The sequence below is a fragment of the Streptomyces sp. 8N616 genome (assembly GCF_052246385.1).
Lineage (GTDB): Bacteria > Actinomycetota > Actinomycetes > Streptomycetales > Streptomycetaceae > Streptomyces.
Genome location: NZ_JBQQBY010000007.1, coordinates 1 through 113,453, shown reverse-complemented (window position 1 = coordinate 113,453; position 113,453 = coordinate 1). Strand labels below are relative to the sequence as shown.

The 113,453-nt window shown below is 72.1% G+C and carries 97 protein-coding genes and 3 pseudogenes (1 of these 100 running past the window's edge); 44 read left to right on the top strand and 56 right to left on the bottom strand.

Annotated features, from left to right (window positions below; all coding sequences use genetic code 11):
• Together ACTWQC_RS08570 and ACTWQC_RS08565 are read left to right on the top strand one after the other, a co-directional pair.
• Positions 1–1,415: the 3' portion of an aconitate hydratase gene (locus ACTWQC_RS08570; protein ID WP_443314959.1), read on the top strand. 655 nt of this gene lie to the left of the window's left edge; 1,415 of the gene's 2,070 nt are visible here — the last part of the coding sequence; the start codon falls outside the window, past its left edge; the stop codon is at positions 1,413–1,415.
• Between the two features lie 83 nt (positions 1,416–1,498).
• Positions 1,499–2,899: an NADP-dependent succinic semialdehyde dehydrogenase gene (locus ACTWQC_RS08565; protein WP_443314958.1), complete on the top strand. Its 1,401-nt coding sequence runs from the start codon at positions 1,499–1,501 to the stop codon at positions 2,897–2,899.
• Positions 2,900–2,928: 29 nt separating this feature from the next.
• Here the strand turns inward: ACTWQC_RS08565 and ACTWQC_RS08560 are convergent, their stop codons facing one another.
• The 3 genes from ACTWQC_RS08560 to ACTWQC_RS08550 form a co-directional block, all read right to left on the bottom strand.
• On the bottom strand, positions 2,929–3,876 hold the full coding sequence (locus ACTWQC_RS08560; protein WP_443314957.1) for a DUF1996 domain-containing protein: 948 nt from the start codon (positions 3,874–3,876) through the stop codon (positions 2,929–2,931).
• 15 nt (positions 3,877–3,891) lie between these two features.
• Positions 3,892–5,379 carry a glycoside hydrolase family 16 protein gene (locus tag ACTWQC_RS08555; protein WP_443314956.1) on the bottom strand — a complete coding sequence of 496 codons (1,488 nt, stop codon included), beginning with the start codon at positions 5,377–5,379 and terminating at the stop codon, positions 3,892–3,894.
• A gap of 183 nt (positions 5,380–5,562) precedes the next feature.
• Entirely contained in the window at positions 5,563–7,656 is a 2,094-nt protein-coding gene (locus tag ACTWQC_RS08550) for a SpoIIE family protein phosphatase (RefSeq protein WP_443314955.1), read from the bottom strand.
• Between the two features lie 214 nt (positions 7,657–7,870).
• On the opposite strand from ACTWQC_RS08550, the gene ACTWQC_RS08545 reads away from it, so the two are divergent.
• Positions 7,871–8,638, top strand: a complete 768-nt coding sequence (locus ACTWQC_RS08545; RefSeq protein WP_443314954.1) for a hypothetical protein — start codon at positions 7,871–7,873, stop codon at positions 8,636–8,638.
• Between the two features lie 73 nt (positions 8,639–8,711).
• Here ACTWQC_RS08545 and ACTWQC_RS08540 read toward each other — a convergent pair whose 3' ends face one another.
• The 9 genes and pseudogenes from ACTWQC_RS08540 to ACTWQC_RS08500 all read right to left on the bottom strand — a co-directional run bounded on the left by ACTWQC_RS08540 (position 8,712) and on the right by ACTWQC_RS08500 (position 16,767).
• The gene (locus ACTWQC_RS08540) at positions 8,712–9,269 is read right to left on the bottom strand and encodes a glycoside hydrolase family 25 protein (protein WP_443314953.1); all 558 of its coding nucleotides are present in this window, start codon (positions 9,267–9,269) and stop codon (positions 8,712–8,714) included.
• A gap of 76 nt (positions 9,270–9,345) precedes the next feature.
• Positions 9,346–10,119: pseudogene (locus ACTWQC_RS08535) on the bottom strand (DUF3048 domain-containing protein); the annotation flags it as partial.
• Between the two features lie 177 nt (positions 10,120–10,296).
• Positions 10,297–11,013: pseudogene (locus tag ACTWQC_RS08530) on the bottom strand (Mut7-C RNAse domain-containing protein); the annotation flags it as partial.
• 56 nt (positions 11,014–11,069) lie between these two features.
• Positions 11,070–11,348, bottom strand: coding sequence for an acylphosphatase (locus tag ACTWQC_RS08525; RefSeq protein WP_443315096.1), 279 nt, complete (start codon positions 11,346–11,348; stop codon positions 11,070–11,072).
• Positions 11,349–11,373: 25 nt separating this feature from the next.
• Complete coding sequence (locus tag ACTWQC_RS08520) at positions 11,374–12,135, bottom strand: DUF72 domain-containing protein (protein ID WP_443314952.1); 762 nt, start codon at positions 12,133–12,135, stop codon at positions 11,374–11,376.
• 10 nt (positions 12,136–12,145) lie between these two features.
• Entirely contained in the window at positions 12,146–12,745 is a 600-nt protein-coding gene (locus ACTWQC_RS08515; RefSeq protein WP_443314951.1) for a DUF1990 family protein, read from the bottom strand.
• Positions 12,746–12,781: 36 nt separating this feature from the next.
• Positions 12,782–14,248: an aminotransferase class I/II-fold pyridoxal phosphate-dependent enzyme gene (locus ACTWQC_RS08510; protein ID WP_443314950.1), complete on the bottom strand. Its 1,467-nt coding sequence runs from the start codon at positions 14,246–14,248 to the stop codon at positions 12,782–12,784.
• 71 nt (positions 14,249–14,319) lie between these two features.
• Complete coding sequence (locus ACTWQC_RS08505; protein WP_443314949.1) at positions 14,320–15,105, bottom strand: VOC family protein; 786 nt, start codon at positions 15,103–15,105, stop codon at positions 14,320–14,322.
• A gap of 84 nt (positions 15,106–15,189) precedes the next feature.
• Positions 15,190–16,767, bottom strand: a complete 1,578-nt coding sequence (locus tag ACTWQC_RS08500; RefSeq protein ID WP_443314948.1) for an FAD-dependent oxidoreductase — start codon at positions 16,765–16,767, stop codon at positions 15,190–15,192.
• A 411-nt stretch (positions 16,768–17,178) separates the two neighbouring features.
• Between ACTWQC_RS08500 and ACTWQC_RS08495 the strand changes: the two genes are divergently transcribed.
• Complete coding sequence (locus ACTWQC_RS08495; RefSeq protein ID WP_443314947.1) at positions 17,179–17,349, top strand: hypothetical protein; 171 nt, start codon at positions 17,179–17,181, stop codon at positions 17,347–17,349.
• Between the two features lie 166 nt (positions 17,350–17,515).
• Here ACTWQC_RS08495 and ACTWQC_RS08490 read toward each other — a convergent pair whose 3' ends face one another.
• Both ACTWQC_RS08490 and ACTWQC_RS08485 read right to left on the bottom strand, forming a co-directional pair.
• On the bottom strand, positions 17,516–18,352 hold the full coding sequence (locus ACTWQC_RS08490) for a crotonase/enoyl-CoA hydratase family protein (RefSeq protein ID WP_443314946.1): 837 nt from the start codon (positions 18,350–18,352) through the stop codon (positions 17,516–17,518).
• Positions 18,349–19,995, bottom strand: a complete 1,647-nt coding sequence (locus ACTWQC_RS08485; RefSeq protein WP_443314945.1) for an acyl-CoA dehydrogenase family protein — start codon at positions 19,993–19,995, stop codon at positions 18,349–18,351. Before ACTWQC_RS08485 ends, ACTWQC_RS08490 begins: the two co-directional genes overlap by 4 nt.
• A gap of 104 nt (positions 19,996–20,099) precedes the next feature.
• Between ACTWQC_RS08485 and ACTWQC_RS08480 the strand changes: the two genes are divergently transcribed.
• Complete coding sequence (locus tag ACTWQC_RS08480) at positions 20,100–20,867, top strand: PaaX family transcriptional regulator C-terminal domain-containing protein (RefSeq protein WP_443314944.1); 768 nt, start codon at positions 20,100–20,102, stop codon at positions 20,865–20,867.
• Between the two features lie 134 nt (positions 20,868–21,001).
• A complete protein-coding gene (locus ACTWQC_RS08475; RefSeq protein WP_443314943.1) occupies positions 21,002–21,889 on the top strand; it encodes a hypothetical protein in 888 nt (295 codons plus the stop codon).
• 30 nt (positions 21,890–21,919) lie between these two features.
• Here ACTWQC_RS08475 and ACTWQC_RS08470 read toward each other — a convergent pair whose 3' ends face one another.
• Both ACTWQC_RS08470 and ACTWQC_RS08465 read right to left on the bottom strand, forming a co-directional pair.
• Positions 21,920–22,411: a DUF6328 family protein gene (locus tag ACTWQC_RS08470; protein WP_443314942.1), complete on the bottom strand. Its 492-nt coding sequence runs from the start codon at positions 22,409–22,411 to the stop codon at positions 21,920–21,922.
• Positions 22,412–22,595: 184 nt separating this feature from the next.
• The gene (locus ACTWQC_RS08465; protein ID WP_443314941.1) at positions 22,596–24,452 is read right to left on the bottom strand and encodes a hypothetical protein; all 1,857 of its coding nucleotides are present in this window, start codon (positions 24,450–24,452) and stop codon (positions 22,596–22,598) included.
• Positions 24,453–25,061: 609 nt separating this feature from the next.
• Between ACTWQC_RS08465 and ACTWQC_RS08460 the strand changes: the two genes are divergently transcribed.
• A complete protein-coding gene (locus ACTWQC_RS08460; protein WP_443314940.1) occupies positions 25,062–26,297 on the top strand; it encodes an acyl-CoA dehydrogenase family protein in 1,236 nt (411 codons plus the stop codon).
• Between the two features lie 100 nt (positions 26,298–26,397).
• Here the strand turns inward: ACTWQC_RS08460 and ACTWQC_RS08455 are convergent, their stop codons facing one another.
• The 5 genes from ACTWQC_RS08455 to ACTWQC_RS08435 are packed head-to-tail and all read right to left on the bottom strand — an operon-like array spanning position 26,398 to position 30,203.
• Entirely contained in the window at positions 26,398–26,994 is a 597-nt protein-coding gene (locus ACTWQC_RS08455) for a GAF domain-containing protein (protein WP_443314939.1), read from the bottom strand.
• Positions 26,995–27,038: 44 nt separating this feature from the next.
• Positions 27,039–27,641 (bottom strand): GTP-binding protein, encoded by a 603-nt coding sequence (locus ACTWQC_RS08450; RefSeq protein WP_443314938.1) that lies wholly within the window; start codon positions 27,639–27,641, stop codon positions 27,039–27,041.
• Positions 27,619–27,993, bottom strand: a complete 375-nt coding sequence (locus ACTWQC_RS08445) for a DUF742 domain-containing protein (protein WP_443314937.1) — start codon at positions 27,991–27,993, stop codon at positions 27,619–27,621. The genes ACTWQC_RS08450 and ACTWQC_RS08445 overlap by 23 nt, the downstream gene beginning before the upstream one ends.
• 2 nt (positions 27,994–27,995) lie before the next feature.
• Positions 27,996–28,433, bottom strand: coding sequence for a roadblock/LC7 domain-containing protein (locus ACTWQC_RS08440; RefSeq protein WP_443314936.1), 438 nt, complete (start codon positions 28,431–28,433; stop codon positions 27,996–27,998).
• A 42-nt stretch (positions 28,434–28,475) separates the two neighbouring features.
• Positions 28,476–30,203 carry an ATP-binding protein gene (locus tag ACTWQC_RS08435; protein WP_443314935.1) on the bottom strand — a complete coding sequence of 576 codons (1,728 nt, stop codon included), beginning with the start codon at positions 30,201–30,203 and terminating at the stop codon, positions 28,476–28,478.
• A 255-nt stretch (positions 30,204–30,458) separates the two neighbouring features.
• On the opposite strand from ACTWQC_RS08435, the gene ACTWQC_RS08430 reads away from it, so the two are divergent.
• Entirely contained in the window at positions 30,459–32,303 is a 1,845-nt protein-coding gene (locus ACTWQC_RS08430) for a transketolase (RefSeq protein WP_443314934.1), read from the top strand.
• A 75-nt stretch (positions 32,304–32,378) separates the two neighbouring features.
• Here ACTWQC_RS08430 and ACTWQC_RS08425 read toward each other — a convergent pair whose 3' ends face one another.
• The gene (locus ACTWQC_RS08425; RefSeq protein ID WP_443314933.1) at positions 32,379–32,606 is read right to left on the bottom strand and encodes a DUF6480 family protein; all 228 of its coding nucleotides are present in this window, start codon (positions 32,604–32,606) and stop codon (positions 32,379–32,381) included.
• Positions 32,607–32,765: 159 nt separating this feature from the next.
• On the opposite strand from ACTWQC_RS08425, the gene ACTWQC_RS08420 reads away from it, so the two are divergent.
• Positions 32,766–33,236 (top strand): DUF2267 domain-containing protein, encoded by a 471-nt coding sequence (locus tag ACTWQC_RS08420; RefSeq protein WP_443315095.1) that lies wholly within the window; start codon positions 32,766–32,768, stop codon positions 33,234–33,236.
• Positions 33,237–33,258: 22 nt separating this feature from the next.
• Here ACTWQC_RS08420 and ACTWQC_RS08415 read toward each other — a convergent pair whose 3' ends face one another.
• A complete protein-coding gene (locus ACTWQC_RS08415; protein ID WP_443314932.1) occupies positions 33,259–33,681 on the bottom strand; it encodes a DUF6343 family protein in 423 nt (140 codons plus the stop codon).
• 253 nt (positions 33,682–33,934) lie between these two features.
• On the opposite strand from ACTWQC_RS08415, the gene ACTWQC_RS08410 reads away from it, so the two are divergent.
• On the top strand, positions 33,935–36,220 hold the full coding sequence (locus ACTWQC_RS08410; RefSeq protein ID WP_443314931.1) for a hypothetical protein: 2,286 nt from the start codon (positions 33,935–33,937) through the stop codon (positions 36,218–36,220).
• An 89-nt stretch (positions 36,221–36,309) separates the two neighbouring features.
• On the top strand, positions 36,310–37,455 hold the full coding sequence (locus ACTWQC_RS08405) for a CapA family protein (protein WP_443315094.1): 1,146 nt from the start codon (positions 36,310–36,312) through the stop codon (positions 37,453–37,455).
• A gap of 90 nt (positions 37,456–37,545) precedes the next feature.
• On the opposite strand, the gene ACTWQC_RS08400 is transcribed toward ACTWQC_RS08405, so the two are convergent.
• Entirely contained in the window at positions 37,546–40,026 is a 2,481-nt protein-coding gene (locus ACTWQC_RS08400) for a GH92 family glycosyl hydrolase (protein WP_443314930.1), read from the bottom strand.
• A 284-nt stretch (positions 40,027–40,310) separates the two neighbouring features.
• Here ACTWQC_RS08400 and ACTWQC_RS08395 point away from each other — a divergent pair, with 284 nt between their 5' ends.
• Complete coding sequence (locus ACTWQC_RS08395; RefSeq protein WP_443314929.1) at positions 40,311–41,621, top strand: NAD(P)/FAD-dependent oxidoreductase; 1,311 nt, start codon at positions 40,311–40,313, stop codon at positions 41,619–41,621.
• Positions 41,622–41,866: 245 nt separating this feature from the next.
• On the top strand, positions 41,867–42,736 hold the full coding sequence (locus ACTWQC_RS08390; RefSeq protein ID WP_443314928.1) for an Fpg/Nei family DNA glycosylase: 870 nt from the start codon (positions 41,867–41,869) through the stop codon (positions 42,734–42,736).
• 30 nt (positions 42,737–42,766) lie between these two features.
• Here the strand turns inward: ACTWQC_RS08390 and ACTWQC_RS08385 are convergent, their stop codons facing one another.
• On the bottom strand, positions 42,767–44,203 hold the full coding sequence (locus ACTWQC_RS08385; RefSeq protein ID WP_443314927.1) for an amino acid permease: 1,437 nt from the start codon (positions 44,201–44,203) through the stop codon (positions 42,767–42,769).
• 242 nt (positions 44,204–44,445) lie between these two features.
• On the opposite strand from ACTWQC_RS08385, the gene ACTWQC_RS08380 reads away from it, so the two are divergent.
• A complete protein-coding gene (locus ACTWQC_RS08380; RefSeq protein ID WP_443314926.1) occupies positions 44,446–45,252 on the top strand; it encodes a CAP domain-containing protein in 807 nt (268 codons plus the stop codon).
• A gap of 165 nt (positions 45,253–45,417) precedes the next feature.
• On the opposite strand, the gene ACTWQC_RS08375 is transcribed toward ACTWQC_RS08380, so the two are convergent.
• Positions 45,418–46,830: a sensor histidine kinase gene (locus ACTWQC_RS08375; protein ID WP_443314925.1), complete on the bottom strand. Its 1,413-nt coding sequence runs from the start codon at positions 46,828–46,830 to the stop codon at positions 45,418–45,420.
• A complete protein-coding gene (locus ACTWQC_RS08370) occupies positions 46,827–47,573 on the bottom strand; it encodes a response regulator transcription factor (protein ID WP_443314924.1) in 747 nt (248 codons plus the stop codon). Before ACTWQC_RS08370 ends, ACTWQC_RS08375 begins: the two co-directional genes overlap by 4 nt.
• 36 nt (positions 47,574–47,609) lie before the next feature.
• Between ACTWQC_RS08370 and ACTWQC_RS08365 the strand changes: the two genes are divergently transcribed.
• Positions 47,610–48,191 (top strand): hypothetical protein, encoded by a 582-nt coding sequence (locus ACTWQC_RS08365; RefSeq protein ID WP_443314923.1) that lies wholly within the window; start codon positions 47,610–47,612, stop codon positions 48,189–48,191.
• 45 nt (positions 48,192–48,236) lie between these two features.
• Here ACTWQC_RS08365 and ACTWQC_RS08360 read toward each other — a convergent pair whose 3' ends face one another.
• Both ACTWQC_RS08360 and ACTWQC_RS08355 read right to left on the bottom strand, forming a co-directional pair.
• Entirely contained in the window at positions 48,237–48,713 is a 477-nt protein-coding gene (locus tag ACTWQC_RS08360; RefSeq protein WP_443314922.1) for a universal stress protein, read from the bottom strand.
• 24 nt (positions 48,714–48,737) lie between these two features.
• Complete coding sequence (locus tag ACTWQC_RS08355; RefSeq protein WP_443314921.1) at positions 48,738–49,508, bottom strand: bestrophin-like domain; 771 nt, start codon at positions 49,506–49,508, stop codon at positions 48,738–48,740.
• Positions 49,509–49,596: 88 nt separating this feature from the next.
• Between ACTWQC_RS08355 and ACTWQC_RS08350 the strand changes: the two genes are divergently transcribed.
• The 4 genes from ACTWQC_RS08350 (at position 49,597) to ACTWQC_RS08335 (ending at position 54,077) form a co-directional block, all read left to right on the top strand.
• Positions 49,597–49,755, top strand: a complete 159-nt coding sequence (locus tag ACTWQC_RS08350) for a hypothetical protein (protein WP_443314920.1) — start codon at positions 49,597–49,599, stop codon at positions 49,753–49,755.
• 832 nt (positions 49,756–50,587) lie between these two features.
• Positions 50,588–51,400 carry an SAM-dependent methyltransferase gene (locus ACTWQC_RS08345; protein WP_443314919.1) on the top strand — a complete coding sequence of 271 codons (813 nt, stop codon included), beginning with the start codon at positions 50,588–50,590 and terminating at the stop codon, positions 51,398–51,400.
• The gene (locus ACTWQC_RS08340; RefSeq protein WP_443314918.1) at positions 51,397–53,571 is read left to right on the top strand and encodes a putative bifunctional diguanylate cyclase/phosphodiesterase; all 2,175 of its coding nucleotides are present in this window, start codon (positions 51,397–51,399) and stop codon (positions 53,569–53,571) included. The genes ACTWQC_RS08345 and ACTWQC_RS08340 overlap by 4 nt, the downstream gene beginning before the upstream one ends.
• Positions 53,568–54,077 carry a phosphatase domain-containing protein gene (locus tag ACTWQC_RS08335; protein ID WP_443314917.1) on the top strand — a complete coding sequence of 170 codons (510 nt, stop codon included), beginning with the start codon at positions 53,568–53,570 and terminating at the stop codon, positions 54,075–54,077. The genes ACTWQC_RS08340 and ACTWQC_RS08335 overlap by 4 nt, the downstream gene beginning before the upstream one ends.
• A gap of 41 nt (positions 54,078–54,118) precedes the next feature.
• Here the strand turns inward: ACTWQC_RS08335 and ACTWQC_RS08330 are convergent, their stop codons facing one another.
• Positions 54,119–55,147, bottom strand: a complete 1,029-nt coding sequence (locus tag ACTWQC_RS08330) for a rod shape-determining protein (protein ID WP_443314916.1) — start codon at positions 55,145–55,147, stop codon at positions 54,119–54,121.
• Positions 55,148–55,305: 158 nt separating this feature from the next.
• Entirely contained in the window at positions 55,306–55,533 is a 228-nt protein-coding gene (locus ACTWQC_RS08325) for a dodecin (protein ID WP_443314915.1), read from the bottom strand.
• Positions 55,534–55,679: 146 nt separating this feature from the next.
• Here ACTWQC_RS08325 and ACTWQC_RS08320 point away from each other — a divergent pair, with 146 nt between their 5' ends.
• The 3 genes from ACTWQC_RS08320 (at position 55,680) to ACTWQC_RS08310 (ending at position 57,863) form a co-directional block, all read left to right on the top strand.
• Positions 55,680–56,456, top strand: coding sequence for a GNAT family N-acetyltransferase (locus tag ACTWQC_RS08320; protein WP_443314914.1), 777 nt, complete (start codon positions 55,680–55,682; stop codon positions 56,454–56,456).
• A 71-nt stretch (positions 56,457–56,527) separates the two neighbouring features.
• Entirely contained in the window at positions 56,528–57,493 is a 966-nt protein-coding gene (locus tag ACTWQC_RS08315; RefSeq protein WP_443315093.1) for a lysophospholipid acyltransferase family protein, read from the top strand.
• Positions 57,468–57,863: a DUF427 domain-containing protein gene (locus ACTWQC_RS08310; RefSeq protein ID WP_443314913.1), complete on the top strand. Its 396-nt coding sequence runs from the start codon at positions 57,468–57,470 to the stop codon at positions 57,861–57,863. The genes ACTWQC_RS08315 and ACTWQC_RS08310 overlap by 26 nt, the downstream gene beginning before the upstream one ends.
• A gap of 12 nt (positions 57,864–57,875) precedes the next feature.
• Here ACTWQC_RS08310 and ACTWQC_RS08305 read toward each other — a convergent pair whose 3' ends face one another.
• Complete coding sequence (locus ACTWQC_RS08305) at positions 57,876–58,442, bottom strand: nucleoside deaminase (RefSeq protein ID WP_443314912.1); 567 nt, start codon at positions 58,440–58,442, stop codon at positions 57,876–57,878.
• Positions 58,443–58,580: 138 nt separating this feature from the next.
• Between ACTWQC_RS08305 and ACTWQC_RS08300 the strand changes: the two genes are divergently transcribed.
• The gene (locus ACTWQC_RS08300) at positions 58,581–59,507 is read left to right on the top strand and encodes an antibiotic biosynthesis monooxygenase (protein WP_443314911.1); all 927 of its coding nucleotides are present in this window, start codon (positions 58,581–58,583) and stop codon (positions 59,505–59,507) included.
• 36 nt (positions 59,508–59,543) lie between these two features.
• Here ACTWQC_RS08300 and ACTWQC_RS08295 read toward each other — a convergent pair whose 3' ends face one another.
• Positions 59,544–60,014: a zinc-binding dehydrogenase gene (locus tag ACTWQC_RS08295; RefSeq protein WP_443314910.1), complete on the bottom strand. Its 471-nt coding sequence runs from the start codon at positions 60,012–60,014 to the stop codon at positions 59,544–59,546.
• A 92-nt stretch (positions 60,015–60,106) separates the two neighbouring features.
• Between ACTWQC_RS08295 and ACTWQC_RS08290 the strand changes: the two genes are divergently transcribed.
• Complete coding sequence (locus ACTWQC_RS08290) at positions 60,107–61,486, top strand: FAD-binding oxidoreductase (protein ID WP_443314909.1); 1,380 nt, start codon at positions 60,107–60,109, stop codon at positions 61,484–61,486.
• Between the two features lie 31 nt (positions 61,487–61,517).
• On the opposite strand, the gene egtD is transcribed toward ACTWQC_RS08290, so the two are convergent.
• The 5 genes from egtD to ACTWQC_RS08265 all read right to left on the bottom strand — a co-directional run bounded on the left by egtD (position 61,518) and on the right by ACTWQC_RS08265 (position 67,213).
• The gene (gene egtD, locus ACTWQC_RS08285; RefSeq protein ID WP_443314908.1) at positions 61,518–62,495 is read right to left on the bottom strand and encodes an L-histidine N(alpha)-methyltransferase; all 978 of its coding nucleotides are present in this window, start codon (positions 62,493–62,495) and stop codon (positions 61,518–61,520) included.
• Entirely contained in the window at positions 62,492–63,250 is a 759-nt protein-coding gene (gene egtC, locus ACTWQC_RS08280) for an ergothioneine biosynthesis protein EgtC (RefSeq protein ID WP_443315092.1), read from the bottom strand. Before egtC ends, egtD begins: the two co-directional genes overlap by 4 nt.
• A gap of 253 nt (positions 63,251–63,503) precedes the next feature.
• Positions 63,504–64,841 (bottom strand): ergothioneine biosynthesis protein EgtB, encoded by a 1,338-nt coding sequence (egtB, locus tag ACTWQC_RS08275; RefSeq protein ID WP_443314907.1) that lies wholly within the window; start codon positions 64,839–64,841, stop codon positions 63,504–63,506.
• The gene (egtA, locus tag ACTWQC_RS08270) at positions 64,838–66,112 is read right to left on the bottom strand and encodes an ergothioneine biosynthesis glutamate--cysteine ligase EgtA (RefSeq protein WP_443314906.1); all 1,275 of its coding nucleotides are present in this window, start codon (positions 66,110–66,112) and stop codon (positions 64,838–64,840) included. Before egtA ends, egtB begins: the two co-directional genes overlap by 4 nt.
• A 159-nt stretch (positions 66,113–66,271) precedes the next feature.
• Positions 66,272–67,213 carry a LysR family transcriptional regulator gene (locus tag ACTWQC_RS08265; protein WP_443314905.1) on the bottom strand — a complete coding sequence of 314 codons (942 nt, stop codon included), beginning with the start codon at positions 67,211–67,213 and terminating at the stop codon, positions 66,272–66,274.
• Positions 67,214–67,310: 97 nt separating this feature from the next.
• Here ACTWQC_RS08265 and ACTWQC_RS08260 point away from each other — a divergent pair, with 97 nt between their 5' ends.
• Genes ACTWQC_RS08260 through ACTWQC_RS08250 form a run of 3 tightly spaced genes read left to right on the top strand, consistent with a single transcriptional unit; the run spans position 67,311 to position 70,706 of the window.
• Complete coding sequence (locus ACTWQC_RS08260; RefSeq protein ID WP_443314904.1) at positions 67,311–68,012, top strand: succinate dehydrogenase cytochrome b subunit; 702 nt, start codon at positions 67,311–67,313, stop codon at positions 68,010–68,012.
• 1 nt (position 68,013) lies between these two features.
• Positions 68,014–69,963 (top strand): fumarate reductase/succinate dehydrogenase flavoprotein subunit, encoded by a 1,950-nt coding sequence (locus ACTWQC_RS08255; RefSeq protein ID WP_443314903.1) that lies wholly within the window; start codon positions 68,014–68,016, stop codon positions 69,961–69,963.
• Entirely contained in the window at positions 69,960–70,706 is a 747-nt protein-coding gene (locus ACTWQC_RS08250; protein ID WP_443314902.1) for a succinate dehydrogenase/fumarate reductase iron-sulfur subunit, read from the top strand. Before ACTWQC_RS08255 ends, ACTWQC_RS08250 begins: the two co-directional genes overlap by 4 nt.
• Positions 70,707–70,763: 57 nt before the next feature.
• On the opposite strand, the gene ACTWQC_RS08245 is transcribed toward ACTWQC_RS08250, so the two are convergent.
• From ACTWQC_RS08245 to ACTWQC_RS08230, 4 genes are all read right to left on the bottom strand, one after another.
• Positions 70,764–71,807, bottom strand: coding sequence for an LLM class flavin-dependent oxidoreductase (locus ACTWQC_RS08245; protein WP_443314901.1), 1,044 nt, complete (start codon positions 71,805–71,807; stop codon positions 70,764–70,766).
• A gap of 153 nt (positions 71,808–71,960) precedes the next feature.
• The gene (locus ACTWQC_RS08240) at positions 71,961–73,409 is read right to left on the bottom strand and encodes an amidase (RefSeq protein WP_443314900.1); all 1,449 of its coding nucleotides are present in this window, start codon (positions 73,407–73,409) and stop codon (positions 71,961–71,963) included.
• Between the two features lie 281 nt (positions 73,410–73,690).
• Entirely contained in the window at positions 73,691–74,887 is a 1,197-nt protein-coding gene (locus ACTWQC_RS08235) for an acyl-CoA dehydrogenase family protein (RefSeq protein ID WP_443314899.1), read from the bottom strand.
• A 45-nt stretch (positions 74,888–74,932) separates the two neighbouring features.
• Entirely contained in the window at positions 74,933–76,102 is a 1,170-nt protein-coding gene (locus ACTWQC_RS08230; RefSeq protein ID WP_443315091.1) for an acyl-CoA dehydrogenase family protein, read from the bottom strand.
• Between the two features lie 53 nt (positions 76,103–76,155).
• Here ACTWQC_RS08230 and ACTWQC_RS08225 point away from each other — a divergent pair, with 53 nt between their 5' ends.
• From ACTWQC_RS08225 to ACTWQC_RS08215, 3 genes are read left to right on the top strand one after another with little or no spacing between them, the layout of a single operon-like run.
• Entirely contained in the window at positions 76,156–76,950 is a 795-nt protein-coding gene (locus ACTWQC_RS08225; protein WP_443314898.1) for an SDR family oxidoreductase, read from the top strand.
• Positions 76,951–76,972: 22 nt separating this feature from the next.
• Positions 76,973–77,590, top strand: a complete 618-nt coding sequence (locus ACTWQC_RS08220; protein ID WP_443315090.1) for a TetR/AcrR family transcriptional regulator — start codon at positions 76,973–76,975, stop codon at positions 77,588–77,590.
• Positions 77,591–77,626: 36 nt separating this feature from the next.
• Positions 77,627–78,784: an acetyl-CoA C-acetyltransferase gene (locus ACTWQC_RS08215; RefSeq protein ID WP_443314897.1), complete on the top strand. Its 1,158-nt coding sequence runs from the start codon at positions 77,627–77,629 to the stop codon at positions 78,782–78,784.
• A 28-nt stretch (positions 78,785–78,812) separates the two neighbouring features.
• Here ACTWQC_RS08215 and ACTWQC_RS08210 read toward each other — a convergent pair whose 3' ends face one another.
• The 4 genes from ACTWQC_RS08210 to ACTWQC_RS08195 all read right to left on the bottom strand — a co-directional run bounded on the left by ACTWQC_RS08210 (position 78,813) and on the right by ACTWQC_RS08195 (position 82,343).
• A complete protein-coding gene (locus tag ACTWQC_RS08210; protein ID WP_443315089.1) occupies positions 78,813–79,871 on the bottom strand; it encodes an NAD(P)H-dependent flavin oxidoreductase in 1,059 nt (352 codons plus the stop codon).
• Positions 79,872–79,942: 71 nt separating this feature from the next.
• A complete protein-coding gene (locus tag ACTWQC_RS08205) occupies positions 79,943–80,731 on the bottom strand; it encodes a CoA-transferase subunit beta (protein ID WP_443314896.1) in 789 nt (262 codons plus the stop codon).
• Positions 80,728–81,579, bottom strand: coding sequence for a CoA transferase subunit A (locus ACTWQC_RS08200; RefSeq protein WP_443314895.1), 852 nt, complete (start codon positions 81,577–81,579; stop codon positions 80,728–80,730). Before ACTWQC_RS08200 ends, ACTWQC_RS08205 begins: the two co-directional genes overlap by 4 nt.
• Positions 81,580–81,590: 11 nt before the next feature.
• On the bottom strand, positions 81,591–82,343 hold the full coding sequence (locus ACTWQC_RS08195) for an enoyl-CoA hydratase family protein (RefSeq protein ID WP_443314894.1): 753 nt from the start codon (positions 82,341–82,343) through the stop codon (positions 81,591–81,593).
• 78 nt (positions 82,344–82,421) lie between these two features.
• On the opposite strand from ACTWQC_RS08195, the gene ACTWQC_RS08190 reads away from it, so the two are divergent.
• Entirely contained in the window at positions 82,422–83,204 is a 783-nt protein-coding gene (locus ACTWQC_RS08190; RefSeq protein ID WP_443314893.1) for an SDR family oxidoreductase, read from the top strand.
• Position 83,205: 1 nt separating this feature from the next.
• Entirely contained in the window at positions 83,206–84,138 is a 933-nt protein-coding gene (locus ACTWQC_RS08185) for an SDR family oxidoreductase (RefSeq protein WP_443314892.1), read from the top strand.
• Positions 84,139–84,216: 78 nt separating this feature from the next.
• Here the strand turns inward: ACTWQC_RS08185 and ACTWQC_RS08180 are convergent, their stop codons facing one another.
• Together ACTWQC_RS08180 and ACTWQC_RS08175 are read right to left on the bottom strand one after the other, a co-directional pair.
• A complete protein-coding gene (locus tag ACTWQC_RS08180; protein WP_443314891.1) occupies positions 84,217–85,365 on the bottom strand; it encodes an ABC transporter substrate-binding protein in 1,149 nt (382 codons plus the stop codon).
• A gap of 382 nt (positions 85,366–85,747) precedes the next feature.
• Complete coding sequence (locus ACTWQC_RS08175) at positions 85,748–86,977, bottom strand: MFS transporter (protein ID WP_443314890.1); 1,230 nt, start codon at positions 86,975–86,977, stop codon at positions 85,748–85,750.
• Between the two features lie 309 nt (positions 86,978–87,286).
• Between ACTWQC_RS08175 and asnB the strand changes: the two genes are divergently transcribed.
• Entirely contained in the window at positions 87,287–89,152 is a 1,866-nt protein-coding gene (asnB, locus tag ACTWQC_RS08170; RefSeq protein WP_443314889.1) for an asparagine synthase (glutamine-hydrolyzing), read from the top strand.
• Positions 89,153–89,239: 87 nt separating this feature from the next.
• Here the strand turns inward: asnB and ACTWQC_RS08165 are convergent, their stop codons facing one another.
• Positions 89,240–90,313: an alkene reductase gene (locus tag ACTWQC_RS08165; protein WP_443314888.1), complete on the bottom strand. Its 1,074-nt coding sequence runs from the start codon at positions 90,311–90,313 to the stop codon at positions 89,240–89,242.
• Positions 90,314–90,458: 145 nt separating this feature from the next.
• On the opposite strand from ACTWQC_RS08165, the gene ACTWQC_RS08160 reads away from it, so the two are divergent.
• Positions 90,459–93,107 carry an ATP-binding protein gene (locus ACTWQC_RS08160; protein ID WP_443314887.1) on the top strand — a complete coding sequence of 883 codons (2,649 nt, stop codon included), beginning with the start codon at positions 90,459–90,461 and terminating at the stop codon, positions 93,105–93,107.
• A gap of 21 nt (positions 93,108–93,128) precedes the next feature.
• On the opposite strand, the gene ACTWQC_RS08155 is transcribed toward ACTWQC_RS08160, so the two are convergent.
• The 3 genes from ACTWQC_RS08155 to ACTWQC_RS08145 form a co-directional block, all read right to left on the bottom strand.
• Positions 93,129–94,139: a PfkB family carbohydrate kinase gene (locus ACTWQC_RS08155; RefSeq protein ID WP_443314886.1), complete on the bottom strand. Its 1,011-nt coding sequence runs from the start codon at positions 94,137–94,139 to the stop codon at positions 93,129–93,131.
• A gap of 1 nt (position 94,140) precedes the next feature.
• A complete protein-coding gene (locus tag ACTWQC_RS08150) occupies positions 94,141–94,878 on the bottom strand; it encodes a methyltransferase domain-containing protein (protein WP_443314885.1) in 738 nt (245 codons plus the stop codon).
• Positions 94,879–94,969: 91 nt separating this feature from the next.
• Positions 94,970–95,410 (bottom strand): GNAT family N-acetyltransferase, encoded by a 441-nt coding sequence (locus ACTWQC_RS08145; protein WP_443314884.1) that lies wholly within the window; start codon positions 95,408–95,410, stop codon positions 94,970–94,972.
• 137 nt (positions 95,411–95,547) lie between these two features.
• On the opposite strand from ACTWQC_RS08145, the gene ACTWQC_RS08140 reads away from it, so the two are divergent.
• From ACTWQC_RS08140 to ACTWQC_RS08105, 8 genes are all read left to right on the top strand, one after another.
• A complete protein-coding gene (locus tag ACTWQC_RS08140) occupies positions 95,548–96,522 on the top strand; it encodes an NADPH:quinone reductase (protein ID WP_443315088.1) in 975 nt (324 codons plus the stop codon).
• A 57-nt stretch (positions 96,523–96,579) separates the two neighbouring features.
• Complete coding sequence (locus tag ACTWQC_RS08135) at positions 96,580–97,122, top strand: SRPBCC family protein (protein ID WP_443314883.1); 543 nt, start codon at positions 96,580–96,582, stop codon at positions 97,120–97,122.
• An 83-nt stretch (positions 97,123–97,205) separates the two neighbouring features.
• Entirely contained in the window at positions 97,206–98,777 is a 1,572-nt protein-coding gene (locus ACTWQC_RS08130; RefSeq protein ID WP_443314882.1) for a class I adenylate-forming enzyme family protein, read from the top strand.
• Positions 98,777–100,753 carry an FAD/NAD(P)-binding protein gene (locus ACTWQC_RS08125; RefSeq protein ID WP_443314881.1) on the top strand — a complete coding sequence of 659 codons (1,977 nt, stop codon included), beginning with the start codon at positions 98,777–98,779 and terminating at the stop codon, positions 100,751–100,753. Before ACTWQC_RS08130 ends, ACTWQC_RS08125 begins: the two co-directional genes overlap by 1 nt.
• Positions 100,754–100,844: 91 nt before the next feature.
• Positions 100,845–102,248, top strand: coding sequence for a nitrate/nitrite transporter (locus tag ACTWQC_RS08120; protein WP_443314880.1), 1,404 nt, complete (start codon positions 100,845–100,847; stop codon positions 102,246–102,248).
• Entirely contained in the window at positions 102,241–104,376 is a 2,136-nt protein-coding gene (locus tag ACTWQC_RS08115; protein ID WP_443314879.1) for a molybdopterin oxidoreductase family protein, read from the top strand. The genes ACTWQC_RS08120 and ACTWQC_RS08115 overlap by 8 nt, the downstream gene beginning before the upstream one ends.
• Complete coding sequence (locus ACTWQC_RS08110) at positions 104,373–105,794, top strand: FAD-dependent oxidoreductase (protein WP_443314878.1); 1,422 nt, start codon at positions 104,373–104,375, stop codon at positions 105,792–105,794. Before ACTWQC_RS08115 ends, ACTWQC_RS08110 begins: the two co-directional genes overlap by 4 nt.
• On the top strand, positions 105,791–107,011 hold the full coding sequence (locus tag ACTWQC_RS08105) for an NAD(P)/FAD-dependent oxidoreductase (RefSeq protein ID WP_443314877.1): 1,221 nt from the start codon (positions 105,791–105,793) through the stop codon (positions 107,009–107,011). The genes ACTWQC_RS08110 and ACTWQC_RS08105 overlap by 4 nt, the downstream gene beginning before the upstream one ends.
• Here the strand turns inward: ACTWQC_RS08105 and ACTWQC_RS08100 are convergent.
• The 4 genes from ACTWQC_RS08100 to ACTWQC_RS08085 form a co-directional block, all read right to left on the bottom strand.
• A complete protein-coding gene (locus ACTWQC_RS08100) occupies positions 107,000–108,913 on the bottom strand; it encodes an anthranilate synthase family protein (RefSeq protein ID WP_443314876.1) in 1,914 nt (637 codons plus the stop codon). The genes ACTWQC_RS08105 and ACTWQC_RS08100 overlap by 12 nt on opposite strands.
• The gene (locus ACTWQC_RS08095) at positions 108,910–109,536 is read right to left on the bottom strand and encodes an isochorismatase family protein (RefSeq protein WP_443314875.1); all 627 of its coding nucleotides are present in this window, start codon (positions 109,534–109,536) and stop codon (positions 108,910–108,912) included. The genes ACTWQC_RS08100 and ACTWQC_RS08095 overlap by 4 nt, the downstream gene beginning before the upstream one ends.
• A gap of 53 nt (positions 109,537–109,589) precedes the next feature.
• The gene (locus tag ACTWQC_RS08090) at positions 109,590–110,360 is read right to left on the bottom strand and encodes a 2,3-dihydro-2,3-dihydroxybenzoate dehydrogenase (RefSeq protein ID WP_443314874.1); all 771 of its coding nucleotides are present in this window, start codon (positions 110,358–110,360) and stop codon (positions 109,590–109,592) included.
• A 72-nt stretch (positions 110,361–110,432) separates the two neighbouring features.
• Positions 110,433–111,614, bottom strand: a complete 1,182-nt coding sequence (locus tag ACTWQC_RS08085; RefSeq protein WP_443314873.1) for a 3-deoxy-7-phosphoheptulonate synthase — start codon at positions 111,612–111,614, stop codon at positions 110,433–110,435.
• 320 nt (positions 111,615–111,934) lie between these two features.
• On the opposite strand from ACTWQC_RS08085, the gene tal reads away from it, so the two are divergent.
• The gene (gene tal, locus ACTWQC_RS08080) at positions 111,935–113,077 is read left to right on the top strand and encodes a transaldolase (RefSeq protein ID WP_443314872.1); all 1,143 of its coding nucleotides are present in this window, start codon (positions 111,935–111,937) and stop codon (positions 113,075–113,077) included.
• A gap of 159 nt (positions 113,078–113,236) precedes the next feature.
• Positions 113,237–113,453 (top strand): annotated as a pseudogene (locus ACTWQC_RS08075) (helix-turn-helix domain-containing protein); the annotation flags it as partial.

Here is a 113,453-nt window from a genome sequence, read left to right as displayed (position 1 = left end):
ACGGCCCGGGCCTGGCGAGCCTCACGGCCATGGACCGGCACGTCATCGCCAACATGGGCGCCGAGCTCGGCGCCACCGCCACCGTGTTCCCCGCCGACGACGCCGTACGGACCTTCCTGCGTGCCGAAGGCCGGGAGGAGGACTTCACCGAGATCACCGCGGAGCCGGGCGCCCGCTACGACCTGGACGAGGAGATCGACCTCTCCGCCCTGGAGCCGCTGATCGCCAGGCCCAGCTCGCCCGGCAACGTCGTGCCCGTACGGGACGTGGCCGGCGAGCCCGTGTCCCAGGCCGTCGTCGGGTCCTCCGCCAACCCGGGCCTGCGCGATTTCGCGATCACCGCCGCCATGGTCAAAGGGCGCCAGACGGCCCCGGGGGTGAGCTTCGACGTCAACCCGACCTCCCGGGAGATCCTCCAGGACCTGACCCGGATGGGCGCCACTTTCGACCTGATCGCCGCTGGCGCCCGGATTCACCAGGCCGGGTGCCTGGGCTGCATCGGCATGGGCCAGGCGCCCGCCGCGGGACGCAACTCACTGCGCACCTTCCCGCGCAACTTCCCCGGCCGCTCCGGCACCGAGGAGGACGCCGTCTGGCTGTGCTCCCCGGAGACCGCCGCCGCCTCCGCGCTCACCGGCGTGATCACCGACCCTCGCGAATGGGCCGCCCGCGAGGGGGTGCAGCCTCCAGAGCTCGCCCTCCCCGAGGAGGCCGCGGTCAACACGGCGTCCCTCGAGCCGCCCCCGCCACCGGAGGTGGCCTCCGGCCTCCCGCTCGAGCGCGGCCCCAACATCTCCGCACTCCCCGACCTGGACCCCCTGCCCGACGCCCTCGAAGGCCCCGTCCTGCTGAAGGCCGGCGACAACGTCTCCACCGACGAGATCTCCCCCGCGGGCGCCAAGGCTCTCCCGTACCGCTCCAACATCCCGAAACTCGCCGAGTTCACCTTCACCCGGCTCGACCCCGAATACCCCCGGCGGGCCGCCGGGACGGGGAAGGGCGCCGCACACTTCGTCGTCGGCGGCGACAACTACGGGCAGGGCTCGTCCCGGGAGCACGCCGCGATCACCCCGCGCCATCTGGGCCTGCGGGCCGTCATCGCCAGGTCCTTCGCCCGCATCCACTGGCAGAACCTCGCGAACTTCGGCGTCCTGGCCCTCGAATTCGACGACCCCGCCGACTGGGACCGGATCGCGGCCGGTGACCTGCTGCGCCTGGACGGCCTGCGCACCGCACTCGCCCCGGACGCCGCGCCCGCCCTGCGGGTGCACAACACCACCAGGGGCGAGGACTACGCCGTGCACCACCGGCTCTCGCCGCGCCAGCGCGAGACGGTGCTCGCGGGCGGCATCATCCCCAGGCTCGCCGCGGAAGCGGAACCCGCTGCGGAAGCGGAACCCCCGGCGCGGGAGTAGAAACGAATGAGCGGGTCACCCGCTGCGTTAAGCACACCGCTGTCGTACCCGGCTGCCGTCACGCCTGCCGAGGAGGGATTCCCGTGCCGATCGCGACTGTCAACCCCACCACCGGGGAAACGCTCAAGACCTTCGACGCACTCGGCAGCGAGGAGATCGACACCCGGCTGGACCGCGCCCAGCGGGCGTTCCGCGAGCACCGGGTGACGTCATTCGCCCGCCGGGCCGAGCTGATGCGCGACGCGGCGGAACTGCTCGAGGCGGACCGGGACGACATCGCCCGCACCATGACCCTCGAGATGGGCAAGACCCTGAACGCGGCGCGCGCCGAGGCCGCCAAGTGCGTCAAGGCCATGCGCTGGTACGCGGACCACGCCGAGGAACAGCTCGCCGACGAGCGCCCGCGGTCCGCCGACGTCGAGGACTCCGGCGGCTCCCAGGCCATCGTGCGCTACCGCCCCATCGGACCGGTCCTCGCGATCATGCCGTGGAACTTCCCGCTCTGGCAGGTCGTACGGTTCGCCGCGCCCAACCTGATGGCCGGGAACGTCGGGCTCCTCAAGCACGCCTCGAACGTCCCGCAGACCGCGCTCTACCTGGAGGACCTGTTCCGCAGGGCGGGCTACCCCGAGGGCTGCTTCCAGACGCTGCTGGTCGGCTCCGACGCGGTCGCGGACATTCTGCGCGATCCCCGGGTCGCCGCCGCCACCCTCACCGGCAGCGAGCCGGCGGGCCGCGCCGTCGCCTCCATCGCGGGGGATGTGATCAAGAAAACCGTCCTCGAGCTGGGCGGCAGCGACCCGTTCCTGGTCCTGCCCTCGGCCGATCTCGACCGGGCCGTGCCGACCGCCGTCACCGCCCGCGTGCAGAACAACGGGCAGTCCTGCATCGCCGCCAAGCGCTTCATCGTGCACACCGACATCTACGACGCCTTCGCCTCGCGCTTCGTCCAGTCCATGTCAGCGCTGGCGGTCGGCGACCCGATGGAGGAGTCCACCGACGTGGGACCGCTCTCCAGCGAGCAGGGCCGGCGCTCCCTGGAGGAGCTGGTCGACGACGCCCGGGGGCGCGGCGCCACGGTCCTGTGCGGCGGCGACCGGCCGGAGGAGCGGACGGCGGGCTGGTTCTACGAACCCACGGTGCTGGCCGACGTCACTCCTCAGATGCGCATCCACTACGAGGAGGCGTTCGGGCCTGTGGCCACGCTCTACCGGGTCGCGGACCTGGACGAGGCGGTCCAGGTCGCCAACGACACCCCGTTCGGCCTGAGCTCCAACGTCTGGACCCGGGACGCGGCCGAGCAGGAGCGCTGCGCGCGGGACCTGGAGGCCGGAGGCGTCTACTTCAACGGCATGACCGCCTCACACCCCGGGTTCCCGTTCGGGGGTGTGAAGCGGTCGGGCTACGGGCGCGAGCTGGCCGGCCACGGCATCCGCGAGTTCTGCAACGCGACGACGATCTGGCACGGCGCCCCCGCGCCCTGACCTCCTCTCCTGTTCGGTCGGTGCCGGTGCTACTGCTCGATCGGTCTGCCGTCGGTGCCGCAGATGTAGCCGGCGTTGATGCAGTCCGTGACCCGGCGGCCGAGCTCCGCGGCGTCCCACGCGTTGAAGAAGTCGCCGTGGAAGGTGTAGCCCGGCGCCGTGGTCACGTTCGCGCCGTCACGGGTGCCCGCCAGGGTCAGCCCGCCGCCGCTGACCGGCCAGGTGATCAGCAGCTCGAGGCGCGGTACGACGACGGGATGGCTCGAGGGGCAGGTCTGCCCCGTGGCGTACGCCATGTGGTCGCGGTGGTTGGGGCTGTCCAGGTTCTTGCCGTCCCAACAGGTCGGGAAGTCCAGGTAGTTCTCCAGTTTCGTGCCGGGCGGACAGGTCATGAAGTCCCGGCTCGACTCGGGCCGGCCCACGCAGGACCAGCGGGCGGCCGGATTGTCGTCGGGGCTCGCGGCGAGCGCGTTGCCGACGACGTAGCGCAGGCCGCGCGGGTGCGGGACGGCGCGGGTGTGGTCGGTGATGCCCTGGTAGTACACGGTGACCCGCTCGGGGGCCACGGGAACTCCGTTCTGGTAGAGGGTCGGGGTCCAGTACGAGGACAGGTCGGTCTTCGGGGTGCAGTTGGTGGTGCCCGAGCTCAGCGACTCCAGCGTGGAGGACGCGCCTGCGGTGTGGTTGCCATAGAACTCGTGGATGTGGGACCGGCCCGCCTGCCCGGGGAAGACGATCGGGTCGTCGCCCCGGCGGTGGCTGGAGAAGCAGTCGGCGCGGAACTCGCTGCCGCGCAGCGGAGCGGCCGCCTGCCTGGCGATGGCCGCCTTCTGGGCGGTGGTGAAGTGGTACGCGTGCCCGGCGTGGGCGGCCGCGTGCCCGGCGTGCCCGGCCCGGCCGGCCGCGGTGCCATGGTCGGCGGCCCCCGCGACCAGAGCTAAGCCGGCGGCCGAGACTGCCGCGAGGATACGTCGCATCGGCCCTCCCTCCCGTCAGGCGTACGGGATGCGGACGACGGACTGGTTGCCGGTGCCGAGCGTGCTGGAGCCGCTGCCGATGGCGCTCCAGACCTCGACCCGGACCTTGCCGTTCACCAGGTCGCCGTGCGATCCGGTGGCCGACTTCATGCCCTTCGCCTGCGTGTAGTGCTCGTATCCGGAGACCGGATCGGTGGCGAAGTACTGGTACGTCTCCGTCCGGTCCCAGGTGCCGTCGCCCGTACGGTCGTAACTGACCCTGACCTGCTGCCCGTTGGCGACGGTCGTCCCGGCGTCCACGAACAGGTCGAACTGCGTGGAGCCGCCGTCGTACTTCCTGGTGATCCCGGAGGAGGTGAAGGTCTGCGGGTTGTGCGGAGTTCCGTCGTAATTGGCACCGCCCGCCGAGGCGAGCGTCACCGACGACGCGGAGCCGTCCGCCGTGCCGAGCGTGCCGCCGGAGCGGAGGTTGAGCGTGGACGAGCCGTCACCGGGCGGGTCGGTGGGCGGGTCCGTCGGGTTGCCGCCTCCGCCGCGCGTCCAGACGGAGACGTAGTCGACGAGCATGGACCGCCCCGGGACCGTGTCCGGGGTCGGCGTCTTGCCGGCGAGAGCGTCCGGGAAGGCGCCGCCGATGGCGACGTTGAGCAGAATGAAGTAGCCCGCGTGGTCCGTCATGTTGGCCCAGGTCTCGGCGCCGACGCGGTTCTGGTCGACGCTGTGGAAGAGCTGGTCGTCCACGTACCAGCGCAGGACGTTCGGCGTGACGCTGCGGTCCCACTCGAAGCGGTAGGTGTGGAACGCCGACTGGCAACTGGCCCCGGGGCAGGCCCGGTTGTTGGCGATGCCGCTGGTCTCGTTGCACGGGCCGCCGGGGTTGACGCCGCAGTGCAGCACGCCCCAGACGGAATTGATCCCGTTGACGTTCTCCATGATGTCGAACTCGCCGATGCCCGGCCAGTTCCAGTAGTTGCCCCGGTAGGGGGAGCCCAGCGCCCAGAAGGCGGGCCAGTAGCCGAGGGCCGCGTTGCCGGTGACGTTCGGCATCTGGATGCGGCCCTCGATCCGCAGGGTGCCGCCCGCGGGCGCCTTGAAGTCGGCACGCTGGGTCTCGATGCGGGACGAGGTCCAGTTCCCCGCGCCGTCGCGGAGCGGGGTGATGCGGAGGTTGCCCGAGCCGTCGAGGCTGACGTTGTCGGGGGACGAGGTGTAGTTCTGGATCTCGCCCGTGCCCCAGTTGGCGGGGCCGCCGGGGTACGAATGCCCGGTGTCGATCTGCCAGTTCGCGGACGAGGGCAGGGACCGGTTCGGACCGGTGAAGTCGTCGCTCCACTGCAGGTTCCAGCCGGGCGCGGGCGGTACGTCGCCGTGCGCCGGTGCCGCCGTGAGGCCCGTGGCGAGCCCGGCGAGTGCGAGGGCGGCGGCGGACAGGGCGGCGAGTACGGCTCTGCGCTTGCGGCGCGGCGTGCGGGGTTGCGCCGCGGTGATGCTGCTCGTGCTCATGGGGGTTGCCTCCTGAGAGGGGAGGAGTGGGGATTTTGAGAGCGCTCTCAGGATGGTTTAAGTGAAGACAGAATCGCCGTCAATGAGTTGAGCACGTCAATTTCTTGAAGGGATGGCGCACCTGCTTCCCCAGGGCAGGGCGCAGGGGCCCGAGAAGCCTGAACTCGGTTGGAGCGGCGGGGCTCAGTCTGGCTTGACCTCGGCGATGAGCAGGGCGACGTCGTCGTGACCGTCGGGGTCGCGCAGCGAGTGCAGCAGCAGGTCGCAGGTCCGCTCCAACGAGCGCCGCGGCCCGCTGAGCATCCGCAGCAGGGCGCTCAGGCGCTCGTCTATCGGCTCGTCCCGCGTCTCGACCAGGCCGTCCGTGTAGAGAACCACACGGCTGCCGGGGGTCAGATCGATGTCGGCGGTCGTGAAGGGGACGCCGCCGACACCCAGCGGCACTCCGGTCGGGATGTCCAGGAGGTGGGCCTTGCCGTCCGGGAAGACCACGATCGGCGGCAGGTGCCCCGCGTTGGAGATCCGGCACCGGCTCGCGTGCGGGTCGAAGCTGGCGTAGAGGCAGGTGGCGAAGGTCTGCTCGAGGCTGGTGGCGACGTCGTCGAGATGGCCGATCACCGCCTCCGGCTCGAGGTCGAGGGCGGTGAGGGTCCGGGTCGCCGTACGCAGCTGGCCCATGGTCGCCGCGGCCGTGATGCCGCTGCCCATCACATCGCCGACCACCAGCGCCGTCTTGTCCCCGGACAGCGGCAGCACGTCGAACCAGTCACCGCCGACTTCGTGCGTCGACCCCGCGGGCTGGTAGCGGTAGGCGATCTCCAGACCGGGCTGGCGCGGGGGCCGCCGGGGGAGCAGGCTGCGCTGCAGGGCGAGGACGTTGCGGCGCTCGCTCCGGTACAGCCGGGCGTTGTCGATGCTGATGGCCGCCCGGGCGGCCAGCTCGGAGGCGAGGAGCTGGTCGTCCTCGTCGAAGGGCGCCTGGGTGCGGGCCCGTATCAGGCTCAGCGTGCCGATCACGCTGCCCCGCGCGGTCAGCGGCACCCCCAGGTACGAGTGCGCTCCGGCGCGGGCGAGCAGCGCGGCGGCGTCGTCGTCCCGCGCGATACGGCGCAGCGCCTCGTCGTCCACGTGCGGCACGAGGATGGGGCGCCCGGTGTTCACGACCTGGGTGATCAGACGGTCGGGCGCGTAGCGCGCGACGTTGCCCGCCGGGTCGGGCGCGCGCGACGCCTCGGTGCGGTAGGCGGCCTTCACCGCGAGTGCGCGGAAGACCGCGGGCCCGCCCCCGTTGGCCGGAACCGCGCCCGTCTGCCGCTCGTCGAGGATGGCGTCCAGCACGTCCACTGCGGCCAGATCGGCGAGGTCGGGCACGACGATCCCGGCCAGCTCGCGGGCGGTGTGCGGCAGATCGAGCGTGGTGCCGATGCGGACGCCCGCGTCGGCGATCATGGCGAGCCGCCGCCGCGCCCGGATCATCTCGGCGGTGGCCTGGTGCCTCTCTGTGACATCGATCACCGAGATCGCGATGCCCAGCACCTTGCCGCCGGTGTCCTCGAGCCGGAAGTAGGACACCGACCAGGCGCGGTCCTGTCCGGGGTCCCCGGGGGTGCGGCCGATCGCGAACTGGTCCAGCAGGGGCTCGCCGGTGGCGAGCACCTGGCGCGAGGCCGACTCGATGGCCGCGATGTCGAGGAACGGCAGGGCCTCCGCCACGTGCCGGCCGAGGTGTTCGGAGGCCGGCAGTCCGTTGATGCGCTCCAGGGCGGGATTGACCAGCGCGTACCGCAGGTCGGTGTCCAGCACCGCGAGGCCGATCGGCGACTGGGAGATCAGCCGCATGGACAGCGCCACATCGGTCTCGACCGTCCGCAGGGCCTCCTGGTCGGTGGCGATGCCCAGCGCGTAGACGTTCCGCTGCTGGTCCTGCATCCGCATGTTCCGGAACTCGAACATCCGGATGCTGCCGTCCTTGACCCGGATCGGGAATCCGCCCGCCCAGCTGGCGCCCGCCAGCACCTGCTGGAAGAGCTCCTTGACCAGCGGTACGTGTTCCGGTTGCACCAGCAGCTTGGCGGCGGAGCGGCCAAGGGCCTCGTCCGAGGTGTAGCCGAACAGCTGCTCGGCGGCGGGGCTCCACAGCGCGATCCTGCCCTCGGAGTCCAGGACGACGGCGGCGACGCCCAGGACGTCGAGCAGCCCCCCGGGCGCCGAAGGCTCCGGGGCAGCAATCGGAGCGCTCCGGCGGAGCCCGGCCCTCCGAGGATCGGTCTGTCTCATCCCGGGCACCTCTCTAGGCAGCCCATCCTCATCGCCGCACTGCATCCATGGTCCCTTGGATAAGCGGGATGCGCAGTCGAACGTAACGGAATCCGACCCGGATCGATTCATCTCTTTGTCGATTCTGAGCATGTTACGGCTCGGTCACGTTCTTCATAGCAACACGGTTCGACCCCCCGACCGTGGTTCGCGATCGAGGACAGGAGAGTTGCGCGTGTCCCGGAAGAGAACAGTCAGCCGGCAGAAGAAGATCGTCGTAGCGGTGAGCGCGGCCGCGCTGGTCGGTACTGCCGCCATCGTGGCGACCGGAACCAGCCAGGCGGGCCAGTCCGCATCCGGCCAGTCTTCTGTCGCCTGTGACGGCCTGGCCAAGGCGCTGAGCAACAACGAGAAGTTCATCGCCGACCAGGAGGCGAACGCCGATGCCGGCTCCGCCGCGCGGATCGCCAACCGACAACAAGTGATCAAGCAGATCCAGCTGCAGCAGGAGGCGGCTGGCTGTGCCGGAGGCGGCGACGCTGCCGCAGGCGAGGAGGCCGGGGCCGGTGAGGAGGCCGGAGCCGCTGAAGAGGCGGGCGCCGGTGAGGAGGCCGGAGCCGGTCAGGAGGCGGGCGCCGGCCAGGAGGCCGGAGCCGGTGAAGAGGCGGGCGCCGGTGAGGAAGCCGGAGCCGGTGAAGATGCGGGCGCCGGTGAGGAAGCCGGAGCCGGCCAGGCGGAAGGCGACCAGGCAGCAGGCGATGTGGTCTGCGAGGGGTCGACCGTGACGCTCTCCGGCGAGGGCGGTGCCCCCGCAGCCTCCAGCAGCGAGCTCCCGGTCGGGAGCCAGGTCAAGGTCACCAACCTCGACAACAACAAGTCGACCACGGTGGAGGTGACCTCGGTCTCCGGGAGCTGTGCGCTCCTGAACAACGCGGCCTTCGAGGAGGTCCGTGAGCCCGGCAAGAACCTGATCCGCAACGCGCGGATCGAGCAGGTCGGCTAGCCGGGCCCCGTAGCCGGTCCGGGATCCAGTCCCAGTCCCGGGCCCGCTCGGACGCCCGTCGGCCCGCTCCAGGTCATCCGGACTTGGAGCGGGCCCACGCGCGCAGGGCGTCGCGGTCGTCGAACCTGCCGATGTTCGTGTCCAGCGGAGAGGTCTTGTATTGGTGGAAGCGCCACGGGTGCTTGATGCCCGGCTGGCCCGGCTTGCCGTTGTGGTTGGCTATCCACAGGCCGTCCCCGGCGAACGAAGTCGTGTCCCGGTTCAGCCAGAAGTCGCGGTTGCAGTACAGCAGCACCCTGGTGTGCGGCCGCTTCCCCTGCACGTACCTGATCCACGCATCCTTCTGGCCGTTCGATATGCCGGTGTCCTCCCAGTCGAGGACCAGCATGTCGCCCCGTACCAGATTGATCTTCGAGAGGAAGTAGTCGGCCTGCGCGCTCATGCTGCCGGGCCGCCCGAAGTGGTAGAAGCCGGTGACCAGACCGGCGTCGCGCGCGGTCTTCCGCTGCGCGACCCACTTCGGATTGGTGTAGGACCTGCCCTCCGTGATCTTGATGAACACGAAGTCGAGCCCCTTCGTGCTGTAGTCCGTCGGCTGATAAGAAGCCACATCAACGCCCTTGACCGTCATACCAGTTGATTACCCGCTGCAGTCGTAGGCCAAAGCATGCGCGCACGCTGCACTCGCCTCCGGCGCACCCATCCGGTCAGCGCCCGGTCAGCAGCACCCAGACCGGACCCTCCGCGAAGTTCATCGGCTCCCCGGACGGCGTGGTGAACTCCGTGCCGTCCTTCGCGTCCTGACGGCTCCACCGAGCGTCGTAGCCCTTGCCGTCGCGCAGCACCTCGGCCGTACCGGAACCCACGGTCTCGCTGTACGGCGAGACGCTGCCCCACCGGTCGCTGAACTCCGAGGCCCGCACGGTGACGTGCTGCACGACCACGGTCGCCGCCGTCAGCCGCCCACCGTCCGTCGTGGTCATCGGCGTCCCGTCCATCGACACCCGCCACCGGCGTTCCTCCGGCGACCAGGTGAAGGCGAACCGCGCCGCGGGGAAGTGGACGACCTCCTCCGTCACCTGCCGCCCGCCACCCGGTGCGGACCCGAACCGGAAGCCGATGTCCGCGGAGTCGTCCGCGTCGGGCGCCGCGTCCAGCAGCCGCTCCGGCCGCAGATAGAGGTTGTGCGGCGCGGCCCGCCCGCTGTCCCGGAAGTACGCCTCGGGCGCCTTTCCCGGCGGCAGCGCGTACACCGGAGCGCCCATGATCAGCGGGTTCAGCTTCGACTGGGCCCCCGAGTAGGCGAGCGCGGGCTGCCCGAACTGCCGCAGCAGCTCGAGGTCCGACTCGCGCGCGCTGCGCACCGGGCCGAGCTTCTCGGGCAGCTTGGACGACAACACCGCCATGATCCGGGTCTGCCCGGCCTCGACCTGCTCCACGTAGACGAGATCCGCCGCCCCGAGACCGGTGTGCGGCCGCGAGGGCCCGACATTGTCGATCTTGACGGCCAGTACGGGCGCGGGTTCGGCGGGCAGGCCCGTGAACGGCGACAGCATCCGCCCCTGGGAATCCCTGGACGGCGCCGTGCCGTTGCCGCCGCCGGAGTCGGTGCACCCGGCGAGGCCGAAGGCCATGACCGCGGCCGCCACCCCGACGACCGCGATGCGCCTGGCCGCCGACACGATGCGCTCCAGCCTCCCGCTGTGCGCACCGCGCCAGTAGACGCGCCCGCAGTCCTCGCAGCGCATGAACGTGTCGTACGTGCGGCGCGTCCCCGGCCGGAGCAGGTGCTCGACATCCCCCTTCCCGACCGGCTCCAGCAGCCCGTTGCACGCCATGCACCGGGTCCACGGGGCCAGTCGCGGCTCGAACCGCTCCAGCACATCGGCGAGTTGGCGGTCGGGACGCGCGCCGCGCACGAACGCGCCCAGCCACAGCGACCTGCGGCGCAGCAGCCCCCGGTCCTGGGTCAGCAGCACCCGGCGCTCGGCGTTCGCCTGCGCGATCAGGGCGTCGTCGTCCATGTCGTTGCCGTACGCGGCGTCCACGCCGACCAGTCGCAGCTGCCGTGCCAGCGCGCCGAGATGGACGTCGAGGACGAACCGCAGCGGCTCGGGGCGCGGCTGCTGCGGCCGCGTCACCGCACGCACCTCGACGCGGTCGCCCGCGCGGGGCCGGTATGAGGCGGGGACCAGCCTTCCGCCGACCTCAAGGGAGCCGACCTCCGGCAGCGGTACGCCCACCGACTCGACCACGTGGCCCAGCGAGGACGTGCCGTCGACCGCCACCGTGACCTCACCGCGCGACCGGTGGCGGGACGGCAGGAACAGCCGCAGCTCGGCGGGGAAACGAAGGCGCAGCGCCGGTTCGTCCACACATTCAGGATGCCACCGATGGGCGGGTTGAGCCCGCAGCGCGGCGGTGCCTTTCCTCAGAACGGTGTGGGCCGGATCTCGAAGCCCACGAGCCCCTCCGGCTGCTCGTCGTGGACGGACACCTCGTCGACGATCGCCGTGGGCGGGCCCTCGCGCGCCCAGTCGACCATTTTCTCCACGTGCCCGGGTTCGCCCTCGAACACCGCCTCGACCGTCCCGTCCGGCCGGTTCCGCACCCAGCCGGCCACCTCCTGCACCGCCGCCTCGCGGCGGCACGTGTCGCGGAAGAACACGCCCTGCACGTCCCCCGAGACCACTACCCGCTTGCGTGCCACCACGCCGCCTCACCCCGTCCCGTCGTCACCCGGCGTCCGGCGTCCGGGTCACCGTACGTCCCGCATCCGCGGCCGCCCGCGCGAAGGTGACGGCGTCGAGCACGGCCGCTCCGCCGGGGTCGTTGTTGAAGTACACGTGCACGTCGGCCCGGTCGGGCCAGGTGTCCGCGATCCGCCGCGCCCAGGCGGCGAGCGCCTGTCGGCCGTAGCGCGGCCACGGCTCCGCGCGGCCCTGGTGGAGGCGGAGATACCCCCAGTCCGTGGTCCGCCACAGGGGCGTGGCGGGCCGGGACCCCCAGTCCGTCCAGCACAGCGCGGCCCCGCGGTTCTCCAGCACCGACCGGATCTCGTCGGTCCACCACGAGTCGTGCCGCGGCTCGACGGCCACCCGCGTGCCGGAGGGGAAGCAGCCGATGCAGGCGTCCAGCGCGCCGGCGTCCGCGCGCAGCGTGGGCGGCAGCTGCAGCAGGACGGGGCCGAGGCGAGGCCCGAGGCCTGCGGCGTGCGACATCAGCCGCCGCACCGGCTCCTCGGGGTCGCGCAGCCGCTTGATGTGCGTCAGATAGCGGCTGGCCTTGACCGCCATCACGAACCCTTCGGGGGTCCGGTCCCGCCAGGCCGCGAAGTTCTCCTCGGTGGGCAGCCGGTAGAAGGCGTTGTTGCTCTCGACCGTGGCGAAGTGCCGCGCGTACTCCTCGAGCCACAGCCGCTGCGGCACGTCGGGCGGGTAGAGCACGGCGCGCCAGTCCTTGTACTGCCACCCGGAGGTTCCGACGAGGACGGTCATGCCAGCAGTATCAGCGGCCGCCGCCCGCGGCGCCCACCGCAGCCGCGACCGCCCGGAGGTAGCGGGTGACCGCCGCCCGCTGGATCAGGCGGCCCGCGGGGCCGCCGAGCCGCGTGTACCAGGTGGCGGGCCGGGAGAAGGCTGTCACCTCGAACCACACCGTGCCCTGCCCGTCGCGTACGACGGTGAACGCCTCCTCGCCGCACTCCGGGTGGCCCGGCAGCGTCCCGTACGCGAAGCCGGCGCGGTCCTCCCCGGCCACCACCGCCAGGACCCGGCAGGGCACCACCAGCCGCGGCAGCCGCAGCCCGGGGAGCCGCGGTCCGGGCGGGCGTACGACGACCAGCGCGGTGGCCCCGGTCGCCGGAGGCGACTGCGGGTACACCGCGAAGCCGGCGCCGCGCTGGGCGCCCCAGCCCATCACGTACGCCGCGGCCCGCGCGAAGACCCCGGGGCCCTCGCCGAGCCGCACGCGCCGCCGCACGTGCGCGTATCCGGAGGGCAGCGGGCCGCCGAGCGTGGCCCCGGCCAGCGACTCCGGATACGTCGGCTGCTGCTCGCATGCCCTGCGGTAGCGCCGGTCGAGATCCCCGGTCCGGTGTTCGGCCATACGGACAACCTACGGAGCCGAGCCGCGGCGCAAAGGTCATTCCTCGCGGAGGACCCGGACCGTGCCGAGGGCCGGGTCGGCCGCGTCCGGCAGGTGCATGCCCGCCGCCACGCCCGTCCGGAGGTAGTGCAGCACCGGCTCCGTGAGCCGCTCGCCGGGCAGCGCGGCCGGGATGCCGGGCGGATACGGGGTCAGCATTTCGGCCACGACACGCCCCGCCGCGCGCTCCCGGGCCACGTCCTCGTACGGGCCGAAGTACGCGTCCCTGGGCAGGCACGTCTGCTCCAGCCGCAGCTCGGCCGGCTGCGGCACGGCGACCCGCGGAGCAGGCCGCAGGTCCGGCGCGTGGGCCGACAGGTCGCGGAGGGCCGCCAGCAGCGCGGCCGTGGTGGACTCGTCGTCCGCGTGGGTCAGCTGGGTGCTGATCCTGCGGTGATCGGCGAGGTGGGCGTCGATGCGGTGGTGCTGCCGCAGCCAGTCGGCGGCCCCGTATCCGGTGATACCGAGCGCGGCGAGGTCGATGACGACCGGCAGGGGATCGAGGTCCGCAGCGAGGCCGGAATCCACGTACTCCGCCAGTCCGTCCACATGCAGGCCCTCGATGTCCTCGATCTCCTTCCGCACCGTGCCGGCCAGGCGCAGCGCGCCGCAGAGCAGTTCCTGCCCGTGCAGGGCCATCTGCCGCCGCCAGCCGTCGAGCCCGGCGTAGATGAGGACCGACGGGCTGGTCGTGCCCAGCAGGCCGGCCCGGGAGCCGAGCACGGCGGGATCGATGAGATCCCCCTGCAGATGGAACACCGACCCCTGCTCCAGGCCGCTGCCCATCTTGTGGATGCTGGTCACGCAGACGTCCGCGCCAGCGTCCATCGCCCAGGTGGGCAGCTCGGCGCAGAACGGCAGGTGGGCTCCCCACGCCTCGTCGACGATCAGTGGCCGCCCCCGCCGGTGGCAGACCTCGGCGATCCGGGTCAGGTCCGCGCAGGAGCCGTACGGGGTGGGGCTGGTGACCAGGGCGCCCCGCGCGTCCGGATGGTCCGCGAAGGCGGCTTCGAAGGCCTCCGGCGACGGGGCGTGGGCCAGCGCGCGCCCGTCGTCCCACTGCGGCTCCACCCAGACCGGCCGCACGCCGGAGAGGATCAGCCCGGAGACCACCGACTTATGCGCATCCCTGCCGATCAGCAGGGTCTCGTGCGGCCCGGCGACCGACAGCATCGCGGCCTTCACCGACAGGGAGCTGCCGCAGGTGGAGAAGAAGGTGTGCGCCGCGTGCACCGCCTCCGCCATGAGCTGCTCGGCCCGCTCCAGGACGCGGTCCGTGGCGCGCCGGTCGTCGAGGCCGCCGAAGGCCAGGACATCGGACTGGAAGACAGCGTCGCCCAGCTCCTTCCGTACCAGGGGATCGGCGCCCCGGGCCTGCTTGTGCCCGGGAGGGGTGAAGCCGAGTTCGCCGCGCGCGTGATAGCGGGCGAGAGCGTCGAGAACGGGTACCTCCGTCTGATCCATGCGGCACGGGTTCCCGCGTCACCCCGCCCCAAAAGTGCGGCCGTTGCTGCCGCCCGTGGCGCGCCGGCCGGTCAGTCGTCGGCCTGCGTGACGTGGAACAGCCCGCCCTCGGGGTCCCGCAGCGTCGCGACGGGGCCGAAGTGCGAGTCGCACGGCGGGCATACGACCGTCCCGCCCGCGTCGAGCACCTTCAGCGCCGCGGTGCCCACGTCGGGCACGCAGAAGTAGACGTGCCACTGCGGCCGCATGTGCGGGTCGGGTGCGGCCTCCTCGCCGCCGCCGCGCAGATCGGCCACGGGGTGCCCGGCGATCCGCAGGACCACGCGGTCGTTCTCGTACCGGACGTCGATGTGCTCCGCGCCCGGCGCGTCCCAGTCGAACACCCCTCCGTAGAAGAGGGCCGAGGCGAAGGGGTCCCGGGTGCGCAACTCCAGCCGCGCGGGCGCCCCGGAGCTGCGGCCGACCCGCCAGTCCGGGTCGACCTCGCCCTCCCAGATGCCGAACACCGCGTCCTCGGGGTCCGCGGCCACCACCACCCGCCCCTTGCCGAACTCGATGGGCCCGACCGCGACCGTGGCGCTGCGCTCCCGGACGCGCTCGGCCGCCAGGTCCGCGCTGTCGGCGGCGAAGTACGCGGTCCAGGACACCGGGTATCCCGCGCCCCGGCCCCCGGCGCCGAGCCCGGCCACGGGCGCTCCTTGCGCGAGGGCGACCGAGTAGTTGCCCTGGCCCTGGAAGCCCGGCTTGTAGTGCCACCCGAGCACGGAGGCGTAGAAGTCCTGCGAAGTCTTCAGGTCGTGCGCCATCAGGCTCACCCAGCACGGCGCACCCTGGGTCGCCCGCGTCGTGACCGGCACGGCTGCTCACCTCGTTCCGCGCAGTCGCTCCCTGCCTCCACCCTCCGCCCCGGCGCGCCGCTCCGCCACCCCTTCTGGGCCGCTTCAGTCCGGGTCCGCCGGGCTCTCCCGGTCCTGCGGGCTCTCGGGGATCTCGCGCGCCTCCAGGGGACGGGTGGCCGGGCCGTGCAGGACCGAGCCGTCCGTGGCGAACCGCGAGCCGTGGCAAGGGCACTCCCAGACCTGCTCGGCGTCGTCGAAGTGGACCAGGCAGCCCAGGTGCGTGCAGCGGGCGTCCACGGCCGTGACCGCTCCGGAGTCGTCCCGGTACGCGGCGCAGTGGTGCCCGCCCGCCCGCACGACGGCGCCGCTGCCCGGCGGGATGTCCGCGGCCGAGTCGACGTGCGAGGTGTGCAGCCGGTCGCCCACGAAGTGCTTGGCGACGAACGCCTGCTGCTTGAGCAGCGGCCCCGCATCCCGTACGCGTGGCAGCCGCCGGGGGTCGTAGAGCTCGGTCCAGGCCGGGCGCGGGCCACCCGCGATGTGCGAGGCGAGCAGCCTGCCCGACATCACCCCGCCGCTCATGCCCCAGCCGCCGAAGCCGGTGGCCACGTACACGTGCTGGGTGCCGGGGTGGAAGTGGCCCACGTACGGCAGCCGGTCGGTGGTGTCGTTGTCCTGCGCCGCCCACCGGTAGGTGATTTCGGCCTCCGGGAACCGGCCGCGGATCCACGCGGTCAGCAGCGAGTACCGCTCCTCCACGCTGCCCGTGCCCGGCTCGAAGGACTCGCCGGTGACGATCAGCAGTCGCTGCACGCCGCCGGGCAGGGGCGCGCTGCGCACCGAGCGGGTGTGCTGCTCGGGCGTGATGTACATCCCGGCAGGGGCCCGCTCCGCGGGGACCGCCGCTGCGGCGACCAGTTCACGGCGCGGCTTCAGCCGGGCGAAGAGCATGGACCGGTCGAAGACCGGATAGTGGGTCGCCACTACGGCATCGCGTGCCACGACCACCGCACCGCTCTCGGTGGTGATCCGGCACCGGGTGCCGTCGTGCAGGCCTACCGCGCGGGTGTGTTCGAAGATCCGCCCGCCCCGTTCGGTCAGCCCGTGGGCCAGCGCGAGCAGGAACTTCCGCGGATGGAACTGGAGTTGGTCCTCGACGCGCACTGCTCCCGCGACGGGGTAGGGCAGCCCGGTCTCCTTGACGAAAGAGGCCGGAAGGCCCGCTTCGCGGGCGGCCTCGGCCTCGGCGCGGATCTCCTCGACCCGCCGTGCCGACTCCACGTAGGTGTACGCGGGCACCCGCTCCAGGTCCGCGTCGGTGCCCAGTTCGGCGCACAGAGCGGCCGCGTGCTCGATCGCCTCCAGGTGCGACTGCGCGTACAGCCTGGCTCCCTCCGGGCCGTGCTCCTCCCGTAGCCAGGCGTAGATCAGGGTGTGGAGCGCGGTCAGCTTGGCCGTGGTGTAGCCGGTCACGCCGGTGCCGATGCGGTCCGCCTCCAGCAGGGCGACCCCGACACCGGCGCGCTGCAGCTCCCACGCGGTGCACAGGCCCGCGATGCCGCCGCCGATCACGACGGCGTCCACCTCGAGATCGGCGTCGAGCGGGGGGAGAGCGGTGCTCTCCGAGGACGCCATCCAGTACGACTCGTGCGTCGGGCCTCTGGGGTCTTGATCGGACATGTGGTCCGAGTTCCCCGGCGGGGCGCCGCGTAACGGGGCGCGTACGCCTGCCGCTCCGCGCCGTGTCGAACGCCGGCTGTGCTTCGGGCCGTGACGCGATCGGAGCGCGCGAAGTGGCCCACGAGCTGCGCGGTAAACGGAACGTGGCCTCCCGTTGACGATTTATCGCGCGCGCCGAACGGCCGGGGTCGCTACGCTGGTGGATGACGGACAGCCTCTTCGAGAGAAGGCACCGACACCCTCGGCCGTCCCGAGGAGCCGGCCGGCCACCGCGGCCCGCTCCCGGTGGCTCAACGCGGCGCCACCGCGTCCGAACTGCCCTTGCACAGCAGCCCGAACCGGGCGGTCCGGCGCCCGGTCGAGGCCGCGGTCGGCACGTCCGGTTTCACCCGACGCGAAGGAGTGTGCGCGGTGACACCAGAGAAGACAAAGCGAAACCAGGTCAATTCCGAGCGCAGGGAACGGCGAAAGCGGACGAAGGACGTCCGCAACATCGACGTCTGGGCAAGATCCGCTCCGATCAGGCTCGCCGGATACGAGGACGACCCAACGGAGTCGCACATCCTCCGCGGCATCGACTGACCTCCAGCCGCCGAACGGGCGGCTTCTTCGCACCCGCCCGTCCCTCCCAGGGCCGGGCGGGTGCGGGCATCTTGGGGCCGGGCGAGCCGCTTCCCCGGCGTCCGGAGCCGGGTCCCCGGCGTCCGGGCCCGGCCGGATCGCGGCGCTCGCAGCGCAGCCAGGTCTGTCAGATCTCCGTGAAGTCGCCGTGCCGCCCAGCGCCCGCGGCGAATCGGGCCGCCCCGGCGAGTCCTTCGGCCAACGCGCCCAGACCGCCGCGCAGTTCGTCCGCCATCGCCTGCTCCTCGGTCAGCCCCTCCTGGCCCAGGACGGAGGCGCGGTCGGCGCGCAGGCAGGTCTGCGGGAAGCGGGCGATCTCCGCGGCCAGCCGCTCGGCTTCCGTACGGGCCTGCCCCGGCGGTACGAGACGGCTCGCGAGCCCCATGTCGTACGCCTCGACGGCCGCCACGGGGCGGCCGGTGAGCACCAGGTCCAGCGCCCGCCCCGTGCCGATGAGCCGGGGCAGCCGCACCGAACCGCCGTCGATCAGCGGCACGCCCCAGCGGCGGCAGAAGACGCCGAACACCGCGTCCTCCTCGACGACCCGCAGGTCGCACCAGAGAGCCAGTTCGAGTCCGCCCGCCACGGCATGGCCGCTCACCGCGGCGATCACCGGCTTGGACAGCCGCAGCCGGGTCGGGCCCATCGGCCCGTCGCCGTCCGCCTCGACGCGGTTCCCGCGCTCGGTGCCCATGGCCTTGAGGTCCGCGCCCGCGCAGAACGTGCCGCCCTCGCCCCACAGCACCGCGACCCCGGCCTCCGGGTCGGCCTCGAAGGCGCGGAAGGCGTTCGCGAGGGCCGCGGCCGTCGGCCCGTCCACGGCGTTGCGGACGTCGGGCCGTGACAGCACGACCGTGGTGACCGGGCCCTGCCGCTCGACCCGGACGCTCGTACCGCTCGCGCCGCCCGCACCGCCCGCACCGCCTGCACCGCCTGCACCGCCCGCACCGCTCGGCCCGCTCACGCCGATGCCTTCGGCCTGGCGCGCTCCAGGATGGGGCCGAGGTCCGTGCCCGCCGGGAGCGTGCCGAAGGCGTTCCCCCAGTCGCCGCCGAGCCGGGAGGCGCAGAAGGCGTCGGCGACCGCCGGGTGGCCGTGCCGTACGAGCAGGCTGCCCTGCAGCACCAGCGCCATCTCCTCGGCGAGGCGGCGGGCGCGCAGCTGCGCACGCTCCGGGTCGGCGAGTGCGGGAAGCGCGGCGCGCACCCGGGCGACCGCCGCGTCCAGCCGCCGGTCGGCCCCGGCCGCCGCGTCCACTTCGGCGAGGAAGGCGTCGAGCCCCGCGGGCTCCTTGGCGAGGGCCCGCAGGACGTCCAGCGCCGCGACGTTCCCCGAGCCCTCCCAGATGGACAGCAGCGGCGCCTCGCGGTAGATCCGCGGCATACCGGACTCCTCGACGTAACCGTTGCCGCCCAGGCACTCCAGGGCCTCGGCGGCATGCGCGCTGCCCCGCTTGCACACCCAGTACTTGCCGACCGCCAGGCCCAGCCTGCGCAGCGCCGCCTCCTGCGCGTCCCCGGCCTGGGCCCGGTCCGTGGCCGCCGCGAGCCGCATCGCCAGGAGCGTCGCCGCCTCGGACTCCACCGCGAGGTCGGCGAGGACGTTCCGCATGAGGGGCTGGTCGATCAGCTCGGCCCCGAAGGCGCGCCGGTACGCGGTGTGGTGCAGGGCCTGGCGCAGCCCGGCCCGCATGCCCGCGGCCGTGCCGAGCACGCAGTCGAGACGGGTCATGTTGACCATCTCGACGATGGTCCGCACCCCGCGGCCCGGTTCGCCGACCGGCCAGGCCACAGCCTCGTCGTACTCGATCTCGGCGGAGGCGTTGGAGCGGTTGCCCAGCTTGTCCTTGAGCCGCTGGAGGTGCATCGCGTTGCGCGTGCCGTCGGGCAGCACGCGCGGCAGCAGGAAGCACGAAAGACCACCGGGCGCCTGGGCCAGCACCAGGAAGACATCGCTCATCGGCGCCGAGGTGAACCACTTGTGACCCGTGATCAGATACGAGCCGTCGCCTGCCGGGACGGCCTGCGTGGTGTTGGCCCGCACGTCCGAGCCGCCCTGCTTCTCCGTCATCGACATGCCGGCGATCAGGCCCGCCTTGCCGAGCGGCGGCCGCAGCCCGTAGTCGTACGTCCGGGCGGCGAGCAGCGGCTCGTAGGCGGCCGCCAGATCCGGCTGGGCGCGCAGGGCGGGGACGGCGGCGTACGTCATGGAGACGGGGCAGCCGTGGCCCGGCTCGGCCTGGGACCAGACGTAGAACTGGGCGGCGCGGAGCAGATGGGCGCCGGGGCGGTCCTCGGCCCAGGGCGCGGCGTGCAGTCCGTGCTCGACGGCCACGGTCATCAGCCGGTGCCAGGCCGGGTGGAACTCCACCTCGTCGACGCGGTGCCCGTACCGGTCGTGGGTGCGCAGCCGCGGCGGCTGCTCCTCGGCCTGCCGTGCCCACTCCTGGATCTCGTCCGAGCCCGCGAGCGCTCCGAGTTCCCTGACCCGCTGCTCGCCCCAGCCGGCGCCGTCGCGCCGCAGCGCCTCCAGCAGCGCCGGATCGTCCGCCGTGCTGAAACCGGTCAACGCCGGGGCCTGGTTGAGGACTTCCTGCGTGGCGCTCACGGCAACCTCCGGGGGAGTGGCGCGGTCGGCTCCTTGCCCACACCACTGACATTACAGTTCTCGTACGCGTGGTGGAAGATTGTAAGGGTTAGGGGTGCGGACGGATGGACGGCAACGGGAACGACGGCAACGCGCACGGCACCGGGGACCTCGGGCTGCGGCCGCTCACGGCCCGGTCGGTCGTACTCAGCACCCTGCTCGGCCACCACCCGCCCCACCTGCCCGTACGCTCCCTGGTCCGGGCGGGCGAGATCTTCGGCATCGCAGAGGGCACCGTCCGCGTGGCCCTCTCCCGCATGGTCGCTGCGGGCGACCTCGAACCGCGCGACGGCGGCTACGGGCTCACCGCGCGCCTCCTGGAGCGCCAGGCACGGCAGGACGACAGCCTGAGCCCGCGCACCCGCCCCTGGGACGGCGCCTGGGAGATCGCCGTCGTGACCGCGGAGCGCCGCCCCGCCGCCGACCGCTCCGCCCTCCGCCAGGCCATGACCGCCCAGCGCCTCGCTGAGCTGCGCGAGGGCACCTGGCTCCGCCCCGCCAATCTCGTACGGCAGCGCCCGCCCGTCGTGGCCGAGCAGTGCACCCTGCTGACCGGGGCCCCGGACGACGACCCGGCGCGCCTGGCGGCGGAGCTCTGGGACCTGGACGGCTGGGCGCGCAGGGCCCGCGCGCTCCGCGCCGCCCTCGAGGCGGCCTCGGGTCCCGCGGAGGAGTTCACCGCGGCGGCCGCGATCCTGCGGCACCTGCTGGCCGACCCGCTGCTGCCCGACGCGCTCCTGCCGGGCGACTGGCCGGGAGAGGCGCTGCGGCAGCGCTACGAGGCGCTCCGCGAGGACATCGGCGCCCTCCTGAGTGAGCACGCCGCCCGCTGATAGGGAGGTCCTCGGCGGGCGCCCGTTTTGGGCTATTGGGCTATTGGGGTGTAATCCCGCACACCGGGCGCGGTCCGGGTCGTTCTTGCAGGACGGCCGGTGTGTCCGAGGTGTCGGAAAGGGATGGAATCCAGATGAAGATCCCCTCGCGTGGAGGTTTTGTTGCGCTCGTCCTGTGTGCGTCCGCGGCGGTGTCGGTGACTCCCGCCCTCGCGGCCGAGCAGGCCGGTGGGACGGCCCCGGACCGCACGGGCACGACCACGACAGATGGCACCGCGACGGACGGCACCGCGACGGGCGGCGCCGCGACGGGCGGCGCCGCGACGGGCGGCGCCGCGACGGGCGGCGCCGCGACGGGCGGCGCCGCGACGGGCGGCGCCGCGACGGGCGGCGCCGCGACGGGCGGCGCCACCATGGGCGGCACTGCCGCGGGCGACCTGTCCACAGGAAGCGGCGGCGAACCGCGTGTCCCGCTGATCGTGCCGCTGGAGAGCATGGAGACATCCCTCCCGCTGGACGCACCCGCCGTGGGCGGATCGTTCCCCGCCCTGCCGGTCAAGCCACCGACCAGGCAGGACATGACCCCGGAGATGACGCGGGACGGCGGGGTGGAGCCCCGTGCCACGATTCCGCCGCTGCGGACGCAGGGCACCCCCTCGGCGTTCGTCGAGGCCCCCGTCCCGACCCTCCAGGAGCGTGGCGGGAGGAGCGCCGCGCGGATCGAGACGCCGCAAGCCCCGCTGGACACCTCAGGCCCGGAGGCGTCCCTCGGTCTTCCGATCGGGGCCCCGAGCACCGACCGGAGCGGCACGCCGGGGCTCCCGGAGCTCAAGGCGCCGGACGCCTCGGTGACCTCGCCGGCGGCCAAGGGGGAGCCTCATGCGGACGTGGGCGTGACGCAGAAGGACGAGGAGCAGCGGCTCCCCGTAGGCCCCGCGATGCGTACCGCGTCGGAGGTGCTGCCCGCGGCCGGGAAGGCGGTCAGGGACACCCGGAAGGACCTTGACCTGCAGCGCCGTTGAGGCGGTTGCCGTGCCGCGGTGGTACGGCCGTCAGCTGTCCCTGTGCGTCCTGCGCCGGACCCAGACCGCGGGAACGAACCAGCAACTCGCGAACCATACGAGGGCCCCGAACACCAGCCAGACCGCGAGCTGGTCCGAGATCACCACGCGAAGGATCAGCAGCAGCGCCGAGATCAAGGTGCAGAGCAGCAGCACGAGGCCCACGAGCGTGAAGCGGGACGCCCACACCACGGTCTCCGGCTTCAGTCGGTGACCGAAGACGATCCGGTGGAAAGAGACCGGGGCGATCAGCGCCCCGGTCGCCGCGGCACCGAGCAGTACGGTCACGACGTAGATGTTCCGGTCGGGGTCGGCCAGATCCTCGAAACGCGGCGTGAACGCGACGGTGAGCAGGAACGCCAGCAGGATCTGCACGCCGGTCTGCGCGACGCGCACCTCCTGCAGCAGCTCGGCCCACCTGCGGTCGGCGCGCTGCTCCCGGGTCTCGTGGCGGCCCGGCGCGGGTTGGTAGTCGTCACGCATGGTGGGGGCCTCCTTCGTCGTCAACTGAACGTGTTCCCGGGGGAGGCGGGATTACGGCTCGGTCCGCCCGGCGGTCGTACGGCCGGGCTCAGCCGTCTCGGATCCGTCCCGGAACTCGCCTGCAAATCGCCTGGGAATCGCCTCGTCTCCGCCTTGGAATCTCCTCGGGTCCGCCTCGGTCGGCTCAGCTGGTCGCGACGCCGTTCAGCCCGTCCACTCGGCGCTCCAGCGCCTCCACCGCGCCGGGACGCGGCCCCGGCACCCGGCGCCGTACCTCCATCAGGTGGCCCGCCAGGCCCCGGGCCGCCGCCGCGTCGCCGACCTGCTCCCAGCAGTGGTGCGCGCGGTCGACCGCGGCCACGACGTCGGGGGCGTCCGCGGGCTCGCCCTGCCGCAGCCGGGCGGTCGCCGCGGCCGTCCACAGCTCGCAGGAGCGGCCGAAGTCGGCGGCGAGCCGCGCCAGGTCGGCCCGTACCTCCAGCCAGTGCACGGCCTCGGCGGAACCGGCCCCGTGCGCCCGCAGCGCCTGCTGCTCCCACGCGGCGGCCATGGCCGCGGCCTCCCCGTGCCGCCCTTCCCGCGCCGCAGCCAAGATCGCAGGATGCGGATCCGGCACGGCGTCGGGGCGCGGCGGTACGGACGGCGATGCGGCGGGCGTCGCAGGGGCGGCGGGCGTCGCGCCGGGGGCGCCGTACGGCACGCCCGCCGTCGCGTCCGGTGCGTCCGGCGGCAGCGCGCCCGGCGCACCGGTGCCGACGGAACCGGGGTCCGGCTGCGCGCCGAGGCTGTCGTGGCCGGGGGCACGCTGGGCAGCCACGGCCGCGGAGTCGACCGGCGGACACGGCGCGTGTTGCTCGCCATGAGGCCGCGCCGGCTCGCTGGTCTGGTGCGCCGAGGCCGTTGGGGCGGCGTCGGTCGGCGCGCCTGGACCGCCGGAGCCGGGGGTGGGCCGCGCGCGGGCGGCGTCGTGGTGGGCAGCGGGCTGGGGGGCCGCGTGGTCGTCCGGGCCGTCGGACCGACCGCCGGCTCTGTTGCGGTCAGGAACAGGCGCTGCGGTGGAGCCGTCGGCGCTCGCAGCGAGCTGGGGCGGGGCGCTGCTGTCGGCGGCTTCGTGAGCCGGACCGGGGGTTGGGGCGTGCGGCTCCGGGTGAGGCATGCCGACGGGCCGCGTACCCGCCCCTCCGTGCGGCAGGCCCGGTACGGCAGCGCCTGGGTGCTGGGCGTCCCGGCCGTCGCGGGTCGCCCCGTGCCCAGGGCCCGCGGCACCCGTTCCCGCGGCGCCCGTTCCCGCCGCTCCCGGTCCCGGGGCCGCGGCGATGCCCGGGGGCAGCGTGGACCGGCCCGCCGTCGGCGGCGAGGTGACCGCTTCCGTGCCTTCCAGGTGCCAGGCGTCCGGGTGGGCGCCCGCCACGGTCATCGCGAGGCGGTGGAGGTCGGCCAGCGGCGGGCGGGCGTTCGCGGGGCGGAGGAGTTCGGCGACGGCACGGCTGTAGGCGGGGGAGGCGACAGCCCGGCGGTCCGGGGGCGGGGACACCGTGCCGTAGAACCGGAGGCCCGCCGCCAGGAGCAGGCCGGGATCGGCCCGGAGGCGGGCCCAGGCGCCCGCGTCGGCCACCAGGTCGGCGAAGAGCGCCGTGCTGCCTGGCGGGCGGTGCGCCAGCTCGACGGCCAGCCAGTGCCAGGGGAACCCGGTGTACCGGACCGTCGCCGCCGTCGTCCGCGCGAGCGCCAGATGCGGCAACTGCTGCTTGCGGTCGAGCGTCAACTGCCCGATGAGGTGGATCAGCAGCGGACCGGGGGAGGCCGCGGCCGTACGGAGGCGGGTCAGGACGACCTGCGGGTCCGCCGGGTCGACCAGCTCCACCACGCTCCCGCCCCCCGCCCCCGTGAGCACCCCCGGCGGTACGGCCGCCAGCGCGGGCAGCGCCGCCGCCGCGTCCATCAGGCGGCCCTTGCCGACGGGGGCCGCCGCGATGAGCAGCGCCGCCCCCGGCGCCCTCCCGCGCCCGTCCTGTTCGATCCCGTCCCCGCTGTCTGCCACAAGAGCACCGTATCCGCAGGCGGGGCCGGGTGCAGTAACGGTCCTGCTCCGCCGCCCGGTTCGTCATGCGGCACCGGGGTTCGCACCCGCGGGCGAGGGCACCTACCTGCCACCCCGCCGGATGAGTGCGAGGCGCCGCGGGCCCGCTGCCGGCTCCGTCAAGGGGGCGCGCGGAAGCAGGCGCGCGCCCCCAAAGTGCCCCTGAGCTCCTTTCGGTCACGGCCGAAACCAGGAAGGGCGGAGCGGCAAACCTCGCGTGGCTGGCCAAGGTGCGTTCCCGTGTCAGATCCCGAGCGGTGCACGCTCGCCTGCCCGTCCGGCAATTGCCTGGTGGGCAGGCCAGCGGTGGGGTCGCGTCGGTTACGCTCGCACCCGCACATCACCAGCCGAATGCGTATCAGATAGTGAACAACTTCGAGTGTCCATCGCACAGTTGAGCCCAGAACGCAACACACACGGTTTCAGCCAAAGCCAACAAACGATCTTGGCTCCTGAGGTCGACTTGTAGACGATATTGCAGTCGGCCAGCCTGGTGGACGGGGAACCACTGCCCGACGAAGGACCTCCGCGTCCCACAGGACGCGGGGGAAGCGCGGAGGAGGGCTCGTCGTGGAACGCTATTTCACCAATCGCTACCACCAAGATCTGCGCTACCGCGTACACGAATTCGCAGAGCGCGAAGTTCGGCCCCGCATAGCCGGGATGGAGGCATCGCGCACCGTCTCCCACGAACTGTCCCGGCTGATCGCCCGTCAGGGCTGGATCGGCGTCACCATCGATGGGGCGTACGGGGGAATGGCCGCCGGACACCTGGCCAAGACGATCATCATCGAGGAACTCTCCCGTGTCAGCGGCGCGATGGGAGCCATGGTCCAGGCCTCCCAACTCGGCGTCGCCAAGATCATCCACTTCGGCAACGACATCCAGAGGAAGACCTGGCTGCCCCGCATCGCGTCGGGCGACTGCCTGCCGACCATCGCGGTCACAGAACCCGAGTCGGGCGGCCACGTTCTGGGGATGGGCAGCACCGCCGTACGCGACGGTGACGACTACATCCTCAACGGCCGCAAGGTCTTCGTCGGCAACAGCCACGTCGGCGACCTGCACGGCGTCGTCGTCCGCACAGGACCCGGCTCCAAGGGGCTGTCGGCCTTCCTCGTCGAGGCCGACGCCCCGGGCTTCTCCCTGGCCGAACAGCAGCCCGCCATGGGCCTGCACGGCTTCAGCTTCGGAGAGCTGCTCTTCGACAACTGCCGTGTCCCCGCAGCGAATCTGCTGGGGGATGAGGGACAGGGCCTGGCCGTCGCGTACTCATCCAGCGTCCTCTACGGGCGGCCCAACCTCACCGCCGTATCCCTCGGCATCCACCAGGCGATCCTAGACGAGACGACTGCCTTCTGCATCGAGCGCGAGCGCTTCGGCAAGCCGCTCGGCGAGCTGAACAACATCAAGCTCAAGCTCGGGAAGATGCAGTCCCGGCTGATGACCGCACGGCTGGCCGCCTATCACGCCGTGCACCTGCTCGACAGCGGGCTGCCGTGTGACGCGGAGCTGATGAACGCCAAGCTCCTCAACGTCGAGTACGCACTCGACTCGGCCCGCAACGCCATGGAGATCCACGCCGCCTGCGGTCTCTTCACCGACCGCCCGATAGAGCGCTATCTGCGGGACGCCTTCCATATCTTCGCCCCGGCAGGCACCTCTGACATCCAGCTCCTGCGCCTCGGCGAGCTGGCGCTGGGCACGGCGAAGGGTCAGTGGTCCGAGCGGCTCGCGGACATGCTGCAGTTGGAGCAGATCGAGCAGCTGGAAGAGCAGCTGCGGACCGCGGAGCACGCGGTGTGAATCGTGAAGGGAGCCACGGACACAGTGCTGTGCCCGCGGCTCCCGGTTTCAGGCGCCCGCGCGCGGAGAGCGCCGTGCGGGCGAATCCCCCACACTTTGCTCAGATCTCGCCTCCCGCCTCCAGGCGGTGAATCCGCTCGACCAGCTGGGACGCCATCGACTTGATGGTCTCCAGGCCCTGCCGCCCCCACGGCCGCGGCTCCTGGTCCACGACGCAGATCGTGCCGAGCGCCATCCCCGTACGGTCGATGAGCGGGGCACCCAGATACGACCGGATGCCGATCTCGTCCACGACCGGATTCCCGGCGAACCGCGGGTAGTCGCAGACGTCCTCCAGCACCAGTGCCTTGCGCCGCACGACGACGTGCGGGCAGTAGCCGTGATCCCGTGCCATCACCCGGCCCGGCTGGGCCTGTTGCGGTGCGGGCCCCAGCTCCACCCCCGCCTGGCCCTCGGCCGGGGTGTAGAGCCCGGCGAAGTACTGCCGGTGTTCGTCGATGAAGTTGACCATCGCGTATGGCGCCCCGGTGATGCGGGCCAGTTCCCGGGCGAAATCATCGAACTCCGGGACCGGGGTGTCGCCGAGCCCGAGCTCGTGCAGCCTGGCCACCCGGGCCGGCGCCTCGCCGTCCTCGGGCGTGAGGAGCAGGTGGCTCGTCGGGTCGTACTGCTTGGTGTAAGGGATGGGGGCGGACATGGGAGCTCCGTTCGACTGCGGATTCGGCTGCGCCTGCCGGACGGTCAGCGCAGCGGGTCGGGCACCGCCGCCGGTGAGCCGGCGGCGGAGCTGAGCAGGTGCTGTACGAGTGCCACCAGCACGCGGGTGCTGGAGTTGCACTGCCGGGCGTCGCACATCACGACGGGCACATCGGGTTTGAGATCTATGGCCGCGCGGACCTCGTCCGCGTCGTACCGATACGCGCCGTCGAACTCGTTCACGGCCACGATGAAGCCGATCCCGCGCCGCTCGAAGAAGTCCACGGCGGCGAAACAGTGGTCCAGTCTGCGGGTGTCGGCGAGCACGACGGCCCCGAGGGCGCCGTTCGACAGCTCGTCCCACATGAACCAGAACCGCTCCTGTCCGGGCGTGCCGAACAGGTAGAGCACATGGTCCCTGTCGAGGGTGATGCGGCCGAAGTCCATCGCCACGGTGGTGGTCGTCTTCTCCTCGACCCCCTCCAGGCTGTCTGTGCGGGCGCTGACCTGGGTCAGCAACTCCTCGGTGCTCAGCGGTTCGATCTCGCTCACCGCTCCGACGAAGGTGGTCTTCCCCACCCCGAAGCCGCCCGCGATGAGGATCTTCAGGGCGGTGGGAAAGGGGTCAGAGCCGCTTGCGTAGACCATGCAGCACCGCCTCCAGGAGGTCTCTATCGCTCGGGGATGTCTCGAGGGCACGGGGCGCCCGGGTGGTGAGCGCCCCGCAGTCCACGAGGTCGGACAGCAGGACTTTGGTGACGACAGCGGGCAGCCGCACGTGGGCGGCCACCTCGGCCACCGACATGGGACCGCCGCACAGCCCGAGGACCTGGGCGTGGTCCGGGCCGAGGTAGCTCTGCGGCTGGGAGCCAGTGGCCATCACCATGGTGAGAAGGTCGAAGTGCGCAGTCGGACGGGTGCGCCCATTACTGACGGTGTACGGCCGGACTAAGCGACCGGCCTCATCGTCCAGCCACATCCCGTCCTGCGCCTCGGCCATCCTCAGCGCCCCGCGTCGCGCGGAGCGCTGCCGGCCGGCTGACGGGCGGGCGTGGCCAGATACGGTCGGACGCTCTTGACCAGCATCGCCATCTCGTAGCCGAGTACGGCCGCGTCGGCCTCTCTCTCGGCCATGACGGCGAGGCAGGCACCGGAGCCGGCGGTCGACACGAACAGCAGGGCGGTGTCGAGCTCCACCACCACCTGGCGCACCTCGCCGCCGTTGTCGAACCGCATACCGGCGCTGCGGGCGAGGGAGTAGAGCCCTGACGCCAGGGCGGCCATGTGGTCGGCGGCGTCGGTCTCCAGGCCGTGGACGGCCTTCACCAGTCCGTCGGAGGACAGCAGAAGTGCGTTACGGGTGTGTGGTACACGCTGGACGAGGCCGGTCAGGAGCCAGGAGAGATCCGTGGTCTGGCCGGTACGCATGTCGCTCACCATGGTGGCGTTCTTCTCCTTGGGGGTGAATGCGGAGCCTGCTGGTTAACGAGAGCTGTCGGCGGGACTCTCGTCGGAAGCGTCAGGAGCCTCGGCGAGACTGAAACCCCGCCGGAACGCGGCCATCAGGCCCGGGTCGTGCTCCGCCTCCCGCTCGTCCCCCGTTGCGCGAGCGGTCGGTGTGTCCCGGAGCTCCGGGACGAGGTGTTCCTGCCTGCGACGCCGCGGCAGTTGCGGCCGCTCGTCCCTGGCATCGGTGTTGGGGGCACCGCCCGTGCCCTCACGGTCATGCGGAAGGGCGGGACCACGGTCGCGCGGTGCGGCAGGTTCCATGGCGCGGGCGTGCTGTTGCGGAATGGGAGTGGGCATGGCCAGGGGCTCGGGCTGCGGATGCGCCAGGGGTGGCGGCGGTGCCACGGCAGGCTGTGCAGCCGGCTGCTGCACGGAGGGAGCGGTGGGAGCGGCCGGCGCGGCGGCCTGGTGGACAGGCGGGTGCGCGGACGGCTGCGCGCCGCCGTCCGCGGCGGCCTGGTGCGCTTCCGAGGCCTCGTCGCCCAGCAGGCCCTGCGGCACCACCAGAACGGCCTGGACACCGCCGTAGATGTTGCTCTGCAACTGCACGAGGATGCCGTGCCTGCGGGCGAGCGCGGAAACCACGAACAGGCCGATCCGGCCGTCCTGGAGCAGCTTGCCGACGTCGATGTGGTCCGGGTCGGCGAGCAGCGCGTTCATCCGCATCTGCTCCTCCCGCGGCATGCCGAGCCCCCGGTCCTCGACCTCGACGGCGAGCCCGGCGGTCACCTTCTGGGCGCGCAGCAGGACTTGGGTCTGCGGGGCGGAGAACACCGTGGCGTTCTCGACCAGTTCGGCCAGCAGGTGGATGACGTCCGCGACCGCGTGGCCGCGCAGCGTGCCCTCGATCGGCGGCACGAGCTTGACCCGGGAGTACTGCTCGACCTCGGCGATCGAGGAGCGCAGCACCTCCGTCATGGTCACCGGGCGGCTCCACTGGCGGCGGGAGATGGCGCCGCCGAGCACCGCGAGGTTCTCGGCGTGCCGCCGGATGCGGGTCGCCAGGTGGTCGACGTGGAAGAGGCCCTTGAGCAGGTCCGGGTCCTCGACCTCGTTCTCCAGCTCGTCCAGAAGCTCGATCTCGCGGTGCACCAGGGACTGCAGCCGCCGGGCGAGGTTGACGAAGACCTCGACCTTCTCCTCGCTGCCGCCGGCGGTGCCCCGTACCAGCTGCGTCGCCTGGACGACGGCCGCCTCGGCCTGGCGCTGGGCCAGGGTCAGTTCGTGGGCGAGGAGGTCGATGGTGTCGCCCTCCGGCCGGGGGAGCGGGGCGAACGGGCGCTGCTGCAGCCGCTCGCCGCGGCCGAGCCGCTGCAGCAGCTCCTGCAGGTCCGACTGGGCACGGGCGCCGGACCGGCGCAGCGCGGAGAGCCGCCGGGACACGGTACGGGCCTCGGCGTCGCCCGCGATGGCGCCGCCCAGCAGGACGCCGGCGCCGAGGACGGCGGCACCGGTCAGCACGCCCCAGGTCGCCGCGTCCGCGTAGCCCTCCTGGGAGCGCAGGACGAAGATGACGACAGCCGCCGAGAGCACGGAGACGAGGGCGGCGGGGAGCACGGCGAGGCGCACCAGGCGGGCCCGGGTGGCGGAGTCGGCCGCCGTCTCATGGGCTGGTGGCCTGCCGTGCCTCTTACCCGTGGGGGCCGCCGCGATCGGCCGCCCGGATTCCGGGCGCGCGGCATAGGTTGGAGGTTCAGGCATCGGAGTCCTCTCGATCAGCCAGTACGGGACACGCGGCAGGCGCACGTCAGGCTAACCGTCAACGCGGGTACACGATCGGACAGTTGGTGGCTTCGCTACCCTACGCCACCCTCAATCGGGGTACGTAATCACACAGAGATCAGTTGGCGTCGAATACAGGTTCGTTGACCTGCAGGAACGATTCCGCCTGCGTTTCTCCGTGTGGTGTCCCGGGAGCCGGGTACTCGCCCGCAGTCCTGAGCGGGGAGGACCGACATGGATCACGAACAACTGCACGAGCTGGCGCAGCAGCTCCGCGTCGACGCCGTCCGCGCCGCCCACGCCGCCGGATCCGGACATCCGACGTCGTCGATGTCCGCGGCGGACCTCATGGCCGTACTGCTGGCGAACCACCTCCAGTACTCCTTCGACCGGCCGGAACACCCCGGCAACGATCACCTGGTCTTCTCGAAGGGCCATGCCTCACCCCTGCTCTACGCCCTGTTCAAGGCGGCGGGCGCGGTTCCCGACGACGAGCTGCTCAGCTTCCGCAGGCTCGGCAGCCGGCTCGAGGGGCACCCGACGCCGCAGTTGCCGTGGGTCGAGGTGGCCACCGGCTCGCTCGGGCAGGGCCTGCCGGTCGGCGTCGGTCTCGCCCTGGCGGGCAAGCGGCTCGACCGGCTGCCGTACCGGGTCTGGGTGCTGTGCGGCGACAGCGAGCTGGCCGAGGGCTCGATGTGGGAGGCGTTCGAGCACGCCGGACACGAGCGGCTCGACAACCTCACGGCCGTGGTCGACGTCAACCGGCTGGGGCAGCGCGGACCGACCCGCCACGAGTGGGACCTCGACGCGTACGCCCGCCGTATCCAGGCCTTCGGCTGGCACACGGTCGAGATCGACGGGCACGACACCGCCGCGATCGACGAGGCGTACGCAACGGCACGGGTCACGGCCAGGCAGCCCACCGCGATCATCGCCCGCACCCTGAAAGGCCGGGGCGTGGCGGCCGTTGAGGACCGGGAGGGGTTCCACGGCAAGCCGCTGCCGGACGCGGCGGAGGCCGTGGCCGAGCTCGGCGGCGTACGCGACCTGCGGGTCGAGGTGCACGCCCCGCCCGAGGTGCACGACCCGCAGCGCCCCGCGTTCCCCCTGGAGCTGCCGCGCTACGGCATCGGCGAGAAGGCGGCGACCCGCACCGCGTACGGGCAGGCCCTCGCGGCACTCGGCGCGGCGCGCTCCGATGTGGTCGCCCTCGACGGCGAGGTCGGCGACTCGACCCGGGCGGAGTTCTTCGCCAAGGACCACCCCGACCGGTACTTCGAGTGCTACATCGCCGAGCAGCAGATGGTCGCCGCCGCGGTCGGCATGCAGGCCCGCGGCTGGATCCCGTACGTCGCCACCTTCGCGGCGTTCCTCACCCGCGCGCACGACTTCCTGCGCATGGCCTCGGTGAGCCGCGCCCGCCTCGCCGTGGCCGGCTCGCACGCCGGTGTCGCCATCGGCGAGGACGGTCCCTCCCAGATGGGGCTCGAGGACCTCGCGCTCTTCCGCTCCATTCACGGCAGCACCGTGCTCTACCCGTGCGACGCCAACCAGACCGCCCAGTTGGTGGCCGCGCTCGCCGAGCGCCCCGGCATCGGCTACCTGCGCACCACCCGCGGCGACAACCCGGTCATCTACGGGCCCGACGAAGAGTTCCCGATCGGCGGCAGCAAGCTGCTGCGCGCCTCGGACGAGGACCGGGTCACGCTGGTCGCCGCCGGGGTAACGGTCCATGAGGCGCTGGCGGCGGCGGAGCGGCTCGAGGGGGAGGGCCTCCACGCGCGCGTGATCGACCTCTATTCGCTCAAGCCTGTGGACGGCGAGGCGCTGCGCGCGGCGGCGGACGCGACCGGGTGCCTGCTCACGGTCGAGGACCACCACCCCGAGGGCGGCCTGGGCGACGCGGTGGCGGAGGCGTTCGCGGACGGCAGGCCCGTACCCCGGCTGGCCCGGCTGGCGGTACGCACCCTGCCCGCGTCCAGCACGCCCGCGGAGCAGTTGCACGCCGCCGACATCGACGCGAGTGCCATCGTGGCGGCTGCCCGCAGGCTCGCCGACATCGTCGGCACGGCGGGCTGAATCGCCGGCACTGCGGGCTGAGGCGCTCGTACCGGCCGCTTGTACTGGCTCGGCCCGCGATGCCGGCGCACCTGCTCAGCGGGTGGCGTAGCCGACGATGAAGAACACCGCGAAGAGCACGACCACGGCCATCAGGACGATCAGCGGCCACACGCCCCAGCCCCTGGCCGGGTTGTGCGTCTCCCGCGGCCCGGCGCCGGAGAGGCCGCCCTCTCCCTGCGGCGTCTCCTCGGGTGGGACGCCGCCTGGCTCGGGGGTGCCGGGAACAGGCTGGGTTCCGGGTTCCGCATGCTTGTTGTTCATGGTCCCCGAGTGGGCAGCCGCCGCCGTTTCACACCTCCCGGGAGCCGGAATCCGTACGGCAGCACTCAAGGCGGTGTCGAGCGGCCCGCTCGGGTCACTCGGGAAGGGGAACGGGGGGACGGTGGACGCGAGGCATTTTCATCCGAGGCGGTGCTGATCATGCGCTACGACCAACTGGCGGGCCAGGTCCAGGCACGGGCGCAGCTGCCGGACCGGCAGTCCGCGGAACGGGCCGTGCGGGCCACCCTGGAGACCCTCGCCGAGCGGGTTCCCGACGGCTTGGCCGACCACCTCGCTGCCCAGCTCCCGGGCGAGGCCGCGGAGGCCCTGCGCCGCGTGGCCGCCTCCCACGAGGGCTCGCCGGAGGAGCGGGCGTACCGGCGCAACCACGGCGAGCGCTTCGACCTCACCGTCTTCCTGGGCCGGATCGCCTGGCGCGCGGGGACCGACGAGGAGGAGGCCATCCGCGAGGCGACCGCCCTTTTCGAGGTGCTGGACTCGGCCGTGAGCCCCGAGCTGATGGAGAAGCTGTACGAGTCGCTGCCGGGCGACATCCGGGGGCTGCTGCCCGAGGAGCGGGCTGCCCGCGGTGAAGGCCTGGAAGGGCTGGAAGGCGCGGAGTCCGGCTGACCCCCGGCTGTCCGCCGTACGGTCAGCGGCGCGGGCCCCGTTCGCGCTTGCGGCGATGCTCCACGACCAAGAGGTCCGTCAGCGCCAGCAGCGAGAGCACCGCGCAGACGATCGCGATCGCCCCGAGCGCCCCCGAGCTGGGTGAGCTGCCGGCGTCGGACCTGGCCCCCCAGATCGCGAAGAGCACGGCACCGGCCAGGAAGACCGGCGTGTAGATCACGGCCAGCACCATCCGCAGCCCGAGCGCGCTGCGGGCCGTGACCGGTTCGGTGCCGGCGCGCGGATGCCTGCGGCCGTACATGCCGGAGCGTGACCGGGGGACCGGGGCGTTCGGGTCGTCGGGGGAGACCGGAGCGTTCGGGTCCTCGGGGAAGGCCGGGAGATCCGGCCTCTCCGGCGGAACCTCCGGGGTGGCGTGGCCCGGCTCCTGCCTGTCGTCGCGCATGGCGTCCTCCCGTCGTGGGGCACGCACCATCTGCACTTCCCAGAGTAGGCCGCCCGGCCTTTCGCCCGGCCTTTCGCCCGGCCTTCCGCACGGCCTCCGCACCGCTTCGCACCCGGCCCTATGCCCTTGCCCACGCCCGGCCCCGGCCCCCGAGGCCCGCCCCCAACGCCCTCACCCGCTTGGGCTCCCGCGGCTGGCCGCCCGGTGGCGCACCTCCCAGGGTCGGAGAGGAGGAGCGACTGAAGAGAGGACCATGAGCCGTACGCACATACCGGCTCCGGCCGGCAGCACGGCGCTCGCCCGCCGGCCGTGGCGGCGCAGGGCGGCCTGCTGGGTGGCCTTCCTCTCGGTCGTGATCTCGACGGTCGCCCTCGTCGCCGTCGGCACCGCGCGCAGCACCGCCCTCAACCGCTCCTACTACCAAGGCGTACTGGACGAGCAGAGGGCGTACGACCGGCTCTACGACGAGGTGCTGGTGGACCCGGAGTCCTCCGCCGTCACCCGCGAGATGCTGGCCCGCCTCCCCGTGCCGCAGGGCGTCGTCACCTCCAACCTCAAGACCGTCCTGCCGCCCGAGGCCGTACGGGCCCTGGCCGACCAGCAGATCGGCAACGCGGTGGGGTATCTGCGCGGGGACCGGCCCGCGCTGCGGCTGACCGCCGACCTCAAGCCGGTGCTGGCCAACTTCGAGGACCTGATCCGGATCTACTTCGGCGACCTGATCGCCGCGGTGGAGGAGTGGCCGGCGGACGATGTGGACGCGATCGCGGCGGGCCTGCGCGGGGCGGTCCACGACCTCGGGCCCGGGGCCGAGGGGCAGCGGGCGGCCGCCGCGCTGCCGCCAGGCGTGTTCGCCCACCCGGACCTGCCCGCCGTCACCGAGGCCCTGCTGTCGGCCGTACCCGCCGAGGCCCGCGACACCCTGCGTCCCGGCATTGCCGCGGCGCTCGGTACCGGGGGCAGCCCGCCGGCCCGGACGCCCGCGGGCCCGCCGCAGGGCGGCGACGGTGACCGGGCCGGTGCCGGGGAACTCCTCCTCCTGCGGGAGGGGACGCGCTGGCAGGTCGTCGCCGACCTCGAGGACCGCGACCCGGACGGGATCGCCCTGGTCCGCAACGCGCGCTCCATCGCCCAGCTGGGCATGGGCCCGGTCCAGACACTGGCCGTGATCCTCGGGGCGAGCGGGCTCCTGGCGCTCTGGGCAGCCGTGCCCGGCACGCTCGCCCGCCGGCTGACCGCCATCGGCGCGGCCGTGGCCACCGGCGGGGCGCTCGCCGCCGCGGGCGCGGGCATCGGCCGGCTCTTCGCCGGGGACGCCATGCCCGACCCGTCCGCCTCCTGGCCGCCCTCGCTCGCCCGGCTCGTCGAGGATGTGCAGACCACGGCCGCCGACCGGCTGCTCGAGGCCGGTCTGCTGGCCGCCGCCGTGCCCCTGGCCGCCGGGCTCCTCACGGCCGGGACCGGTCTGCTGTGGCGGGCCGCGGGCAGGCGCCGCGCCGCCGGATCGCCGGTGCCCCGGCCCACGCGCGCGTGGGCCGTGACCGCGGGCGTCGCCGCGCTCGCCACCGCGGGCGCGGCGCTCGCCCCCACCGCGATCGGCGGCTCGGCGATCCGCCGCTGCCAGGGCTCGCCCGCCCTCTGCGAGCGGCGCTACGACGAGGTGGCCCAGCTCGCGGCCCACAACGCCATGGCCTCCACCGAGGACCGGTTCATCGGCCCGCTGCAGGACCGCGGCATCACGGCCCAGCTCGACGCGGGAGTGCGCGCGCTGCTCATCGACACGCACACCTGGGAGACGCCCGAGGAGGTGGCGGACCGGGTCAGGGGCTCCGGCCTCCACGGCCGTCTCTCCGGCACGGGCGCAGGGCTCACCCGGTTCATCAGCCGGGTCAGCCCGCGGCGCGGCGGGCTGTGGCTGTGCCACGCCACGTGCCGGGGCGGCGCGGTCGCGCTCGTGCCCACGCTCCGGAAGGTCGGAGCCTGGCTGGAGGACCACCCGACCGAGATCGTCACCCTGATCGTGCAGGACGGCGTCGGAGGCGACGAGACCGTACGGGCCTTCCGCCAGGCCGGCCTCGAGCGCCTGCTGTACGTGCCGGACGACGACCCCGCGCGGCCCTGGCCGACGCTCGGCGAGATGGTCCGCGACGGGCGGCGCCTGGTGGTCTTCGCCGAGCGGGCCGACGGCCCCGCGCCCTGGTACCGGAACTTCTACCGGTACGCGATGGAGACCCCGTTCTCCTTCCGCAGCCCGCGGGAGATGAGCTGCGCGCCCAACAGGGGCGGCCGGGACAAGCGGCTGTTCCTCCTCAACCACTTCGTCACCGCGGGCGGCGGCAGCCGGCTGGACGCCGGCGAGGTCAACAGCCGCGACCGGGTCCTGGAGCGCGCCCTCGCATGTGAGCGGGAGCGCGGCAGGCCCGTCACCTTCGTCGCCGTCGACTACACGACGATCGGGGACGCCAAGGGCGCCGTGGACGCCCTCAACGCCGCCCGCTCGTCCCGGAACAGGAACGAGACCAGGGAGCCCGGCCGATGAGGAAGCACCGACGCAGCCAACGGACCAGTCGCCACAGGACCCTGTGCCACAAGACGCTGCGCCGCAGAACGCGCCGCCACGGCATATGGATGGCGCTCGGCGCGCTGCTCGGCGCCGCCGTCACGGCGTGCAGCGGCCCGCCCCCCAAGTCGGCACTCACCGGCGTCGGCACGGCGGCGCCCGCGCGGCCGTCCGGACCGCAGCGCGGCTTCACGCTCGTGGCCAGCGGGGACGTCATCCCGTATCCGACGATCATGAAGCAGGCACAGCAGGACGCGGGCGGCGGCAGCGCCCACGATTTCCGCAAGCTCCTCGCGGGCGTCCAACCCGTGGTCTCGGCCGCGGACATCGCGCTGTGCCACATGGAGACCCCTTACGGCGAGCCGGACGGGCCCTTCACCGGCTACCCGACGTTCGTCTCGCCGCCCCAGGTCGCGGAGGCCCTCAAGGACACGGGCTACGACTCCTGCTCGACGGCCTCGAACCACACCCTGGACGCGGGTGCCGCGGGGATACGCCGCACGCTCGACACCATGGACAGGGCCCGGCTGCGCCACGTGGGCTCGGCACGCTCGGCGCAGGAGGCGTCGAAGCCCGCCCTGCTGCGCGCGGGCAGCGCCACCGTCGCCCAGCTCTCGTACACCTACGGAACCAACGGCATACCGCTCCCGGAGGGCATGCCCTGGGCCGTGAACCGCATCGACCCGGACCGGATCCTCGCGGACGCCCGCGCGGCCCGCCGGGACGGAGCCGACGTCGTCGTGCTGAGCGTCCACTGGGGCACGGAGTGGCAGGAGGAGCCGGACCGGATGCAACTGGATCTGGCGGACCGGCTGACCCGCTCGCGGTCCGGCGGCCGCCCCGACATCGACCTCGTCATCGGCACGCACAACCACGTGCCGCAGGCGTACGAGAAGGTCAACGGCACCTGGGTCGTCCACGGCCTCGGCGACCAGGTCGCCGGCGTGATGCAGGACCCCCGCGGCAACCACGGCTCCATAGCGCGCTTCACCTTCGAGCCGCCGCGGGAGGAGGGGCAGCGCTGGACCGTGAAGAAGGCAGAGTTCATCCCGCAGATGACGGACCGCGGGCCGCCGTGGCGGGTGGTGAATCTGGGCGAGGCGCTGCGCCGCGACCCCGGCAGGAAGGACTACCGGCGTGTGCGGGACGGCATCCGCAAGGCGGTGCTGAGCCGCGGGGCGGCTGCCGACGGCCTCACCATGGCCGACCGCTGACCGCCCCGCGGCTCAGGACGTCCGCGCTTACGGACTTTCCGTGCTTACGGACTTCTGCACTTACGGACTTCTGCGCCCGCAGACTGCCGCCTACGGTCTCGCCGTCCGCGCCGCTGACGGGGCGTCAGGTGCTGGCGGTGGGGCGTGCCGTGGGTCCGTGCCCCACGTCGACGGCCTGGGCCCTGCCGCGAACGCCAGATCCCGCCCGGCCCTGATGTCCTCCGTCGTGATCCAGGTCCTGGGCAGCTCCTTGCCACCGAGGCGGGCCGACTGCACGTAGCGCCCGGCGCCGCCCGCGCCCGGCGCCGTGATCAGGAAGCGGCCCCGCGGGTACCAGCGGCGGTCCAGCACGAGCTCCACCCGCTCGAACACGGGCGTCGAAAGACCCCAGGTGTCCGTGCCCGGGAACACCGGGAACACTCCGATCGACGACAGCACCATCCACGACGACATCGTGCCCAGGTCGTCGTTGCCCGTGATGCCGTCCGGCGCGTTGGTGAACAGGCTCAGCGCCGCGTGCACCACATCCGTCGTCTTGGCGGGGCTGCCGGTAGCGAGGTAGGTGTACGGGGCGATGAGATCCGGCTCGTTCTGCGGGTTGTACGTGTCCGCGTTGTCGTAGTCGTACGGGCCGCCCACCCACACCTCGCGCGCCGTGCCCTCCGGGTCCGAGCGGAGCCGGTCGTAGGCGAAGAAGGAGTCCAGGCGCCGCTCGGTGGCCTCCCGGCCGCCGATGAGCGAGACCAGGCCCGGCAGGTCCTGCGGGACCAGCCACTGGTACTGCCACGCCGTGCCCTCGTGGAAGCCCTCGCTCCGCGCCGGGTCGGCGGGTCCCGTGAACGCGCCCTCGGCGTCCCGCGACCGGAAGAAGCCCGTCGACGCGTCGAAGACGTTGCGGTAGCTCTGGCCGCGCGCGGCGTAGCGCCTCGCGTCCTCCGTGTGCCCCAGCTTCCGCGCCATCTCCGCGAGCGCCGCGTCCGCGAGCGCGTACTCGAGCGTCGCCGAGCCCCCGTGGTGGAAGTCGGAGTCCCCGGGCTTGACCTTCTGCCGGTTCGGCTGGTGGGGGACGAATCCCTCCGCCAGGTACGCGCGGTTGGCGTCCCGGCCCGCGTACGGGGAACCGGGGGGCGGCACGCCGTCCGCGTTCTTCTTCAGCGCCCGGTACGCCTCCTCCTCATGGCCCTTCAGCAGGCCCTGCCGGTAAGCGTTCGTGAGGAACGGGGTCACCGGGTCGCCGGTCATGATGTTCGTCTCGGCCGTGGCATAGCCCCACTTGGGCAGCCAGCCGCCCTGCTGGTCCACCTTCAGCAGCGACAGCGCCATGTCCCGCGACTCCTCCGGCGCGAGGAGGGCGAGCAACTGGGCCTGGGTGCGGTACGTGTCCCACAGCGACCAGTTCTGGTAGTACGTGAAGCCCTCTGCGCGGTGGACCTTCCGGTCCCAGCCGGTGTAGCGGCCGTCGACGTCCTGGCCCACATTGGGGTGCAGCAGGGCCCGGTAGAGGGCCGAGTAGAACGTGCGCCGCCGCGCGTCTCCGCCGCCCTGCACCCGTACCCGGCCGAGCCGCTCCTCCCACGCCCGCCGTGCTGCCGCCGCGGTGGCGTCGAAGGAGGTCCGGCCCTCGGCGTCGAGGTTCCGGGCGGCGCCGGCCCGGTCGACGTAGCTGATCGCGGTGACGGCCTCGACGTCCCGGTCGCCGCCGGTGGTGTCGAAACGGACGTACGCGCCGCGGCGGCCGGATCCCTCGGACGCGTCGCCGCCCGCGGTGACCCGGTCGCCTTCCCAGGTGCCGGAGGAGGCGAAGGGGCGGTCGAACCGGGTGATGGTGTGGACGGTGTACGGCTCGCTCCGGTCGGTCCGCTGGCACAAGCCGCTGCCGGTCACCGATGCGGCGACGGTGCGGTCGTCGAGGACGGTCACCTGACTGCTGGTCACCTTGTGCAGCGCCTGCCCCGTGTTGAGCAGGACGTTGGCCTTGTCCGTGGCCGGGAAGGTGTAGCGCTGGCGGCCGGTGTGCCGGGTGGCGCTCAACTCGGCGGTGATCCCGCCGTAGTCGGCGAGGCGGACTCTGTAGTGGCCGGGGGCGGCGGTCTCCTGGTCGTGGCTGAAGGAGGAAGCGTACGCGGCGTTGTCGGTGCTGGTGATGTCGCCCGTGGTCGGCATGACGGGCAGGTCGCCGCCGATGGCGCAGCCGACTCCGGCCAGGTGGACGGCGGAGAAGCCGCGGATGCGGGAGTCGTCCCAGTCGTAGCCGGTGTTGTGGCCGGTGTCGGGGGAGAGCTGGACCATCCCGAAGGGGACGGCGGCACCCGGGAACGTGTTGCCCTCGTTGCGGGTGCCGATGAAGGGATTGACGAGGTCGGTGAGCCGCTCGGTCGGCACGGGCTCCGGCCGGGGCAGGGGGCTGTGGCCGTCCTCGACGGCGCCGGTCCGGGCCGCTGCCGCGGCTTCGGCGCCGTCCGCGGCGGCGGGCGCGAGGCCGCCGCCGAGCACGGCGGCGAGCAGAGCCACGGCGGCTCCCACCCGTACGGGGCGGCGCGTGCGGCGCCCGCGGCGTTCGATCCATGCCATTGAACGGCCTCCACACGGGTGACAACGTTGTCCAAGATCCGTGCCAGGCTCGCCGCCCGTGAAGGGCAAGTCAAGGACCGTTGACGCCCGGGGAGTTCGCGTCCTGTTCCGGTTCCGGTGGGGGAGGAGCCGCCGAGGGCTCGGGCACACGGGGACGCCGGGCGGGGCGCCCCGCGGGATCCGCCCTGCCAGGTTCGGCGCGACCGTAAGGGGAACCCGGGGCGCGGACCGTTCACACCGTTCCGAAACCTCACACCGCACCGTCGACCCGTCAGGGAAGGACCATGAGCCGACCGCGCATCGTGATCGTCGGAGCCGGCTTCGCCGGCTACCAGACCGCCCGTACGCTGTCCCGCCTCGCCCGTGATGCCGCAGAGATCGTGCTGGTCAACCCCAACGACTACTTCCTGTACGTGCCGCTGCTGCCCGAGGTCGCGACCGGCGTCCTCGAACCCCGCAGGGTGTCCGTGTCGCTCACCGGCACCCTGCCGCGCGTCCGCCTCGTCCTCGGCACCGCGGACTGGATCGACCTCCAGGCGCGCCGTCTCGGCCTGACCGACCCCGAGGGCAACCGCCGGGACCTCACCTACGACCGGCTGGTCCTCGCGGCGGGCAGCGTCAACAAACTGCTGCCCGTGCCCGGCATCACCGAGCACGCCCACGGCTTCCGCGGCATGCCCGAGGCGCTCTACCTCCGCGACCACATCACCCGTCAGATCGAGCTGGCGGGCTCGGCCGATGACCCGCAGGAGCGGGCCGCCCGCTGCACCTTCGTGGTCGTCGGCGCCGGGTACACCGGCACCGAAGTCGCCGCCCACGGAAAGCTGTTCACCGACGAGCTGGCCGCGCAGCACCCGGTGCTGCGCGATGAGCGGCCGCCGCGCTGGCTGCTGCTGGACATCGCCCCCCGCGTCCTGCCCGAGCTCGCGGAGCACATGTCCGCGACCGCCTCCCGCGTACTCGCCCGGCGGGGAGTGGAGGTGGCCACCGGCACGTCCGTGGAGGAGGCGGTCAAGGAGGGCGTGCACCTCACCGACGGCCGGTTCGTCCCCAGCCGCTCGCTGGTCTGGTGCGTCGGCGTACGGCCCGACCCGCTCGTCGACGACCTCGGCCTGCCCACCGAGAAGGGGCGGCTGATCGTTGACGAGTACCTGGGCGTGCCGGGCTTCCCGGATGTGCTGGCCTGCGGCGACGCCGCTGCGGTGCCCGATCTGACCAGGCCGGGGCAGATCACCTCGATGACCGCCCAGCACGCGTCCCGCCAGGGCAGGACGGCCGCGCACAACCTCGCCGCCTCCTTCGGGCAGGGCGAGCGCCGCGCGTACAAGCACCGGGACCTGGGCTTCGCGGTCGACCTCGGCGGTTTCCAGGCGGCGGCGGATCCGCTGGGCGTGCCCCTGTCGGGGCCGGCCGCCAAGGCGGTGACGCGCGGCTACCACCTGATGGCCATGCCGGGGAACCGGGTGCGGGTGGGGGCCGACTGGCTGCTCGACGCCGCGCTGCCGCGGCAGGCCGTACAGCTCGGACTGGTGCGCTCGGACGCCGTCCCGCTGGAGAACACGGCACCGGAGACGCCCGTGCTGCGGCAGCGCTGAGGGGGGAGTGCCGCCATGGGCTGAGGCTGGTTCGGCACCGCCCCTCCCCAACGTGGTGGTTGTTCGCCGCCGGCGGCGGAAAGATCTTGGCGGCGACCCGCCCTGGTGGCTGCCCGCAGCCGCCGCGGCAGTTCTTCCCGCCGCAACGGCGAGACGTCCGTCTGCGCGGACCCGCGGTGCCGCACTCGCCTCGACCACATCCGGCGAATCAGCCGCCCGGCGCAGGGCACTGGCAGACTGGGAGCATGCCGGAGCTGCCCGAGGTCGAAGCACTCACCGGGTTCCTGTCCGAGCACGTGGTCGGCAGGACCGTCGCGCACGTGTACCCGGTCGCCGTGAGCGTCCTCAAGACGTACGACCCGCCGATCAGCGCGCTCGACGGCAGTACGTTCACCGCGGTCGGCCGGCACGGCAAGTTCCTCGATCTGTCGGCCGACGACGGGCTGCACTTCGTCGTCCACCTCGCCCGCGCCGGATGGCTGCAGTGGAAGGAGAACCTTCCCGCGGCGCCGCCCCGGCCCGGCAAGGGCCCGCTGGCCCTGCGGCTGCACCTCGCCGAGCCCGAAGGAACAGGGTTCGACCTGACCGAGGCGGGAACCCAGAAGCGCCTCGCGGTGTATCTCGTACGGGACCCCGCCGAGGTGCCCGGCATCGCTCGGCTGGGCCCCGACCCGCTGGCGGACGGCTTCACCCTGGATGCCTTCGCGGGCCTGCTGGGCGGTGAACGCCGTCAGATCAAGGGCGTGCTCCGCGACCAGAGTGTGATCGCCGGAATCGGCAACGCGTACTCGGACGAGATCCTGCACGCGGCGAAGATGTCACCTTTCAAACTCGCCGCGAGCCTGACGGAGGAGGAGACGGCGCAGCTGTACGAGGCGGTGGGGAGCACACTGCGGGAGGCCGTCGAGCGGTCGCGCGGGCTGGCGGCCGGCAAGCTGAAGGCCGAGAAGAAGAGCGGGCTGCGGGTGCACGGGCGCACCGGGCAGCCTTGCCCCGTCTGCGGGGACACGGTCCGCGAGGTGTCCTTCAGCGATTCGTCGCTGCAGTACTGCCCCACCTGCCAGACGGGCGGGAAGCCGCTCGCGGACCGTCGGCTCTCCCGGCTGCTCAAATAGTCCCTCTGCTGCTCAGAACTGCCGTTCTCGTCATTCCGCCCCGGTCCCGGCCCGCTCCGCCCTCGCGAGCTCGGAGTTCCGGTAGGAGTAGCCGAAGTAGATGAGGAGCCCGATCACGAACCACACCGCGAAGCGCACCCAGGTGTGCCACTGCAGGTAGGTGATCAGCCAGATGGAGGCGGCCACACCGAGTGCGGGCACGAACGGCATCCACGGGCAGCGGAACTCGCGGTGCAGATCGGGCCGCCGGTAGCGGAGCACGATCACGGCGGTGCACACGACCGCGAAGGCGAGCAGGATGCCGATGTTGGTCAGCTCCGCCGCCTCCCCGATCTTCACGAACCCGGCGATCCCGGCGGAGGCCACACCGACGATCCAGGTCACGCGCGTCGGCACGTGCCGGGTCGGGTGCGTCTTGGCGAACCAGTGCGGCAGCAGCCCGTCGCGGCTCATCGAGAACCACACCCGGGTCACGCCGAGCATGAAGGTGAACATCACGGTGAGGATGCCGATGATCGCGCCCACCGCGATCACGTCCGCGATGCCGCTCAGCCCCACCGACTTGAAGGCGGTCGAGAAGCCGCTCTCCGGGTCGACCTCGGTGTAGTGCTGCATACCCGTCAGGACCAGGCAGGCCAGTACATACAGCACCATCGAGATGGCGAATGAGTAGAGGATCGCCTTGGGCATGTGTTTCTGGGCGTCCTTGGACTCCTCGGCGGCGGTGCTCATCGCGTCGAAACCGAAGACCGCGAAGAAGACGGTCGCCGCACCCGTGAAGGCGCCGCCGACGCCGTACGGGAAGAAGGGGCTGTAGTTCTCGGACGAGACGTGGAAGAAGCCCACGCCGATGACCAGCAGGACGAGCAGCACCTTCAGAACCACGACGACGGTCTCGAAGCGGGCGGCGTTCCTGATGCCGAGATTCAGCAGAAAGGCGACGAACAGGCACAGAATGGCGGCGAAGAGGTCCACGCGGTGCCCCTCGCCCGTGCCCGGTGCGCCGAGCATCCAGGCCGGCAGATCGAGACCGACCTCGCCCAGCAGGAAGTTGAAGTACCCGGAGATGCCGATCGCGACGACCGCGACGATGGCCGTGTACTCCAGGATGAGATCCCAGCCGATGAACCAGCCCGCGAACTCGCCCAGTACCGCGTAACCGTAGGTGTAGGCGGAACCGGCCTTCGGGATGAGGCCCGCGAACTCCGCGTAGGAGAAGGCGGCTGCCGCTGCCGCCACGCCTGCGATGAGGAACGACACCAGAACGGCGGGCCCCGCCGTGCCCTTCGCCACGGTTCCGGCGAGGGCGAAGATGCCGGCGCCGATGATGCCCCCGATGCCGATGGCGGTCAGCTGCCACAGGCCCAGCGTGCGGGTGAGCTGCTCACTCGGAGCGCCTTCCGCCTCTTCGATGTGCTCGATCGGTTTCCGGCGCAGTACGCCCTGTCCGATCCGGAGCCCGGCCATGACGCGTCCTCTCCGTAGGCAGCTGACGGCCGCTCATGATGGCGGAGCGCGTCCGGCAACGGAAGACCGCGCTCCGCTATGTGCCGCAGTGATCCGTAGCGATGTCTGAGCTGAGTCTTATGAGTTCTTGAAGATCTCGTCCGAATGGTGATCGGAATCGATCGGACGCATAGGGTCGGCGACGGCGCCCGGGCACGATCCGGTACCGCCGCACCCCCATAGCCCCACGGAGGACGACCACCATGAGCCCTCGGCACGGCAACGGACGGCGCCCGGCGTCACACCGCCGCCCGCGTGCGGGACAGCCGGTGCGCCGCATAGCCCTGACGGCCGGAGCTCTCACGGTCGTCGCGGGGGTCGGCACGGGCGTGGCGGTCGTGCAGTCGGGCGGCGATGCGCCGGTGGCCGAGGCACGGACCACCGCGGATCGAGCCGCTTCCTCGGCGTCCCCCATGGCCGAGGAGGCGGTGCCCCGCACCACGTCCGCTTCGCCGTCGAAGTCGAAGAGCCCGTCCTCGAAGCGTGCGAAGGCCTCCGCCACGCCGACCCCGCGGCGTACGGCGACGCAGACCCCTCGGACGCGGGCAGCCGAGAAGCCCTCGGCCACCCGCAGCGCCACGGACGACCGCAGCGTCCCGGACGCGCGGGAAGCCCCGGACGCAGCCACCGGCGAGGCCGCGCGGATCGTCGAACTGGTCAATCAGGAGCGGTCGAAGGCAGGCTGCAGTCCGGTCACGGCCAACTCGAAGCTGAACGCCGCCGCGCAGAAGTACACCGACGTCATGGCCGACTCGGGTGTCCTTTCGCACACCGGCCCCGACGGCTCGGAGATCAGCGACCGCGTGGAGCGGGAGGGCTACGTCTGGTCGGCGCTCGGCGAGAACATAGCCCAGGGGCAGCAGAGCCCCGAAGAGGTCATGAACTCCTGGATGAACAGCTCAGGACACCGGGCGAACATACTCAACTGCTCCTTCCGCGAGATCGGCATAGGCATCCACGAGGGCGACGGCGGCCCGTGGTGGACCCAGGACTTCGGCACCAGTCGCTGAGCCTCTCCGCGCCTCAGCGAATCCGATTCTTGCCGGTGGCGCTGGTCTCGGCACCGCCGGACCGCGCCGCGGGGCTTCTCGCCGTCGCGGCGGAAAGAACTGACCTGCGACCCGCGGAGGAGAGTGCCCGCCGCACCGGGTGGCGACCGTCTGCGGGACGACTGACTAGCCGCGTTGGACCGAGCGGTGGGCGGCACGGCGGGCGCGCAGGGCCGCCCGGGCGGGGCCCCGCTTCGTCTCCGCGTCAAGCCCCAGCGTCACCCGCACCTGCGCACCGCCCATCGGGCCGTGCGTGATCCGTACCGCGCCGCGCGTGGCACGCGCCGCGCGGTGGGCGATGTCCAGGCCCAGGCCCGTCGAGCCGCCGACGCTCACGCCCCGGGCCAGCGCGCGGTCCGGGTCCTCGATGCCGGGCCCCGCATCGTCCACCGCGAGTACCACGGCCTGGGCGGTGCGCTCCACGCGCACGGTGAACGCCGTCCCCTGGGCCGTGTGCTGGAAGACGTTGCCGATCAGCGCATCGACGACGGCAGCGAGATCGTCGTGCGGCAGCCGGACGGCCGTCGGCTCCGAGGTGGCCAGCAGCCGGCAGTCCCTGCCCTGCTGCGCGGCCAGTACGGACCAGAACTCCACCCGGCCCCTGACAACCTCCGAGACCTCGGACCGCTCCTCGGGTCCCGCCGCCGGCGCGGCCACACGGCCGGGCTCTTTCCGCTCGTCGGCCGCACCGCCCAGCGGTCCCACGGCGAGCGGCGTCCGCGCCGCCGAGATGATCGAGTCGAGCTCGGTCTCCAGGTTGGTGACCGCGGCGTTGAGCCGCTCGGCGCCCGGCGCCGAACCCATCCGCTCCGCCTCCAGATGAAGCGCCGTCAGCGGCGTCCGCAGCCGGTGCGAAAGGTCGGCGACCAGCTCGCGCTCCATCGCCAGCAGCTGTACGACCCGGTCGGCCATCGAGTTGAACGCCCGCCCCGCCTCCTGGAGTTCGGGCGGCCCCGCGGGGTCGACCCGTACCTCCAGATCGCCGGCCCCCAGCGCGTTCGAGGCCCGTGACAGGCTCCGGGAGGACCGTACGACCCGTGCCCCGAGCCGGTCCGCGACCAGGACGGATCCGGCCACGAGCCCCAGGGCCAGCAGTGACATCACGACCCACGACAGAGCCACGCCCCGGTCGAGGTCCTCGCGCGGTACGAACGACTCGACGACGGCCACCCGGTTCTCGGGGAGGATCACGGGCTGGAGGTAGACCCGGCCCGACGGGGTGGACAGCGCGAGCGTCTCGCGGTCCCGCTCCGCCCGCTCCAGGCCGTGCGCGGGCGCGTGCTCCGCGCCGATGACGTCACCGTCCGGCAGGTGTACGCCGAGACGGTTCCCGGGGTCCAGTCCCGAGACGGCCTGCTGGACGTCGGAAGGGCGGGTGGTCAGGGCCAGTACGGGCGCCAGAGCCGCGGCCCGCTGCTCGGCCTCCGTCGTCGCGCGGCTCCGCGCCTCGGACTGGACAAGAAGGGCGAGCGGTATCAGAAAGGACAGCGCCACCATGGAGGTCACCGCGAGCGCGACCCCCGCGAGAGCGCGTCTCATCGCGGCGCCACCAGCTTGATGCCGATGCCGCGCACGGTGTGCAGATAGCGCGGCTGCGCGGCCTTTTCGCCCAGTTTGCGGCGGAGTGCCGAGAGATGGACGTCGATGGTCTGGTCCTCCACATACGGCTGGCGCCATACGTCGGCGAGGATCCGCCGCCGGGAGACCACCTGGTCGGCGTGGGCCGCGAGATAGGCCAACAGATCGAACTCGCGCCGGGTCAGCCGCAGTTCCCGCCCGGCCAGCTGCGCGGTCCTGGCCGCAGGGTCGACCAGCAGCTCCCCGACCTGGATGGTCCGCGGGACCGTGGGTATCGCCCCGCTCTGCTGCCCGTTCGCCGGCTCCGCGCCCGGCGATCCCCCGTACTGCGCCGCCGCGCCCGCCGCCGTACGCCGCAGCACCGCCCCGAGGCGGGCGGCCAGCTGCCCGCCGGAGAACGGCTTGACGATGTAGTCGTCGGCACCCGCATTGAGGAGTTTGATCACTTCCGCGTCGTCGTCCCTGGCGGTGGCGACCACGACCGGCACCTGCGAGATGCCTCGCAGCATCCGCAGCACGTCCGTCCCGTCCAGATCCGGCAGTCCGAGGTCGAGCACGACGACGTCGGGCGGGCGCTGGGTCACCTCGCGCAGCGCCTCGAACCCCTGCGAGGCGCTGTACACCACATGACCGTGCGCGGAGAGCACTTCGATCAGTGCGCTGCGTATCACAGGGTCGTCCTCGACGAGAAGCACGGATGCCATGGGCCAGCACGGTAGCCGGTCCGCCAGTATGGTGTCGTGTCTCGGTCCCTGCGCTACCTGCTCATATGGCTCTCCTGCACTGCCGTCAGCGTCACGGCGGTGATACTCACGGTGCACTTCGTGGTGGGTTCGACCAAGCCGACCCCGCCCGTGGCGCGCTCGGCGCCCACCGTGTTCTCCTCGCCCTCGGAGCAGACCCGCAAGCCCAGCAAATCGCCGAAGCCGAGCCCTTCCGCGACCAGCCGCGCCCCGAGCCGCAAGCCCTCCCCGACCCTGACCCCGACGGCCACGCCTACGACGTCCCGGCCCGCCCGTACGACGCCCCCGAAGACCGAGGAGCCGGCCGGTGGCGAGACCACGGATCCCGGGGCGGGCTGCAGCGAGGGCGGTTCAGGGGTGCAGACCATCGAGTCGGCCGGGGGACAGGCGACCGTCCGGTTCGGCGACACCAGCGTCTGCCTGGTCTCCGCGGTCCCGACCCAGGGCTTCACCGTGCGCACGTCCCAGAGCGAGCCGACCACGCTGACCGTGACGTTCTCAGGTGACCGGCACAGGTCGGAGATCATGGCGACGACGGAGGGCGACGACCGGGCAGAGATCCGCGAGACGTCCTGGTAGCGGGGACGGGGCGCCACGGGACGACCCAAGGAGCTACGGGACGCACTACGGGACCACGGTGACCGGCCAGCGGCCCGCCTTCACCAGCCGGATGGCCACAGACCCGACGATGCGGTGCCCCGCCTGCTCGGAGGCCCCGACGACGACCGCGTCCGCCTTGAGCTCGTCCGCCGCCTGGACGAGCCCGTTGTACGGGTCGCCGCGCAGGGTGTGGAACTCCCAGCGCACGTCGTAGATTCCGCGCAGCCGCTCCGTGGCCTCCCTGATCTCGGCCAGCAGCTCCTCGGCGACCTCGGTGGTGGTGTCCGCGACCGAGGCCCCGAAAGCCGCCCCTCCCGCGAGCACCGGCTGGACGTACACGATCGCGAGCAGCGCGTGCTGACGGCGTGCAAGACCTGCCGCGTACGCGGCCGCGCGCCACGACGAGTCGGAGCCGTCCACTCCGGCGACGATCACCTTGGGGCCGTCAGTTCCGCGTTCGAACGGCGCGGGCACCTTGTCCTCGGGCACCTTGTCCTCCACGTGACCGAGGCTAGCCCGCCCGCGTCAGCCACCACCTGTCGCACCCGGGAAGAGGGCGAGGAAGGGCGCCGCGGAGTCGCGGCCTTCCCGCCCGAGCGGCGCGTCGAACTGCCAGATCAGGAAGAGCAGGAACGCGATCAACGCGCTGAACAGGCCCGCCATCAGCAGCTCGCGCCCCGAGCGGCGGATCTGCAGCGTGAAGATCATCCCGACGGTGGCCGCCGCCCCGGCGGTCAGACCGAACCACACCACGCCCGGCATCGTGGCCTCCGCACTCTCCGCCCGCGCCGCGCGGGCGCTGTCGGCCGCGGCGACCTGGTCCACCACGGGCTGGTAGATCTGGCTCTCGAGCTCGGTGCGCGGCACATGGCCCGAGACATCCCGCCGCAGCCGGTCGAGCAGGGCGGCCCCGCGGTCGGTGAGCGCCTCGTGCTCGGTCATGTACGGCCACTCGCGGGTGACCACATGCCTGACGTACGCGTCGACGTCCCCGCGGATCCGGTCCCGTGCCGCCGCGGGGTAGGGGCCGACGCGCTCGCTGACTTCGTGCAGCGCCTGCGCCTCGGACCGTACGGCGTCCTCCGCGGCCCCGCGCGCCTCCCAGACTCCCGCGATGGCGAGTCCGAGCACGATCGCGTAGACCACGCCGATCATCATCGTCATGTACTCGAGGACGTCCGGCGTCTCCGAGGGGTCGTCGTCCTCGCCGACGCGGCGTTGGTTGAGCAGCACGATCGTGAGGACGACGGCGCAGGCGGCGGCCATCGCGAGGGAGAGCATCAGCCATCCGGACACGGGAATCCTCCGGGGAGTCGAGTCGACGGGGCGTCAGGAGCGGCGCGAGCGCGGCCGCAGCGCTGCCGCTGCGAGCACGGCGGGCGCGGTGATCAGCAGAGTCGTGGTCACCACAGAGGTGCCGTCCTCCGGTTCGTCGCGGGCCGGCTTCGCGTACGCCCTCGGCAGCGGTGGGGCGGGGGAGGGCGCGGCGGATGACGGCGCGGCGGACGGGGGTCGCGGGCCCGGGGGCGCGGGCGCCCGTTGAGGCGGCGCAGGTGGTGCGTGCCGCGCGGGCGGTGCGGGCGGTGTGGGCGGTGTGGGCGGCTGGGCCGACGGTGACTGTGGCGGAGGCGACGGTGGGGCCGGCGGCGGTGCAGGAGGCGAGGGGGCGGGAGTTGGCGGCTTCGGCGTCACGGGCGGCGGCGTGGGCCGCGGTGGCTTCGGGCACGTCACCCGCGCGACGACGCCGCCCGGACCCGCGGACGCGAAAATGTCCGGCACGCTCCCCGGACACCACTCGAGCACGGCTACCACGTCTCCGGCGGACGCGGTCACCCGTACGTCCGGCCCGTCCCACGCGGCGGCGGATCCCTGCGCCAACACGACCGCCGCCGCCCCCGCCGCGGCCACCCCGAGCCCTGCGCTCGCGGCGACGACCCCCACTCGGTGCCATGCGCTCACGCCGGAGATAGTGCACAGCGGATGCGGCATTCAGACCGGGTCGGCCGTCAATTCCCCCTGAGGGGTGGAACTCCAGCGCGCGGGGTTTGGAACGGCGGGCGGTCCAGGGCTACTTCGGGTGCGTGTTCTTCGCCATACTGGGCCGTCATGCAAGCTTCACTGTCCGGTCCGCCTTTGCGGATGCATTGACCCCCTGTGAGCGCTACCATCGGTAACTCCCGTGTGCAAAGGGGGCGGGAACGGAAAACCACCCGCCCCCTGGTGCGCGCGGGCGCACATGCCCGTGGTTATTGACGGGAACGGACCGGAGATTTCCGTTTGGTGTTCCCCTGCTCACGGGCGATCAGTAGCCTCAGCTCAGACACCGGCATGCACATGGCCGGACCAACCCATGGCAGACGAGCTGGAGACCATTGATGGATCGTCCCTCCTGGGCCCCCCAGGGAATCGACCTTTCTGTGCCGAGTGTGTCCCGGATCTACGACTACTACCTGGGCGGCTCGCACAACTTCGAGGTCGACCGCGAAGCCGCGCGCAAGGCGATCGAGATCATGCCGGGCCTGCCCAAGATCATGCAAGCGAACCGGGCGTTCATGCGGCGCGCCGTACGCTACGCCGTGGACCACGGCATCACTCAATTCCTCGACATAGGCTCGGGCATACCCACCTTCGGCAACGTCCACGAGGTGGCCCAGTCCGCCAGCCCCGGCGCCCGCGTGGTCTACGTCGACAACGACCCCGTCGCCGTAGCGCACAGCCGGGCGGTGCTCGAGGGCAACGACAACGCCGGTATAGCCGCGGCCGATCTGCGCAATCCGAAGGAGATCCTGGACAGCCCCGAGGTGGCCCGCCTGCTCGACCTCGACCGGCCCGTGGCGCTGCTGCTCGTCGCGGTACTGCACTTCGTCGTCGAGGAGGAGGACCCCTGGGGAGCGGTCGCCGGGCTGCGCGACGGGCTCGCCCCGGGCAGCCTGCTGGTTCTGACCCACGCGTCGACCGAGGGCGGGCCGATGTCCACCGAGCAGGGCGACAGGGTCGAAGGGGTGTACCGCAGGGCCAGTTCACCGCTCATCATGCGACCGCGGGCACAGGTCGACCGGTTCTTCGACGGCTTCGAGTACGTCGAGCCGGGGCTGGTGTCCATGCCGCACTGGCGCCCGGACACCCCGCCCGAGCAGGAGGACCCGGTGGTCTTCACCGGCTTCGCGGGAGTGGGGCGCAAAGCGTGACCAGAGGCCCTGACGAATCCGGGCAGCCGGACAGAGAAGGCCCGCGGGACGGGCCCGAGGACCGGCTGCGCCGCTTCGCGAGAATATGGAGCCGGGCGATCTACCCGGCCACTGCAACGTCCATGAACCGCGCGGAGTTCGAGGAGTACCTGATCCCGCTCGCCCGCACGCTCAGCGAGGCGCTCAGGGCCCGGCCCTTCGACCCGACCCCGGCGCTCGCCATCGGGACCGCGCTCGTCACCGCCCACTGCACCGACCCGGGCGCCCTGCCGCGCTCGCTCGGCGTCGTGGACTCGTATCTGGTGCTGTACTGCTCGCCGGACGAGAAGTTCCCGGTCGAGGAGAGCCGCGCCCGCTGCGCGCGGCTGCAGCACGCCATCGCCGCAGGCTTCGCCCAGGCGCTGCGCGAGCGGACCCTCGCTGAGCAGGAGGCGGTGTCCCGGGCGGCACTGTCCGCGCAGGCCGAGGCGGAGAAGGCGCTGCACGCCAGCGAGGCGCTGTTCCGGGCGGTCTTCGAGGGTGCCGCGGTCGGCATCGGGATCGCGGACATGGACGGCAAGATCGTCGACGTCAACGACGCGCTGACGCAGATGTTCGGCGGTCTCGAGCACCATGTGCGCAGCAGGAAGGTCACCGACTGGGCGCACCCCGACGACACGCCCGGCGTCTGGAACCTCCAGGGCGAACTGGCCCGCGGCGAGCGGGACCACTACCGGGTCGAGAAGCCGTACTACCGCACCAACGGCACCGTGCTGTGGACCAACCTCACGGTCTCGCTGCTGCGCGACCCGGCGGGCGAGCCGCAGTACATGCTCGCCCTGATGGAGGACATCACGGAACGGCGGCTGCTGAACGCGCGGTTGCGGTACGAGGCGACCCACGACGCGCTCACCGGGCTGCCGAACCGCACGCTGTTCTTCGAGCGGCTCAGAGCGGCGCTCGCCGCCCGCGACGGGGTGGCGCGCTTCGGGCTCTGCTACCTCGACCTCGACGGCTTCAAGGTGGTCAATGACAGCCTCGGCCACGAAGTCGGCGACCGGCTGCTGGTCGAGGTCGCCGACCGGCTGCAGACCTGCGTTACGGCTCCCGACCAGCTGATCGCGCGGATCGGGGGCGACGAGTTCGTGGCCCTGATCATGGACCCGGAGACGCAGGAGGACGTGACCGACCTCGCCCACAGGATCCTCGACGTGCTCGCCGAACCGGTACATCTCGAAGGCCGCGACCTGTCCGTCCGGGGCAGCATCGGAATCGTCGACGGGCCGGCGGGGGAACTCGGCCCGGCGGAGGTGCTGCGCAGCGCCGACATCACGATGTACCGGGCCAAGGCCGCGGGCGGCAACCGCTACGAGCACGCCGACCCCGAGGCCGAGGTGCTGGCCATCACCAGGTACGGGCTGACCAACAGCCTTCCCACGGCCCTGGAGCGCGGCGAGTTCTTCATCGAGTACCAGCCGCTCGTACGGCTCAGCGACGGCACCGTGCACGGGGCGGAGGCGCTGGTGCGCTGGTGCCACCCGCTGCGCGGGGTGCTCGGCCCCGACCAGTTCATCCCGCTGGCCGAGAACACCGGCCTGATCGTTCCGCTCGGCCGCTGGGTGCTGAGCGAGGCCGTGCGCCAGGCCCGGCACTGGACGTTCGAAGGCGGTCACGGACCGCTGCGGGTCAACGTGAACCTCTCGCCCTTCCAGCTGCGCCACCCGGGCCTCGTCCGCGACACCGTGGAGGTGCTGAAGGAAGCCGGGCTCGAACCCACCGCCCTGTGCCTCGAAGTGACCGAGAGCGCGCTCATCGGCGCCGACGAGACGCTGCTGAAACCGCTGCGGCAGCTCGCCGACCTCGGGGTCGACATCGCCCTCGACGACTTCGGCACCGGCTACTCCAACCTGTCCAACCTGCGCCGCATGCCGCTCAGCACGCTCAAGCTCGACCGGTCCTTCACCCGGGGCATGCAGCACGACCCGGCCGACCCGGTCGACATCAAGATCGTGGAAGGCGTGGTGTCGCTCGCCCACACCCTCGACCTCGCGGTCACCGTGGAGGGAGTGGAGACCGGCGCCCAGGCCGAGCACCTGCGGACCCTCGGCTGCGACACCGCCCAGGGCTGGTACTACGCCCGCCCCGGGCCGCCAGAGCGGTTGCACGCGCTGTCCCTGGTGGACGCGTCATGACCGCTCCGACCGTCCCGGGGAGGGCGGGTGCCAGGCCGATCGCCGTCTTCGACCTGGACGGGACTCTCTCCGACGCGGGACACCGGCAGCACTTCCTGGAGCGGCGACCGCGCGACTGGGACGCCTTCTTCGCTGCGGCTGTTCACGACCCGCCGCTCACCGAGGGCGTGGCGCTCGCGCTGAGCAGCGCCGAGGAGTGCGAGGTGGTGTACGTGACGGGCCGGCCCGAGCGGTGCCGGCGCGACACGCTGGCGTGGCTGGAGCAACACGGGCTGCCGCTGGGCCGGTTGTTCATGCGGCGCAATGACGACCGCAGACCGGCCCGGTTCGTGAAGCCGGGAATCCTGCGCGGGCTGGCCCGCGACCGGGAGATCCGGGTGTTCGTGGACGACGACGAGCTTGTGTGCGACGCCTGCGAGCGGGCGGGCTTCCCGGTCGTACGGGCCCGCTGGGCCACCCCGTCGGCCGCGCTGCGGAACGCCCAGGAGCGCGCGGGCCGCAGCTGAGTCCGGGACGCTGGTACCGCCCGGGGCAGGGCCGGGCGGAATCAGCCCGCGAGCGGGTCCAGGTGCAGCGGCCGCACCTTGCCCTCCAGCATCGCGCCGAGACCCCGTACCGCACAGGTGTCGGGCCGGTCAGCGGTGTTGGCGGGCATGCCGGTCGCCCGGCTGAGCATGGTGTCGAGTCCCGGCAGCAGCGCGCTGCCCCCGGCCAGCATGATGCCGCGGTCGGACAGGTCGGCGACCAGGTCCGGCGGGCAGCGGCGGAGCACCGAGCGGATGCCGTCGAGCACCCCGGTCAGCGGGGTGCCGATGGCCCGCCGTACGCCCGCGGTGTCCACGATCACCGACCGGGCGAGGCCCGTGGTGACGTCTCTGCCGTGCACCTCGGCGCGGCCCGTATTCTCGTCTGCCGCGTCCAGCACCAGGTGCAGCGGGCGCACCGCGGGGCTCGGCAGCATCAACTCGTGCTCGTTGCGGAGGTGTTCGACCACGGCGTGGTCGATGGAGTTGCCGCCGACCGGGATGGTATCCGCTGCGACGATCGAGCCCAGCGAGAGCACTGCCACCTGCGTGGTCGCCGCGCCGCACACCACGATCATCGTCGCCTCGGGCTGCTCGACGGGCAGTCCGCAGCCCACCGCCGCGCAGATGAGCGTGTCGGCCAGCTCCACCCGCCGGGCGCCCAGCGCGGTGAGCGTCTCCACCGCCGCCCGTTGCGTCAGCGGCTCGCTGTCGTGCGGGGTGCAGGCCGCGATACGCAGCGTGGGCTTGCGGCGCCACGCCTTGCGGAGCTTGTTGCCGATGAGCTGACGCAGCATCCGCTGTGCCATGTCGATGTCGACGACCGTGCCGCCGGAGACCGGGCGGACCACCCGGATGTGTTCGGGGGTGCGGCCCGTCATCTTCTCGGCCAGTTCGCCGACCGCGAGCAGCGCCCCGGTGCGCGTGTTCACGGCGGCCACGCTGGGCTCGTCGACGACCAGTCCGGTGTCCTTGAGATACACCCTGGTACGGCAGGCACCGAGATCCACGGCGACCGAGCAACGGCGCAACTGGTCAAGGCTTACGGGCACGTGAGTCCTCCCCTGAGGGACGTAGCGAAGGGCGGGGTGGCTGGCCGCCCTTTATCCAGCTTGCCCGCTTTCCTCTTTATATGCCCGACTTGTTGCGCCGCTCGGGCGATGAACACCCCGAACGGACGTATTCCCGCCGCCGGATCGCGCTCCGGGCCTCAGGAGCCCTGACCCTCGGTGTCCTCGATCCGGAAGCCGACCTTCAGCCCCACCTGGAAGTGCTCGATCTCCTGGTCCGCGATGTTGCCGCGGATCTGCGTCACCTCGAACCAGTCGAGATACCGCAGGGTCTGGGCGGCGCGCTTGAGCCCGTTGCGGATCGCGGCGTCGACACCCTCGTGCGACGACCCGACGATTTCGGTGACCCGGTAGGTGTGAGCGGTCATGGCGGTCTCCCTGCTGACGGGGGTCGGTCCTGACGGGGGTCGTTCCCCCCTTCTCCGTCCACCGTGCCCCAGCCATTAAGCCACCGCACATCCGCCCAACCCGAAACGGTCACGTCCAAGCCAGCCGGCACGGTCATGAAGGACGCATGACCACTTCACCACCACTTGCACCCGCGCCCCGTACCGCCGAGACCAGCCCCCGGTACTCCGTATCGCTCGCCCGCGACGAGCAGGACGTGCGCGCCGCCCAGCGCCTGCGCCACGAAGTCTTCGCCGGTGAGATGGGCGCACTGCTGGCCGGCTCGGAGCCCGGCCTGGACGTCGACTCCTTCGACGCCTACTGCGACCACCTGCTCGTACGCGAGGACAACACGGGCGCTGTCGTCGGCACGTACCGGCTGCTGCCGCCGGGCCGCGCGGCCGTGGCCGGACGGCTCTACTCCGAGACCGAGTTCGACATCGCCAACTTGGCCGGGATCCGCGACGACCTCGTGGAGGTCGGGCGCTCCTGTGTGCACCCGGACCACCGCGACGGCGCCGTCATCTCGCTGATGTGGGCCGGCATCGCCCGGTACCTCACCCAGGCCGGGCACAACTGGCTCGCCGGCTGCTGCTCGGTCTCGCTCGCCGACGGCGGGGCACTGGCCGCCGGGGTCTGGGACACCGTCTCGGCCAAGCACCTCTCGCCCGAGGAGTACCGCGTCACCCCGCACCTGCCGTGGTACCCCACCGGGGTCGCCCGCTCCGCCCGTACCCCGCTCCCGCCGCTGCTCCGCGGCTATCTGCGGCTGGGCGCCTGGGTGTGCGGCGAGCCCGCGCACGACCCCGACTTCGGGGTGGCCGACCTGTACGTGCTGCTCTCGCTGCGCCGCACCGACCCGCGCTACCTGCGGCACTTCCTGTCCCTGGTCCCCGCCCCATGAGCAGCTCTGTCAGCAGTCCCGCCGGCGGTCCGGTCAGCGGGCATGCGGCTTCCGGGCCGGTGGGCGTGGCCGTGAGCGCCTGGCTGCCCAGCGCGCCGTGCACGCCCGAGGACTGCCTGGCAGAGCCCGCGCCATCCGTGGCCGGGCCGCACCGCGCGGTCCGGTGTCTCGCGGCGCTCGGCGTGCTGTTCTGCGGGATCGTGCTGTCACCCCTGGCCCGGCGGTGCTCCCCGGCCCGCCGGGACCGGCTCGCGGCACGCTGGTGCCGGGCCGTGGTCCAGGCCTTCGGTGTACGGGTACGAGTCACGGGCGGCGAGGGGGCACGGGTCCTCCCGGGCGGTGTTCTCGTCGTGGCCAACCACGTCTCCTGGCTGGACGTGCCGCTGATCGCCTCCGTCAGGCCCGGGCGGAATCTCGCCAAGAGCGAGGTCGCCGCGTATCCGGTCCTCGGCCCGCTGGCCGCCAAGGGCGCCACGATCTTCCTCGAACGCGACCGGCTCAGGGCCCTGCCGGGAACCGTCGCGGAGATGGCCGCGGCGCTGCGCGCGGGCTCGACCGTCGTGGCCTTCCCCGAGGGAAGCACCTGGTGCGGCCAGGAGCACGGCCACTTCAGGAACGCCGTCTTCCAGGCCGCTCTCGACGCCGGTGCGCCCGTCCAGCCGGTCCGGATCCGCTACCGCCTGGAAGGGCCGTGGGGGCAGCGTTCCGCCGCCGTGGCGGCCTTCGTGGGTGAGGACACGCTGCTCGCCTCGCTGCGCCGGGTCGTGGCCGCACGCGGACTCGTCGCCGAGGTGACCGTCCTGCCGCCCATCGCGCCGGGGTCGCACGCCGACCGGGCCACGCTGGCCCGCGCCGCCCGCGCGGCGGTGGGCGGTGCCGAACGGGCGGGAACCGGCGAACCTGCGGGCATCGGCGGCCGGGCAGGAATCAGGGTTCCGTGGGAGGCGTTGCACGGGGTAAGGCCCGGTGGCGGACGGCTGCCGGGGCCCCGCCCGAGTGAAGGAGCACCCCGTGCCCAGCGCGAAGCACACCGTTGAAGCGGTTCCCGGCTCGCAGCACGTCAGGGTGGAGATCGGCGGCCAGGTCGTCGCCGAGTCCCGCCGCCCCGTGCTGGTCCACGAGACCGGGCTGCCGGTCCGCTACTACCTTCCGCCGGAGGATGTGGCTCTGCACCTCCTGGAGCCGACCGGGACGCACACCCACTGCCCGTACAAGGGCGATGCCTCGTACTGGTCGTACCGGGAGGGCGACGGCCGGGTCAGGGCAGACGTGGTGTGGGCCTACCCTGACCCGCTGCCGGAGGTCGCCCTCATCAAGGATCATCTGTCCTTCTACGACACCAAGGCCGAGATCATCGTCGATGGGAGCCCGCTGCGTCAGGCGGCCGCGGGCGCGGACCGGAGATGAGCTGACGGCCCGTCAGTACGGGTGCCTGTCCTTCTTGTGCTCCCACGCCTCGTAGGCCCGGCCTCCCAGCTCGGGGTGCATCTGCTCGACAGTGATGCTGCGCTCGCTCGGGGGCTTCTGGAAGTCCTCGTACTGGAAGGCGTCGCTGAAGCCGATGTTCTCGGTCGCGTCCCAGTCGCAGCTGTAGTACACGGCGTCCATCCGCGACCAGTAGATCGCGCTCATGCACATCGGGCAGGGCGCGCCACTGGTGTAGATCGAGCACCCCTGCAGCATGCGGGCGCGCTCGGGGACGACGTCGGGGGAGCCCTCGGGCCGAGGTATCAACTTCAGGGTGTATTCGTTCTGATGCTCCTCGGACACGGTGGGTGCCTCGGGGTTGAGGAGCTGAACGGCCTTGCGGATGGCTTCCACTTCGCCGTGCGCGGTCGGATCGGCGGTGAGCAGCACGCGATTCTGGCCGCGGGCGATGATGTCGCCGTCGTGCGTGATGACCGAGCCGAACGGCCCGCCCCAGCCCTTCTCCACGGACTCGGTGGCCAGCCGTGCTGCCTCTGCCAGGAATTCCTTGTGTCCCATCTCCGTGTCTCCCGTCTGCGCGAGCTGCTGGGGAATTGACCTTTATGCACCAATTTGCACCATAAATGCCTCCGGCGCTAGGCTGGTCGTGTGAACCGGACTGCAAGCCGCAATGCCCGCGGGGACACCGCAACGGTGGTGACCTCGCAGAAGGTTCGTCCTGGCTTCGATGACGAGTACCAGAGCTGGCAGGAGAAGACGAACCGCGTCGTGCAGCGTTTCGACGGTTTCGAGGGCACCGAGCTGTATCCCCCCGGTGTCGGGGACGAGAACGAGTGGGTCGTCGTCTTCCGCTTCTCGCATCTGGACCAGCTGACCGCCTGGCTGGACTCCACTGCGCGCCGCGAACTCCTCGACGAGGAACGCCCGTTGCTCGAGGAGGAACCGACGCAGGAGGTTCTCGCCGGTGCGGCCCCGGCTGAGGAAGCCGCCGTCACAGCGGTGATCTCTCATGAGGTGCTGCCCGAGCGGCAGGAGGACTTCGAGCGGTGGCAGGAGAAAGTCCTGGAGGCTCAGCGGGAGTTCCCCGGCTTCATGGGGTCCGAGATGTTCCGGCCCGTCCAGGGGGTCCAGGACAACTGGGTCGTCGCGTTCCGCTTCGATACCCGGGAGCATCTCGACGCGTGGCTCCGGTCGGGCAGGCGGGAAAAGCTCCTGGAAGAGGGCCGCAACTACTTCGCCTCCTTCGACGTGCGCAAGGTCGGCTCGGCGTTCAGCGGATGGTTCCGCTTCGAGGAAGGGACCAAGGAAGGCATTCCGCCCAACTGGAAGCAGGCCATGACCGTTGTGCTGGCCCTCTATCCCACGGTCATGGTCCTGAATCTGACGGTCGGATTTGAGCTCGGCAAGTTCGGGGTACCTGATTTTTTCGGACTCTTCATCAGCAACGTCTGCAGCGTCGCCATCCTGACCTGGCTCTTGATGCCGGTGGTGACCCGGGCGTTCGACCGATGGCTGGCGCCGAGCGGGCCGCGAAGTCTCCGCTTCCACATGGCGGGTGTCGCCGTCGTGTTGCTTTGCTATGGGCTTCTCCTCGTCTTGTTCGGCCTGACCACCCATGATTAGTGGCCGTGATGAGTGGCCGGGCTGTGGCCGGGCTGATCAGAAGTGGATCAGCGGCTTGATGATCCCGTCCTCTCTCAACGCCATCATCCGGAACGCACGCTCGATCTCCTGGAAGGAGAACTCGTGGGTGGTCATCGGGGTGGGGTCGACCCGGCCGTATTCCATGAGGCGGAAGATCCGGCGAAGTCGCTCGCGGCCGCCGCGATTCAGCCCGCCGTAGATCTGCTTGTCGGCCATGCCGTGGCCGAAGGGCTCCAACGGGACTTGGAGCGGCTCGGGAACCTCCCCGTGGTAGCCGACGTTGGAGATACGTCCGCCCGGCTTGGTGGCCCGGAAGGGCGCCTCCCACGTCCGGGGAGAACCGAGCGCCTCGATGGCGGCGTCCACGCCCTGGCCGTCGGTCAGCTCCAGGATCGCTTCGACCGGGGCGTCGTTGGGTCCGGGCTCGGGAATCGGCTTGGACACGATGCCGACCTCTCCGACCCTCCTGAGGACGAAGGCTTTCATCGGTCTCCCGTTCCTCCGGATTTCAGATTCACCCCCCACCGCCCTCCTCCGCAAACCCTGAGGCGGAGCACAGCGACGGCGAGGAGGCAGTCATGAGCGGACACACGCGGGCCCCCGGCATCGAAGGCGTGGTCCTGTGGCGGGGCGATGCCGCCTACGACCGTGCCTGGGCGGGTGTGCTGTGGAACGAGGTCAGACCCGAGCGGTACCCGGATGTGATCGTCAGGGCCGCCTCCGAGCGAGACGTTCCGGCAGCCGTCGGGCTGGCCCGCTCCCACGGGCTGCGCGTCGCCGTACGGGCGGGCGGGCACAGCTGGTGCGGCTCACCGCTCCGGGACGGAGGGATGCTGCTCGATCTCTCAGCACTTCGCGGCTGGGACATCGACAGCGCTTCCGCGACCGCGACCGTGCAGCCCGGTGTCATCGGCAGCGAACTCGCCCTCGAACTCGGGCGCCGTGACCTCGCCTTCCCCGCGGGACACTGCCCCTCCGTCGCCCTGGGCGGCTATCTCCTCAGCGGCGGCCTCGGATGGAACTCCGGCCTCTGGGGACCGGCGTGCGCGAGCGTGCGGGGGATCGAGGCCGTGACGGCGGACGGGGAGGCGGTCCGGTGCGATGCGGAGGAGAACCCGGACCTGTTCTGGGCCGCGCGCGGCGCCGGACCCGGATTCTTCGCCGTGGTCACCGCCTTCCGCCTCCGTCTGTACCCGCGCCCCTCCTCGGTCATGACGACGTCGTACGTCCTCCCGCTGACGTACGCCGAACAGGCGGCCCGCTGGGCCGCCGAGGCGGCACACCGGCTGCCTCCCAACGTCGAGCTGTCCTTCGTCCTGGGCACGGCCGACCCCTCCCTGACGGCTGAGGTGCCGAGGCCCAAGGTGGTCATCGTCGCGGCAACCGCCTTCGCGGGCACGGAACAGGAGGCGGTCCTGGCACTCGAGCCGCTCCGGGACTGCCCGTTCGCCGGAAGTGCCCTGGCTCGGCAGACCGCCGAGCCGTCCCCGCTCGACGCCCTCTACAGCAACGCCGGTACGGTCTTCCTGGCAGGACACCGCTACGCGGCCGACACCCTCTGGTCGGACGCCGACTACGGGACGCTGCTGACGAGGCTCGGCAGCATGATGACGGCTGCCCCGTCCGACAAGTCCCTCGTCCTGGCTCCCGTCGCGCCGGTGGGACGGGACGAGGACCTCACGGCGGACATGGCCTTCTCCGCGCTCGGCGAGAGCTACGTCGTCCCCTACGCGATCTGGGACGAACCGGCAGGGGACGACGCCAACTTCCGCTGGCTCCGTGACGCGATGCGCGCGGTGGAGCCCTTCGGGACCGGGCACTACATCGCCGAGGCGGACCTCACAGCCGACGCCTCCCGCGCCCAGCGGTCGTACGTGCCCGAGGACTGGGAACGGCTGCGCAAAGTCAGAGCGGAGTACGACCCGGAGGGCGTCTTCCACTCCTACCTGACACCCTGAGGGGCCGGCAGCTCAGGGCCGCTCGACCAGCTCAGGGCCGCTCGACCTCGGCGGGGAACGCCAGCGACAGGGCGAACCGGCCGTCGCCGTCCGTCCACCAGTGGCGCAGGGCGAGCCCCGCGGCCGCCAGTTCGGAACGTACGCTCTCCTCGCGGAACTTGGCGGAGATCTCGGTCCGCAGCTCCTCGCCCTCCGCGAAGGTGACCGCCAGGTCCAGCGCCGGGATCTTGGCGGTCAGCGCGCTGCGGGCGCGCAGCCGCATCTCGATCCACTCCTGCTCGGGGTCCCAGACCGCCACGTGATCGAAGTCGTCGGGGTCGAAGTCGGCACCCAGCTCGCGGTCCAGGACGGCCAGCACGTTCTTGTTGAAGGCCGCGGTGACTCCGGCCGAGTCGTCGTACGCGGCCACCAGCGTGCCCTCGTCCTTGACCAGGTCGGTGCCCAGGAGCAGTGCGTCGCCCGGCGACAGCAGAGCGCTGACGGAGCCGAGGAATTCGGCGCGCTCGGCGGGCAGCAGGTTGCCGATGGTCCCGCCGAGAAAGGCGACGAGGCGCGGCCCCGGCGTATCGGGCAGGGCCAGCCCCTTCTGGAAGTCCGCCACCAGGGCGTGCACGGACAGCTCCTGGCGGTCGGCGAGCAGGGCCTCGCCGGCCAGGGTGAGCGCGGACTCGCTGACGTCCACGGGCACGTAGGCCCGGAGGCCGGTGAGCGCGTCGAGGAGGTGCCGGGTCTTCTCCGAGGACCCGGAGCCGAGTTCGACGAGCGTACGGGCGCGGGTGGCGGCGGCGATGTCGGGGGCGCGCTCGATGAGGATCTCCCGCTCGGCTCGCGTCGGGTAGTACTCCGGCAGCCTGGTGATCTCCTCGAAGAGCTCGCTGCCGCGCGCGTCGTAGAACCACTTGGGCGGCAGTTGTTTGGGGTCGTTGCTGAGCCCGTTCAGGACGTCGGACCGCAGGGCGGCGGCCGTGGCGTCCTCGGGCAGGGTGCGGGTGACGCTGAAGGGGCTCACGTGCAGGGCTCCTTGAGAGGGGTCAGGAGTACGTCGGTGCGGGTGGCGGTGAGAAGGGTGCGGTCGGGGACTTCGGTCCAGCGGGTGTCGTCGTCGTACGGCTCGGACGCGACGGCGACGGCGCGGCGCTCGCGGTCCGCGAGATACCACAGCGTGTCGCCCCAGGCCGTGGCAGCGACCGATCTCCCGTCGGTGAGCAGGAGGTTGAGGCGTGACCCCGGGGCGGCCCCGGCGAGTGCGGTGACGGCGTCCGCCAGGGCCTGGCCCGGGTCGTCACCGGTGCGCAGCCGGTGCCGGACCAGGGCCCAGACGAGCGCGGAGTCGGTGCGGGCTTCGAGGGTCAGCAGGTCGGCGGGCGGGAGCGTCGCGGTGAGCGGGGCCACCGAGTCGGGCCAGCCCTGGAGAGCGCCGTTGTGGCTGAACAGCCAGGGGCCGGAGGCGAACGGCGCGGCCGCGGCCTCCCCGTCGGGACCGGCCTCGGTGGCGTCGCGCACGGCGGCGAGCAGGGCGGTGGTCCGTACGACCCGGGCGAGGTCGGTGAAGGAGGTGTCGGCCCAGATGGGGCCGAGGCGGCGGTAGCGGGCGGGGACGGGGTCGGCATCGGCGTACCAGCCGATGCCGAAGCCGTCGGCGTTGACGGTGCCGTGGCGTTGGCGGCGGGGGGCCCACGACTGGCGATAGAGCCCGTGCTCGGGCTCGACCACGAGTTCCCCGATGGCCGCCTCGGGCCCGAGATAGGCGATGTGCCGGCACATCAGCTGCACCACCTTCCGGTTTGTGGGCATTCGTTCCGCTGGGCGGAACGGGTGGGCACAAACCGGCCACCGGGCCGCACTGGACCGCGATACGCGCGCCCGCACCTTGCCTTCCGGACGACCACGACGGCGAACTCTGCCGTCGCCCGTGGGCGGCCACCCGGGGTGCCCCTGCCGGAGCGTCGCCGGGTGCGGCCCGGTGGGTGGGTTGTGCCCACCCGTTCCGCCCAGCGGAACGCATGCCCACAACGGTTCATGCGACATCACGCGCCGTGCGGAAGCCGGAGAAGATCTGGCGCCGTATGGGCAGATCCCAGTTGCGGAAGGTGCCGCGGCAGGCGACCGGGTCGACGGCGAAGCTCCCGCCCCGCAGCACCTTGTGCGCGCTGCCGAAGAAGACTTGCGAGTACTCCCGGTACGGAAAGGCCGCGAAGCCCGGGTAGGGCAGGAAGTCACTCGACGTCCACTCCCACACATCACCCATCAGCTGCCGCACACCCAGCGGCGACGCGCCCTCCGGATAGCTGCCGACCGGAGCGGGCTGCAGGTGGCGCTGCCCCAGGTTGGCGTGCTCGGGGGCGGGGTCGGCGTCGCCCCACGGGTAGCGCCGGGAGCGGCCGGTGGCCGGGTCGTGGCGGGCCGCCTTCTCCCACTCGGTCTCCGTGGGCAGCCGGCGCCCGGCCCAGCGGGCGTACGCGTCGGCCTCGTACCAGCTGATGTGCAGCACGGGCTCCGCCTCCGGCACGGGCTCCGTCACCCCGAACCGGCGGCGCAGCCACGGCCCGCCGCCGTCGCGGTGCCAGAACAGCGGGGCGGCGAGGCCGTGTTCACGGATGTGCGCCCAGCCTTCCGCCGCCCACCAGCGCGGGTCGTCGTATCCGCCGTCCTCGATGAAGCGCGCGTAGGCGCCGTTGCTGACCGGGACGGTGTCGATGAAGAAGGCGGGCACGTCACGGGTGTGGGCGGGGCGCTCGTTGTCCAGCGCCCACGGCTCCGTCGAGGTACCCATCGTGAACGGGCCGCCCGGTACGAGGACTTCGGCCGCGAGCGCGGCAGCGCCCGCAGGCGCCGGGGGCGGCGGGGGAGCGCTCAGCGCCGCGGGCCCGCGGCGCAGCTGGTGGGTGATGAGCATCGTCTCGTCGTGCTGCTGCTCGTGCTGGGCGATCATCCCGAAGGCGAAGCCCGCGTCGATCAGCGGGCCGCCGCCGTTCAGCGGAGTGCGCTCGAGGACGTCCAGCACCCGGCTGCGTACGTCCGCGACATAGTTGCGGGCCTCGGCGGGCGGCAGCAGGGGGAGGGAGGGGCGCTCGGCGCGCGGGTGCTCGAAGGCGTCGTAGACCTTGTCGATGTCGGGCCGCAGCGCCTCGGCGCCGCCGACGGCCCGCAGCAGCCACAGCTCCTCCTGGTTGCCGATGTGCGCGAGGTCCCAGACCAGGGGCGACATCAGGGGCGAGTGCTGGGCGGTGAGGTCGGGCTCCTCGACACAGGTGGTGAGGACTGCGGTGCGTTCCCGGGCGGCGAGCAGGGCGTCCGCGGCGCGCTGCCGAAGCGCTTCGGCACCCTCGCTGGGCACGGGACCTGTGGCGGTCATGAGGGGTCTTCCTTCCCTGATCGGGGTTCGAGCAGATCGTCGGCGGGACATCGTCCGCGCAGGACGTAGCGGTCGGTGAACTCGGCGACGGCGGCCTGGACGGAGGCGGAGGCTCCGAGCCGGGGCAGTGCCTCCTGGGCCGCGGTGAAGCCGGTGACGGCGGCGGCGTGCAGTTCGGGATCGGTGAGGGCGTCCCGGGCGGCGGCCCGCCACAGCGGGTTGCGGGGCGGGGGCCTGAAGCCGGCGGTCTCGGCGAGCGGTTTGACGGCCCGGTAGACGGCCTCGGATGCCTCCGGGTCGTCGAACAGGGCGGCGGTGACGGCCAGTGGGACGACCCAGCCGTCGTCCCCGGGCTGGGCGTCGATCATGCGCAGCTCCAGGTGGCCGCGCGGGCGGACGGGCGGGAAGAGGGTGGTGATGTGGTAGTCGAGGTCGTCGAGGGTGGGCGGGCGCGGGAGGCCGCTGCGTATCCAGTCCCGGAAGGTGAGGCCCGCGGGGACGGTCCAAGGTCCGTCCCCGCGGCGGATACACATCACCGGCGCCTCGAGGACGTACGCGGCCCAGTCCGCTCGTGGGCTGAAGCCGTCGGGCGGCGCCTGGGCCCGGCCCGGGTCGAGCTCGGCCCATACCGCTTGCCGGGTGGATCGCCAGCCGGTGAGACGCCCCTCCCGCAGCGGGGAGTTGGCGAAGGCGGCGACCAGGACGGCGCCGAGCAGATGGGCGAGCCGCCAGCGCCGCCCGTAGCCGAGCGGGCCCGGCTCCTCGTGACCGGCGTCCACGCACACCTGGACGGAGGCCGAGGAGCACATCATGGACCGGCCCGCAGGTCCGCGGCGGTCGAAGTACGCCTCCATGGCGGCGTACCGGGGCTGGTCGAGTACGCGGCGCGGAGGATGGGCCGGGTCGCAGCCGTGGCCCGCGAGAGCGAGGCCGTGGGTGCGGAGCGCGGCGCGTACGAGCTCGAGTTCGGCCGCGGCGCCCTCCACACAGGCGGTGAGGGAGTCGGCCGGAGGCGGGCTGAGCTCGAGCTGGCCGCCGGGCTCGAAGGTGAGCGGCGACCGGAGCTCAAGGGCTCGCAGGTCGCCGACGGCGGCGGAGTGCCGGTCGGGGTCGACGGGAAGGGAGGGATCGTGCAGATCCCGGACGAGGAACTCCAGTTCAACACCGACGTGGCTGGGCGGTCCCGTCTTGAAACAGATGCCGTGGATATGTGTCTGGGCCTCCGCCTGGGTCAACGCCTGGGCGCGTTGCGCCCGATGTTCGTGAAGCACGGCCGGAACCTCCCGTCGAAGGGACCTTGGCGCACTCTGCCGGTCGGGCCGAGTGCTCCGTACCACCTAAGCGATCGCGGGACGCGCCCTCAAGAGGGCCCCGGCCGCCGTTCGGAGCTCGTAAGCCTAACCGCCCGGCGTCCACGGATCCGGCGGATTTTACGCGGGGACGGTCAGCTCCGTGCCTTCTGGAAGCGTGCCCCGGGCCGCCGCCTCCCGCAAATGGACGAGCAGGACGCGCCGCAGCTCGCGGGCGGCGCGCGGCGGGGCCACGTCCGTGCGGTGGGCGAGCGCGATCGTGCGCTGCAGGCCCGGTGGCGCGAAAGGGGTGCTGCGCAGTCCGGGGCCGGCCGGTCCGGCGACCGTGCTCGGCAGCACGGCGAGGCCGAGCCCGGCCCGTACGAAGCCCAGTACGGCGTCCATCTCGCCGCCCTCCACGGTGAAGGACGGCTCGAAGCCGGCCGCCCGGCATGCGGCCACGGTCAGATCCCGCAGGTCGTAGCCGTGCCGGAACATCACCATCGGCTGGTCGCGCAGATCGGCCGTCCGCACGGGAGCGCCGCCGCCCGGGGGCGGGACCGCCGCGGAGGAGACCACGACCAGGTCCTCGCGCAGCAGCTCCGTCGTGGTCAGGGCGGGGGAGGGGCTGGGCAGCGGCAGCACCACCAGGGCCAGGTCGAGCCCGCCGCGGGCCAGGTCGCGTACGAGATCGTGCGAGCCGCTCTCCTCCAGCAGCAGCCGGATCCCCGGGTGCAGGTCGTGAAAGGCGCGCAGCATGTCGGGCAGGAGGCCGGTGCACAGGCTCGGGGTCGCGCCGAGGCGCACCCGGCCGCTCCGCAGCTGGACCAGCTCCTGCACTTCGTAGCGGGCGGTCTCGGCGTCGGCCAGGATTCTGCGGGCGAGCGGCAGCAGCGCCTCACCCGCGTCGGTGAGCGCGATATTGCCCCGGGCGCGGCTGAACAGCTCCGCTCCCAGCTCCCGCTCCAGCGCCCTGATCTGCTGTGACAGCGATGGCTGGGCGACGTGCACCCGCTCGGCGGCGCGGGTGAAGTGCCGGGTCTCGGCCACGGTGACGAAGTAGAGAAGCTGCTGGAACTGCACGCGGCCGAGCATAGGCGAGCGGATAGGCAATCCCTATCGAATCGAGCCGGACCATGTCTTGGACCTGTCGACCGGGAGGCGCCTACCTTCGGGAGCCATGGCACTCGCGACCCGGACGGCCCGGCCGTCCATCCTCCGCCTGCTGTGGCAGTCGACCGTCGGGAAGAAGGCGGTCATGGCCACCACGGGCGTGGTCATGCTGCTCTACCTGGTCGTCCACATGCTCGGCAACCTCAAGATCTTCTTCGGGGCCGAGGAGTTCAACGGCTACGCGGCCTGGCTGCGCACCATCGGCGCGCCCGCCCTCCACCAGAGCTGGTTCCTCTGGATCGTCAGGTCCGTACTCGCGGCGTCCGTCGTGCTGCACGGTGTGGCCGCGTACCAGCTCAGCCGCCGCGACATCGCCGCCCGCCCGAGGAGCTACGCGCACAAGCGGCGGCGTGCGAGCTACGCGACCCGGACCATGCGCTGGGGCGGCGTCATCCTCGGCCTGTTCGTCGTCTGGCACATCCTCGACCTGACGACCCTGACCGTGAACCCGCGGGCCGAGGCCCACCACCCGTACGAGAACCTCGTCGCGTCCTTCTCGACCTGGTACGGCGGCGGGATCTACATCGTGGCGATGCTCGCGCTGTGCCTGCACATCCACCACGGCTTCTGGAGCGCCGCGCAGACCCTCGGCGCGAACAGCGCGCGCCGCGACCGCGTCCTGAAGGCGGCGGCCGCCGCGCTGGCCCTGATCCTGACCATCGGTTTCCTGAGCGTGCCGGTCGCGGTGATGACCGGGTTGGTGAGCTGACATGACGTCATACGCCTCGTACACCACCGGCGATCCGATCGCCGACACCAAGGCCCCGGGCGGACCCATCGAACAGCGCTGGGACCAGCGCCGGTTCGAAGCGAGGCTGGTCAATCCGGCCAACCGCCGCAAGTACACCATCATCGTCGTCGGAACCGGCCTGGCGGGCGGCGCCGCCGGTGCCACGCTCGCCGAACAGGGCTACCGCGTCGTGCAGTTCTGCTACCAGGACTCGCCGCGCCGCGCCCACTCCATCGCCGCGCAGGGCGGCATCAACGCCGCCAAGAACTACCGCAACGACGGCGACTCGATCCGGCGGCTCTTCTACGACACCGTCAAGGGCGGTGACTTCCGCGCCCGCGAGTCCAATGTGCACCGCCTCGCCCAGGTCTCGGTGGAGATCATCGACCAGTGCGTGGCCCAGGGCGTGCCCTTCGCCCGCGAGTACGGCGGCCTGCTCGACACCCGCTCCTTCGGCGGCGTCCAGGTCTCCCGCACCTTCTACGCCCGGGGGCAGACCGGGCAGCAGCTGCTGCTCGGCGCGTACCAGGCACTGTCCCGGCAGATCGCCGCGGGCAACGTCGAGATGCACCCGCGCACCGAGATGCTCGACCTGATCGTCATCGACGGGCGGGCGCGCGGCATCGTCGCCCGCGACCTGATCACGGGCGAGGTCTCGACGTATGTCGCCGACGCCGTGGTGCTCGCCACCGGCGGTTACGGCAACGTCTTCCATCTGTCGACCAACGCCAAGAACTCCAACGCGACGGCGATCTGGCGGGCGCACCGGCGCGGCGCGTACTTCGCCAACCCCTGCTTCACCCAGATCCACCCCACCTGCATTCCGCGCTCCGGCGACCACCAGTCCAAGCTGACGCTGATGAGCGAGTCGCTGCGCAACGACGGCCGCATCTGGGTGCCGAAGGCCCGTGGCGACCGGCGCCCGCCGAACGAGATCCCCGAGGACGAGCGCGACTACTACCTGGAGCGCGTCTACCCGTCCTTCGGCAACCTCGTGCCCCGCGACATCGCCTCCCGTGCGGCGAAGAAGGTCTGCGACGAGGGGCGTGGCGTCGGGCCCGGGGGCCAGGGCGTCTACCTCGACTTCGCCGACGCCATCGCCCGTATGGGCAGGAAGGCGGTCGAGGAGAAGTACGGCAACCTCTTCGAGATGTACGAGCGGATCACCGCGGAGGACCCCTACCAGGTGCCGATGCGCATCTACCCCGCGATCCACTACACCATGGGCGGCCTGTGGGTCGACTACGACCTGCAGACCACCATCCCCGGCCTGTTCGCGATCGGGGAGGCCAACTTCTCCGACCACGGCGCCAACCGGCTGGGTGCCAGCGCGCTCATGCAGGGCCTGGTCGACGGCTACTTCGTGCTGCCGCCGGTGCTGGGCGACTATCTGGCGCGGCACGCGACGCACGAGCCAGTGCCGCGGGACCACCCGGCCTTCGCCGAGGCGGTCGCCGAGACCGAGGACCGGCTTCGTCTCCTGCTGTCGGTGAACGGCGACCGTACGCCCGAGTCGTTCCACCGCGAGCTCGGCGAACTGCTCTGGGACGAATGCGGCATGGCCCGTACGGAGACGGGCCTGCGGAAGGCACTCGACCGCATCCCCGCGCTGCGCGAGGAGTTCTGGCGCCGCGTCAGGGTGCCCGGCACCGGTGAGCAGCTCAACCAGTCGCTGGAGAAGGCGAACCGGGTCGCCGACTACCTGGAGCTGGCCGAGCTGATGTGCCTCGACGCCCTGCACCGCACCGAGTCCTGCGGCGGGCACTTCCGCGAGGAGAGCCGGACCGCGGGCGGCGAGGCAGCGCGCGAGGACGAGGCGTTCTCGTACGCCGCGGCCTGGGAGTTCACCGGCACGGGCGCGGCCCCCGTGCTGCACAAGGAAGACCTGGTCTTCGAGTACGTCCACCCCACCCAGCGGAGCTACGCATGAGGCTCACCCTGCGCATCTGGCGCCAGTCCGGCCCGGACGAGGCGGGTGCCATGACCCCGTACGAGGTCGAGGGCATCTCTCCGGACATGTCCTTCCTGGAGATGCTCGACACGCTGAACGAGGAGCTGATCCTGCGCGGCGAGGAGCCCGTGGCCTTCGACCACGACTGCCGCGAGGGCATCTGCGGCGCCTGCGGCATGGTCATCAACGGCCGTGCCCACGGGCCCGAGCGCACCACCACCTGCCAGCTGCACATGCGGCACTTCGCCGACGGCGACACGATCGACATCGAGCCGTGGCGGGCGGCCGCGTTCCCTGTCGTGAAGGACCTCGTCGTCGACCGGTCCGCCTTCGACCGGGTCATCGGCTCCGGCGGCTACATCACCGCGCCGACGGGCAGCGCGCCCGAGGCCCACGCCACGGCGGTACCGAAGGACGACGCGGACACGGCCTTCGAGCACGCCGAGTGCATCGGGTGCGGGGCGTGCGTCGCGGCCTGCCCCAACGGCTCGGCGATGCTGTTCACCTCGGCGAAGGTGGTGCATCTGAACTCCCTGCCGCAGGGCGGACCCGAGCGGGAGAGCCGGGTGCTGGAGATGGTCGCGACGATGGACGCCGAGGGCTTCGGCGGCTGCACGAACACGGGCGAGTGCGCCACCGCGTGCCCGAAGGGCATCCCGCTGCCGAGCATCGCGGCCATGAACCGGGAATGGCTCCGCGCGGTCCGCACGTCCGGGCGCTGACCATCGCGCGTCCGCGGCGCGACGGCATCTCACCGCCAGGGGGCGAACATGCTGGTCCTAGGCGCTCGTCCTCTGGGTCCCCGGGGCGCTCGTCCCCAGCACCCCGGTCATCCGCGCCAGCCGGTGGTACGACTCCAGCTGCAGCTCGCGGTCGTACGTGCTCGTGGTCACCAGCACCTCGTCGGCCGCCGTGCGCACGATGAGCTTCTCCAGGGCCTCGGACACCTGCGGCTCGGTGCCGGAGATGTGCCCGCGCTGGGACTCCTCGAAGAGCGAACGCTCGCGCTCGGGCATCTCGAGGGGAGCGATCTCCTCGGGCGGCATCAGCGGCGGGAACTCGCCGTGGGTGCGGGACCAGGCGGCCGACCAGGCCTCGGGCAGGAGCAGCCGCCGGGCCTCCTCGGTGCTCCCGGCCACCGCGACCGTGCCCGAGACGACGACGTACGGCTCCTGCCCCCACTCCGTGGGCCGGAACAGCTCGCGATAGCGGTCGATCGCGCGCAGCATCCGCTCCTCGCCACGCGCCGCCGCGATCACCAGCGGCAGTCCGAACGCGGCTGCGTGCTCCGCCCCCGCCCCCGTGGCCAGCACGAACGCGGGAATGCGGAGACCTTCCGCCGGCCGTGCGTGCACCCGCGGCCCGGTGGTCCGCTCGTCGGTGAAGTAGCCGAGCAGCTCCTCGAGCTGCGCCCCGAAGTCCTCGGCGGCGTCCTTCTCCCGGCCGAGCGCTCGCCGTATCCCGTCGGTGAACCCGACGGAACGGCCCAGGCCCATGTCGATGCGGCCGGGGAAGAGGGACTCGAGCACCCCGAACTGCTCGGCGACGACGAGGGGCTGGTGGTTGGGCAGCATGACGCCGCCCGTGCCGACGCGGATACGGGAGGTCGCGGCGGCGATGGCCGCGGCGAGCACGGTCGGTGCGGAGCCGGCCACTCCGGGGACGCCGTGGTGCTCCGACACCCAGAACCGGTGGTAGCCCAGGCCCTCGGCCTGCTGCGCGAACCGCACGGTTTCGCGCAGCGCCTCCGGAGGCTCCTCGCCCTGCCGGGTGCGGGAGCGGTCCAGGACGGAGAATCGGGTCGTCGACAGTGCGGTGCTCACGCCTGGAGACAACGCCCTGCCGCTGGGAAGATTCCCGCCCGTCCGCCCGTCCGCCCGTCCGCCCGTCCGCCCGTCCGCCCGTCCGGCCCGGCCCGGACGGGCGGCGGGCGGTGGGGGCGGCCGTGCGCCCGGGCCTCGCCCGGCGCCGTGCGTTCAGGCGATCGCCGCGTCCTTGTCCGTGTCCCCGTCCTCCAGGCCCAGGCACTCGAGGTTCGGCCACCGCTCGTACCACCGCTGGTCCGACTCCAGCTGCGCCGCCAGGGAGATCAGCAGCGGCTCGCTGTTCGCGGGGCCCAGCAGCTGTGCGCCGAGCGGGAGGCCGCCGTCCGCGAAGCCCGCGGGCACGCTGATGCCCGGCCAGCCGAGGACGTTCCACGGCCAGGCGTACGGGCAGGCGGCGATCATCGCCCGGTCGGTGCGCCAGCCGGACAGCGTGATCATCGCGCCGATCCGTGGGGGAGGGGTGGCGGTGGTCGGGGTGAGGACGACGTCGACGCGGCGGAAGATCTCGCCCACGCGCGCGTGGAGCCGCGCCTCGGCGGACCGGGCGAGGCGGAGCGGGCCGCCGCACAGCAGCCGGCCGAGCCGCGCGGCGCTCCTGGTCCGCGGGTCCAGCAGTGTCCGGTCCGGCACACGGGCGCACCAGTCGCGGACCCCGGCCGTCGCGCGCGGCACGAAGGTCAGGCCCACCGGACCGTACTTCGGATCCGCCTGCACCACCTCGTGGCCGAGGGCGGCCAGCCGCTCGGCGACCCCGGTGACGGCCGAGCGGACTGCCGGGTGCAGCGACTTCGGGGTGCCCGTGAAGGCGGGGCGCAGCGACAGCGCGATACGCAGCCTGCCCGGCTCGCGCGACGCGGCGGGGAGCATCGCTTGCGGCGGCGGCCTGTGCAGGTCGCCGGGGTGGCTGCCGCTCGCCGCGTCGAGCAGCAGCGCGGCATCCGCGACCGTACGGGCCAGGGGGCCGATCCCCGTGATCCCGTTGAACGCCTCCTCGTCGGGCCACGTCGAGATCCGGCCGCGCTGCGGCTTGATGCCGACCAGGTGCGTCCATGCGGCGGGAATCCGGACGGAGCCCGCGCCGTCGGAACCCAGCGCGGCAGGCACGAGCCCGGCTGCCACGGCGGCCGCGGCTCCGCCCGAGGAGCCGCCCGGCGTGTGGTCCGTGTTCCACGGGTTACGGGTGTCGCCGAAGGCCGATCCCTCGGTGAAAGGCCACTGGCCGAGCTCGGGCGTGTTGGTCTTCCCGACGACGACGGCCCCGGCGTTCCGGAGGCGCCGTACGGCCTCGCAGTCTGCTTCCTTGACCGGGAACTCGCCGGGGCACCCGAACGCCGTCGGCTCCCCCGCCACGTCCATGTCGTCCTTGACCGCGACGGGTACGCCCAGCAGCGGTGCCCGCTCGCCCGCGGCCAACTTCCGGTCCGCTGCGTCGGCTTCCGCGAGCGCGGCCTCGGCGCGGATCCTGCGGAAGGGGTTGAGCAGGGGCTGAGCGGCCTCGATGGCAGCCAGGGACCGCTCGACCAGCGCGCGTGAGGACACCTCGCCCTCGGCGAGCGCGCGGGCTTGCTCCGCCAGGCCTTGCGACAGTGCAGGGGACACGGACCGCACCTCGTCTTCCGACGCTGCTGTTTCGATACGAACAGTAGCGCTGGAGATGCCGTTCACGCGGCAGGCCAGGCGGCGTTGGCGTCGTCCGCCGGTATGGACTCCCCGTCCGGCAGCTCCGGGCGGTGCGGGCAGCGCGGTGGCGGCGGGCGGCCTCCGGCGCGGAGTCAGCCCCCCGACCGGTCCGCGGACCGCCAGTCCCCGCCGTCGTGCGTCGAACCGGTCCCGCGGGGGCCAGGTGCTCTCCTCGGTCAAAGATCGCTCGATCCGGTCGATCACCCGGCCAGCACGCGAGTGCGGCACTCCGACGGCGTTCCCCAGGCGGCGCGCAGGGCGCGTGCCTTGCGGATCCAGAGCGAGAGGTCGTACTCCGCGGTGTATCCGATCGCGCCGTGCAGCTGGAGCGCGGTCCTGGCGGCGGCGTACGCGGCCTCGCCCGCGGCCGCCTTCGCCGCGGCGACCTCCGCGCCCACACCGCCCGTGCCCACACCGCCCCGGCCCACACCGCCCGTGCCTTCTCCACCCGTGCTTGCGGCCAGTGCCACCGCCGCTCCGTACAGCAGCGGCCGCGCGAACTCCAGCCCCATCAGCGCGTCGGCCAGCTGGTGCTTGACCGCCTGGAATGACCCGATGGCGGTGCCGAACTGCGTGCGCTGCTTCGCGTACGCCACTGTCCGCTCGACCAGCGCAAGCCCGGTGCCCAGGGCCTGCGCCGCCGTGGCGAAGGCGGCCCACTCGGCGGCTCGCGCGGCCGCCTCCCGCACCGCGGGCCCGGTCGCCAGCAATGCGCCGCCGTCCCGCAGGCGGGCGAGTCGCCGCACCGGATCGAACGACGGCTGGACGGAGCCGTGTCCGGCCGACAGCCGCAGCTCCTCGCCGGTCGCGGCGAATGCGGCGTCGGCGCTGTCGGCGTCCAGTGCGTACGGCCCGCTCCCGAAGCCTCCGAAGTCATCGAAGCCACTAGGGCACCCGGACCCGCCCCGGCAGCCCCCGGACCCGCCCGAGCCCCCTGGCCTGCCCGAGCCCCCAGCCCCGCCCGAGCTCTCCGACCTGCCCGGCACCGACAGCGTCGCCACCGCGTCTCCCGAGGCGATCCGCGGCAGCCAGTCCTTCGCGACCCCCACCGCGTCTGCCGACCCCGCCGCCCCGCCTGCCGCCCCGCCCGCCTCCGCCAGCCGCCCCAGGAGCACAGCCGCGGCGACCGTCTCGACCGCCGGACCCGGCACCGCATGCCGCCCCAACTGCACGAAGGCGACCGCCAGTTCCACCGGCAGCGGACCCACCCCGTCGTACGCCTCGGGCACGGCCAGCGCGAAGACCCCGGCCTCCGAGAGCCGCCGCCACAGCGCCCGCCCCGCCGCAGGATCCCCTGTCGCCCACGCCCGCGCCGCGCCCGGCGCGTCCACCGAGCCCAGCATCCGGTCCAGCGCGCGGTCGAAGTCGCGCTGCCCCTCGTCAAGAAGGAACCTCACGAGCTCACACCCTCATAAAGCTCATAAACCTCATAAACCACGACCTCACCGTCGCCCCTTCGGCAGGCCGAGCAGCCGCTCGGCGATGATGTCGCGCTGGATCTCGTTCGTGCCCGCGTAGATCGGCCCGGCGAGCGAGAAGACGTAGCCCTCGGCCCAACTGCCCTGCGCCGGCGCCTCCTCCGCCTCGCCCGCCAGCTCGCCGTACGCCCCGAGCAGGTCGAGGGCGGTCTCGTGCAGGGCGACGTCCAGCTCGGACCAGAAGACCTTGTTCAGGCTCGACTCGGCGCCGATCGACCCTCCGGAGGCGAGGCGCGAGGCGCCCGCGTACGCGAAGAGCTGGTACGCGCGGGCGGCGATCACCGCGTCCGCGACGCGGTCGCGCAGCGCCGTGTCCGCCGGATCCGCGCGCTCCCGCCACAGCCCGACGAGCCGTTCCGCGGCCGCCGTGAACCGGCCGGGGCTGCGCAGGGTCAGCCCGCGCTCGTTCCCCGCCGTGCTCATGGCGACGCGCCACCCCTGCCCAGGCTCGCCGATGACGTCCGCGTCGGGCACGAAGACGCCGTCGAGGAACAGCTCGGCGAAGGCGGGCTTACCGTCCAGGCGGCCGATGGGACGCACCGTCACACCCGGCGCGTCCAGCGGGAACATCAGATACGTCAGCCCGCGGTGCGGCCGGTCCGCGTCGGAATCGCTGCGGAACAGCCCGAAGGCCCGGTCCGCGAAGGCCGCGCGCGACGACCAGGTCTTCTGGCCGCTCAAGCGCCAGCCGCCTTCCGTCCGCACCGCCGTGGAGCGGAGCGAGGCGAGGTCGGAGCCCGCCTCCGGCTCCGACCAGGCCTGCGCCCAGATCACCTCGCCGCTCGCCATCGGCGGCAGGATGCGGGCGCGCTGCTCCTCGGTGCCGTGCTCGAAGAGGGTGGGCGCGAGCAGGCTGATGCCGTTCTGGCCGACCCGGCCCGGCGCCCCCGCCGCGTAGTACTCCTCCTCGAAGATCAGCCACTCGACGAGCGAGGCGCCCCGGCCGCCGTACCGCTCGGGCCAGGAGGCCACCGACCAGCGGTCCGCGAAGAGCGTGCGCTCCCATGCCCGGTGCGCAGCGAACCCCTCACCGGTTTCCAGGGAGGGCAGAGGGTCGTCCGGCACATGCTCGGCGAGCCAGGCGCGGGCCTCTTCCCGGAAGGCCCGCTCCGCGGCGGAGAAGTCGAGATCCATCGGGCCCCTCACCACGCTTCCCTAACAAGTGTTTGGTAGGTTAGCGTGTTGTTGTGACCGACAACAAGGCACAGGCGCGGTACGTCCCGGGACACGGGCTGCTCACCGGCCGTACGGCGGTGATCACCGCGGCCGCGGGCGCGGGAATCGGCGGGGCGACAGCCCGCCGCTTCCTGGAGGAGGGCGCCCGCATCGTCATCGGCGACGCCCACGCCCGCCGCGTCAAGGAGACGGCCGAGGCGCTGGCCGGGGAGTTCGGAGCCGGACGCGTCGCCGGGGTGCCCTGCGACGTGACCGACGAGCAGCAGGTCGGAGCCCTGTTCGAGCTCGCCGAGGAGCGCCACGGCCGCCTCGATGTCGTGGTCAACAACGCCGGTCTCGGCGGCACGGCGGATCTCACCGAGATGACCGACGAGCAGTGGCACAAGGTCCTCGACGTCACGCTGAACGGCACCTTCCGCTGCACCCGGGCCGCCCTGCGCCGCATGCGGGCCGCCGACTCCGGTGGCGTCGTCGTCAACAACGCCTCCGTCGCCGGCTGGCGCGCCCAGCGCGGCCAGGCCCACTACGCCGCCGCCAAGGCCGGAGTCATGGCCCTGACCCGGTGCGCCGCCGCCGAGGCCGCGGCCTACGGGGTACGGGTCAACGCCGTGTCCCCGAGCCTCGCCATGCACCCGCACCTGGCGAAGGTGACCACCCCGGAGCTGCTGGAGGAGCTCACCGGGCGCGAGGCGTTCGGCCGCTGGGCCGAGCCCTGGGAGGTCGCCAACGTCATCGTCTTCCTCGCCAGCGACTACGCGTCCTACATGACCGGCGAGACCGTGTCCGTCAGCAGCCAGCATGCGTAACGACAATGGCCTTGTGAGCCACGTGCCGAAGAACAGCAAGAAGACCGCCGAGGGCGCCCCGCCGCCCGATCGGCGCAGGGAACTCCTGGCCACCGCGGCCGAGGTGTTCGCAGCCCAGGGCTACAACGCCACCACCGTCCGCAAGATCGCGGACCAGGCGGGGATGCTCGCGGGCAGCCTCTACTACCACTTCGATTCGAAGGAGTCGATCCTCGAGGAGATCCTCTCCACCTTCCTGGACGAGCTCTGGGCCGGGTACGACGCCGTACTCGCCGCGGACCTCGGCCCCCGGGAGACCCTTGAGGCCCTCGTCACCGAGTCCTTCCGGGAGATCGACCGCCACCGCGCCGCGGTCGCCATCTACCAGAAGGAGTCCAGGCACCTGTCCGCCCAGCCCCGCTTCCACTATCTCGCCGAGTCCCAGCGGAAGTTCGAGAAGGCGTGGCTCGGCACCCTGGAGCGCGGAGTCGCCGCCAAGGCGTTCCGCGCCGACCTGGACGTCCGACTCACCTACCGCTTCGTGCGCGACACCGTCTGGGTCGCCGTCTCCTGGTACCGGCCGGACGGGCAGCACAGCCCCGAGGAGATCGCCCGCCAGTACCTGTCGATGGTGCTGGACGGCATCGCCGTACGGGAATGACACCTTCATCAGACGACCGGCGGAGGAGCAGCAGCCATGGCCGAGGCATACATCGTCGAAGCGGTACGGACTCCGGTCGGCCGCCGGAAGGGCGGGCTCGCCGCCGTCCACCCGGCCGACCTGGGCGCCCACGTGCTCAGGTCACTGATGGAGCGGTCCGGCGCCGACCCGGCGGCCGTCGAGGACGTCGTGTTCGGCTGCCTGGACACGGTCGGGCCGCAGGCCGGCGACATCGCGCGCACCTGCTGGCTGGCCGCCGGGCTCCCCGAGGAGGTGCCGGGCGTGACGGTCGACCGGCAGTGCGGCTCCTCGCAGCAGGCCGTGCACTTCGCCGCCCAGGGAGTCCTGTCGGGCACCCAGGACCTGGTGGTCGCGGGTGGGGTGCAGAACATGTCGCAGGTGCCCATCGCCTTCGCCTCGCGCCAGGCCGCCGAGCCGCTGGGCCTGACCGAGGGTCCGTTCGCCGGGTCCGAGGGCTGGCGGGCCCGCTACGGCGACCGTCCGGTCAACCAGTTCTACGGCGCCGAGCTGATCGCCGAGAAGTGGGGCGTCTCGCGCCGGGACATGGAGGAGTACGCGCTGCGCTCCCACCAGCGGGCGGTGCGGGCCATCGACGAGGGCCGGTTCGACCGCGAGCTCGTGCCGTACGCGCGCGTGACGGCGGACGAGGGCCCGCGTCGCGACACGTCGCTCGAGAAGATGGCCGGGCTGAAGCCGGTTGTCGAGGGCGGGCGGCTGACGGCGGCGGTCTCCTCGCAGGTCTCGGACGGCGCGGCAGCGGTGCTGATCGCGAGCGAGCGGGCCGTACGGGAGCACGGCCTCACCCCCCGGGCCCGCTTCCACCATCTCTCCGTACGCGGCGAGGATCCGATCCGGATGCTCACGGCGCCGATCCCGGGCACGGCGTTCGCACTCAAGAAGACCGCTCTCACGCTGGACGCCATCGACCTGGTGGAGATCAACGAGGCCTTCGCCTCCGTGGTGCTGGCCTGGCTGAAGGAGACCGGCGCCGACCCGGACCGGGTCAACGTCAACGGCGGCGCCATCGCCCTCGGCCACCCGCTGGGCGCCACCGGCGCCAAGCTGATGACCACGCTGCTGCACGAACTGGAGCGCACCGGCGGCCGTTACGGCCTGCAGACGATGTGCGAAGGCGGTGGCCAGGCGAACGTGACGATCATCGAGCGGCTCTGATCAGGCGGTGGTCAGGCGGACGTGACGATCAGCGAGGAGCGCCGAGGCCGGCGAGCGCGTCCAGCCTCTCGTACGCCTCGGCCATCACGCGGTCCACCAGCTCCGCGCAGGACGGCAGGTCGCAGAGCAGCCCGGCGACCTGTCCCGCGGCCATCACCCCGAGGTCCGTACGGCCGTCCACCATCGAGGCCTTCAGCAGCATCGGGGTGTTGGCCGCGAGCAGCACCTGGCTCCAGGTGAGGTCCTTGCCGCGCCGCAGGGCCAGGCCGTCACGGACCATACGGGCCCAGCTCAGCCCGGAGACCTTCCTGAACGCGGATGCGTGCCGCAGGGATCGCAGAAGGGCAGCCGAACGGCCGGACGTCTCGAGGGAGTCGACCAGGTCGCTGCGCAGCATCCGGTGGGGGAGGCCGTCGACCTTGGTGGTGACGGTCACGTCCTTGACCGTGGCGGCGAGGTAGGCGGCCTTGACGGCGTCCGGGACGGTGCTGTCGGAGGTCAGCAGGAAGCGGGTGCCCATGGCGACGCCCGCGGCCCCGTAGGCGAGCGCGGCGACCAGACCGCGGCCGTCGAAGAAGCCGCCCGCCGCGACGACCGGGATGTCCACGGCGTCGACCACCTGCGGGAGCAGGACGCTCGTGGCCACCTCGCCGGTGTGGCCGCCGCCCTCGCCGCCCTGCACCAGCACGGCGTCCGCGCCCCAGGAGGCCACCTTCTCGGCGTGGCGGCGGGCGCCGACGGAGGGGATCACGACCACCCCCGCGTCCTTGAGGCGGGCGATCAGCTCGCGGGAGGGCGCGAGGGCGAACGAAGCGACCCGTACGCCCTCCTCGGTGATGACGCGGACGCGGTCGGCGGCGTCGCCCGCGTCAGCCCGCAGATTGACGCCGAACGGGGCGTCCGTACGGGATTTGACCTCGCGGACCGCCGACCGGAGCCCGTCCGGCGTCATGGTGGCCGAGGCGAGGATGCCCAGGGCACCCGCGTTCGCGGTCGCCGACACCAGCCGGGGACCCGCTACCCATCCCATGCCGGTCTGCACGATGGGGTGCCTGACCCCGGCCAGTTCGGTGAACGCCGTCTCCAGGGTGCGGTCCGCGGTGTGGTGCGCGGTGTGGTGCGCGGTGCGGTCGGCGGTGCGGCCTGTGGTCCGGCCGGTCACGCCCGCACCTCGCGGTCGCGCCACCCCTGGGGGTCGATGACCTCGCGGATCAGCCGCAGCTCCTCGCCCGTGGGCTCCCGCGTGTCCGGCACGCCACCGTCCGGCGCGGCGAGTGGAAAGCCCGTCGCCTCGCGGACCTGGTCGACCGTCACGCCGGGGTGTACGGACCGGATGCGCATGCCGCGGTCCGGCGTCCCGAAGTCGAGGACCGCGAGGTCGGTGACGACCCGCCGGATGTCGTGGAAGCGGGTCGCGGACGGCCCGGCTGCGGCCGCGCGGTCGTAGCCGACCCCGCACACCATGTCGACCCGCTCGACGAAGACCCGGGGCGAGTGCCGCGGCACCCAGTAACTGGTCGGGTTGTTGAGGGTGTTGACGGGCGCGCCGCGCACGCCCAGCAGCTGCCGGGGCGGCCGGGACCAGTCGCCGATGCAGGAGATGTTCTGGTTGCCGTGGCGGTCGATCTGGCTCGCCCCCATCATCACGTGCCGCCTGCCGCCGGTGACCATCGCCAGATGCCGGCGGTAGGGCAGCCAGCCCTCGGTGACCTGGGACGTGCCACCCATCGCGGGGACATCGCCCATGAGCATCGCCTCGCCGTCGGTGAGCAGCAGTTCGGGCGCGAAGGTGAGTCTGGCCAGCCGTGCGCCGATGGCGGGCACCGTGCCCATGGGACTCGCCAGGATCTCACCGTCCCCGCGCCAGGCCTCGGCGCAGGCGACCACGCAGTACTCGGCCCTCGTCGCCGCAGCGGCCGTCGTCGTGCTGCCACTGTCGTGGGTCATCGCTGCTCCTCATGCCATGCCGCGACGGCGGACTGGTAGGCGCTCTCGGTGCCGCCGGACAGAAAGCGGCCGGTGAACGCGGCCCAGGCGGTCGGGTCGGCGGCGGCCGTCGCGTACGCCTTCTGGAAGGGCTCGTCGCGGTCGTAGTCGGGGGCGCAGGAGGTGAAGTGCGCGCCGTTCGGAGCCTCGATCACGCCGGTGACCGCGTGGCGCTGGACGAGCAGCGTCTGAGCCCCGCCCGCCTTGGTGAGCTCGGCGCTGTCGACGACGCGTTCGCAGGAGACGTACGCGCTGTCCGCGGCCTCGCAGAAGAGGTCGTCGAAGTACGGGTCGGGGCCCAGGTACTGGCCGTTGCCGTATGCGTCGGCCCGGCCCAGGTGGACGAGCGCGGCGTCCATCCGCAGAGCGGGCACTGCGACGAACTCCTCGCCGTCCTCGTACGGCGAAGTGACCGTCCGCAGCTCCGGGTTGACCCGCATCACGTCCGAGCCGAGGCCCGCCCGCACCGGCATGAAGGGCACCCGGTGCGCGGCCGCGGTCAGCCCCCACATGACCATCGCCTCGTCCAGCTCCGTCAGCTCGAAGGCGCCGCGCTGCCGGGCGGCGCGGAAGTGCGGTTCGAGGGGGATCGAGTCGAGGGTGGCGAAAGCCGCCACCAGCCTGCGGATCCGCCCCGCGGCGGCCAGCAGTCCGACGTCCGGGCCGCCGTAGGAGATCACGGTCAGGTCGGTGACGGCCGAGCGCAGCAGCGCCCGTACGAGGGCCATCGGCTTGCGCCGCGAGCCCCAGCCGCCGATGCCGATGGTCATGCCGCTCTCGAGGCGACCCACGGCCTCCTCGGCGGTCATCCTCTTGTCCCTCAAGACGCCTTCCCCTCGCTGCCGAAGGCGTTCCGGACCCGGTCCGCCACTTCGCTGAGGTTCGCCTCGAAGGTGAAGCCCTGCTCGAAGCGGTAGCTGCGGCGGACGTCGACCGGGTCGATGCCGTTGATGGCCGCCTTCGCGAGACGCAGAAGCGAGCCGTCCTTGGCGGCGATCTCCCGGGCCAGTTCCAGCGCCGCGCCGAGCAGTTCGCCGCGCGGCACGACCCGCCACACCGAGCCGTGCCGGTGCAGCTCCCCGGCGGTCGCGGTGCGCGAGGTGTAGTACAGCGCGCGCATCAGGTGCTGCGGGACCAGCCGCGAGAGGTGGGTGGCCGCGCCGAGTGCGCCGCGGTCCAGCTCGGGGAGGCCGAAGACCGCGTCGTCGCTCGCCACGATCGCGTCCGCGTTTCCGGCGAGGCCGATGCCCCCGCCCAGGCAGTGGCCGTGCACGGCCGCGACGACCGGCACCTCGCAGTCATAGACGGCGGAGAACGCCGCGTCACACCCGCGGTTGGCGCCGATCAGCGCGTCATGGCCCCGGTCGCGCTGGATCTCCTTGATGTCCACGCCCGCGTTGAAGCCGCGGCCGCCCGCGGCGAGCACCACGCAGCGCACCCCGTGGTCGCGGCCCGAGGCGGTCACGGCAGCCGCCAGGTCGTACCAGCCCTGCACGGGCAGGGCGTTGACGGGTGGGAAGTCGACGGTGACGACGGCGATGCCCTTCTCCGGGCTCGCGGTGGAGACACCCATGAGCGGATCAGCTACCTTTCCACCAAACATTTGTTAGGTGGACGGTAGCAGCGGTTCGCGGGCCGCGGGAGGTGCGCGTTGGGTATCACGCTGGATCTGGAAGGGCGGGTCGCCGTCGTCACCGGCGGGACGAGGGGAGTGGGCGCCGGGATCGCCCGGGCCTTCCTGAGAGCCGGGGCGGAGGTCGTCGTCTGCGCGCGCAGGCCACCGGAGACGGCCGTCGAAGAAGCCGGCCGCACGGCGGAGTTCGCGTCCGTGGACCTGCGGGACGGCGAGGCCGTACGGGACTTCTTCGCGCGCGTGGCAGCCGACCACGGCCGCCTCGACGCGCTGGTCAACAACGCGGGCGGCACGCCGTACCGGCCGCTCGGCGACGCCGGTGCCGCCCGCCACGCGCGCGTGCTCGAACTCAACCTGACCGCACCGCTGACCGCCTCCCTCGCCGCGTACGACGTGATGCGGCGGCAGCGGGCGCCCGGCTCCATCACCATGGTCGGCAGCGTCAGCGGGTCCCGCCCCTCGCCCGGGACGGCCGCCTACGGCGCGGCCAAGGCCGGACTCGAACACCTTGCCCGTTCCATGGCCGTGGAGTGGGCCCCGGCGGTACGGGTCAACACCCTGGTGCCCGGCATGGTGCGCACGGAGTCCTCCCCTCTGCACTACGGGGACGAGGACGGCGTCGCGGCCGTCGCCCGGACGGTGCCGCTGGGACGGCTCGCGGAACCTGCCGAGATCGGCGACGCCGCCGTCTTCCTCGCCTCCGACCGCGCCGCCTACATCACCGGCGCGAGCCTTCTCGTCCACGGGGGAGGGGAACGCCCCGCCTTCCTCGACGCCGCAACCGTCAACAGGGAGCAGTGACATGTCCGGAATCCGCACCGGAATCTGCAGCGGGCGCGTCGTCGCCGTGACGGGCGCGGGCCGCGGTCTCGGGCGCGCCCACGCGCTCGCCTTCGCCGCCGAGGGAGCGAAGGTCGTGGTCAACGACCTCGGGGTCGGCCTCGACGGCTCGGGGGCCTCGGGCGGGCCGGGGCAGGGGGTCGTCGGCGACATCGCCGCGCTGGGCGGCGAAGCGGTCGCGCACGGCGGGGACATCGCCACCGCCGACGGCGCCGCCTCGCTCGTCGCCACCGCGCTCGACGCCTTCGGGCGCCTCGACACGCTGGTCAACAACGCCGGGTTCCTCAGGGACCGGATGCTGGTCAACCTCGGCGAGGACGAGTGGGACGCCGTGATGCGCGTGCATCTGAAGGGCCACTTCCTGCCGCTGAAGTACGCCGCCGCGCACTGGCGCGCCGAGGCGAAGGCAGGCCGTACGCCGCGGGCCCGGGTCGTCAACACCAGCTCGGGCGCGGGGCTTCTCGGCAGCGTCGGCCAGGGCAACTACTCGGCAGCCAAGGCCGGGATCGTCGGGCTGACCCTCGTCGCGGCCGCGGAGCTGGGGCGGTACGGCGTCCAGGTCAACGCGATCGCCCCGGCCGCCCGCACCCGTATGACCGAGCGGACGTTCGCGGAGACGATGGCCGCACCGGGGGACGGCGGATTCGACGCGATGGCGCCGGAGAATGTGTCGCCGCTGGTCGTCTGGCTCGGATCCGGTGCCTCGGAGGGGGTGACGGGCCGCGTCTTCGAGGCGGAGGCGGGCCGCATCACGGTCATGGAGGGCTGGCGCCCCGGCCCCACCGCGGACAAGGCCGCCCGCTGGACCCCCGCGGAGGCGGGGGAGGCCGCGTACGAGCTGCTCGCCCGGTCGGAGACCCCGCAGCCGGTCTACGGGGCGCAGCCGTCGTCCTGACCGCCCCCGGCACCGTCCTGCCCCGGCCGCCGGCACCGGCCGTGCGGGCCGGCCCCCGCCCCGGCGCCGCCCCGCCGGTCAGTCGTCGCCCACGGCCTTCTCCCAGCCCGCGGCCACGACTTCCTTGGCCTTGGTGGTCTGCTCCTCCGTCGGGAATCTCGGCGCGCCCTGGACGGCCGGCAGCCAGGCGGCCGCGATCTCGTGCAGCGTCCCGTTCTCCTTCATGGCGTCCATCAGGACCGGGCGGGCGTAGCCTTCCAGCCGGAGGTTCTGGCCCTCCTCGCTGAAGATGTACTCCTGCCACAGGCGCGCGGCCGCCGGATGCGGGGCGTCCTTGTTGATCGCCAGTGAGTAGTACTCCGCGTAGAGGCCGTCGGTGGGGACGTTGACCTGCCAGTCCATGTTCTTGTCGCGGAACGTGTCGGCGTAGCTGGTGTTGAGGTAGTCCCAGTCGACGGTGATGGGCGTCTCGCCCGTCTCGACGGTGGCCGGCGTCGACTGCACGGGGTTGAAGTTTCCGGCCTTCTTGAGTTCGGCGAAGAAGTCCAGGCCCGGCTCGATGTCATCCAGGGACCCCTCGTTCGCGAGCGCGGCCGCGTATACCCCGGCGAACGCGGACCCCGCCTCGGTGGGGTCGCCGTTGAGCGCGACCTTGCCGCTGTACTCGGGCTTGAGAAGGTCGGCGAAGTTCTGGGGGCACACGTCGACCTGCGCCGCGTCACAGCCGATCGAAATGTAACCGCCGTAGTTGTTGTACCAGCGCGCCAGCGGGTCCTTCTGGACCTGCGGGATCTTGCTGTAGCCGGCGACCTTGTAGGGGGCGAGCAGATCCTGCTCGGCCGCGGACTGGGCGAAGGAGCGGCCGACGTCGAGCACGTCGGGGGCGTCCTCCTGGCCCTTGTAGAGCTTCACCGCCTCGAGCTCGTCCTGACTCGTGCCGTCCGGCTGCGCAACCTTCACCTCGATCCCGTACTTGTTGGTGAAGCCGTCGATCAGAGCGCCGTAGTTCGCCCAGTCGCGGGGGAGGGCGATCGCGTTGAGGGTGCCCTCCTTCTGCGCCGCCGCTACCAGGGCGTCCATGCCACCCGCGTCCTCCGCGGAGGAGGCCGTCTTCACGTCCTCGCTGCTGACGACGGGGGTGGCTGTCCCGCAGGCAGTGAGGGTGAGCACCGAGAGGGCGACGAAGCAGGGAAGGGCGGCGGCGCGGGCGGCGTGCGGGTCAATCACAGAAGCTCCCGGTTGCAAAGGCCATTCGAACAACGTCGGCATTAGCCAGGCCGTCAATGTCGTGCGCGCGAACAACTGGTTAATTCCGCCGGGAGATTGGCGGGCGGGTCCACGTGGGCCGGGACCGTCCGCACCTCCCGCGGCAGGCGTCGCGCAGAGCTGGTCCAGGCCGTTGAAAGCCGGACGACGCACCACGTCGGGCGCCAGCCACCCCGTATTATGGGCGGGACGCACCGCGGTACGGCCACCCGAGGAGGAAACTTCTCGAGATGGCAGCGACTGACAGCCGTTCGCGGGTGGGCAGAAGCCGGGCCTTCACACGTCCGTCGACCGCAGTCCGGGCCGCCGCCCGTCGCACTTCACGCCCGCGTAGCCGGGCCGGTCAGGCCGCCAGCAGCGACACGATGGCCGGGCCGAAGGCCACACCGAGCAGATAGGACAGGTTGAACATCCCTATCGCCGTCGGACGGTGGTCGTCGGGGACGGCCGAGGTGGCGTGTACCGCGAACACGCCCTGGCCCGAGGCCGCCGCGACCGAGGCGACGGCCTGGGCGATCAGAAGGACGAGCGACCAGACGCTGAAGCCCGCCGTCACGGGAGCCACGATGCCCATGGCGATGAGCACGGAAGTGATCAGACGGCGGTCCGTCCGGGCGGAGGCGGCTACGACGAACCACGACAGCGTGCCTCCGAGCAGCAGCGGCCACACCATGGCGACCCCGATCTCGCTGGGTGTCCATCCCGTGTGCCGCGCCAGCTGTTCGGGGATCGCGTAGATCAGTCCGAAGTTGACCACCGCCAGGGAGAAGGCGAGCCCCGCGGAGAGCAGGAACTGGGGCGTGCGAACCAGCACGGCGGGCACGAAACCGTCCTGCCGGACGCGCAGGTGCAGACCGAGGAGCACAGCAGCCACGATCGAGCAGGCGCCTGCGGCCGCCGGCCGGTGGGGGATGAAGACCAGCGCGGTGACCAGCACCGTCACGAGTGCCGCCCCGACCGGGTCGAACCGGTTCCGGGATATCGCGCCAAGCGGCGCGCGGCGGAGGACGGCCGGCACGGCGAGCACGCTCAGGATGGGGAGGGCGAGGGCGAATTGCCAGGAGAGAAGGTCGGTCACGAGTGACCCGACCAGTGGGGCGGTCGAGCCGACCACGGCGAGCGAGGCGGTGACGACCCCCATCCTGCGGGCCGAATCCGTGAGGCTCATGGCCGTCGCGGTCAGGCCGGCGGTGCCCAGCGCCTGCAGAGCACTGCCCAGAACGAGCGACGGCAGTGCGGGAATGGTGACGACGAGGATCGCCCCGGCCGGCACGAGCAGACCGCAGGTCGTCAGCGCGACGCGTGTACCCCGGTGGCTGAGCAGCCCGGCCATCAGCGGCGTACCGACCGCGATGCCCCAGCCGAACGCCGTCACCGTCCAGGTCGCAGAACCGACCGAGACACCGAGGTCCAGCGCCATGTCGTCAAGGATGAGGGCGGGGCCCGCGATACCGAAGGAGAGGGGCCCGGCCAGGAGGGCGAGCCAGAGGGCGGGAATCCGGCCCGGGCTGCGCGCGGGCCGGGCCTCTTCGGCGGGATACGAGGCGCCTGGACCGGCAGATGTGTCATGCATCGGTACTCCAAGGCAGCCGGGCCGGGCTCGCCGCAGGGGCCTTCGGCCAGTTGACAACTGGTCATGACGCTAAGGGCGCGGAGGCACAGGCCGAATCGGTAAGGCTTCTGCTCCGGGATACGTAGTTTCCGGTCCCACCGCGCCGTCCGATACCGAAGCCGACAGACCTGACGAGGTACGGACCGGGGCTTTGCTCCCCCGCCCGCGGCCCGGAAAGCATCTGGCCTGTAGCGGGCTCGGGTCCCCTTTCACCGCCCCTGTCCTTCAGTCATGCAGTCATGCAGAACCTCGACGAGAGGAACGAGCGAAATGTGCGGACTTACCGGCTGGGTGAGCTACTCGCGCGACCTGACTCAGCAGGCGGAACCGGTGCCGGCCATGACCGAGACGATGGCATGCCGTGGTCCGGACGCCCGGGGAATCTGGACGTCGCCCCGCGCCGTGCTCGGCCACCGCCGGCTGGCGGTCATCGACCTCGAGGGCGGCAAGCAGCCGATGCCCGTCACGGAGCGGGACGAGGGCCTTCCGGTCATCACGTACACCGGTGAGGTGTACAACTACCGGGAGCTGAAGGAGGAACTCATCGGTCTGGGCCATGAGTTCCGCACGACCAGCGACACCGAGGTCGTCCTGCACGCCTACCTGGAGTGGGGCGAGGAGTTCGCGGAGCGGCTCAACGGTATGTACGCGTTCGCGATCTGGGATCCGCGCACGGAGGAACTGCTCCTGGTCCGTGACCGCATGGGCGTGAAGCCGCTCTTCTACTACCCCACTCCCGACGGTGTGCTCTTCGGCTCCGAGCCCAAGGCCATCCTCGCCCACCCCGAGGCCGAGGCCGTGGTGGACGCCGAGGGGCTGGCGGAGATCTTCGCGATCCTCAAAACCCCGGGCCATGCCGTCTTCCGGGGGATGCACGAGGTCGTTCCGGCCACCGTCGTCCGCTTCAACCGGCAGGGCCACAGCGTTCGTGAGTACTGGAAACTCGAGGCGCGTCCGCACACCGATGACCTCGACACCACGGTCTCCCGCATCCGTGAGCTGCTCGATGACATCGTGGAGCGCCAGCTGTTCGCCGACGTCAAGGTCGGCACGCTGCTCTCCGGCGGTCTGGACTCCAGCGTGGTCACCGCGCTCGCCGCGAAGATCCTCCGGAAGCACGGCGTGCAGAACCCCATCGACGCCTTCTCCATCGACTTCAAGGGCCACAAGGAGCGCTTCCAGGCGGACACCCTGTGGGGCGACCCGGACATTCCGTTCGCGATCGAGGTGGCCGACCACATCGGCGCGGACCATGTGAACCACGTCATCGTCGAGTTGCGGAACGGGGACATCCTCGAATCCGCGGTGCGCGACCACGTCCTGCGGGCCCAGGACCTGCCGGTCTCGACCGGCGATATGGAGCACTCGCTGTATCTGCTGTGCAAGGCGCTGAAGGAGCGGGTGACGGTCGCGCTCTCGGGCGAGGCCTCGGACGAGATCTTCGCCGGCTACACCTGGTTCCACGACCCGGAGGCCGTGGCGGGCGACACCTTTCCGTGGCACCACCCGTGGTCGAAGCTCGGCGGGATGGACACGCTCAAGGAGATCGGTCTCTGGGACCGGCTGGGGCTCACCGAGTACATCGAGAAGCGGTACGTCGACGCTCTGGGTGAAGTCCCGCGCCTGGAGGGCGAAACCGGCCACGAGGCGCGGATGCGCGAGATCAGTTACCTCAACATCAGCCGCTGGGAGAACTTCCTCCTGGACCGCAAGGACCGGCTCAGCATGGCGGCCGGACTCGAGGTGCGCGTGCCGTTCACCGACCACCGGCTGGTGGAGTACGTCTTCAACACCCCGTGGGCGATGAAGAGTTTCGACGGCCGCGAGAAGAGCCTGCTGCGCGCCGCCACGGCGGATCTGCTCCCGGAGTCGGTGCTGCAGCGCAAGAAGGCGTCCTATCCGTCCACACAGGACGAGGTCTACGTACGGGCTCTGCGGGAGAAGGTGCAGGACCTGCTGGCCGACGGCGCGCCGGTGCAGCAGATCGTGCCCAGGGAGGCCATCCAGAAGCTGCTGGACAAGCCGTTGGAGTCCTACCGCGTGCGGGCCGGCCTGTGGGGCGTGCGAGCCGTCATGGAGCGGCTGGTCGAGTTCAACGCCTGGGTCACCGAGTACGACGTACGCGTGGAGTTGTGACCGCTGCGGAAGGCGAGCTGCGGAAGGCGATGCGGGGCGGGCCGCTCTCGGCCCGCCCCGCGCTCTGCGTCTTCAGGTCCGCTCTGATCAGCCGTCCAGGGTCGGGTAGTCGGTGTACCCGCGGTGGTCGCCGCCGTAGAAGGTGGCCGGGTCGGGCGCGTTGTACGGGCCGCCGGCCTTGATGCGCGCGGGCAGGTCGGGGTTGGCGAGCCAGAGCGAAGCGAAGCTGACCGCGTCGGCGAGTCCCTCGTCCAGCACCGCGGAGGCGGACTCGGGGGTCACCGAGGTCTCCTCCGGGGTCGCGTGCGGGTTCAGGATCAGCGTGCCCGGCCACTCCGCCCGGACCAGCTTGGTGATCTCCCGGCTGCCGAACTCCATCACGTGCACGTAGGCCAGACCGTAGGGCGCCAGCGCACGGATCAGGGCGGTGTAGAGCTCCTTGGGGTCGCTCTCGCTGATCCCGTTGGCCGTGTGGGCGGGCGAGATGCGGATGCCGACCCGCTCCGGGCCGATCGCGTCCGTGACGGCCCTGGCGACCTCGACGGCGAACCGGATCCGGTTCTCGATGGAGCCGCCGTAGGCGTCGGAGCGCTGGTTGGTGTTGTCGGAGAGGAACTGGTGGATGAGGTAGCCGTTGGCGCCGTGCAGTTCGACCCCGTCGAATCCGGCCTCCATCGCGCTCTTCGCGGAGGCGACGAAGTCCTCGACGGTCTGCGCGATGTCCTCGAGTGTCAGGGCGCGGGGGGTGGGGTGGTCCAGCATCCCGTCGGGGGTGAAGATCTGCTCGCCCGAGGCGATCGCCGAAGGGGCCACCGGCAGCGCGGCGTCCGGATAGAGGCTGGGGTGACCGATCCGGCCGGAGTGCATCAGCTGGACGAAGATCCGGCCGCCGTCGTCGTGGACGGCGTCGGTCACACGGCGCCAGGCGGCGACGTGCGCGGGCGCGTGGAGGCCGGGGGTGTCGATGTAGCCCTGGCCGATCACGCTGGGCTGGGTGCCTTCCGTGATGATCAGGCCGGCGGCGGCGCGCTGCGCGTAGTACTCGGGCGCCAGGTCGCCCTGCACCCCTTCCGGGGCCCGGGACCGGGTCATCGGGGACATGACGATGCGGTTGGGCAGCTTCAGTCTGCCGAGGGTCAGCGGCTCGAAGAGGTTTTCCATGGTGCCCTCCGTGGGTGAATTGACTGGTCATGACGCTAGGAGCGGAGCGGCACCGGTCGAATCGGTAAGGTTTCTGCTCAGGGGTACGTAGTTTCTGGCCGCGTGCTTACTGGGGCGGCTACTGAGAAGCGGAAGGTCGTGGCTCGTGCTGTTTGGCAGGTCCACCGAGCAGGCACAGCTCGAAGGGCTGGTCACCGCGGCGCGAGGCGGCCGCAGCGGCGCCTTGGTGCTGCGCGGTGAGGCGGGGATCGGCAAGACGGCCCTGCTGGACTGGGTGGAGCGTTCGGCGTCCGGGCCGGGTCTGCGCGTGATGCGGGTGACGGGCATCGAGCCGGAAGCGGACCTCGCGTTCGGCGGCCTGGTCCAGTTGCTGTGGCCGGTCCAGCACCGCCTGGGCGCACTGCCCGTTCCGCAGGCCGACGCCTTGCGGGCCGTGCTGGGTTCGGGCCTGACGCGAGGACAGGACCGGTTCCTCACCGGCCTGGCCGTGCTCACCCTGCTCGCGGACCTGGCCGAGGAAGGCCCGGTGCTGTGCCTGATCGACGATGCCCAGTGGCTCGACCAGGCCAGCGCGGAGGCGCTGCTGTTCGCGGCCCGGCGGCTCGCCGCGGAGCGTGTGGCGATGCTGTTCGCGACGCGAGAGGAGGGGTTCCCCGCTCCCGGGCTCACCGAACTCCGGCCGTCCCGGCTGGACCGCGGGGACGCCACGCGCCTGCTCGCCGGCAGTGGACTGGCACCGGTCCTGCGTGATCAGGTCATCGCCGAATCCGCCGGGAATCCACTTGCGTTGATCGAGTTCGCGGCCGCGCAGCGGGATCATCCCAGCGGGTCCATGCCGCTGCCGGTGGCCGACAGGGTGCTGTCGTCGTTCCGTGCCCAGATCGGCCGGCTTCCCGAGCGGACGCGACTGACGATGCTGATCGCGGCCGCCGAAGGGCGGGGCAACCTTCCGCTGCTGCTGGGGGCGGCACAGTCGTTAGGTGTCGGCCTGGATGATCTCGAGGACGCCGAACGGGCCGGGCTGATCCAGGTGACGGAGAGCACCGTGACCTTCCGGCATCCGCTGATCGGAACCGCCGCCTACCAGGGCGCGGTCCTGGCCCGGCGGGTAGCCGTCCACCGGGCGCTGGCCGAGGCGGCCGAGGACCCTGACTGCCGGGCACGGCACCTCCCTTCGGCGACGACGGAACCGGACGAATGCATCGCGGCCGAACTGGTGGCGGCGGCCGAGCGGGCCAGGGGCCGCACCGCGTACGCCGCCGCGGCACACCTGTATCAGCACGCCGCTCGGCTGGCCCCCGCCCGGCAGGACCAGGCGCGCTGGCTGGGTGAGGCGGGCGCGGTGGCCCTTGCGGCGGGTCAGACCGCCCAGGCCGCGGATCTGGTGGAACAGGCCGAGTGCCTTGTCGACGAGCCCAAGACGCAGGCCGAACTCGCCCCGGTCCGGGCGGCCGTGGTGTTCGAGCTGGGCGAGCAGGGTCAGGCCGCCCGCCTGCTGATCGACCGTGCTGCCCGGACCGGCCCCGAGCATGCCGCGGCCATGCTCCGCACCAGCGTGACCTACGCATGGCTCTCCGGCGACCCGGCCCTGGTGCGCGCCGCCGCCCAGCGGCTGGAGACCATGGGGCACCCCGACGTGATGGCGGAGGGCCTGGCGCACCTGGTCGACGACGACTACGCTCGTGGCCTGCCGCGCCTGGCGGAGTTTCTCGCGCAGGCGCGCGGGGGCACCACGATCGCTGAGGAAAGTGGCGCGCGGATGCGGGCCATCTACAGCGGCCTGATCCTCGGAGATGACACCGCGACTCTGGAGCTGGCCGCCAGTGAAGTGGAGCGCTGCCGCAAGCAGGGGCTGATCGGCGCGCTGCCGCAGGTGCTGCAGGCCCTGGCGCAGACTCAGGAGCGGGCCGGGCTGCACCGGGACGCCGAGGCGTCCATCGCCGAGGCGATGGACATCGCCCGGGACACCGGCCTGCGCCGGCGCCTCGCCTGGCTGGGTGGCGTAACGGCACGGATCGCCGCGATCGAGGGCGACGAGGACCGGTGCCGCCGCCTGGCAGAGGAAGCGCCGGCTGCGGGCAGGGCGGCGAGCGACTGCGCACTGAGTCTGCTCGAGCTGGGACTCGGGGACCACGAAGCGGCGTTGCGCCGGCTGGAGGCCGCCCGGCCCGGCACCGAAGGTCATGCGGCGATGCTCATGGCCGCTGTCGGCGACCAGATCGAGGCCGCGGTCCGGCTGGGACAGCCGGGACGTGCCGAGCGGCCGCTGCACCGGCTGGAAGCGTGGGCGCACGCGGGGGAGCAGCCGTGGGCCCGGGCGGTCGCCGCGCGGTGCCGGGCGCTGCTGAGCGGTGAGGAGGAGCACTACGCGCAGGCGCTCCGGCTGCACCAGTCAGGCGGCAGGCCGTTCGAGCGGGCCCGTACGGAACTGCTCTACGGCGAGTGGCTGCGCCGGGGCCGTCGCCGGAGCGACGCCAGGATGCCGTTGCGGTCGGCGCTGGAGGTCTTCGAACGGCTGCGGGCCAAGCCGTGGGCCGAGCGGACCCGGGCCGAACTGCGGGCGACCGGCGAATCCGGCGCGGCGATGGGGCAGGCGACCGCGGCGAACCTGATCGACCGTCTGACCCCGCAGGAGCTGCAGGTGGTGCGGCTGGCAGCCGAGGGCAGCAGCAGCCGCGAGATCGCCGCTCAGCTGTTCCTCAGCCCGCGGACGGTAGAGCACCATCTGTACAAGGCCTACCCCAAGCTCGGCATCGGATCGCGCCGGGAACTCGCCCGCCTCAACCTCACCTGACGTGGAGAGGCACGTTTTCCGTCAGATCGCGGCAAGGGCGAGGCCGGCGATGCGGTGCGCCGCCTCGGGGCCATAGGCGGCCCGAATACCGGCGACCAGGGCGTCGGTGGCGACCCGGTAGCCCTGCGGTCCCGCGGTCCCCGTCGCGGCGGCGGCCAGTGCACAGCCGAGCTGAGCCGCCGCCTCCGGCGGCAGCTGCCGACCGACCCCGGCCAGGAAGCCCGCGCGGAAGGCGTCGCCCGCTCCGGTGGGGTCCGCTGCGGTGGCGTCCGCTGCGGAGCGGTCCGCCGTCCGGTGCGGCGTCGCCGCCCGGACATGGCAGGGGCGCCGGCCTGACCGGTCGATGCGGACGCCCGCGGGTCCGACGGTGATCCAGGCACCCACGCGGCCGAGCACGTCGGCGTGCCGCCAGCCGGTGTGTTCCAGCAGCAGCGCGGCCTCGTACTCGTCGGTGAACAGCCAGCGGGCGCCCGCCACCAGATCCCGGACCTGTGTGCCGTCCAGCCGGGCGGGCTGCCCGTACGGATCGGCCGCGAACGCGATACCCAGGTCGCGGCAGTCGGCGGTGTGCCGCAGCATCGCCTCGGGGTCGCCCGGAGCAATGAGCACCAGATCCAGCCCGCCGCAGTGCTCGGCCACCCGCTCGATGCCGATGTCCCGGGCCTCCGGCATCGCGCCCGCGTAGAACGTGGCGATCCGGCCCTTCTCCTTGTCGGTCAGGCACATGAGCCGCGCGGTGGGCCGGTGCCGGCTGATGTGCACGTGATCGGTGTTCACCCCGTGCTTCTTCAGCCACAGCTCGTACTCGGCGAAGTCACGGCCCGCCGCACCGACCAGCACCGGAGCCAGCCCGAGCTGTCCCAGGCCGAAGGCGATGTTCGCGCCGGCCCCGCCCCGCCGCACGTCCAGATCGTCGACGAGGAAGGACAGCGAGACATGTCCGAGTTCGCCGGCGATCAGCTGATCGGTGAACTTTCCGGGGAAGGCCATCACATGGTCGATGGCTATCGAGCCCGACACGGCCAGGCGCACGTCAGCTGCCCGGGGCCGTGCTCACCGTGTTCGCGGTTCCGGCTTTGACGAGTTCGAGGAGCCGGAACTCGACGGTGCGGTCCTCGAAGGTGCGGGAAGCGCTGTTGATTTCCTTGATGCGCAAGCCCTCTTCCTCGGCGAAACGCTCGATGAGCGCGCGGTTTCCGCGGCTGTTGAAACCGAGGAACAGCCGGCCGCCCTCGGTCAGGCGCCCCGGCCCTTCACGGAAGTAGGTGCGGTGGGAGGCATAGCCGCGGTCGAGAATGGACCACTCGATGTCGCGGGTATAGGTGAAGTCCTCCGGCGCCTCGACCGCGTTGGAATTCCAGAAGATCACGTCGAAGCGGTCCTCCGGGCTCAGTGCCGAGAACATGTCGCTCCCCATGGCGCGTACGCGGTTGGCGACGCCGTGACGGGCGGCGTTGCGCCGGGTGTTCTCCACGGCCGCCGTGCTGATGTCGAGCGCGGTGACCCTGCGGCAGCCGTTCAGTGCGCCGTAAACCGCGGTCACGCCGGCGCCGCAGCCCATTTCCAGCAGAGAGCTCCCCTCGGGGTAGGGAAGCCAGCTGGAATACGCCTCGGTGGACGGCGAGTGGAAGGGCGCGAAAACGCCGGGGTGCAGATCCCAACGCAGGCCCAGGAGTTCGAACTCCATGGGCTGTTCCGTGGTGTCCTCGTGTTTGGCCGTCTCAGAAAACCCGACGTCGAGGTTGTCCGAGTGCGTCGTTCGCTGCGCCATGATTCTCCCTCGCTCGGCTGGTCCGGCCAGCCTTGCGCCTCGGCGCCGCGGGGGTCACCCGCCCCGGCTGTTATGTGTCATGTCCCGCCGGCTACTCGGCGGCGAGTTCCCGGGCGAAGTGCAGTGCGGCGATCGACATGCGCCGGGCGTGGTAGAAGCGGTGGGCCCCGTGGTTGGTCACCCCGGAGTCGAGTTCGATGCGTACGCAGCCGGCGCGGCGGGCCCGTTTCTCCAGCTCCTCCATGAGCCGCGCACCGACCCCCGCGGAGCGCACCTCAGGAGCGGTGACCAGATCGTCGACGAACAGCAACCGGCCGCGGCTCGTCGCCAGCACGCGGTGCGCGGCCACCCCCACGCATCGGCTGTCCTCGTCGTAGGCGGCGGTGAACACCAGGCCCTGCCCGTGCGCCTCCGCCGCGAACTGTGCGAAGCCCTCCGCGCTGAGCGCGGGCCGCAGTGTACGGATCAGCTTCCCGACGTCGGCGGCACGACCGGCGTGGTCCGGCGGGACATCAACAATGACCAACTCCATGGCCGGCATCCTAGGATGGCTGCGCCACGTGCCCGCGGCCCACCACCCGTGCCCGGAAGGGGACTTGACACATCCGGCCCGGAGTTCGGGCCGCCGGCGGGTGAGGCCGGGCGGCGCTGCCAGAATCCGTGACCATGGTGCCTGCTGCTTACATCGAACAGCTCGGCTCACCGGAGGTCATCCGCTACGGCGAGCTGGCGGCTCCGCGGCCCGGACCGACCGACGTGCTGGTGGACGTCACTGCCGCCTCCGTCAACCACGTGGACACCTTTGTGCGGTCGGGCGCCTGGCGCACCCCGCTCACGTTCCCGTTCGTGATCGGCCGGGATCTGGTAGGCACCGTCGCCGCCTCAGGGCCGGGCGCCCACGGCTTCGCTGCCGGCGATCCCGTGTGGTGCAACAGCCTCGGCCATGACGGCCGGCAGGGTGCCGCGGCAGGGCAGGCGGTCGTGCCGGTCGACCGGTTGTACCGTCTGCCCGGAGGGGTGGATCCCCATGACGCGGTCGCGGTGGCGCACCCGGCCGCGACCGCGTACCTCGGCCTTTTCACGCACGGGCGGCTTCGGCCGGGCGAGACCGTGGTCGTCGCGGGCGCCGCCGGCAACGTCGGCAGCGCGCTCGTCGTGATGGCGGTTCAGGCCGGCGCCCGCGTGATCGCCCTCGCCGGCGCGGGTGATGCGGACTCCTGCCGATCGCTGGGGGCGGCGGAAGTCTTCGACTACCGCGAGCCCGAGGTGTCTCAGCGCATCCGTGATGCCTGCCCGCGAGGGGTCGATGTCTACGTCGACACCTCCGGGGAGAACGACCTGGGCACCGCGGTCGACCTGCTCGCGGCCCGGGGCCGGATCGTCCTGCTCGCCGGGATGCGGACCAGGCCGGTCCTGCCGGTCGGGCCGCTGTACCTCAGGGACCGCTCGGTCCTCGGCTTCGCCATCTCGAACGCCACCGCCGACGAACTCGCCACGGCGGCGGCCACCATCAACCGCCTGCTCGCCGACGGGCGGCTCCGCCCGCGTGCCGTCGAAACACTGCCGCTGAGTTCCGCCGCCGAAGCGCACCGCCGCCTGGAAGAGGGAAAGGTGCACGGGAAACTCGTACTCCGCACGACCTGACAGACCACAGAGCGCTCCGTTGACCGGCTCCGGCGGACCCCTGGCAATATCTTGGCCGTGGCAGAATCAATCATCGATCAAACTCCGCTGTTCGACCTCCGAGCCGAATTGAAGATTTCCGCTGCACCGGACGAGGTCTACGCCTTGGTCAGCGATATGCCCCGCACGCCGGAATGGAGCAGGGAAATCATCGAGGGCCAATGGGTGTCCGGTACCCCGGCCCAGGTGGGCGCGATCTTCCGCGGCCACAACTACCGCGAGGACGACGTCGTCGAGTGGGCTCCGGTGCCGCGCGGCGGCTGGTACACCGAGGCCAAGGTGGTCGCCGCGGACCCCGGCCGCACCTTCCGCTGGAGGCTCCTCACCCACACCCGGGACTGGCAGGACAGCAACTGGGGCTACGACATGGAGCCGGCGCCGGGCGGCAGTCTTGTGACCCACCATTTCAAGATGACCACGGCCACCGACGGTGTGCTCAGGATTGTCGCATCGCTGGACGAAGCGGGGCGTGAAAGGTTCGTCGCCGACTGGCGGGTCAAGCTCCAGGACGACATGGAAGAGACGCTGCGACGCATCAAGAAGATCGTCGAAAACCAGTGACGCAACAGCTGAAATTCCCCCGGCACGGCTGAGTTCCCCCCGCACGGCTGAATTCCCGTAGCCATGGAATGAGAGGGCAGCACATGCTTCTGCAGCGCATAGCAAACAAGGGCATTCAGCTGGGAACGCTCTTCGACCGGGCGGCGGCCAGGCACCCCGCGAGTCCCGTGATCCTCGATCACGAACTCGACATCGCGCCGAAGCTCGGACGCCGCGTCACGCTGACGGAAGTGGCCGACCTGGTCGACGACTTCGCCTCCCGCCTGTGGGCCGCCAAGGTCCGTCCGGGGCAGCGCGTCGTCGTCTTCAAGACCAACGGTTTCGACATCTCGCTCCTCGCCTGCTCCGTGGCCCGGATCGGCGCCGTCCCCGTACTGCTGTCGCCGAAGCTGGACGGCGCCACCGTCGCCGAGTTGCTGCGCCGGGTGGACCAGCCCTACCTGCTGACCGATCAGGACAAGCTCGAACAGGAGCTGCCGCCCGAGGTCTTCGGCCTCTCGGAGCGCGTACTCCTCACCTCGGGCAGCTACCAGGACGCCACCGAGCTCGCATCGCTCGCGGGCGTCAGGCGTGTCGACCCCATCGTCATGTCCCCGGATCACCCGACGCTGATCACGCACACCTCCGGGACCACCGGCACACCGAAGCTGGCCGTGCACACCGGGCGTACCTTCGAGGCGCGCTACCGCCCGCAGGGAACCGTGATGGCCCTGAAGGTCAGGCGCAGCGAGCCCGTGGCGATGCACATCTCGTTCGTGCACTCGCGGATGTTCACCATCATGCCGATCTCCGTGCTCCAGGGGCACCCGCTCATCGTCCTCCGGGACGACGACCCGGGCAGCGTCGGCGATATCTTCACGCACGTCTCCCCCGGCTTCATCGAAGCCCACCCCAACACGTTCATGCACTGGGAGGTCCTGGCGGACGACCCGCGCAGGCCGCTGACGAACGTGAAGTTCTTCAGCAGCACCTTCGACGCCCTCCACCCGCGGACCGTGCACCGCATGCTGGGCGCGACCAAGCGGAAGTTCCCGCTCTTCTTCCAGCTGTACGGGCAGAGCGAGGTGGGCCCGATCGCCGGGCGCGCGTACAGCAAGAGGCGGGGCACGGAGGCGGACGGCCGGTGTGTCGGCTCTCCCTTCCCCGGCATGACGGGCGTACGAGTGGTGAGCCGCGACGGCAATCCGCCCACCAAGTCGTCACCGGGGTACATCGAGGTCCGCAGCGACGGACGGATCGTCACGTATCTCGGCGAGCACGCGCGCTGGGAGAAGCAGGTCAACGACGGCTGGTGGCGCATGGGGGACCTGGGCTACCGCACGAAATGGGGCTGTCTGCACCTGCTGGACCGCGAGGTCGACGAGATCCCCGGAATCGACAGCACCCTGGAGATCGAGGACACGCTGTTCGCCCGCCTGCCGGAACTCGTCGAGGTCATCATCATCCCGGACGAGAACGGCACGCCCCTCCCTGTGGTCTGCACCCGGGACGACAAGCCCCTGGACCTGACGGCCTGGAGGTCCGCGGCGGCGGGTCTGCCCGCGATGGCCGAGCCCGTCCAGTGGAAGCTGGACGACCTGCCGCAGACCGCGACGACGAAGATCAAGCGGCTGGAGCTGGCCCGGCTGCTGGGGGCGGGAGACCGGGGCCGGTGATGAGCAGTCACGCCGAGGTCTGCATCGTCGGCGCCGGCCCCCGCGGCCTTTCGGTGCTGGAACGGCTGTGTGCCAACGAGCGGAGAACGCCGTCGCGTTCCACCGTGACCGTGCATGTCGTCGACCCGTTCGCCCCCGGAGCCGGAAGTGTCTGGCGCACCGAGCAGTCCCGCCACCTCCTGATGAACACCGTGGCATCGCAGATCACCGTCTACACCGACAGCAGCGTGCGGATCGAGGGTCCCGTCGAGCCAGGACCGAGCCTGTACGAGTGGGCCAAGGGCCTCGGCCTGCTGGGCGGGCACGGCGACTACGACGACGCGACCCTGGCCGAGGCCGAGAACCTGGGGCCCGACTCCTACCCCACCCGGGCCCTGTACGGCCGCTATCTCAAGGACTGCTTCCAGTGGGTCGTCGCGGGCGCCCCCGAGCATGTCACCGTCCATGAGCACCGGTCCCGAGCTGTCGCCATGGCCGACACGCACGGAGTCCCCGGCGGCCCGCAGGGCCTCCGGCTCGAGGACGGCACCCGGCTCAACCGGCTGGACGCCATCGTGCTGGCCCAAGGACACGTACCCGCCCGGCTGACGCCTCAGGAGGCGCGGACGGCGAGCCTGGCCCGCATCCACTACCTCACCTACATCACCCCGGCCAACCCCGCGGACGTGGACCTGAGCGGGATCCGGCCCGGCGAGCCCGTGCTGCTGCGCGGCCTGGGCCTGAACTTCGTCGATTACCTGGCACTGTTCAGCGTGGGACGCGGCGGCTCCTTCGTCCGCGACCAGGACCGGCTCGTCTACCGGCCCTCCGGGCAGGAGCCGCGGCTGTACGCGTTCTCGCGCCGCGGCGTCCCGTACCACGCCCGTGGCGAGAACGAGAAGGGCCCCTCCGGCAGGTACGTCCCCCGGCTGCTCACCCCGGGGACCATCGCCCGGCTGCGCCGTCGTGCCGAGGAAGGCGAGCGGGTCCACTTCGGCACGGATCTGTGGCCGCTCATCGCTCGAGAAGTGGAGAGCGTCTACTACGGCACGCTGCTGGGGTCCCGGGGCCGCGGCGCCGAGCGGGAAGCCTTCGTCGAGGAGTACCTGTCCAATGAGCGGGAGCCGGACCACGCCCGGCTGCTGGACAGGTACGGCATCCAGGCCGCGGACCGGTGGGACTGGGAGCGGCTCGCCCGGCCCTACGCAGGGCGCGAGTTCACCAGCCGGGAGGACTTTCGCTCCTGGCTGCTGGAGTACCTGGCCCGCGACATCCGCGAGGCGAGGACGGGCAATGTCAGCGGGCCCCTCAAGGCGGCCGTGGACGTGCTGCGCGATCTGCGCAACGAGGTCCGGCTCGCCGTGGACCACGCGGGCCTGGAGGGCAATTCGCACCGGGACGATCTGGAGGGCTGGTACACCCCGCTCAACGCCTTCCTCTCCACCGGCCCGCCCGTCTCGCGCGCCGAAGAGACGGTCGCGCTCATCGAGGCCGGAATCCTGGGGATCATCGGGCCGCAGACCCAGGTGCGGTTCGACACCTTCGAGCCGGGCTTCGTCGCCGAGTCCCTGGTCGTGCCCGGCCCCCCGGTACGGGCGACCGCCCTGATCGAGGCGCGGCTGCCCGAGCCCGACCTGCGCCGCACCGCCGACCCGTTGCTGCGTCACCTGCTGGACACGGACCAGTGCCGCCCGTACCGCATTCCCGGTTCGTGCGGCACCGCCTACGAGACCGGTGGGCTCGACGTCACCGAGCGGCCCTCCCAGGTCCTCGACCGGCGGGGACGTGTCCATCCCCGCCGGTTCGCCTACGGCGTCCCCACCGAGTCCGCTCACCGGGTGACCGCGGCGGGCACCCGCCCGGGAGCGGACTCGGTCATCCTCGGCGATTCCGACGCGATCGCCCGTGCCGTCCTGGCTCTGCCACCCGTCGCCAACGTGCCGTCCGAGGCGGGGCCGTCCGCGGCCGAAACCGATCTGACGACGGTGATCGTGTGACCGGGCAGCCGGAGGAGCCGGCCGCCCCCGCCGGTCCGCGGGCGGACCGGGTGCCGCGACTCTCACCCCATGGTGAAAGCCGAGGAGAGACTTGACGACCGTACGGAGCAACTCCGGCCGCCGGATCCAGGACTGGGACCCGGAGGACGAGAAGTTCTGGGAGCGCGGTGGCAAGCACATCGCGCGGCGCAATCTGATCCTGTCGGTCTTCTCGGAGCACATCGGGTTCTCGGTCTGGAGCATCTGGTCGGTCCTGGTGCTGTACCTGTCCCCGGAAATCGGCCTCGGCTTCGGCCCCGGCGAGAAGTTCCTGCTGGTCGTCACCCCGACCCTGGTGGGTGCGGCACTGCGGTTGCCCTACAGCTATGCGGTCACCCGCTTCGGCGGCCGCAACTGGACCGTGTTCAGCTCCGTCATCCTGCTCGTTCCCACGCTGCTGGCCCTGTACTTCGTCCAGCGACCGGGCACCCCGCTGTGGGTGTTCATGGCCATCGGCGCCACGGCCGGAGTCGGCGGCGGCACCTTCGCCTCGTCGATGACGAACATCGCCGGCTTCTTCCCGCAACGGCATCAGGGCTGGGCACTGGGGCTCAATGCCGGGGGCGGCAACCTCGGGGTCGCGGTGGTCCAGCTCGTCGGCCTGCTGGTGATCGCCACGGCGGGCAGCACCCACCCCTCGTACGTCGCGGCGGTCTACCTTCCGCTGATCGTGCTGGCCTCGCTGCTGGCCGCGCTGGGGATGGACAACATCGAGGCGAATCGTCCCGAGCCGGGGATCCTGCGCCAGGCGGCGGCGAACCGCCACACCTGGTGGATATCTCTGCTGTACGTCGGGACGTTCGGCTCGTTCATCGGCTACGGCTTCGCTTTCGGCCTCGTGCTGCAGCACCAGTTCGGCTCCACCCCGCTGGAGGCGGCCGGTTACACGTTCCTCGGACCGCTCCTCGGCTCGCTGTCCCGTCCGGCGGGCGGCTGGATGGCCGACCGCTGGGGCGGCGCACGCATCACGTTCTGGAACTTCCTCGCCATGGCCGCGGGGGCGGGCGTGCTGCTCGTGGCCTCGTCCCGGAACTCCTTCCCGCTGTTCGTCGCCGGGTTCACCGTCTTGTTCGTCCTCAGCGGGATCGGCAACGGCTCCACGTACAAGATGATCCCGGCGGTCCTCGCCGGGGAGGCGGAGGCCGCGGTCACCGCGGGACATGACGCCACGAGCGCCTTCGCGCGCGCACGGCGGCTGTCCGGCGCGGTGATCGGCATCGCCGGAGCGGTCGGTGCACTCGGCGGTGTGGCGGTCAACCTGGCCTTCCGCGCCGCCTACGGGGGCGCCGGCGGGACCGGGGAGCCCGCGTTCGTCGGGTTCCTCGGGTTCTACGCACTGTGCGTGGCGGCCACCCGGATCGTCTACCTCCAGCGGGAGCGGCCGCGTGCCGGTGCGGCGGGGGACGCTCACCGGACAGCGCAGGCGGGCAGGACGACGGAGGCAACGCGTGTCTGAACCGCGGACGGTGGCGACCCACTGCCCGTACTGCGCCCTGCAGTGCGGCACCCGGCTGAGCCGTGAGCCCGCACAAGGTGTGGTGGTGCGCCCGTCCGACTTCCCCGTCAACCGGGGCAGGCTGTGCCAGAAGGGCTGGACGGCGCCCGCGCTGCTGGACGTGCCCGACCGCCTTCGCCACCCGCTGGTGCGCGGCGATGACGGGGAGCTCACGCCGGTCGGCTGGGACGCCGCCCTCGACGCCGTCGCCTCCGCCCTGCTCCGTATCCGGGACCGGCACGGCCCGGACGCCGCGGCCGTTTTCGGCGGGGGCGGCCTGACCAACGAAAAGGCCTACCTGCTGGGCAAGTTCGCCCGCCTGGCCCTGGGCACCAGCCAGATCGACTACAACGGCCGGTTCTGTATGTCCTCGGCCGCGGCGGCCGGGACCGCCGCGTTCGGCCTCGACCGCGGGCTTCCCTTCCCCGTCACCGACCTCGGACGAGCCGATGCGGTCATGCTGGTGGGCGCGAACCCGGCCGAGACGATGCCCCCGCTGATGCAGCACCTCGACCGGGCGGACCTGATCGTCGTCGACCCCCGGCGCACCGTGACCGCCGAGCGCGCCGCGCTCCACCTGCAGCCCGCGCCGGGCACGGACCTCGCGCTGGCGCTGGGCCTGCTGCACATCGCGGCCGTCGACGGCTGGCGGGCGGAGGACTACGTACGCGACCGCACCACCGGGTTCGAGGCGGCGTGGCGGCGGGCGGCGACCTGGTGGCCCGAGCGGGTCGAGCGCGTCACGGGCGTACCGGTGTCCGCGCAGCGCACCGCGGTGCGGATGCTCGCCGAGGCCGGGCGGGCCTATGTGCTGACCGGCCGCGGTGCCGAGCAGCACAGCAAGGGCACCGACACGGTCTCCGGCTTCATCAACCTCGCACTGGCGCTCGGGATGCCGGGCCGCGAGGGCAGCGGCTACGGGTGTCTGACCGGGCAGGGGAACGGCCAGGGCGGCCGCGAGCACGGGCAGAAGGCGGACCAGCTCCCCGGCTACCGGTTGATCACCGACCCTGCGGCGCGTGCTCATGTCGCCGGGGTCTGGGGCGTACCGCCCGGTGCCCTGCCCGGTGCGGGCCGCAGCGCCTACGAGTTGCTCGACGCGCTCGGCACGGAGAACGGCCCGCGGGCGCTGCTGGTGTTCGGCTCGAATCCGGCCGTCTCCGCGCCGCACGCCCGCCATGTCACCGACCGCATGGCCGCGTTGGACCTGCTGGTGGTGGCCGACTTCGTGCCGTCGGAGACGGCTCGGATGGCCGACGTCGTGCTGCCGGTGTCCCAGTGGGCCGAAGAGGAAGGCACGATGACCAACCTCGACGGACGGGTGCTGCGCCGCCGGCGGCTGCTGTCCCCGCCGTCCGGCGTGCGCAGCGACCTGGAGGTCCTGCACGGCCTGGCCATACGGCTCGGGGAGCCGCCCCATCGCTACCCCACCGCACCGCGTGAGGTCTTCGACGAGCTGCGCCGCGCCTCCCGCGGCGGCAAGGCGGACTACTCCGGCATCAGTTACGAGCGGCTGGACGCCGGGGAGACACTGCACTGGCCGTGCCTGGACCTGCCGGACGCGGACCGGCTGGCCATGGATCTGCCGGGCGTGGCTGAGCCGCACCCCGGTACGCCCCGGCTGTTCCTCGACAGCTTCGCGCACCCTGACGGGCGCGCGCGGTTCGCCGAGGTCGACCACCGCGACGCCGCCGAGACCACCCGGCCCGACTACCCCCTGTACGCCACCACCGGCCGGGTACTCGCCCACTACCAGTCCGGTGCGCAGACCCGCAGGGTCGCCGAGCTCCACGAGACCGCACCGGAGGCGTTCGTCGAGGTGCACCCCGACACCGCCGGCCACGCCGGACTCCGCGACGGCGTACTGGCCCTGGTCAGCTCCGCGCGAGGGAGCACGGTGGCCCGCGTACGGCTGGTCGGGACCATGCTCCCGGACACGGTCTTCCTCCCGTTCCACTTTCCGGGCAACGGCCGGGCGAACCTCATCACCCATGCGGCTCTCGACCCGCGCAGCGGAATGCCGGAGTTCAAGGTCTGCGCGGTGCGGATCGAACCCTGCACCGTCCCGGCCACGGACGTGCGCGGATGACCCGGGTCGTCGTCATGGGCAACGGACCGGCCGGACACCGGTTCGTGGACCGGCTGCGCCACCACGGCCACCGGGGAACGGTCACCGTACTCGGGGCGGAACCGCGTGCCGCCTACAACCGGGCCCTGCTGACCTCGGTTCTCGGCCGTACGCTGAGTCCCGCAGCCGTGACGCTGCCCGCCCTTCCGGCCGGCCCGCGGGTGCGGACCGGAGTCCGCGCGACGCGGATCGACCGGACGCGGCGCCTGGTGCACTGCGACGACCGTGCGGTGCACCCGTACGACGTCCTCGTCATCGCCACCGGAGCGCGTCCGCGCACTCCCTTGGTGCCCGGCCTGCGGGGCCCCGACGGACACCTGGCCGCCGGAGTGCGGGCCGTTCGGACCCTGACCGACTGCGAGCGGACCGCTGAAGCCCGCGTGACCGTGCTGGGCGGCGGAGTTCTCGGGGTGGAGACGGCGCTCGCCCTGCGGGGCAGGGGCTGCACGGTCACCCTGGTGCACCCGAAGCCCTACCCGATGGACCGGCATCTCGATGCCGTGGCCGGCCGCCTCCTCGCCGGGGAACTCGACGAACTGGGCGTGGACCTGCGGCTCGGGCGCCGGGCCGTCGCGTACCGGCCGGGCCAACTCACCCTGGAGGGCGGCGAGGTGCTCGGCGCCGACACCCTGCTGCTGTGCGCCGGAGCCGCACCGGAAGTCGGGGTTGCCCGCCGGGCAGGGCTGGCCGTGCGGACCGGCGTGCTGGTCGACGACCGGTTGCGGACCGACGACCCGCGCATCCACGCCATCGGGGACTGCGCGGAGCACGCGGGCGCAGTGCCGCGGCTGATCGCACCGGCGTGGGACCAGGCCGAGACCCTCGCCCGGCTCCTCGCCGGCCACCGGGTGCGCTACTGCGGCACCAGAAGAATCATCCGGCTGAAGGCATCCGGCCTCGATGTCGTCTCCCTGGGCTCGCTCGACGACCTCACCGACCCGCACGCCAAGGTCGAAGCGGTGACGCTCTCGGACCCCGCCCGCGGCCGCTACGCCAGACTGGCGCTGGCCGACCAGCGCATCACCGGTGCGGTCGTGGTCGGCTTCCCCGAGGCCGTCGCCTCGGTCACCCGCCTGTACGACCGGGATCTGCCCGTGCCGTCGGACCGGCTCGGGCTCCTGCTGGGAACGGCCGCGGCCGAGCGCCCGGCCCCCGTCGAGCTGCCGGAGGACGCGGTGATCTGCCACTGCAACAACGTCACCAAGGGGGGCCTGCTGCGGGCCTGGCGGGACGGCGCCCGCGAGCTGACGGACATCGCCGAGGCGACCCGCGCGACCACCGGGTGCGGGGGCTGCCGGGACGATGTGCGTCGCATCCGCGACGCGGCGCGCTCCGCCGGCGAGGCGGCGACGGCGGCCGGACGGAGCAGCGGATCATGACCCGCACCCTGGTCGTCGCCGGGCACGGAATGGTCGGCCACCATCTCGTACGGAATCTCCGGTTCCGGGACCGCCGGGGCACCTGGCGCATCGTCATCCTGGCCGAGGAGGCTCATCCCGCCTACAACCGGGTCGCGCTCTCGTCCTATCTGGAGGGCACGAGCGCGAGCGAACTCAGCCTGGCGGACGAGGAGTTCCTGGGCGACCCGATGGTGGACCTGAGGCTGTCCACGGCCGTGACCGGGATCGACCGGCGGGCACGTACGGTGGCCGCCGCCGATTCCACCGTGACCGCATACGACGCGCTGGTGCTGGCGACCGGTTCGCGGCCGTTTCTGCCGCCGGTGCCCGGGCGCGACCTTCCCGGCTGCTTCGTCTACCGCACCTTCGACGACCTCGACGCGATCCGGGCGGCGGCCACGCCGGGCCGGCCCGGCGTCGTGGTCGGCGGCGGCCTGCTCGGCCTGGAAGCCGCCAATGCGCTGCGTCTGCTGGGCATGCGCCCCCATGTCGTCGAAATGGCGCCGCGGCTCATGCCGCTGCAGGTCGACGAAGGGGCGGGGCGGGTCCTCGCCCGGCTCGTCGGGGAGCTCGGCGTACATGTGCACTGCGGCACCGCCATACGGTCCGTCGACGGCGGCCCCGACGGACGGGTGCGCGCCGTCACGCTGGCCGACGGCACCACGCTCGAGTCCGATCTCGTGGTCTTCTCCGCCGGAGTCCGCCCCCGGGACGAACTCGCGGGTCCCGCGGGGCTGGAGACGGCCGAACGCGGCGGGTTCCTCGTCGACGAGTACTGCCGCACCCGCGACGAGCGCAGCATCTGGGCGGTGGGCGAGTGCGCGGCGGTACGGGGCCGCTGCCACGGGCTGCTCGCGCCCGGCTACCGCATGGCCGAAACCGTCGTGGAGCAGCTGCTGGGAATCGGTGAGACGCCGTTCCCGGGGGCAGACCTCTCGACCAAGCTCAAACTGCTCGGCGTCGAGGTGGCCAGCTTCGGGGACGTGCACGCCGAGAGCCCTGGCGCGCTGGAGTTCGTCCACGCCGACAACGCCGCCGGCACGTACGCGAAGCTCGTTCTCGGTGAGGACGGGAGGACGCTGCTCGGCGGGGTCCTGGCCGGTGACGCCACCGCGTATCCCGTCCTCCGCGCGCTGGTCGGCCACGAACTCACGGCCCCGCCCGAGCAGTTGCTCTTCACATCGTCACGTGACTGACAGAAGATCCCTCAGCACGCCGCCCATGATGCGGACGCCGTCCTGTGTGAGCAGCGATTCGGCGTGGAACTGCATCGAGGCGAAGCGAGGCCCGCGCAGCGCGTGCACCTCACCCGTCTCCGCATCCCGGCTCACCTCCACCACCCCCACGCCGGCGCAGTCCGCCTTCTCCTCGTGGCACCTGGCGGCGAAGGTGTTGTAGAAGCCGACCCGCTCCCGGGCTCCGAACAGGTCGATCTCCCGCTGCACGCCCTGGTTCGGGACCTTCCTGCGGATGAGCGGGAACCCCAGCCGCATGCTGAGCACCTGGTGGCTCAGGCAGACGGCCAGGAACGGCCGCCGCTCCGCGAGCAGGGTTTGCACCGCGGTCCGCAGGTGCTCGATCTTGGGGTTCCCGGTCTCGCGCGGGTCGCCGGGCCCCGGCCCCATGACGACGAGGTCGTAGCCTTCGAAGGCGTACGGCTCGTCGAAGCGGCGCACGGTCACCGACAGGCCGAGGGAGCCGAGCTGGTGGCCGATCATCGAGGTGAAGGTGTCCTCGGCGTCGACGACCAGCACCCGGCGGCCGGCCAGCACCGGGTCCGTCCTGACCCGGTCCCGGTCCTCCCCCAGCCAGAAGCCGGCGATGGTGGCGTTGCGTCCCTCCAGGGCGGTCCGGACGCTCGGGTGCTGTGCGAAGCGTTCGGGCCCGCCGTCCTCGAGTGCCGCGAGCAGCCCCGCCGCCTTGGCCCGTGTCTCGGCGACCTCGGAGTCCGGGTCGGAGTGCCGGACCAGGGTGGCGCCGACGCCGATCCGCAGCCGTCCGCCGGTGTCGATGTCGGCGGTGCGGATGAGGATGGAGGAGTCCAGGGCCGGGCCTCCGTGCTCGTCGTGGCCGATGAGGGCGATGACCCCGCTGTAGTAGCCGCGGCCTTCGGGCTCGTACCGGGCGATGACCCGGCAGGCGCTCTCCAGCGGGCTGCCGGTGACGGTCGGGGCGAACATCGTCTCCCGCAGGACTTCGCGCGGATCGCGCGTGCTGTGCCCCTCGATGAAGTACTCGGTGTGGGCGAGCCGGGCCATCTCCTTCAGGTACGGACCGGTGACCCGGCCTCCGGCGTCGCAGATCCGGGCCATCATCTTGAGCTCCTCGTCGACGACCATGTAGAGCTCGTCGGTCTCTTTGCGGTCGGCGAGGAAGTCCAGTACCTCCGGCAGCGTGGGTCCGGAGGGCGGATAGCGGTAGGTGCCGCTGATGGGGTTCATCACGGCGGTGCCGTCGCGCATGCTGATGTGCCGCTCGGGGGTGGCGCCGACGAACGTCCGTGCTCCGGTGTGGACGATGAACGTCCAGTACGCGCCGGACTCCCGCTCCAGGAGCCGGCGGAAGAACACCAGGGCGCTGTGCGGGGTGTAGTCGCTGATGTCGGCGACGAACGAGCGCCTGATGACGAAGTTCGCGCCTTCTCCGCTACCGATTTCCTCGGCGACGACCCTGCGGACCGTGTCGGCGTACGTGGCGTCGTCCACCTCGAAGTGTCCGCCGGAGAGCCGGATCGAGACGTCGGGAAGCCGGGGGAGGACCTCGGAGAGAGGCAGCGTGGCCTGGCCGGTGACGCTCAGGGCGACCAGCGGCGAGCCGTCGTCCGGGGCGGTGAAGCCACGCTCGGTGATCTGCTGGTACGGGATGACCGCCAGCACGTCGTGGCGGGGCCCGTCGGTGGACGGCGGCTTCTCCGGCACGGGGATACCGGCCAGCGTGTCCGGCAGGGTCACCTCGCCGACCAGTACGTCCAAGGCTGCCGGGCCGGTTGTCTCGGGACGGTGGAGCAGGGCGAAGGCGGGCGGGCGCGTGCCCAGCACCCGGTCGAGCAGGTCCTGTTCCACGGACTCCCCTTCGGGGGTTCCCGGTGTGCGTGTCATGGGAGGGCTCCCTTGGCGGTGACGACCATGGCGCAGCGCTGCGCCGCGTAGGTGAGGGCCAGCATGTGAAACTCGAGCGAGAAGTCGGCGACGGCGTCGGCGACCAGGAAGGGCTGGATGTCGTAGGTGAACGCGTCGACCGCGGTCATCAGTACGCCGACGTGCGCGTAGACGCCGCAGATGACCAGCTGGTCGCGGCCGTGCTCGCGCATCCGCCGAAGCAGGTCGGACCGGAAGAAGGCGCTGTAGCGCCACTTGGTGAACGTCCAGTCGTCCGGGGCCGGGGCCAGTGGTTCGACGACCTGCCGGTCGACCGGGTCCACCCGCATGCCGGGACCCCAGAAGTCCTTCAGCAGACCGCGTTGTTCACTGGTCATGCCGCCGGGCTGCATGGTGTAGGCCACCGGGACGCCGAGTTCGGTGCAGCGCTCGCGCAGCAGGACGGCGTTCCGTACCAGCTCGTCCTGCGGGCCCTCGGCGGGGATGGGCGCGAGGAAGTAGCGCTGCATGTCGTGGACGAGGAGCACCGCACGATCCGGATCGACGGACCACTGGGCGGTGTTGTCGGGCAGGTCGCCCGCCGACGGCATCGAGTAGGACTGTATGGGGGGTATGCCTGCCATGGCGCTTCTCCGCTGGATCGGGTCGCTGCTTGTGGTGGACATCGCCGGCATCGCTACACACCGAGGGAGGCACCGCCGTCGACCGTGAGGTCGTGCAGGGTGATGTGCGACGCGTGGTCGGAGAGGAGGAAGACGACGGCGTCGGCCACGTCCGAGGGGTCGGCCAGCCGGCCCAGGGGGATGCCCACCTTGAAGGCCTCGGGCCGCCCGTCGATGGTGCGCTGCGGACCCGACTCGTCGTGCCACATGGAGCGGAGCATCGGGGTGACCGTCGATCCCGGGGCCACGACATTGCAGCGGATGCCGTGCCTGGCGACCTCGAGGCCGAGGCACTTGGTGAACATCGAAGCCGCTGCCTTGGACGCGGCGTACGCGGCCATCTCCGTACGGGGGGTGCCGGCGGCGTTGGACGCCACGGTGACGATCGCTCCGCGCTTTCGCGGCACCATCCGGTTGACCACGGCCCGGGACACGTGGAAGACCCCGCCCGCGTTCACCGCGAAGGTATGGGCCCAGTCCTCGTCGGTGAGTCTGCCGACCTCGCCGAGGCGCAGCACGCCCGCGGCATTGACCAGGAACTCCACCGGGCCCACGCTGCGTTCGACCCGGTCGGCCACGGACTCCGCCTCCGCGCTGCTCGTGACGTCGGCGGGGAACGCCTCGACTCGCAGCCCGTCGGCGGCCAGCTTCTCCGCCGTCTGCTCCAGCCGGTGGGCGTCCCGGTCCACGGCGGCCACCGCCACACCGTGCCCGCCCAGTGCGCGAGCCACCGCCGCACCGATTCCGCCTGCTGCTCCGGTGACCAGAGCGACCTTGTTCTCCATATCTCGGACCTCCTGACACGCCGTTAGGCGTGGCAAAGTGACGAATGGCTGCCGTGGCGATTCCAGCCCCGGCTATCCGAGCCAGGCCGAGGCCACCCGGAGCGCTTGGCTCGGATTGAGCCGCGGGTCGCAGAAGCTCGTGTATTTGTCGCCGACATGCTCGACGCCGGACTCGTTGGGGACGCATTCTGTGACATCGTCAGGGGTGGTTTCCAAATGCATCCCGCCGGCCGTGCCGCCCTCAGCCCTGACCGCATTCTGGAATTCGTTGATCTCCCGCTCGATCGTTTCCAGGAAGCGGGTCTTGAATCCATTGGAAAGGGTGACGGTGTTTCCGTGCATGGCGTCGGTGAGCCAGATGACCGGATGCCCCTCGGCACGCGCGGCCGCGACGAGCTTGGGCAGCCGATCGGCCACGACTCCGGCGCCCATCCGGGCGATGAGGGTGAGCCGCCCCGCCTCGCGCGCGGGATCGAGCCGTTCGCACAGCCCGAGCAGCTCGTCGACCGTCATGCCCGGCCCGACCTTGCACGCCACCGGGTTGACCACCCGGGAGAGCAGGGCGACATGGGCTCCGTCAAGCCGGCGCGTCCGTTCGCCGATCCACGGCCAGTGCGTGGAGGTGAGGACCAGCCGCCCCTCCTCGTCCCGGCGAACCATGGGAAGTTCGTAGTCGAGCAGCAGCGCCTCATGGCTGGTCCACACGGGAGCGTCGATACGCGATCGCCCGGCCGGGTCCCGCGGGTTCCGCCAGCCCAGGTGTCCCATGACGTCGGCGGCTGCTTGGTAGCAGGTCAGGAGGCGTCCGGGAGCGGGCCGCCTGCTGTCCGGATCGGGCTCGGGGCTGTTGACCATGTGACCGCGGTAGACGGGGAGTTCCGCGCCTCCGACCCGCTCGGTCGGGTTGGAGCGGGGCTTGCCGAACTGGCCCGCGATGCGGCCGGCGCGCACCACCGGCTTGTGGGCGATCATCTTGATCGCGCCCGCCAGCAGGTCCAGCACGGCGGCTTTGCGGGCGACATAGCCGAGGGTGCTTTCCGCCGGGTCCTCGGAGCAGTCTCCCGACTGCACCACCAGGGCTTCCCCGGCGGAGACCCGGGCGAGCAGCGAGAGCAGGGTGCGTACGTCCTCGGCGTCCACGAGGCCGGGGGAGGCCGCCAGTTCCTCTCTCACTCGCTGAAGCCGCGACGCATCACCCCACTCGGGCTGCTGCTTGGCCGGTTTCCATCGGATGTCGAGCAGAGCGTTGTCCAACGGTGACTCCTCTGACGAATGGGCGTGAGCCCAGCGGACCCAGGGAAGGCTGGGCCGCGGTGCGGGTTTTTCGTAGCCGGAGCGCTTTCAGCCATCGGCCGAACCGGGGCGATTCACGATCCTCTGGGGCGGACGGAGCAGCCGCCAACGGCCTTTGTCGCACTTCGTCAAATGACCGGTACTCCATCAGGTCGCGACAGTGGCCAATTCTCGCCAACCTGACAGATTCGAGTGAGTCCTGATTAACTCCGCGCAGATTTCTTTATTCTTCTTGTGCTGCCCTATACCACTTCTGGCTCACAGAGGAGTTGCGATCCTTGATGACGGACGGGGCAACACCTGCGCGTGGCTTGGAGCTGGAGCAACTGCTCGCGGAGGGCGTTTCTCCGTGGCTGGACGGCATCCACAGGGGCCTGATCTCCTCCGGCCGCCTCGCTCGCTTCATCGGGCGCAGCGGGATCCGCGGGGCCACCTCGGACCCGGCCCTTCTCGCCCGGGCCGTGGTGCACGATGACGCCTACGGTGAGCAACTGGCGCTCCTGGCGGCCGGCGAGGTCCCCCTCGACGAGGCGGTGCGCGCGCTCTGCGCCCACGACATCCGCTGGGCCTGTGACGAACTGCGTCAGGTCCGCGAGGCGACCCACGGGCTCGACGGCCATGTATCGATGGACATGGACCCCCGGGCGGCGCACGACGCCGAGTCGACCGTCGCGGAGGCCGAAGAGCTGTCCCGGTCCGTGAACCGGCCGGGCGCCCTGGTCAAGATCCCGGCCACCCCGGAGGGGATCGCGGCGGCGTCGGACTGTATCGCTCGCGGCATTGGAGTGCATATCACGGAGGTCTTCTCCGTCCGGCGCTACAGCGAGGTCCTCGACGCGTACGTCGAAGGGCTCGAGCACGCACTGGAGGACGGCCGGAGGCTGCCGGCGATCGCCTCGGTGGCTTCGCTGCCCATTGGTCTGCTCGATGCCGAGGTGGACGCCCGGCTGGCCGAATCGGGCACCGCGGCCGCCCATGCGCTGCGCGGCGAGGCAGCGCTCGCCAACGCCCGCTTGTTCTACCGGGCTTACGAGGAGAGCCTCGGCTCCGAGCGCTGGCGCGCGCTGAGGGCCGCCGGGGCCCATCCGCAGCGCCTGATGTGGACGGCCACCGCAGCGCCGGATGCGGACGCTTCGCAGACCCGGTACGTCGACGGGTTCGTCACCTGGGGCACGGTCAACGCGATGTCACTGTGCACGCTCGGCGCGGTCGCCCGCCATGCCGATCTGCAGGGCGACACCCTGATGGGCGGACACCGGGCGGCTCGCGAGGTGCTGGACCGGCTGGAACGGCTCGGCATCCTCTATGACGCGGTCATGCAGAAGCTCGAGGCCGAGAGTGTGGAACGGCGGGCTGCCGCATGGCGGGAGCTCCGCACGGCGGTCGGCGCCCGGCTCCGGCCCACAGACGTCCCTGACCTCTAAGGATGGCAGCTGATTTCACTCCGGTTTCCCACGTGTGGCCCGCAATTTCGAGACACGTGGCTCTCATGTGCGAGCGTTCACTACCGGTGACCAAGAAGCCCAGAATCGGAGGCCATTGTGTCGCAGGAGCGTTCCGGAGCCGGGGCCGACGCACTCGCCGTGCTGGAGCTGCTGTCCGAAGCCGGACCTGCGGACCGTCTCGATACGCCCGTACAGCAGGCTCGGAAGCGAGGTGTCACCGGCGTCGAACTGGAGGCGGTGGAACACGCCAGGCGATTAGGGCTGGCCATCCACGCTCAGCTGTACCGGCGGCAGCAGCGTGAGACAGGCCTTACCAGTCTGGTGGACACCGCACGGGAACTGGCTGCGTTGCACG

Excerpts from the sequence above, each read along its gene's own strand:
- ACTWQC_RS08560 (WP_443314957.1), bottom strand. The coding sequence starts at position 3,876 with ATGCGACGTATCCTCGCGGCAGTCTCGGCCGCCGGCTTAGCTCTGGTC.
- ACTWQC_RS08555 (WP_443314956.1), bottom strand. The coding sequence starts at position 5,379 with ATGAGCACGAGCAGCATCACCGCGGCGCAACCCCGCACGCCGCGCCGC.
- ACTWQC_RS08550 (WP_443314955.1), bottom strand. The coding sequence starts at position 7,656 with ATGAGACAGACCGATCCTCGGAGGGCCGGGCTCCGCCGGAGCGCTCCG.
- ACTWQC_RS08540 (WP_443314953.1), bottom strand. The coding sequence starts at position 9,269 with ATGACGGTCAAGGGCGTTGATGTGGCTTCTTATCAGCCGACGGACTAC.
- ACTWQC_RS08520 (WP_443314952.1), bottom strand. The coding sequence starts at position 12,135 with ATGACCGTCCTCGTCGGAACCTCCGGGTGGCAGTACAAGGACTGGCGC.
- ACTWQC_RS08515 (WP_443314951.1), bottom strand. The coding sequence starts at position 12,745 with ATGGCCGAACACCGGACCGGGGATCTCGACCGGCGCTACCGCAGGGCA.
- ACTWQC_RS08510 (WP_443314950.1), bottom strand. The coding sequence starts at position 14,248 with ATGGATCAGACGGAGGTACCCGTTCTCGACGCTCTCGCCCGCTATCAC.
- ACTWQC_RS08500 (WP_443314948.1), bottom strand. The coding sequence starts at position 16,767 with ATGTCCGATCAAGACCCCAGAGGCCCGACGCACGAGTCGTACTGGATG.
- ACTWQC_RS08480 (WP_443314944.1), top strand. The coding sequence starts at position 20,100 with ATGGACGGCAACGGGAACGACGGCAACGCGCACGGCACCGGGGACCTC.
- ACTWQC_RS08475 (WP_443314943.1), top strand. The coding sequence starts at position 21,002 with ATGAAGATCCCCTCGCGTGGAGGTTTTGTTGCGCTCGTCCTGTGTGCG.
- ACTWQC_RS08470 (WP_443314942.1), bottom strand. The coding sequence starts at position 22,411 with ATGCGTGACGACTACCAACCCGCGCCGGGCCGCCACGAGACCCGGGAG.
- ACTWQC_RS08455 (WP_443314939.1), bottom strand. The coding sequence starts at position 26,994 with ATGTCCGCCCCCATCCCTTACACCAAGCAGTACGACCCGACGAGCCAC.
- ACTWQC_RS08450 (WP_443314938.1), bottom strand. The coding sequence starts at position 27,641 with ATGGTCTACGCAAGCGGCTCTGACCCCTTTCCCACCGCCCTGAAGATC.
- ACTWQC_RS08445 (WP_443314937.1), bottom strand. The coding sequence starts at position 27,993 with ATGGCCGAGGCGCAGGACGGGATGTGGCTGGACGATGAGGCCGGTCGC.
- ACTWQC_RS08440 (WP_443314936.1), bottom strand. The coding sequence starts at position 28,433 with ATGGTGAGCGACATGCGTACCGGCCAGACCACGGATCTCTCCTGGCTC.
- ACTWQC_RS08435 (WP_443314935.1), bottom strand. The coding sequence starts at position 30,203 with ATGCCTGAACCTCCAACCTATGCCGCGCGCCCGGAATCCGGGCGGCCG.
- ACTWQC_RS08430 (WP_443314934.1), top strand. The coding sequence starts at position 30,459 with ATGGATCACGAACAACTGCACGAGCTGGCGCAGCAGCTCCGCGTCGAC.
- ACTWQC_RS08425 (WP_443314933.1), bottom strand. The coding sequence starts at position 32,606 with ATGAACAACAAGCATGCGGAACCCGGAACCCAGCCTGTTCCCGGCACC.
- ACTWQC_RS08420 (WP_443315095.1), top strand. The coding sequence starts at position 32,766 with ATGCGCTACGACCAACTGGCGGGCCAGGTCCAGGCACGGGCGCAGCTG.
- ACTWQC_RS08415 (WP_443314932.1), bottom strand. The coding sequence starts at position 33,681 with ATGCGCGACGACAGGCAGGAGCCGGGCCACGCCACCCCGGAGGTTCCG.
- ACTWQC_RS08410 (WP_443314931.1), top strand. The coding sequence starts at position 33,935 with ATGAGCCGTACGCACATACCGGCTCCGGCCGGCAGCACGGCGCTCGCC.
- ACTWQC_RS08405 (WP_443315094.1), top strand. The coding sequence starts at position 36,310 with ATGGCGCTCGGCGCGCTGCTCGGCGCCGCCGTCACGGCGTGCAGCGGC.
- ACTWQC_RS08400 (WP_443314930.1), bottom strand. The coding sequence starts at position 40,026 with ATGGCATGGATCGAACGCCGCGGGCGCCGCACGCGCCGCCCCGTACGG.
- ACTWQC_RS08395 (WP_443314929.1), top strand. The coding sequence starts at position 40,311 with ATGAGCCGACCGCGCATCGTGATCGTCGGAGCCGGCTTCGCCGGCTAC.
- ACTWQC_RS08390 (WP_443314928.1), top strand. The coding sequence starts at position 41,867 with ATGCCGGAGCTGCCCGAGGTCGAAGCACTCACCGGGTTCCTGTCCGAG.
- ACTWQC_RS08385 (WP_443314927.1), bottom strand. The coding sequence starts at position 44,203 with ATGGCCGGGCTCCGGATCGGACAGGGCGTACTGCGCCGGAAACCGATC.
- ACTWQC_RS08380 (WP_443314926.1), top strand. The coding sequence starts at position 44,446 with ATGAGCCCTCGGCACGGCAACGGACGGCGCCCGGCGTCACACCGCCGC.
- ACTWQC_RS08375 (WP_443314925.1), bottom strand. The coding sequence starts at position 46,830 with ATGAGACGCGCTCTCGCGGGGGTCGCGCTCGCGGTGACCTCCATGGTG.
- ACTWQC_RS08370 (WP_443314924.1), bottom strand. The coding sequence starts at position 47,573 with ATGGCATCCGTGCTTCTCGTCGAGGACGACCCTGTGATACGCAGCGCA.
- ACTWQC_RS08345 (WP_443314919.1), top strand. The coding sequence starts at position 50,588 with ATGGATCGTCCCTCCTGGGCCCCCCAGGGAATCGACCTTTCTGTGCCG.
- ACTWQC_RS08335 (WP_443314917.1), top strand. The coding sequence starts at position 53,568 with ATGACCGCTCCGACCGTCCCGGGGAGGGCGGGTGCCAGGCCGATCGCC.
- ACTWQC_RS08325 (WP_443314915.1), bottom strand. The coding sequence starts at position 55,533 with ATGACCGCTCACACCTACCGGGTCACCGAAATCGTCGGGTCGTCGCAC.
- ACTWQC_RS08320 (WP_443314914.1), top strand. The coding sequence starts at position 55,680 with ATGACCACTTCACCACCACTTGCACCCGCGCCCCGTACCGCCGAGACC.
- ACTWQC_RS08305 (WP_443314912.1), bottom strand. The coding sequence starts at position 58,442 with ATGGGACACAAGGAATTCCTGGCAGAGGCAGCACGGCTGGCCACCGAG.
- ACTWQC_RS08295 (WP_443314910.1), bottom strand. The coding sequence starts at position 60,014 with ATGAAAGCCTTCGTCCTCAGGAGGGTCGGAGAGGTCGGCATCGTGTCC.
- ACTWQC_RS08290 (WP_443314909.1), top strand. The coding sequence starts at position 60,107 with ATGAGCGGACACACGCGGGCCCCCGGCATCGAAGGCGTGGTCCTGTGG.
- egtC (WP_443315092.1), bottom strand. The coding sequence starts at position 63,250 with ATGTGCCGGCACATCGCCTATCTCGGGCCCGAGGCGGCCATCGGGGAA.
- egtB (WP_443314907.1), bottom strand. The coding sequence starts at position 64,841 with ATGACCGCCACAGGTCCCGTGCCCAGCGAGGGTGCCGAAGCGCTTCGG.
- ACTWQC_RS08260 (WP_443314904.1), top strand. The coding sequence starts at position 67,311 with ATGGCACTCGCGACCCGGACGGCCCGGCCGTCCATCCTCCGCCTGCTG.
- ACTWQC_RS08255 (WP_443314903.1), top strand. The coding sequence starts at position 68,014 with ATGACGTCATACGCCTCGTACACCACCGGCGATCCGATCGCCGACACC.
- ACTWQC_RS08250 (WP_443314902.1), top strand. The coding sequence starts at position 69,960 with ATGAGGCTCACCCTGCGCATCTGGCGCCAGTCCGGCCCGGACGAGGCG.
- ACTWQC_RS08230 (WP_443315091.1), bottom strand. The coding sequence starts at position 76,102 with ATGGATCTCGACTTCTCCGCCGCGGAGCGGGCCTTCCGGGAAGAGGCC.
- ACTWQC_RS08215 (WP_443314897.1), top strand. The coding sequence starts at position 77,627 with ATGGCCGAGGCATACATCGTCGAAGCGGTACGGACTCCGGTCGGCCGC.
- ACTWQC_RS08205 (WP_443314896.1), bottom strand. The coding sequence starts at position 80,731 with ATGACCCACGACAGTGGCAGCACGACGACGGCCGCTGCGGCGACGAGG.
- ACTWQC_RS08200 (WP_443314895.1), bottom strand. The coding sequence starts at position 81,579 with ATGACCGCCGAGGAGGCCGTGGGTCGCCTCGAGAGCGGCATGACCATC.
- ACTWQC_RS08195 (WP_443314894.1), bottom strand. The coding sequence starts at position 82,343 with ATGGGTGTCTCCACCGCGAGCCCGGAGAAGGGCATCGCCGTCGTCACC.
- ACTWQC_RS08185 (WP_443314892.1), top strand. The coding sequence starts at position 83,206 with ATGTCCGGAATCCGCACCGGAATCTGCAGCGGGCGCGTCGTCGCCGTG.
- ACTWQC_RS08175 (WP_443314890.1), bottom strand. The coding sequence starts at position 86,977 with ATGCATGACACATCTGCCGGTCCAGGCGCCTCGTATCCCGCCGAAGAG.
- asnB (WP_443314889.1), top strand. The coding sequence starts at position 87,287 with ATGTGCGGACTTACCGGCTGGGTGAGCTACTCGCGCGACCTGACTCAG.
- ACTWQC_RS08165 (WP_443314888.1), bottom strand. The coding sequence starts at position 90,313 with ATGGAAAACCTCTTCGAGCCGCTGACCCTCGGCAGACTGAAGCTGCCC.
- ACTWQC_RS08150 (WP_443314885.1), bottom strand. The coding sequence starts at position 94,878 with ATGGCGCAGCGAACGACGCACTCGGACAACCTCGACGTCGGGTTTTCT.
- ACTWQC_RS08145 (WP_443314884.1), bottom strand. The coding sequence starts at position 95,410 with ATGGAGTTGGTCATTGTTGATGTCCCGCCGGACCACGCCGGTCGTGCC.
- ACTWQC_RS08130 (WP_443314882.1), top strand. The coding sequence starts at position 97,206 with ATGCTTCTGCAGCGCATAGCAAACAAGGGCATTCAGCTGGGAACGCTC.
- ACTWQC_RS08125 (WP_443314881.1), top strand. The coding sequence starts at position 98,777 with ATGAGCAGTCACGCCGAGGTCTGCATCGTCGGCGCCGGCCCCCGCGGC.
- ACTWQC_RS08110 (WP_443314878.1), top strand. The coding sequence starts at position 104,373 with ATGACCCGGGTCGTCGTCATGGGCAACGGACCGGCCGGACACCGGTTC.
- ACTWQC_RS08105 (WP_443314877.1), top strand. The coding sequence starts at position 105,791 with ATGACCCGCACCCTGGTCGTCGCCGGGCACGGAATGGTCGGCCACCAT.
- ACTWQC_RS08100 (WP_443314876.1), bottom strand. The coding sequence starts at position 108,913 with ATGACACGCACACCGGGAACCCCCGAAGGGGAGTCCGTGGAACAGGAC.
- ACTWQC_RS08095 (WP_443314875.1), bottom strand. The coding sequence starts at position 109,536 with ATGGCAGGCATACCCCCCATACAGTCCTACTCGATGCCGTCGGCGGGC.
- ACTWQC_RS08090 (WP_443314874.1), bottom strand. The coding sequence starts at position 110,360 with ATGGAGAACAAGGTCGCTCTGGTCACCGGAGCAGCAGGCGGAATCGGT.
- tal (WP_443314872.1), top strand. The coding sequence starts at position 111,935 with ATGACGGACGGGGCAACACCTGCGCGTGGCTTGGAGCTGGAGCAACTG.